Origin of the sequence: Haloarcula argentinensis DSM 12282, assembly GCA_000336895.1 — an archaeon.
In the GTDB taxonomy this organism is placed as follows: domain Archaea; phylum Halobacteriota; class Halobacteria; order Halobacteriales; family Haloarculaceae; genus Haloarcula; species Haloarcula argentinensis.
On sequence record AOLX01000017.1, the window covers coordinates 109,934 to 221,981 of the forward strand.

The window sequence follows — 112,048 nt, forward strand, 5'->3', positions numbered from 1 at the left end:
CGCGGACGACGAATCCCGACAACACGACCGGGGACGGCATCGGGATGGCCGCGCTTGCCGGAGCCGAGGTCGAGGACATGGAGTACGTGCAGTTCCACCCAACCGCGTGCGTACTGGAGGAGAATGGCGACGCTGACGTTGCATTCCTCGTCAGCGAGGCCGTTCGCGGCGAGGGCGGCCTCCTGCGAAATGGGGACGGCGAGCGGTTCATGCCCGGCTACCACGCCGACGCCGAACTCGCGCCCCGTGACGTGGTCGCCCGTGCCGTCAAGGCCGAGCGCGAGGCAACAGGCGAAGTGACACTGGATGTCTCCCCGCTCGATTTCGCCGACGAGTTCCCCAACCTCGCCGACAGATGTGAGGAGCACGGGGTTGACTGGACAGATGGCATCCCGGTCGCGCCCGCCGAGCACTTCCTCTGTGGCGGCATCAGCGTCGACGACCGTGGCCGGACGACGCTGGATCGGCTCTACGCCGTCGGCGAGTGCTCCCGGACCGGCGTCCACGGCGCGAACCGCCTCGCAAGTACATCCCTGCTTGAGGGACTGGTCTGGGGTCTGCGTGCCGGCGAAGACGCTGCCGGGGCCGATCCGGAACCAATCGAAGCGCCGGAACTGCTCGAACGCGACCCGGACCTGCCCGAGCGGTTCGCCCGCGACAAGTTCCAGCGGCTGACCCGCGTGATGGACGAGAACGTCGGCGTCGAGCGCGACCCCGCGGAGCTGCAGCGAGCGATGGCTGTCCTCCGCCGGCTCAAGGGCGAGGTCGACGCCTACGTCCGTACGCGAACCAGTCGCTCGCTGTACGAACTCCGCCACGCCAGCGTCACCGCCCTGTTGATCGCGCGCCACGCCGCCGAGAACGAGGAGAGCGTCGGCACGCACAACCTCGTTGACGCGAGCGAGGACCCACCGGAGTCCACGGCCGACTGATGCTCACCGACAGCGACATCGAGCGGTGGCTCCGTGAGGACGTGGGCCACCACGATGTGACCAACGACGTGCCCGGGACGACCGAGGGGCGACTAGTCGCAAAAGCGTCCGGCGTAGTTGCGGGTCTCGACGCCGCCACTGCAGTGTTCGAGTATCTGGACTGTGCGGTAGAGACACCGGTCGACTCCGGGGACGCTATCGACGCCGGCGACGTGGTGCTTCGCGTCGACGGCCCCGCGCAGTCGGTGCTCCGCGGCGAGCGCGTCGCCGTGAACGTCGCAGGCCACGCGTCAGGCGTGGCAACGAAGACCCGGGCCGCCGTCGATGCAGCAGCATCGGCTGCGACGGGTTCACCGCCCCGCATCGCCGGGACGCGAAAGACGACCCCGGGATTGCGTGGCGTCGAGAAGCGGGCGGTAGCGGCCGGCGGCGGCGACACCCACCGGCTTGACCTCTCACACATGGTGATGGTCAAGGACAACCACATCGCCGAAATGGGCCTCGTTGACGCTATTGAGCACTTCCGCGAGCGGGCCTCCTTCGCGACGAAGCTCGACGTAGAGGTCGAAGCCCCAGAGGACGCCCCACGGGCCGCTGAGTCCGGCGCAGACATCGTCTTGCTGGATAACATGTCCCCTGCTGAGACCGAGCGGGCGGCCGACCTCGTGGCGGCGGCCGACGCAGATGCCTTCACTGAAGCCAGCGGCGGCATCACCGTTGCGGACGTGCCGGCGTACGCCGAAACGGGCGTGGACATCATCTCGATGGGGTCGCTGACCCACTCCGCGCCGACGCTCGATTTCTCCTTCCGAACGGGCTGAATCCAGTCAGTCCGGCCGACTCGACGAGGATTCGGTTCTGAGTTCGGGCGGGAGTTCGAGTTGCTTGATACCGGCGCGGTCGTCGATTCGGAACCGGTACAGCGCTGTGGTTTCCGTCTCGGCCGCCCGCTCGAACACGTCTGGCTTCCAAGACGTGTCGATCCGTTCTTCGATTGCCTTGCGTTCGTCCTCGGGGACTCGTTCGATGGTTCCCGTCAGCAGGACGCTGCGCCAGTTGAACGTCGTTTCGATATCGTAGACGAGAAACCGGGCAACGTCCGCGTCGTCGCTCGCCGTCACTTTCCGGCTGTCGGTACCGAGAACGTAGACGAAGTAGAGCGCGGCGTCGCCGTCGTACCAGAAACTGAGCGGGCGCAGTAGCGGCGCGGCGTCAGTCGGGACACCCAGCACGCCGACGCTTTTCGGTTCGAGGGCCTTTTCGATGTCCTCGCTGTCCATCTGGAGCATCCCGAAGTCTTCCAGTTCGGCAACTGTCATATCCTCAATTGTCGGCAAATAATCATAAACCCATAGGGCGCTGCCAGCGGTCGCTCCGTTCGGCAGGCAGTGGTACTTACCGGGAGTCCGTCTCAGTCCAGTCGGCGAGCGAGCATCACCTCGTCGACCAGCTCACCGCCGATTTCGTAGTGGCCATCGCGGACAGCCTCGACCGTCCAGCCGGCCTCCTGCAGGAAGTCGACGGCCCGCTCGTTCGTGGCCGGTAGGCTGTTGTACACCTTCCGACAGCCACGGCTGGCGGCCCATTCGACTCCGCGATGCAGCAGGTGGCTCCCGATCCCGTGGCGGCGGTAGGTCTCCATCACGCCGAGCGTGAGTTCGGCCGTCGACGCGAGTTCGTCCACCTCGGACATGGCGACGTGGACCCAGCCGACGACATCGTCGTCGACGGTGGCGACGAACACGACGCGACAGCGGTTGGGGCCCCAGCGGACGAGTGTGTCCTCGTAGGCCAGTTGCTCGGCGACGCCGGCCGCGATAATATACGGCGCTTCACTGGTCACGTCGCGGATCGTACCGACGACGCCGGAGAGGTCCGGCGGCCGGGACGGCCGTATCTCGTAGCTGACACCGGCCTCGTAGTGTTCGGCCGTCTCACCGTCGTGCAGCGCCACGGTGAGCTTCCCATCATCGGTGGACTCGATGAGGTCGTCCCGTTTGAGAATGGAGACGTGGTGTTGGAACCGCTCGGGGTCGACGCTGATGGCTTCGGCCACCTCCGCGGGCGCGACAGGGCCGTTCCGTTCCACGAACCGATACACGTCGGACCGCTCACCACCGAGTTCGAGGTCTGTTGGGGACGGCATTTCGCTATGGCTCACTGACGACTGTACCTACTTGAAGCTATCCGGCACCGTCACCTGCAGTGGCAGGCCACCTTGGGAGTGGCGCTGCCGTGGTCATCGGTGAGAGCGGCTGGAACAGGCGTTGCTGCCGCGGGCAGCAAACCCCTCCGCATGAGGCTTTTGTACGGTCGTGGCTCAGTCCCGACTATGCCAGACGCGGTTCGTCAGTGTCCCGAGGACGGTTACTTCGAGGGCGACACGTGCCCGGTCTGTGACAGAGCGGGGACTCAAGTTCTCGACGGCGCACGGCGGCGACAGCTCTCGAAGTTCGTCTCGGGCGCGCTCAGACATTTCCCCGACGACGCAGGCATCGAGGTAGACGAAGCGGGGTGGACGGACTTCGAGTCCCTCTGCAATGCAGTCGAGCGACAGTATGACTGGGCTGATGATGCGACACTGGCCGGCGTCATCGCCACGGACCCGAAAGGACGGTTCGAGCGGACGGGAGCCAGTGACGAGGCAGAGACAGCGACCGTCGGCGGCCGTGTCCGGGCGGCGTACGGGCATTCCATCGACGTGACCCTCAACGAGACCGCCGACCCCGTTCCGTCGACACTGTTCCACGGGACTGCCCCGCGGAACGCCGATTCGATACGCGAGGCGGGGCTGAAGCCGATGGGTCGTCAGACGGTCCACCTCTCAGAATCCGTCGCAACAGCCCGGGAGGTGGGGCGTCGCCACGCGGCCGACCCGGTCGTGTTCGTTGTCGACGCCGCGGCGATGCAGGCCGACGACCGCCGGATCGTCAAGCGCGGGACCGAAACGTACACCACTGCCCGCGTGCCGCCGCAGTATCTCTCCGTGCTCGAAAGCTAGCGTGGTCGCGCCGCCCGCTACTCGACCAGCGGCGTGCCAGTCATCGCGTCCGGCCGGTCGATTCCCATGAGTGTGAGCATCGTCGGCGCGAGGTCGGCCAGCGTCCCGCCGTCGCGGGCGGTCCGACCGCCGGCGGTTCCGTCAGGAGAGAGGTAGATGAACGGGACGGGGTTAGTCGTGTGGGCCGTGTGCGGGTCCTCGACGGTCCCCATGTCGTCGGCGTTCCCGTGGTCGGCACAGATGAGTGCGTGCCCGCCGGCAGCCTGAATTGCCGCGATAAGCCGGCCGAGCTGTTCGTCGACGGCCTCGACGGCGGTCACCGCCGCGTCGAAGTCGCCGGTGTGGCCGACCATATCGGGGTTGGCGAAGTTCAGGACCATCGCGTCGGGGTCCTCGGTCTCGATGAACTCGATAGCGGTGTCAGCCAGTTCCGGCGCGCTCATTTCCGGTTGCATGTCGTAGGTCGCCACGTCGGGACTGTCGACGATTTCGCGGCTCTCGCCGTCGAACGCGACCTCACGGCCGCCGTTGAGGAAGTAGGTGACGTGGGGGTACTTCTCCGTCTCGGCCAGCCGAATCTGGGTCCGCCCGGCGTCCGAGAGCACTTCGCCGAGAACATCCTCGGGCTGGTTCGGCGGGAACGCGACCGGCAGGTCGAACGTCTCGTCGTACTGCGTCATCGTCACCAGCCGGGTGTCCGGCGGCTCGGTGTCGGCTCCCCAGTCGTCCGGGCGGATGTCGCCGAGCATCCGGGTGAGCTGTCGGGCGCGGTCCGACCGGAAATTGAAAAAGATGACCGCGTCGCCGCCTTCGAGGCCAGCGTGGTCGCCGACGGTCGTCGGCTCGATGAACTCGTCAGTGGTGTCGCGAGCGTACGACTCCGCGGCGGCCGTGACGGCGTCGTCGGCGTGGTGGTCGCCCTCGCGGTGGACGATGGCGTCGTAGGCCCGGCGGGTCCGCTCCCAGTTCTGGTCGCGGTCCATCGCGTAGTAGCGCCCGCAGACGGTGGCGACGTGGCCAGTTCCGTGCTCCTCGGCATTGGCTTCGAGGTCGGCGAGGTACTCCTCGCCGCCGGTCGGCGAGGTGTCACGACCGTCGGTGAAGGCGTGTGAGACGGCCTCGGTATCACGCTCGCCGGCGAGTTCGATGAGCGCATGGAGATGGTCCTGATACGAGTGGACGCCACCGTCGGAGACGAGGCCCATGAAGTGGACCCGGCCGCCGTGGTCTTCGGCGTGCTCGAAGGCCGACAGAATCGTTTCGTTCTCGAAGAATGGCGGGTCCTGCGCGTCGTCGTCGGGCGGTGATTCGCCACGTGAGCGAGCGATACTGTCGCTGACGCGAGCGGAGTCCTGTTTGACGACGCGGCCGGCCCCGATGTTGAGGTGGCCGACCTCGGAGTTGCCCATCTGACCCTCCGGGAGGCCGACCCGGCGGCCGTGGGTGGCAAGCGTCGACGCTGCGCCTGCGTCTCGGTAGCGGTCGAAGTTCGGCGTGTCGGCGGCGGCGACGGCATCCCGAACATCGTCGTCCGGATTCAGGCCCCAGCCGTCCAAGATGATGAGTCCGGCGTCCATACCCGGTGGGTCACGCGACCGGCGTAATACACTGTCGGTCAGCACCGAACGTGACGGTCGATAATGCGAAATTCGGCAGTGCTGATGGGGCTATTCCCCCGCCTCCGCCCCGCTATCGTTGTCGGTATCTGGAACCCTGAAATTAAGAGGGTGGCCCGCCTTCGGTCGGGCATGACTCGAAATATTCTCTCGGAGGATCTGGCCGACGCAATCGTCACGACAGCCCGGACAGCGACAGGCGATTCGCTCCGCTCGGTAACGTATTTCACACGTGCGAACTTCGAGCAACTCTACCTGCGGGAGGACCTCGAACAGGACGCCGACCTCAACGACTTCGTCGGCCACGAGTGGCAGGGGTACAAGCAGACGAAGAACGCCTATCAGGAGTCCGAACTGGGCGATTATCGCTTCACAGTGCGCGCGTTCTCCAACGGCTACCTCGTGCGGGCGACAACCGAACGACAGGGCGTGCTCATCACCACAGACGGCCTGACCATGCAGTCCTACGAAGAGATCGCCGAGGCGATCGAACGCATCCTCCGTGAAGAGTCCGGCAAGGAGTAATACTGTCGGCTGTAACTGTTACAAGATATTCGCTACCTGGAGTGGCGAAATTCGTCACAGACGTCCAGTCGCCAGTATGAGCACCGAGTCGGCGGGCGACCAAAGGGTTATGCCCGTCCCGGCGAACCCACGGGCATGACGCTGGACCCGGTCCACGTCGACGGGATCGCCAAGCTCGCCGGGCAGGTGCGCGAGACCGTCGAGACGAGTGACCAGGAGGCGGCTGCCGAGGAAGTGTGGGACAACTTTCTGGACCCGCTGTGGCAGGACGGAACGAAGATTCTGGAGCCACTGGACGAGCAGCGCCGCAGGAAGGTCCCCATCGAGGATATCGCGCTGGCGGACCCGCCGTTTCCGACCCAGCACGGCCTGGACTCGGGGACGATCAATCCGACGACGTTCAAGAACGGGCTGGTGCTGGACGTGGCACAGGCGGCGATGGGCAGCGTTCCGTCAGATGTCGAACTCCACCGTGGCCGGACCATCATCATGGCCGTTCATTCGAACGATGCGACTCTGGGGTTCGACGGCGAGTGGCAGGGCGGGGACCGCGGCTACGCCAAGCGGCGCGTCCTCGACGTACCACAGGTCGACCGTTACGAACAGCGGGTCGTCCACGCGCTGGCGCTGTACCTCGCGGAGAGCCAGCACGCACTGACCAACGCCGACATGGTCGAGGACCTGTTCATCCTCGACGGCCCCATCTACCCGACCGGGGTGCTCCGATGGGCCGACCGCGACACCGAACTGGCCGACCTGCTCGCGGAGGACGACCGCCCCAAAACGGTCGTGAACAACTACGTCGACCTCGTCGAGCGGTTCGTCGAGCGGGACGTCCCGATGGTGGGCTTTATCAAGAACTCCTCGACGAAGGCTCTCACGCGTGCATTACGGCGCAAGACCAACGCTCCGTGGGTGAACGATACCGCCTTCTTCCGCCGAATATTGGAGCGCCGCGACGACGAGGGCGAGCGGCAGACCGACTGTCTCACCGCGACGAACTGGTTCCGCTCTCGGGGGGGAACTGACGGCATCATGGCCGCCGACGGCGACGCGCTGGGCATCGAGCGGTCGCTCGACCCAGAAGCGTACGAAGTGACGTTTTTCGTCCTCTACGACCCGCGCTCGGACCTGGTGTTCCGCGTCGAGGCCCCGTACGCGTTCACCCAAGACCCGGACCAACGGGCCAAACTCACGCGACAGATACTCCACGACGTGGCCCGGGAACAGGGGCCGCCACTGGCTATTGGGAAGGCCGACGAACTCGCCAAAATCGACCGGCAGGGCAGCGAAGAACTTACCCGCCGCATCGAGCGAACGTTCGAGACTGACCGAGAGCGGGAGTACAACGACATCCGGTGGGGAGCCGTCGAAGAATCGTTCTGAAGGGGTTAGTCACGACGGGCCAGCACGATAGCGTAGAGGAGGACGAAGAGACCGACGAGTTCCGTGATAGTGCCCGGAAGAGGAAACACCACTCGCGGGAGGACCTGCACGGCACTAAGGGTAACGAGGTACGAGACGAAGGTGAGGAGACTGATTCCGGTAGCCAGTGCGAGCATGGAACGGGTCCGCCGTCGACGGTAGCCAACGAGCGCCAATGCAGCAATGAGCAGTCCGACCCCCGTCTGTGCGAGGTGGAACGCAGTGTTCACGGTAACCCACGTTTCGGCGGAGAGGCCGGCAAAATCCATCAGAGCCCCTCCCAGAGGTCTACCAACGCATCGGCGAACTCGTGTGTCTTTGACTCGACGGAGAGGCTCACGTCGAAGGTCCCTTCGGTGAGACACACGGTGAGTTCGTCCATCTGTGCCTCGTACACGTCTACATGATGCCCGTCATCCGCAATTTGCGTTCGAGCAGAGACGAGGCTGCAGTCCTCAAGCGCGTCGAGACGGCGATACACGGTCGAGAGTGACATGTCGCAGTCGTTGCTGAGTTCAGTTGCTGTCATCGGTCTGTGACTCGTGGCTGCAAGGAGTGCGCGAGCGTATTCGTCGTCGAGGAGGGCAAACACCTCGGTCGGGGACGGGTCCTCGGCCACGTGCAGCGGTTTCACCCGAGACCGTTGTATAACTCACCGGTCGTTCGCTGACTCAGAAAACGGCGGGAAAGCATACCGGTTCGACTACGCCGTCTCGGCCTGCTGAACCGTCACGTCGACTGTCTCGCCGGCCACACCGAGCCGGGCGAACTGCGTCCGGACGTGTTCTTTGGCCGCGTCGATGGCCGCATCGCGCGTCTCGAAGCCGCGAGGCATTGGGGACTCGAAGGCGATTCGGATCTCGCGGTCGCCGATTGACTGGACCTGGCCGCCACTTTCGACCTCGTAGAAGGCGTCACAGACCCAGACGTAGGGCGTCCCCTCGTCCGGCGCGCCGTTGAACTTGGGCGGCTCCTCGCCCGGTTCGTACAGCGTCCCGGTCAGCGCCGTTCCGCCTGCTGTCCCCCGAATAAGCAACATGGTTTCAGATAGGGGTCCCAGCGGCAAAAGATTCTCCCTCAGGCCTGGCGTAAGTGTTCGGTTGAGTTTGAAAGATGATGTAGACGTGCTTTCCCCGTTACGTACCGGAAGCCAAGCCTTGTCAAGAGCGACGGCGGGTAAGGTGCCGATCCCGTGGAAAGTAGAGGTTCAATACAGGACCGGTGTTCAGAGATATCTGGTCTAACGATCACTGTTTGTTTTATTTGCTGGCACACTAATCGAATGGGGGACTCCCTTCTCGGGTGGAGAAACCCTTATCAGATGGGTTGATTCTATGCAGAGGTATGCAATTCAAATTTGATTCGGTCAAGAGAGACCGATTACTGAGCCGCTTCGTCATCACTGGAGTTCTCGGTTTAGTCGCGTTCTCGTTTATACTGGATCGTCAGTATCCTGCTCATTTTGCTGGCTTTTATTCCGAAGCGGCTGAGACAATCCTCGAAAACGAGTTCGTATATCCGCAGCGGATTCCAAACTACACGTCCGGAGGGACACCCTTTGGCTATCCGCCAATTGCGCTGTATCTCCTCGCTGCTCTGAAGTACACCCTGCCAGTATCTTGGCTTCAGATCAGTCTGTACCTTCCTGTGATTATCTATCTTGCCGTCGGATCGGCTTTGGTGTACCTATCCCAACAAGAATTGGACTCTGAGCTACTGGTAACCGGTGCGGTAGTTATCGCTGTGACCCACCCCCGATATCATTGAAGCTACACTACGTGCTATTGGTGTCGTGCGTGGTGTCGCGCTGTTGTTTCTTATTTTGTCAACTACTGTAACGCTTCGAGCTTTCCGCACAGCGCAGTCACGGGATATCCTACTTAGTGGCCTCCTGGTCGGTCTGACCGGATTAACTCACCTCCAGTACGGGGCGGTTGCTGCGATAGTGACAACATTGATTGCCGCTAGTTGCCGATCGCAGACTTGGAAGGACCGTCTGTATACATACAGCATCGTTGGCACGGTTGCACTCGGTGTCAGTCTTCCCTGGTTCAGCACTGTAGTGCTCAACCACGGGCCAGAGATGTTCCTCCGGGCAAGCACGATCTCCACAATCCCGTTCCCGCGAAATCCAGTTGCACACGGTGGTTTTAATCTGACAATTCTCGCCGCTGTTGCACTCACTGGAGTTTGCCACAAATTGTATCAGCGGGAGAACGTAGCACTCGTTGTCGTGCATATCGGCCTTTGGCAATTCTGGCCGCTCCCGACAGGCTGGCTTATTACGGGGTGTGTCTTCGCGGCGGTTGCAGTCTTTGAGACGCTCCCCGTCGTCATCACACATGTGACTACGAAGTACAACAGCCATTCTTTCTATCCACAACGGCAGCATCTCATGGCCGTTGGGGCGATAATCTTGCTTCTGACCACAGTCCCAGCAGGAGTGACAACAGCCAAAAACCTCAACGCATTTATCAGTGAAGACGAAATTGAGACGTATCAGTGGATACAGGATGAAACTTCAAGCGACGCGACGTTTGTCGTGGTCTCATGGTCCAAAGATTGGTTCCCAGCTCTAACTGACCGAACCGATGTCTCCACTTGGTTTGGCAGTGAGTTTGAATATTCTGCTGAGGAATACGAACGAACAAGGCAACAGTATAACTCAGTGGTGAGTTGCGAATCAGCTGAGTGTATCAACGCTACGCTCCAAGCGTACCCCTCAGCAGACTACTTCTATACTAATCGGCACTCCGCCGATGTGGTCCGAGGGCTCAACTCGACAGACACGTACGAGGTTGTCCACAGTAACGGACCTGTCCATGTTGTGAGAATCAACGCGAATTAACACGCCGGGCGTAGATGCTCCCCATCAGGACGGGGTCTCCAAGGGACGGATTGTTAGATTGACATTGATCCACACTCCATTATTGGCGCGTCCTATCGAGAATCACGAACAGTGTCGATATGTCCAAGACGTACACCGGCGGTGTAACAGCCAATTAGTTACGCACACACCGAGACAGACAGTCATATTTCTTGATCTGTAGATATTACACAGGCCAACTATCGGGCCCACCAAGCTGCTACTGGTCGCACCTAATGAGAACGATAGCGGCCCTCATACAGCGTGAGCCAGTACAGCCGCTGGACACTTGGCGGCAAACCTCGCATGGTCTATCTTGCGATCGGTAATCAATACTCTGACAGCTGTAGGGATAGTTCCAGCTAATAACTTTTGTGGACTGTTGCGTAAGCCATCATCACAATGATGCGTCAATAGTTGATGCCGTCTTTTGTTTGGTCTGTCGCCGGACTTTTTTACTTGGTCTTCGATTCCTCCAACATGGATAGTAAAGCTAAATTATTGAATTATATAGATAATACACCAGTTATTTCTAATTACTTTAAATTAGAGAATATCTCGGTGCTTGATCTCACGGTTATTACATACACTCTAGTGCTAACTCTTGGCGGGAGCTTTTTTTATGGAGACACGGATACGGAGGCGTTTTTGTCGGCAGCGGCGGCGGTAATATCTAGTACGGAAGTGTACTCGTTACCACACTCCGCATATTCACCATTGCCATACGTGCTTTTTGCTGCTGTTTTGTCTCCAGCAAAACTGTTGGGTTACTCTATCACGACGCCATACTATTTGACTATTTTAGCACTAAAAGCTGTGTTCGTGGGCTCGCTGGTGATTATTGTTTATTTACCGAGCGATGTTGATCGGCGACTCTGGGCACTACTGGTGCTCGGAACACCACTCACAATCTACTACACAGGTTTTTTCGGTCAGTCAGACGCGCTGGTTGCACTAGCGGTCGTCAGCACACTAGTTGCTGTTCACAATGATCGCTGGATGCTTGCCGGCGCATCGGCCGCAGTAGCTACCTCATTAAAATTGTATCCTGCTGTCATGGCACTCGTGTTGGTTGTTCGCTACCGAGTGCATTATCGTGAGATTATCTTGGGTGCGCTCCCGATTGCCTGTCTGACTGCGGGCCTGATCGTTGGAATGGCACCAGAGAGTATTTTGGCGGCGCTTGATACATCCCACCCGTTTCTCTTGAAAGACCGGCCGATAACGACATTCTCAGCCCAATCTCTAATCAGTGCTTTTCTTGGACAGTCAACAACGCTCGGCCTCCACCTATTTCCGCTAACAACAGGTGTAGCAGCAGTATGGGCAATTCGTGGTGATTTCTCTGTACCCGAAATAGCCTTGATGATTCCGATAATACCGGCGGTATTGGTATATCCGTATGCACCAGTGTACAGATGGCTGCCCGTCTTGTTGGGGCTCGGCTATTGTGCCGCAATAGGTACCGATTTGTTACGCGTCTACGTGACTATGCTGGCTGGTGCACTGTCAATCCGTCCGCTGGTGTATTTACTTCTAATGCCAGTGTATAAATTACCAAACTTCATCGGTCAGGATATGCGATTGTCAGAGCAGGCGGCAAAACCGATTCTGTCACATTGGGCTTGGAGTTCGGTCACTGTTTTGTTGCTTGTATCGGTTCTTGCAATACTGTATACGGTATCTAGCGAACAATCTAATTCCCCCATTGCAGCTTTTCTCCGGTAAAGCTGGGTCATGACTGGTAGGCGTGGCCTCCCGTGGTTAGCTCAAACAGGTTATATACGGAGAATTGTAGGTGCCGCCGATACTATCGTTCCATAATAACGAGATTGAATATTTATACCGTGGGACAGCGAAGCGTTTCGTAGTTCAGGGCTCACAGTCGACCACCACGGGCAGGTGGTCGGAGCCGTAGTGGTCGTCGTCGCGGTCGGCGATGACCGCTCTGGTGTCGACGGCCACGTCCTCGCTGACGAACACGTGGTCGATACCCATCTCGGGGAGCAGGTCGTGGAAGTCGGTTCGGCTCGTCGTCGGGCCGTGGGTGATGGTCGCTGTGTCGCGGGCATCGACGAGACGGCGACCGTCAGGGAGTTCGTGTCCCACAGCGCGCTCGTAGGCCGGTTCGCCAACGACGCAGTTGAAGTCGCCCATCAACACCGCGGGCGCGTCCCAGGCGACAGAATCGAGGTGGTCGAGTACCAGCTCGATCCCTGAAATCCGTGCGTCAGCACCCTGATGATCCAGATGGGTGTTCAGACACAGCAGGTCATCATCGGTGTCGCGGTCACGAAGGCGGGCCCAGGTCGCTACACGGGGATAGGCGGCGTCCCAGCCGACGCTGCTCGGCTCGGCGGGCTGTTCGGAGAGCCAGAACGTGTTCGTGGCCGCACAGTCGAAGCGCTCGGTCCGGTAGCCGATGGCCGTGTGCTCCCCGCCGGCGTCGACGGAGTCACGCGGGTCTCCGACCCACTCGTAGCCGTCAAGCAACACCTCTAGCTCTCGAAGCTGGTGGGCCATCGCTTCCTGAACGCCGATAATATCAGGATTGTGATATTGAATTATCCCCGCCACCAGCCGCCGCCTGTGGGGCCACCCGTCTACCCCATCCCCGGCGGTGTCGTACCGAACATTGAAAGACATCACCCGCGTCGGCTTCATATGCGTTCGTTGACAGCCATCCGGGTAAGGATTCACATTCATGCTGGGGAAAGGTGTTAATCCCCGGCTACCCTGAACTGGGGTATGTCCGACCTCGGGGATTTCACTGATTTCGATGGCGACGACGCGGCGGCCGACGACGAGGCCGCACAGTCGGCCGAGACGGCCGATGACGGTGATAGGGCTGTCGACGCGGCGGCGGGCACTGACCCGACAGCACAATCTACAGACGACGACTTCGAAGATATGGACGTGACACCGGCCGGAACAGACACTGGTCTCGGTGTCCTCTCAGCGGCGAACGGTCTCCGTATCAGCGAGGAAGCGGAGGAAACGGTCCTGCGGGCGTACGTCACCGCACGGAACCGCTCGCGCCTGCGCATCGGAACGTATCTGCTCGTCCCCTACCCAGGAGGAGAGCGCCTGTTCTGTCGTATCAAGGCGCTGGAGTACGCCCAGGAGTTCCACGCCGACGACGCGACCGAAATCCACGCCCGGCGAGCGATGCGTGAGCGGGGCATCGACGAGCGGGATTTCAAATTCATCGCCGAGCTTGAGCCGGTTGCAGTGCTGTACAGCGACGGAGCGACGTCGGAGACGTCGCAAGCAGCCGGCGAAGCCGGCGACGGTGGCGAACTCAAACGTCGGATGACCGACCGGGTCCCCAAACCCGAAACTGTCGTCCGGGAGGCCACCGACAAGTCTGAAATCAAGACCGGTCTGAAGATTCCCGAGGACGGCGTCTTTCTGGGCCACCTCGCCGTCGGTGGGGAAAAGGTCCGCACCGCCGCCGAGCCGCCGACCATCGACTACCGGCTGAAAGACGACTACGTGGCCGGTGACCCGCTCGTGTTCCGGCACACCCTCGTCGCAGGTGGGACTGGGTCCGGAAAGACCCACAGTTCGAAGAACGTCCTGCGGCAGTATCTTGGCCGGACCTACGAAATGGGCGACGGCCGTACGCCCGAACTCGCTGTCGTCCAGTTCGACCCACAGGACGAGTACGCCCAGATGCACGACGACAACCCCGAGATGACCGACGAGTTCGAGCGCCGCTGTGAGCGGGAAGGCGTCGCTTACGGCGGGCATGACGACACCATCGCCTTCGTGCCGAAGGTGGCCGGGGCCGACTACAACGCCAGCCACCACCGCGCCGAGCAGGTGGAGTTCACCATCCCGTTCTCGCTCGTCCACGACAATCCCTGGCTCATCGCCGGCTCCAGCCTGAACGACAACCAGTACGGCGCGCTGGTGAACACGCTGCTCCCGCGGTTCAAGCGCGAATATGGGGAGGGTGGGACCTACAGCGGCTTCCGGACCTTCCTCGGGGACCCCGCACTCAAGGAGGAACTGGACGAGGCGGGCGACGTCCACGAGGCCACGTTCGACGCCGTCAAGCGTCGCGTCCAGGGCTTCGGCGCAGTCTTCGATCAGGATGCCCGGCCAATCACTGACCAGATTTCGCAGTTCGTCCGCGACGGGGGCCTGACGGTCATCCCGACCTACCACATCACTGACTCCCGGACGGCCTCGACTATCGTGCTTGCCGTCTCCAGCCTGCTCATCGACCAGAAGCTCTCGAACGACCCGGACTACGACCGCATCAAGGAGACGCCGCTCGTCCTCGGGATGGACGAGGCCCACAACTTCCTCACCGACGCCGACAGCGTCCAGGGCCGCAAGGTCATTGGGAAGTTCACAGAGGCCGCCAAACAGGGCCGCAAGGAGCGCCTCGGGCTGTACCTCATCACGCAGGACCCGCAGGACATCGCCGACCCGGTGTTCAAACAGATCAACACCACGATGGTTCTCAACCTCGGCGACGAAGACGCCATCTCGGCGGTAAACATCCCCAGCAACCTCGAATCGAAGGTTCCCTACATGGAGAAAGGGCAGCGAGTCGTCTACTCGCCCGATAACTCCGAGCCGGTCGAACTGATCGGCCTGTCGACATGCGTTACCCGTCACGGGCGAGACTGACGAACCGAAGGCCTGCTCACCGATTGCAGCGGGCCGAAGATTCAAACCGGCCCCAGCGGAAGTGGGCGTATGGCAAAGCGAATCCTTGTTCCGGTCGACAGTTCAGATCAAGCAACGGTCGCCTGTTCGTTCGCAGCCGAGGAGCATCCCGACGCAACGATCGTTCTCTTACACGTCATCAACCCCGCAGAGGCCGGCTACAGCGCGGAGGCCTCGATTCCCTCCTTCTCCGAGGAGTGGTATGAACAACAGAAAGCCACAGCGGAGGACCTCCTCGACGACCTCGAGGCAGAAGTGACTGCGGCCGGTGTCGAGTCCGTCGAACGCGTCATCGAGGTCGGGCGACCAACGAAGGTCATCGTGGAGTACGCAGACGACCACGACATCAACCAGATCGTCATGGGGAGCCACGGCCGCTCGGGCATGTCCCGTATCCTGCTTGGTAGTGTTGCTGAAATCGTCGTCAGACGAGCGTCCATCCCCGTAACCGTCGTCAGATAGCGCTACGGGTGTCGGACGATATGGACGTCGTATTCGGGGTCTTCTGATACCGGTGAGCCGACGCTACAGACCGGCGTCGACACCCGCCCGGCGTTCTCGCTGCCGATGAACACGATTGAGGCCCCCTCTTCGTGAGCGACTTCTCTGATCGTCCGGGTGATATCCGTCGTCGTCGACGCCATCGAACTCACGTCTTCCGGGACCTCGTAGCGGAACGACGCTGCCGGGGCGACCGACTCAACCTGCTTTCGCATTCGGTTGGCGATAGCTTCGGTGTCGAATTCCTCAGTATCGTCGAGCCAGCCCCGCCCCCGCGCATACGACGCATCGTCCGGAATAACGGACAGCGCGGTGATGTCCTCGTCGCGGTAGTCCGCGAACTCCATCGCCCGCGTTAGCGCGGCTTTCGACAGGGCCGAGCCGTCGAAGGGCACGAGTAGTACCATATCCCACCTGTCGCCCGGTTGTGATTTATTGGTTCCGCAAGCCGGGACGATATGAGACAAATACTGCTGGGATCGGTACACTGCAGTCCTGCGGTAAGCCGAGCGAATAACCCAGCAAGGTGTCTGTAACTAATTGTGAGGGGTGTGATCAATAGCCATGGATTCGCTAGAGGATACACTCAGATACCCCATGGAAGACGACGACTGGACCACAACGGTACTCATCGGCGGCGTCCTCAGCCTCCTCTCGTTCCTCGTCGTCCCTGCCATCCTCGTGTACGGCTATCTCGTTCAGGCAGTCCGCGAACGGGCAGACGGAGCGACACAGCCACCGGCGTTCGAAGACTGGGGCGCACTGCTCGTCGACGGCGTCAAAGCCTGGGTCATTGGCATCGTGTACATGCTCGTCCCGCTCGTCGTGTTCGGGGTGACCGTCGGCGGCAGCCTGGTCGCGATGGCGACCGGGACTCGCGCCGGAGCGGGTGCCGGTCTGGCCGGCCTCTTCGGCGGACTGGCAATCTCGTTCGTCCTGTCGCTGGTGTTCGGCTACGTGGCGACGGCCGCGATTATCCACTTCGCCTGTACCGGCGAGTTCGGTGCCGGGTTCGACTTCGGAACACTGCGGAAACTGGTCCTGTCCCCGGAGTACGCGACACCATGGCTGGTCTCGATTGCGCTGTTCATCGGTGCCAACGTCGTGGTGAACTTGCTCAACGTCGTTCCGTTCATCGGCTCGCTCGTCGCCGTGATTCTCAGTCCGTTCGCCACCTTCTACGTGCTGGTCGTCGCGACAGATCTCTGGGCCGGCGGCTACAACGCCGCACTCGACGAGCGGGACGAACCGGAGTCGGTCGGGACGGCAACGGTTTAGAAGATGTTGGCCTGCTGGTAGACCGAGATGCCGTCGTTCGTTATCTCGTAGGGTTTCGTCTCCCGCGAGTGGTTCGCGTTCCGTATCTTCTGGATCTCGACGGCGAGTCGCGTCTCGCCGGTGTCTGACCGGACGTACTGCAGGATGAACACGGCGTCGGTCAGGTATTCGATGATACCGTGTCTGGATGCGAAGGGGTTGCTCTCGCTGGCCTCGGAGACGAGCATCGTCGTCACGCCGGCCTGTTTCAGCGATCGGGTGAAATCGAACACTTCAGTGCGTCTCCGGGACTGGTCGTCGTACATCATCTCGAGCAGCGAGACAGAGTCGAGTACCAGCCGGTCGGCGTCGAACTTCTCGATGAGCGCCGGCAGTTCACCCCGAATGTTATCGAGGCTGTTTGCCATCTCGACCGGGTCGAGGTCGACAATCGCTAGCTGGCCCTGTTCCTCGTACTCTTCGAACCCCCAGCCGCGGTCACCGGCGGTGTCCAGTATCGCGTCGTGAGACTGTTCGAGGGTCAGAAACACCGCGTTCTCGCCGTTTTGCAGGCCGTGGTGAAGGAACTGTAGTCCGAACGTCGTTTTCCCGGTTCCGGCCGAACCGATGGTGACGATGAGGTGGCGCTGTGGAACCCCGCCCTGAATCATCTGATCGAGGCCCTCGATACCGATGTCGACCCGCGGGATGTCGGACTCGAACTCCTCCTCGAAGTCGCTACCGCTGTCACCGTCACCGCTGCCGGCAGACTCGAACGCGCTGGCGAAGTCGTCGTCGAAGAGCCCGCCGCCGTCGTTGCCGGGGGACCCAGCGTCGGCAGCCCCACTCTCGCTACTGAAGGGGTCATCGCCGCTGTCGTCGAACGGACTGCTGTCACTGTCCCCGCCAGAGGCGGTGCTGTCGTCGTCGCTAAACGGGCTGCTATCGTCGTCTTCGCTAAAATCGGCGCTGCCATCGTCAAACGGGCTACCGTCGTCGTTGCCGTCGTCATCGAACGGGCTACTATCGGCGTTGCCGTCGTCGCCGTCGGTCTCAAACGGCACAGTGTCGCTAGACGCCGATTCCTCGGCATCGCTCCCGGATGGTGTCGTCGAAGTGTCTTCAGCCTCCGTTGGTTCGCTGTCGCCGTCCTCGTCGTCCAGCGCACTTTCGAACCAGTCGTCGTCGGACTCGTTGTCCTCACTCATACGCACGACCACCAGCCACACGAACGGCCCATGGAAGTGGATACGCGTCGGGACTGATATAATTGCCGTCGTAGAGGGTTTATATACGGCCGGCGGGAACGTCCGGCAATGACTGTCGGGATCGTCGCGCAGCGGGACAACGACCGGGCCATGTCGCTTGCGAGTACACTGTGTGACCGACTGCGCGCCACGTCGGCGGCCGTCGTTGTCGACGAAACGACCGCCGGAGCGCTGGGTGACCACGACGCATGGGAGGCAGCCGTGCCCGATTCGGCTCCGGTCGATGAGATGTCCACCTGTGACCTCGTCGTGAGTATCGGCGGCGACGGGACGTTTCTGTACGCGGCCCGCGGTGCGGGGTCGACGCCGATACTGGGGGTCAATCTCGGCGAGGTCGGCTTTCTGAACGCTATCGCACCCGAAGAAGCCGTCGAGACGGTTGTCGCGGAGGTCGAACACATCCAGAAGACCGGGAGCGCCCGGACGCGGGCCAAGCCGCGGCTACAGGCCAACGGCGACGACTGGGAGCTGTCGCCGGCGCTGAACGAGGTCGTCATCCAGGGCGAGCGCCGTGGTCACGGCGGCGGGGCGACGCTCGACGTGTACGTCGACGACTCGCTGTACACGTCCGGCCACGCCGACGGGGTACTGGTGGCGACGCCCACCGGATCGACGGCGTACAATCTCAGCGAACGTGGCCCGCTCGTCCACCCCGACGTGGCCGGTCTCATCATCACCGGGATGGCAGATGAAACGGGGACGCCGCCGCTGGTCGTCGACGTTGACAGCGAAATCGTCGTCGAACTCACGGACGCCGACAGCGGTGTCGTCGTCAGTGACGGTCGGGTTCGAAAGGACGTGGTCCCGCCGGAGCAAATAACGGTCTCGCGTGCGGGCGAACCGGTCCGGCTCGCCGGGCCGCCGCTTGATTTCTTCACCGCACTCGACAAGCTGGCCTAACGCCGACCGACGGCGTACAGCACCGGTGCGAGGACGAGCAGGACCAGACCGAACAGTTTGTACTGGAACGACGATGCGAGGACGCTCGCACTGTTTGGTTCCATCGCTGACGCCGGCGTAATCACGAGCAGTGCACCCAGCGCAATCGTGTGCAGTCCCAGCATCCGGAGCGATCGTTGCGGGAGAATTGCGACGAGCCCACCGACAAAGCCGAGTAGCAGGACATCACCGATGGTGTAGTTCAGCAGGAAACTATCGATGAGTTGCAGCGGTGACGCGAGCATTCCTATCCAGAATCTCGCCGGGATGGAATCTTTAAAGTTCCGTTACGCCGCCGACCCGCGGGCGGCGTTCGACCGTTCAATCGCCCGTTGTCCCCAGCGGCGTGAGCAGGAGGTAGCCGGCCGACGGGGCGCCGGCCGTCCGCAGCCGGAACTGTCTCGGTTCGTCGAGTGCTGTCGAAAGGGCCACGACATCGAGGTCAGTTGTACTGACTGTCTCGGCGTCCACTTCGTCGATACCAGCCACGAGCAGTGCCTCGGAGAGGGCCGTTCCGTTGAGGCGGTCGGACGGCACGTCGAACGTGGTCCCAAACGCCTCGTTTGCAGCACGCACGACCGGACCGTGGCCCTCATCGGCGAAGTACAACACCGGGTCTGGATGACCGTCGAAGAGATCCACCGGCTGTGGCTCCGGTGTCTGCTCGGCGTCTGCCGACACGGTCATCGTCTCGTCAGTCGTCTCACCGGGCGAATCAGTCACCAGAAGGTAGGAAACGCCGCCCAGCCCGCCGCCGAGCGCCAGACCGAGGCCGATAGTGACCTGTTCCGAGAACGCGAGCGAAAACACCGACTGCACCACCAGCGCGACGGTGGCAAACACGACCGCTCCTGCCCCTATCCAACCGACCACGGCCGCGAGGCTCCCAAGGCGATGTCGACCGCCTGTGCCCGCCGACGACTTGCTCATCGGGATACACTCAACGGGCCATCGGTTAACGCTTTTCGAGAGGCGGCTGCCGTTGAGCTACCCCGGCTTCAGCCGTGGGATTCAGCGTGGACTCCCGCTCTGGCCGATTCCTCGGCAGGAGAATAGCCTCCGTTCGCGTTCAGCGTCCCGCTGTTCAAGCGCACGCCCAAGGGTGCGCCTCCGTCGCCCCCAATTTGGTTGCAACGGAGATACCGTAGTCCGATGTTCTTCGCAGCGTTGTAGTCCGCGTGATTCTCGTATCCACACTTCAAACACTCGAATTCTTCATCCTCGCGGTTATCTGGGTGCGTGAACCCGCAGTGCGAGCAACGCCGCGACGTGTCCTCCGGGTCAACCTGCTCGACCACAATGCCGTATTCTTCGGCCTTGTACTCGACGTACTCGTACAGGCGGTCGAACGCCCATTTGTGCCCCCATGACGCACCAGTCCGCTCGCGGATGTCAGTCAAGTCCTCGAACGCTATCACCGAACACCCGTTGTCACGGGCTTCTGCGACGAGTTCGTTGCTGATGCGGTGCAGCATCAGCTTGAACCGTCCTTCCTCTTTCCGCCCGACGGACTGGATGTTCTCGTGTGCCCAGCGCGTCCCGCACTGCTGGAGCGAACCACGGCGTTTTTCGTACTCACGCTGCCAGTGGTCGAACTCGTTACCAGTCCAGAACGTGCCAGTGCTGGTGACGGCGAGGGTGTTCACGCCGAGGTCAACCCCGAGAACCGTTCCGTTCTCGGTGGCTGCCTGTTCCGACGTGCCAGGCTCCACGTCCCTCTTGCAGTGGATGTGAAGCACCCAGTCACCGTCACGATAGTGCAGTTCCGCACTCGTCGTCTCGTACTCGTCTGAAAACAGGTATGCGGAGTGCGGTGTGTCGCTGTCCTCGTCAGGTAGTACGTAGTCGGCTTCGATTCGCCCGTCCGTGGTGGCGAGGCTCACGTGGTCGTCGAGGAACGTCGCAGTACGCTTGTCGTAGACGACGTGCGGGCTGGTGAATGTGGGTTTCGAGGCTTTCTTTCCGTTCTTCCAGCGGGCAACGACGCTTTTGCAGGCTTGGGCGGCTTTGTTCCGAGCGGCTTGGACGAGGCCACCGTTGAATCCGTCTGTTTTGTCGCGCACGTGGTCGTAGGTTTCGTCATCCAACTGTGTTTTGCTGGTGGTGACGGACTCGCCTTGGAAGGCGTGGTCAACGACGTACTGAGCGCACCAGAGAAAGGTGTCTACGGTGTCTTCGAGGCGTGCGGCGTCGTCGCTGTCCACATCGAGCGCAACAGGAACAGTACGCCGCACGTCGATATCTTATATGTAGTCGAGTTGGTACTTAATGGTTGGGAGTCGGGCTGCTATCGTCGGTGGGTTGTGACACGGAGCTTACGGATTCATCCCACGGCTAAATCCGTGGGTTTTCTCCTCCGTTCCGTATAAAACCATATACAGTTGCCAGCCGTATAACGGTGTAGTACCGTGTCAAGAACTACAGGCGGCCCGCCGCGGGTGCTCGTCGTCGACGACGAACATGACGTCGCCGACACGCAGGCTCTGAAACTCGGCGAGCGCTACGAGACGACTGTCGCGTACAGTGGCCAGGCGGCGCTCGACGCTGCCGGTCCGGAGTTCGACGCTGTGTTGCTCGACCGACGAATGCCCGACGTCCACGGTGACGACGTGCTTTCACGGTTGCGCGAGCGGGGGTACGATGGCATCATCATCATGCTGACCGCAGTCGACGCCGACCTGAACATTCTGGAGATGCCCTTCGACGACTACCTCCAGAAACCGGTTGACCAGTCGACGCTCCTGTCGACGCTCGACCAGCACCTCGACAGGTCCGTCGAAGACGACAGGCTCGACGAGTACTTCCGGATCTCCTCGAAGCTCTCCGTGCTGGAACGCGAGAAATCCGCGTCACAACTGGAGTCAAGCGACGAGTACACAAGGCTGAAAGAACGAGCCAGAGAACTGGAGTGGGTGCTGCACGCCGAAAACGATGATTTCGAGGAGCTGAAGGAGACGTACCAGTCGATCAGCCGAAGCTAGGTGTCGAGAATCAGCGTCTCTTCGATGTACTCGTCTATGGTGTCCCGAACCGCGGCGACAGGGTTGTCGTTGCGTGTTGCGCTCTGAAGGATTACACCGTCGAGTATCGTGATCATGAATCGCGAAACCGTGTTGGGGTCGACCTCGGCGAAGACTCCCTGTTCGATGCCGTCCTCGATGATCTGTACGAGTTGCCGAGTAAACAGTTCGTCCGTCTCAGTGAACTTCTCGCGGAAGTCCGGATTCTGGACTGCTTGAGCGCGCATCTCGACGTATGAACCGAGTACGGCGTTCTTCTCGGGCGTTTCGACGCAGTCAGGAAAATCGTCGAGCACGAGGCTGACAAACGTCTTGATGTCCTGTTCGGGGTCGCCGGTCGACTCGATCTGAAAGATGCGGTTAAACTCCGTGAGGATGAACTCCTGAAACGACAGCAGAAGGTCCTCCTTGCCATCGAAGTGGTGATAGAACGTCGATTTGCTGAGGTCGGCCTCGTCCGCGATTCGCTGTATCGAAAGTCCGGCGTACCCGTATTCTCGGAGGGCACGAAACGTGGCTCGCATTATCGCCTCGTGCGAGTCCGCTGGCTCCCCGGCAAACGGAATTCCATCACTCATCCCGACCGAATATTCGTTCGGGCAGTAAATATCTTCCCACTGTTACTGAACCACAACGTTGATAGGCGACCGAACGTTCGTTCGATGTACACGGTTCGGACGGGAGTCTGCACAGACGTATGTGGGTTTATATCCCGATCTCCCAAGCATGACCTCCGCTCCGGACAGAAACAAACGGTAAGGAATGTCCGAAGTGTCCTACGCATGAAACCACGAACATTACTGACGCTGGCTGTTATCGCATTGCTCATGGCGTCCGGAACGGCGATCGCCGCCGTATCCGGGAGCCCCGACTTCGACGCAACGTTCGTCGATGATACCGTCACGCCCGGTGAGGAGACGACACTCGACGTTGTGCTCGTCAACAGCGGCACGGTCGACTCCGGCCCGACGACGCAGGCGGTTCGGAGTAGCGAAGTAACGACCGCCCGCGGTACCACAGTCAAGGTCAATGACGGAGATGCCCCGATCACGGTGACAACGAACAAGCAGGCCGTCGGCTCCGTCCCGGAAGGCAAGACAGAGCCGATTTCCTTCGAGGTGAGCGTCGATGACGACGCAAGTCCCGGAGACTACACCGTTCCCGTCATCGTCGAGTACGAATACACGAGCTACATTTCCGAGGGTGACGGCGCACGTGACGAAAAATCCACCACCGAACGGATCGAACTCGAACTCGAAATCGACGACGACGCGGCCTTTGACGTGGTGAGCGTCGATTCAGGGGCGCGCGTTGACTCGGTTGGGACGGTCGCAGTCACCGTCGAGAATACTGGTGACGAACCAGCCCGAGAAGCCTCAGTAACGCTGGAGTCGACAAACCCTGAACTCACAGTCGGTAGCGACACCAGCAGCTCCCGGTTCATCGATACCTGGGAAGCTGGTGAACAGCGGACGCTCCGGTATCGCGTCGGTGCGAGCGGTGACGCCAGAGCCGAACCGTACCAGTTCGACCTGCAAGTCGACTTCGACGACACGGACGGGGTACGAAAGAGTACCTCCGCCTCCTCGCTCGGAATTACACCTGCCCGCGAGCAAACGTTCACTGTCGAACGTACCGATAGCGATGTCGCTGTCAGTGACTCCGGGACCTACAATGTGACTCTGCGCAACGACGGGCCTGTCACAGTCTCAGACGCGACAGTGACACTTACCACGCAGAACAGCGCGATTACGTTCGGACAGTCCGAATCCACGTCGCAGTTCGTCGGCTCTTGGGAGCCGGGTGAAACGCGAACAGTGAGCGTTGACGCGAGCGCCAGTGACGATGCCAAGACACAGAGCTACGCGCTATCGGGGTCAGTGAGCTACGACGACCCCGAAGGCGATGCCGGCGTCGCTGACGACATCTCGCTGGGACTCACACCCGAGCCCGAACAGTCCTTCGCCATGGGTGACGTCGAATCGTCCCTGCAGGCAGGTGACGACGGCACGCTGGAAGCATCACTGACCAATACCGGCGACCGAACAGTTCGGAACGTCGTCCTGAACTGGGCGAGCACCCACGACAACATCTCACCGAAAGAGACCCAGTACGCGGTCGGCGATCTCGAACCGGGCGAGTCGGCAACCGTCTCGTTCGACGCCGAGGTGTCGGACAACGCAAACTCCGGTCCGCGGCAGTTCGACTTCGTCGCCAACTACCGCAACAGCGAGGGCGACAGGCGCGAGAGCGACACGCTCGAAGTCCGGCAGAGTGTCGACGGTAGCGCCGACGAGTTCCTCGTCGAGTCGACGAACGCGTCCGTCAACGTTGGTGGGTCCAGCACGCTCGAAGTGACCATCACTAACGACGCCGGTGAGCGACTGACCGACATCGAGGCAAAGCTGTTCGCCGAGTCCCCGATCTCCGTCTCGGACGACCAGGCGTACATCGACAGCCTCGACCAAGGCGAGTCGACGACCATCGAGTTCGGTATCAGTGCAAGCGGTGCCGCGATGACGAAGAACTACCCCGTCTCGGTTGACTTCCAGTACGAGGAGCCGGACGGAGATACGCCGGTCTCTGACACCTACCGGCTTCCCGTCTCGGTGACCAACTCCGGCGGTGGCAGTTCGCCGCTAACGGCGATTATCGGCGTTGCACTCGTGGCCGCCCTGGCCATCGGCGGCTACTTCAGGTTCCGCTAACGCATGGACTACCAGCGCTACATCGATTGGGCGGACGACCGCATCGTCCACGATTCACGGAAGGTGGTGCTTCTCTTCCTAGTCGTGACGGTGGTCTTCAGCGCCGGCCTCGGGAGCGTCTCGACTAACTCCGGGACATCGCAGTTTACGACCGACTTGCCGGCTGAGGAGGCACTGCAGGAGGTCAATGACAAGTTCTCGCCGACCTTCTCACCGGATACAGGGAGTACACAGCTCATCCAGCGGGAGACCAACGTGCTCTCGAAGCCGGCGCTGCTTCGGATGCTCAGGTCACAGCATCGATTAGAACAGCACGCGGAACTCCGTGTCACGTCGACGTCAAGCGCCGCCAGCATCGTCGCCCAACAGCTAAACCCGGAGGCGACGACGACCGAACAGCAGGTCTATGCTGTCGAATCAGCGACGCCAAGTGAGATCGATGCCGCCGTCAGGCGCGCGGCCGAGCAGAATCCCCGGTTCGAATCGCTACTGAGCAAGGACTTCAACCGCAAAGCTGCCTCGGCGTCGGCGACAATCGGCGTCGTCACACACGAGGTCCCGGCCGGCATCTCCTCCGGGTCGGGGCAGGGTGGTTCGAGTCCGCTGACGAGCATCCAGAAACAGTCCGGGTTCACTGTCGCCAGCGCTGACCACGGTGGCATTACCCTGTTCGGCAGTGGTATCGTTGCGGACGAGTTCTCGAACGTCGTCGGCGACTCGCTCATCCTGACGGTGCCCGCAGCAGTGCTGTTCATCCTGTTTTTCCTGACGATTGCCTACCGCGACCTCGCAGACATGGCACTCGGCCTGCTCGCGCTGTTTATGGCCGTCGTCTGGACGTTCGGCTTCATGGGGCTTGCCGGCATCCCCTTCTCGCAGATGCTCATTGCCGTGCCACCGCTGTTACTGGCAGTCGGTATCGACTTCGGGATTCACGCCGTCAACCGGTATCGGGAGGAGCGCGAAACCGGAGAATCTATCCAGAAGTCGATGCGGATCACGACCGACCAGCTGCTCGTCGCGTTCTTCATTGTGACCGGGACGACGGTCATCGGGTTCGCTGCGAATCTCACCAGCGCACTGCCGCCGATTCAGGACTTCGGCTACGTGGCCTCTGTCGGTATCACATTCACCTTCCTCATCTTCGGGGTGTTCCTGCCCGCAGCAAAGGTGGAACTGGACCGGCTCCGCCAGCGCTACCCCATTCCGACGTTCAGCGAGACGCCGCTGGGCGCAGAGGATTCGGCACTCAGCGGCGTGTTGCGCGGTGGTGTCGTCATCGCGAACCGCGCCCCGATCATCTTCCTCGTACTCATCCTCGTGTCGACGGTCGGTGCCAGCTACTACGCCACCGGCGTCTCGACCTCGTTCAGTCAGGAGGACTTTCTGCCGCCCGAGGAAAACCCGGACTTCGTCGAGGCCCTGCCGGAACCGTTCGCCCCAAGCGAATACACTGTAACGGAGGTGACGAACTTCCTCGATGAGCGGTTCGATACGACCCAGTCCAGTGAAGCGACGGTGTACGTAGAGGGGCCAATGCGGAACGACGCGGCGCTCGAACAGATGTATCGGGCGGGCAACAACCCGCCGGACTCGTTCGTCCGGGAAGACGGGCGGGCTGATTCGACATCTATCGTGACGGTCATTCAGGATCAGGCAGAGCGCGACCCCGAGTTCCGCCGGATGGTCGAACGCAACGACCGGAACGACAACGGGGTCCCTGACGATAATCTCGAGGAGATATACGAGTATCTGCTCGACTCGCCGGCCCGTAGTACGGCGCTCGAATACATCACTGAGGACTATCGGAGCGCACGCGTCGTCTACACGGTCGAATCGGACGCGTCCGACGCAGAGGTGACCGCCGACGCGCGAAGCGTTGCCGACGACTTCCGGTATGAAGCGACGGCAACCGGCTCTGTCGTCGTGTTCCAGGCCGTCTCGGACCTCATTCTGGAGTCAGCCATCCAGTCACTGGCGATCGCGCTTGTCGGCTCATCGGTGTTCCTCATCCTCATCTACAATATGCTGGAGGGGCGGCCGTCGCTCGGCCTCGTGAACATGATTCCCGTTGTCGTCACAGTGGCGTGGCTCGGCGGAACGATGCGACTGCTCAGCATCCCGTTCAACGCGCTCACAGCGACAATGCTGGCGATAACTATCGGGCTGGGGGTCGACTACTCTGTCCACGTCACCCACCGGTTCGCCGACGAGTTCAAGAAGAACGACCTCGAAACGGCACTGGACCGAACGGTTCGCGGGACTGGCGGGGCGCTGTTCGGGAGTATGCTCACCACGACATTCGGCATCGGTGTGCTCGGGCTGGCTGTGTTCCCCGCAATCGGCCAGTTCGGCATCCTGACGGCAATGTCGATCGGGTACGCGTTCCTCACCTCCCTGATGGTGATCCCGTCCGCGCTCGTCGTCTGGGACCGGGTGTTCAACGCTGACTGGTCGATTCGTGGCCTACTCGGGTTGGGGCGATCGCGTCCACCCGCACCCGTCGACGGCGACGACTGAGCCGTGGCCGCGGGCACGGCCCACCCCGGTCGTGTCCGGGCGAAACACGCCACTGAAGCCTTTATTTGCTGGCATCGTCCTAGCACTGGTATGACTCACGTCGTTATCATCGGCGCGTATGGCAGTGCCGGGGCCGCAGTCGCCGGCGACCTTGTCGAGGCGGACGACATCGAACTCACGCTCATCGACAACGGCGAGCCCGGCGGCGGCCTCTGTATCCTCCGTGGCTGTATGCCATCCAAGGAAGTGCTCTCCGCAGGGGCACATCGCTTTCAGGCGCGCCACGACGACCGTCTCGTCGGCGACGTGCCCGAAGTTGATCTGGAGGCCGTCGTCGAACGCAAGGACGACCACGTGCTGGGCTGGGCCGGGCACCGGCGAGACTCCGTCCACGAGATGGCCGAGCGCGACGACGTGACGTTCATCCACGACACTGCCACGTTCGTCGACGAGCACACGGTCCGGGCCGGCGGCGAGGAACACGAGGCCGACTACGTCGTCATCGCGACCGGCTCCAGCGTGAACGTCCCGGACACGCCCGGCATCGACGAGGTCGACTTCATGACCAGCGACCAGGTACTCGACGCAACGGAGTTCCCTGACTCAGGCATCGTGATGGGCTTCGGGTACATCGGGATGGAGCTGGTCCCGTATCTGGCGGAGGCCGGCGGCATGGAGCTCACCGTTATCGAGCACGACGACCGGCCAATCGACGAAGGCGACCCGGAGTTCGGCGACGAGGCGCTCGACATCTACGAGGACAACTGGGACGTGACCATTCCGACGAACTGCTACGAGAAGGAGCTGGAGGAGACTGCGGACGGCGGCGTCCGCCTCACCGTCGAGTACGACGACGGGGGCGAGGAGACGTTCGAGGCCGACCAGCTGTTCCTGTTTACCGGTCGTCGCCCGACCGTCGAGGGGCTCGGCCTGGAGAACACACCCGTCTCCGTCGAAGGCGACTGGGCGAAAGACACGATGCAGACTCGTGACGCAGACCATATCTACGCCGTCGGCGACGTCAACGGCAAAGAGCCGATTCTCCACGTCGCCAAGGAACAGGGCTTCACCGCGGCCGAGAATATCCTCCAGCAGGAGGCCGGTGGCTCACTCGAAGAATACCGGAACGTCCACCACCACGTCATCTTCTCCGGGCTGGGCGTGTATCCGTTCGCTCGCGTCGGCCACAACGAGGAGACGGCGAAAGAGGCGGGCTACGACGTCGTCACGGCGACGCGACAGGCCAGCGACGATGGCGTGTTCAAGTCGAAAGACGTGCCCGAGGGGCTTGCGAAGCTCGTCGTCGACGCTTCGGATGGAACAGTACTCGGCTGGCAGGGCCTGCACTACCACGCGGACAGCTTCGCCAAGACGTTCCAGACCATCGTCGAACTCGGCCTTGACGTGCGTGACCTGCCGGACCGGGCCTACCACCCGACGCTCCCCGAAAACGTCGACGGCCTCATCCGAGACTGCGTCGACCAGCTATAGTTACTCGATCTGAATACCGGTCACGTCGAAGCGCGTACCGCCGTCCTCGCTTTCCGAGATGGTAATCCGAGCACCGTGTGCGTCGACGATTTCGGAGACGATAGCCAGCCCGAAGCCGGTCCCGTCGTCGCTTGTGGTGTAGCCGCGCTCGAACACCTTTTCACGCGTGTCCTCGGGAATACCGGGACCGTCGTCGGCCACGTAGAATCCCCGCCCGTCCGGCAGCGTCCCGACACGGACGGTTACGGGATCGTCGCTCTCATCGGCCGCCGTCTGACTGCTCCCGTGTTCCACGCTGTTTCGGAAGAGGTTCTCAAACAGTTGCTGCAGACGTGTCTGGTCACCCGTGATCCGCGCGTCCGTGTCGGCGCGTTCGAGCGTCGCGTCCGAACTCTCGACGGTGTCCCAGGCGGCCGTAATGATATCGTCTAGCGACGCTTCGGTCGCGTCGATGACTTTGTGGCCGCCGCGGGCGAGCGCGAGTACGTCGTCGATGAGTTCGTCCATCCGTTCGAGCGACCGCTGGAGTGCCTCGACGTGCTCCGGGTCCCCGTCGTACGCCTCGTCGACAAGCGTGAGCCGGCCGAACGCGACATTGAGCGGGTTCCGGAGGTCGTGGCTGACGACGCTGGCGAACTTCTCCAGTCGGTTTCGCTCGCGGGTGAGTTCCTGTTCGCGGCGTTCGCGCTCCTGTTCGTAACTGACCCAGTTTCCCATCAACTCCACGAGCGTGACTTCCCACTCGGAGAAGGAATCGCGGGGCTCCGTGCCGTAGAAGCAGAACGTGCCGTACACCGAGCCGTCGACGACAACGGGCGTTCCGAGGTAACAGGAGACGCCCATCTCCGTGTAGCCAGCCCGTTCAGCCAGTTCCGGTCGGTCTTCGGCGATGTCGGCGAGGACCAGTGTCTGCTCCTCGACGACGGCCCGCTCGCAGTTCGTCGTGTCCAGCGGGACTGCATCGCCCGCCTCGATGGCTCCTCTCCGGTCGCGGACGATTTCGAAGACGTACATATCGCCATCGATGCGTGAGAGCGCGGCCGTTTCGGTTCCGAGGGCGTGCTGCCCGATTTCGAGCAGGCGCTCGACCTTGTCCTCGAAATTGAGATCCTTGCGGGAGATGACCCGGTAAATCTCTCGAAGTGTCCGCTCTCTACCCCTTATCTCCTCCTCGTGCTTGTGGCGCTCAGTGATGTCACGGAAGTACACCGAAATCCCGGTTGGCGACGGGTACACAGATACCTCGAACCACGTCTGCAGTGGTTCGAAGTACGCCTCGAAGGACGCTGGCTCCTGCTGTGTCATCGCCTGTCGGTACTGCTTGCTGAACTCTGTTCCTTCTATCGACGGGACCGCCTCCCAGATGTTTTGCCCCAGCAAGTCAGTGGTATCTCCGTCGACCGCCATCGCACGGCCGATGACGCGCCGGCCGCGTTCGTTAGCGTAGGTAAACTCCCAGTTTTCATCGACCGCGAAGAACGCGTCGGTCATCCGGTCGAGGATGTCCGACTCCTCCTGATAGCGGGCGACAGCGGAGGTAATTCGCTGTCGGAGCAGTTCCGTCTGCTCCGAAAGCGGCGTTTTCGTCACGTAGTCTGTGACGCCAGCAGAGATAGCGTCGCTGGCTACGCTCTCGTCGCCGTCGTCAGTGAAGAGGAGAAAGGGGAGGTCAAAGGACTGGTCCCGGACCACGCTCAACAGTTCGATTCCGTCTCGGTCCGGGAGTCGGTACTCGCTAACGACGCAGTCGTAGGACGCGTCTTCGAGGGCATTGAGCGCGTCGTCCGCCGTCTCACATACCGTCACAGTGAACTCGTCGGCGCTACCAGTCAGCGTCTCTTTGACCGCCGTGATGTCGTCGCAGTCCGCGTCGACATAGAGAACGCGTACCCGCCCGGTAGTTCCATCCGCCCCGTGACGGTTCGGCGTGGCCACGGGTGTATCCATACACCTTCCAAGGCATGTGGCGGTAAAGTTGTACCGCTGGTAAGCTTTCATTACCAGGGTTTGAGCCGGTATAGCGCCCGGTCACTCAGTCGGGGCGGCGCGAGGAAAGCACCGGAATCTCGTCGATACGGTCCGCGGAAAGCGCGTCCCAATCGATGCCCGTTGGCGTCGTGTGTGTAGTCGCCGTCTCGACAGTGCGGTCCGGCGTCACGATCCAGTCCATCGGCACGTCGTGGTCGTCGACGGGAGCAGTGGTGTCGACGACGCCCGCCGGACCGCCCACGATCTGAAGTTCGTGGACCGTCGTCACGACCGGCGTCGTTCCGTCGACCAGCCCCAGTTCACGGAGAACAGCGTATTCGAGGTCGCTATACCCTTCGCCCTTCCCGATTCGCGCGCCGTCTTCGGTGACTGCGACCGATCCCGACACGACGAGGTCGACGCTCCCGACCGCCTCAGGGCCGACCTGTCGGGCGTGATCCGCGACGTTCGAAATCGCCGGCGCGGCTTCGATGTCGTCGAGGTCGTCGGGGTCGAGTTCGTAGAAACAGCGCTCGTCCCGAAGCCGTGGTACAGCCATATACACCGTTTTGCCGGCCCGCAGCGCCGCCCGGCGGACCGGGAGCTGTGGCGAATCCGGATTCGCCTTCACCGTCTCCGCGGCGTCCCAGACTGCTGTCTCGGTCAAGCGCTGTGCGGCCTCGCTCGCGCCCGCGAAGTTCGGAATCCGGTCGTGGGGCGGAAACGGAAACCGAGCGATACCGCGGTCTTCCAGCGCGTCCCAGACTGTTTCACGGATAGCTTGTTTGTCCATGGCGCTACAGCCTCCGGCGGCGGAACTGCTGTGTGCAGACCAGCGCCAGCAGTGCGACAAGCGCCGCGACAGCTGTGAAACCGGGACCGCTGGCGTCGGTCGTGGACTGGTCAGTGCTCGGCGTGTGGTCCGCGGGCGTAGGCTCGCTCGTTTTGGTCACGGCTGACCGGGGAACGTAGCTGTCGGCGTCGTACCGGTCCGGATAGAGCTGCGCGGTGGCGTTGTGTGCGAACGAGACTACGCTCCGCGGGGCGGGCTGGTTGATGTTCCGCACCTGTACAGCGACCGTCGAATTGGTCTCGCCCGCAGTCGTGCTGGCGTAGGGCTCGGTCGTCGCGATGGTCGCCGTGTTCTCGGTGACGAAGAGCACCGCTGGGTCGAGTTGGAGGATGACCTCGTCGCTGAGCTGTGGGTATTTCGTGTGGTTGCGGGCCGCGACGTTTTCCGCGCCCGCGAGTTCGATGAGTGACGTGACGAAGGTGTTGCCCGCCGCCACGTACCCCCCGCCAAGCGGATACAGCGCCGTCGGTCGGTCCTCGGCATCGGCGGTGACCTGCCGAACGGAATCGACGTTCGCGTCCATCCAGGCGTTGGCTTCGCTCGCACCCTCGCAGTTACCGGTCAGGCGTCCGATAGTCGTCGTCTTTGTCCGGATATCCCCGATAGTCGTCGCGGCAGGGAGGTGATACACGGTGAGCCCGGCCTGTCGGAGCGGGGCCACGTCACCGGCGCTGGCGTTCGGCGCGATCACCAGATCCGGGTTCGTACTGACGACGCGCTCGACGTTGACGCCGAAGCTCGCGGAGACGTTCGTCCGACTCTCAGCCCCGTCCAGATAGCTTGCATACTGGGTGAGCCCGACCACCTGAGAGCGGCCGCCGATCTCCCACATCGTCTGGGCAGCCGAAGGGTTGATCGTCGTGACCCGATTCGGGCGCTCCTCAATAGTGACCTCAGTCCCGGTCGCGTCGGTCATCGTGACCGGAAACGAGCAGCCCTCCGCTTGTGTGGCTGCTGTTGCTGAAGCTGGAGTGACACCCGCGAACGAGCCGACAAGCAAGACAGAGACGAATACGAGAGAAAGTCGTCGCATACCCTAGGCGGGTGTCAGGAGCAATAAATACTTATCTACTGCAACTGGGCTTTCATACATGCGTTTCGCGGGTCGGACCGTCGGGTGGTCGGCGGGGCTCGTCGCCGTCCTCTGTGCCGTGGTGACGACGAGCGCCGGCATCGGCCCGGTGTGGATTCCGCCCGATGTCGTCGGGAAAGTGCTGCTCAACGCCGTCGTCGTCCCGACTGGTATCTCGATCTCAGGCCCTGCCATCGACGTGACCACGGCCCACATGTTCTCCTACGGCGTAAGCGATCTCCAGACACAGATCGTGATGCAGGTCCGACTCCCACGGATACTGCTCGGGGCGGTCGTCGGCTTCTCGCTCGCCGCTGCAGGGACGATCATGCAGGGCATCTTCCGGAACCCGATGGCTGACCCCTCTATCATCGGCGTCTCCTCCGGCGCAGCGGTCGGCGCGGTCGGCTTCATCGTCGCGCCGGTCGTGATCCCGTTCGGACTCGGCCTCCGCGGCGCGGCCTTCGCGGGGGCGCTGGTCGCGGCCTTCGGCGTCTATCTTATCGCCACGCGGAACGGCCGGACACCGGTCGCGACGCTGTTGCTGGCCGGCGTCGCGATACAGACGTTTCTGGGCGCGGTGGTCTCGTTCCTGTTGCTCCACAGCGGCGAGAGCATCCGCCGGGCGCTGTACTGGCTGATGGGTCATCTCAAAGGCGCGTCCTGGCCCGAAGTGACTACCAGCGTCGTACTCGTCGCCGTCCCGTTCGTCGTGTTGCTCGCGTACGCACGCGACCTGAACGTCATGCTGCTCGGCGAGGAAGACGCACAGAGCCTCGGTATCGAAGTCGAACGGACGAAGCGGGTCCTGCTCGCGCTATCGGCGGTCATCACGGCGGCGGGCGTCGCCGTCGCCGGCATCGTCGGCTTCGTCGGCCTCATTGTGCCTCACGTGATGCGGCTGCTCGTCGGGCCGGACCACCGGATACTGCTCCCGACGGCGGCCCTCGCCGGGGCGTCGTTCCTCGTGGCAACGGACACCCTCGCGCGCTCCGGCAGCGCCGAGGTCCCGGTCGGCATCGTCACCGCCGTCCTCGGCGCGCCGTTTTTCCTGTACTTGCTCCGAAAGCGGGAGGTGCACGAGTTATGAGCGGCTCAGCTGGGCCCAACAATGCGGACCCGGAACAGGACCGAGTCGGGCCGATGCTCGACGTGTCCGACCTTGCGGTATCCTTCGGTGAGCAATCGGTCGTCTCGGGCGTCGATTTCAGCGTCGACCGCGGGTCACTCGTCGGCCTCGTCGGCCCTAACGGCGCGGGCAAGACGACCGTTCTGCGAGCGGTGAAAGGGACGCTCAACCCGGACAACGGAACGGTTTGCGTCGACGGCGAGCCGATCTCGGACCGCTCGGCGAAGGCGGTGAGCCGCCTCGTCGCGAGCACGCCACAAGGAACCGCGCTGTCGTTCGACTTCAGCGTCAGGCAGACCGTCGAGATGGGGCGGACACCGCATCTCGGCCGGTTCGACCGGATGGATGAGGCCGACCGGCGCGCCGTCGAGCGAGCGATGGAGCGCGCGAGCGTTACCCAGTTCGCCGACCGCCCGTTCACCTTGCTCTCGGGCGGCGAGCGCCAGCGCGTCCTCCTCGCTCGGGCGCTTGCACAGGAGACGCCGGTCCTCCTGCTCGACGAGCCGACGGCGAACCTCGACATCAACCACGCTGTCCGGACGCTTGAACTCGTCCGGACACTGGTCGAAGACGGGAAGACGGCCGTCGCCGCCATCCACGACCTCAATCTGGCCGCCCGGTACTGCGACGAACTGGTGTTGCTCGCCGGCGGCGGCATCCGTGCTGCGGGCCGTCCCGCCGATGTTCTCACGAGCGACACGCTGCGGGACGCCTTCGACGCGGAGACGCTAGTGACGACCCAACCCGGCACCGACGCGCCGCTTGTGACGCCGCTTGCTGAACAAGAGTCGGTTGCCCGTCGCGTCCACGTCGTCGGGACTGGCAAGCCGGCGGCATCTGCCGTCTCGGCGCTCGTCGGGGCAGGCTGTCGTGTCAGTGTCGGCGTTGTGCCCGCCGGGGATATAGCCGCCGAGCGCGCCCGGGATCTCGGCTGTGAGGCGGTCACGATCCCGGCCTTCGCCGGCATCGACGACGCAGCCCGCGAGCGCGCGGTCGAACTCGCGCGGGCCGCCGATGCTGTCGTGATAGCAGGCGAAACCGGTGAGGGCAACAGTGCAGTTATCGAGGCGGGCGATACCTTCCTCGCTGTCGAGACGGATGAGAGTACCCACGCCAGCACCGCTCACGACACCGTCCCACTGGCTGCGCTCCCTGCAGCGGTGAGGTCCCTGCCGCCCGCACCGGAGCACGATGCGACACCGCCGCTCAATCAGTCGACCACTGACTGAGTCACCGCCGACTGAGGTATCCCGGCCGAGAACAGCAACACCGATACTTTTCGCTCCCGTACTTCGTCCGTGGACGACACGATTTCGTGGCTCCGGGACCGTCCGTACTACGAGGGACAGATCGTCGACCAGCGGACGGTGCCCGGTCGGGACGCACGGACCGCTGACTGCGAGGTTGCGGACCGGCTCGCCGGCGTCCTCGAAGACCGGGGCATCACGGACCTCTACACCCACCAGGTGGACGCGATCGAGGCAGTCCGATCCGGTGACAACGTCGTTCTCGCAACCGAAACGGCGAGCGGCAAGAGCCTCGCTTACACCGTCCCGGCGTTCGAGCGGGCGCTGGACCGCCGGGCGACGACGTTGTACATCGCACCACAGGTCGCGCTCATCAACGACCAGACCGAGACGCTGTCGGAACTGGCGCAGGGACTCGGGTTTGCCTCCGGCGTCTCCGTCGCCCAGTACACCGGCCGGCAGTCCAAATCCGAGAAGGAGGCCATCCGCGAGCGCCAGCCGACCGTGTTGCTGACGACACCGGACATGCTCCACTACGGCATCCTGCCACACGCTCACCGGCTGTGGGACTGGTTCTTCCAGCGGCTCGAAACCGTCGTCATCGACGAGGTCCACGGCTACCGCGGCGTGTTCGGCAGCCACGTCTCGCTGGTGATACGCCGCCTCCAGCGGGTCGCCGAGCGGTTCGACGCTGGGGGGACGGGCACAGGAAGCGACGGCGGGACAGCGGGCGGCCCGGAGTGGGTCTGTTGCTCGGCGACCATCGGCAATCCAGTGGAGCACGCGGCAGCGGTCACGGGCCAACCCGAGCCGTCGTTCGTGCTGGTTGATGAGGACGCCAGTGCCAGCGGGCCGCGTCACTGGCTGCTGTGGAACCCGCCCGAGTACGATGGCGACGGCTGGGGGAGCGGCCGCCGGAAGTCGAACCACGTCGAAACGAAACAGCTGTTCGTTGACCTCGTCGAGCGAGGTCTCCAGACGGTCGTCTTCGCCGGGTCGCGCCAGACGGCCGAGCGCTACGCTAGCGACAGCGCCGACGAACTCCGGAGTCGCGGCGAGCACGATCTCGCCGACAGCGTCGGCGCGTATCAGGCCGCACTGACCGATGACCGGCGGCGCGAACTGGAGCAGGGCCTGCAATCCGGTGACCTGCGGGGCGTCTGGTCGACCAGCGCGCTCGAACTGGGCGTTGACGTGGGCGGCCTCGACGCCGTGTTGCTGGACGGCTACCCCGGCACGCGGATGCGGGCCTTCCAGCAGGCCGGGCGGGCCGGTCGCGGCACCGACCCTGCGCTCGTCGCGCTGGTCGGTGGCGAGGACCAGCTGGACCAGTACGTCCTGCGCAACCCCGACGCGCTGTTCGAAACAGGCGCTGAACAGGCCGTGACCAACCCCGAAAACGAGCAACTCCTCCCGGACCACGTTCACGCGGCCGCCTGTGAGAACTGGCTCTCGCCGGACGATGACCGTCACTTCGGAGAGACGTTCCCCGACGTGGTTTCCGGCCTCGAATCGGCCGGGAAGCTCGACCGCCGCCAGACCGATCAGGGAATGCGCTGGCTCGGCAACGGTAGCCCACACCACGACATGAACCTGCGGACCGTCGACGACGGCGAGGTGAAACTCGTCGCAAAGGGCGACGTGATAGCGAAACTCCCCGTCGAGGATGCACTGCGGGACGCCCACCCCGGCGCGATTTACCACCATCAGGGCCGGCGCTACGAGGTGACAGACCTCGATATCGATACGGGCGTGGCTGAACTTGACCGGACGTGGGCCGATTACTTCACTCGCGTCCTGCACGACAAGACCATCACCGTCGAGGCGGACCTGGCGGAGCGGCGACTGCCGACCCGCGATGACGTACCGGTCCGCTTCGCCTCAGTGACGATGCGCAAGCAGATCACTGGCTACGAGCGCCGCGACGGCTCCTCCGGGGAGGTGCTCGGCCAGCGTTCACTCGATTTACCGGAGACGACCCTAGAGACGAAGGCGCTGTACCACACCGTACCGTCGGCCCTGGAAAGTGAGCTACGACAGGGGGCGTACGGGGCTGAGAGCGGCCTCAGGAGCGAGTGCGGAAGCGACGGCGGCGATCAGTCCGGCGATGCAGCGACCGACGGTGGTGACGCCGGCGACTTCCCAGGGGCCATCCACGCCGCCGAACACGCGATGATTTCGATGTTTCCCTTCGAGTACCTCTGTGACCGCGGCGACATCGGCGGGCTGTCGACGCCACGCCATCCCCACACCGGCGAGCCGACCATCTTCATTTACGACGGGTACCCCGGCGGTATCGGCCTGACGCGGGCCGGCTACCACGACATCGGGCCGCTGATGGACACCACGCTCTCAATGCTGACCGCGTGTGACTGCGCCAACGGCTGTCCAGCCTGCGTGCAGTCGCCTCACTGCGGGAACGCCAACGACCCGCTGGACAAACACGGTGCAATACACCTACTGGACGGGCTAAGGGACGACGAACTGGAGTGAGAGCGTCGCAAGGGCGTTCAGACGGCCTACCGGAAGTCTCTGAGCCGCATCTGGTCCGGCGACAGACCGTCCGGATCGCTGGCTCCGAGCAGCCGCGGCAGCGCCGTGTTCGCAAATGTCAGTCCGACGACGAGCAGTATCGGCGCGAAAAACAGGCCGTAGAACCCTAACACGACGGGGCCGAGCGTGTACGCGAGCATCAGGAGCCCGACGTGGGTGTTCTCGCCACTGAGTAGCGGCCGGAGCAGGAGGTCCGGAATCGTATCGACGACGACCACCGCGACGACGAGGAACCCGAGCACGTACGCGAGCAGAGAAGACTGACCGTCAAGCACCACGGGGAGCGCGGTGATACCGGTCAGCGGGAGGTAGATTACTTTCATCCCGACGACGGGAATCAAGCTTGCGATACCGGTCAGCGCGCCAGCAAGTGTCGGATATGGAACCTCGACAGCCGCCGGCGCGACGACGTTATAGCCGGTGAACGCGGCGATGGCGATGAGCGATATCGCCAACACGTTCAAGAGATTGCCAAACAGCACCGCTTCCAGTTCCTCGTCGACGGCTTCGAGGTACTCGCGGATGATGGCCTCGTCATCGAACCGGAGCAGCCACTCGCGGATGCGCCGCCCGTCCACGAGGAGATAGTACGTGACGATGGTCGTGATGAACAGATTGAGGAAGAACTGGGAGGCGACCGACGTAAGCACCATCGCGTTCTCGCTGAGGAAGTCGACGAACGGCGAGAGCTGTCCCGACTGATAGGCGCTGTACAGCCCCTCGACGGTGAGGTCTGGCACGGAGTCCGCGCCGTCCAGCCAGCTGACGTGTGCTACGGCCACATCCACGAGCGCGTACTGGGTGACGAACTGTCGGGCTTCGACGATGAGGAGGACGGCGGCATAGCTGACAAGCAACAGGAGGGGAATCGCCAGCGACGCCATGACGACGACCGCACGCACTCGCGCTGGAAGGCGGAGCCTGCGAAGGGAGTTGTAGTACCGCCGCGTCGAATAATAAAGAAACACGGAGACAGTCAACGCCGTGATAAACTGATATGCGAGTACGCCGACCACCACCGCGACAGCGAGACCGAAGAGGGCGACGACGAAGCGCTTCTCATCCATATACATACCACCTTATGAGCAAGTATAAACGTACGGACGCTGCGAATCTCGCAGACAGCACGGGCTTTGAACCTGTGTCGGCCGGCGGTTACTCGGTTCGCTCGTGTGTCGGCCTGACGCTGTCGTGAATCCCGATGTCGCCGGAGAGTTCGTGCTGGCTCGTGTCGCTGAGGTCGATGCCCTCCGCGTGGCAGTCCGCTTGCACCTGCTCGATAAACGCAGCCCTGACCGACGCGAGCCGATTCCGCCGTTCGTTGGGAATCCAGATCCGGCCCGTCAGGATGACCGCCGTCGACGCGAGGTCGCTGACTCTGGCTGTCGGTGCCGGCTTCTCCGAGACGTGGTCGAGGTCCCGAGCGGCGTTCTCGATGATGGCCTGGACCGTTTCGATGTCGTCCTCGTAGCTGACGCCAAACTGGTAGGAGATACCCACTGGGCCTGTTGACGTCTGGTTCGTCACTGCACTCGTTGCCAGTTCTGTGTTCGGGACGATGATGCGCTCGTTGTCCGGCGTCCGGATCCGAGTCACTCGCAGGTCGATGTCGACGACCGTCCCCTGCATCCCGTTCCAGGCGATGACGTCACCAACGTTTAGGTCCGGATCCGTCACGATGAACGCGCCGGCGACGAAGTTCCCGAGGACGTCCTGTGCCGCCAGCCCGACCGCCAGTGTAATGCCTGCGGCCAGCAGCGTCGACCCAGCGAGCGCTCCTCGGAAGCCCGCAACGCTAGCCCCGATGACCACCGCAAAGACCACAGACAGCAGGTGGACGCCACTGGTGAGCGCACTGGCGACCGTCTTATTCGTCGCCGTCCGTGACAGGGCCCACCGAGTCGCTGGTACGACGATGAGCCGGCCAATAGCGTAGAGGAGCGCCGCAGCGGCGAGGAACTGCGCCCCGTCGCTCGCGAGTTGTCCGTACGTCGAGACGATGTCGATATCCAGACCCGCCGGGAACTGCATATCGTCTCTCGTAGCCCAATAGGTATGAAATCAAGGTGTCATATCCGAGCTGGTAACGACTACGGCTCCGCCATACCCATCACCCGACGCGCCCATCTACAATCAACCCCACTCGGCGAATTCCAATTCACCGAGTTGGCTCGCGCGGCAGTGCCGCGCGTCACCCAACTCGTTCGTTCAGAATGAGCCTCGTCTTCGTGCCCACGACCTCTTCCAACTCACGCGCCTGCGTGATGAGTCCGTTGACCGCGTCGGTGTCGGCGGCGTCGACGACGACGACGATATCCTCCTCGCCGGAGACTTGCCACACGAAATCAACCTCCTGCCAATCGGCGATACGGTCCGAAACCTCGGCCGTATCGACGTTGACATCGACGCTGACCTCGATCATCGCTTTCACGTTGCCAGTCCGCGTCGCGACAGTGAATCGTTCGATAACACCGTCCTCGACCAGTCGTTCGACGCGGTTTCGCACGGTCCCTTCCGACGTGCCGACCCGGTCCGCGATTTCCGTATACGGGGTTCGGGCGTCCCGGCGGAGTATCGAGAGTATCTCTCTGTCGAGGTCGTCCATCGAGATGTGACAGTATCACCGGTCGTAACTTGAGGATTACGAAATTCGAAATTCGTCTTCGAAAGCAACCCTTATGGCCCACTATAGTATACGCATCTCGTAATGGCTGACGCATACGTGGCAATCGAAGGCGACCGCGTCATCGAGGCGCGCGCTCGTGCTCCGGGGACGGCCCGCGGCGAACTGGTCTTTACAACGGCGTACACCGGGTACGAGGAGAGTCTCACTGACCCATCCTACGAGGAACAGGTCCTGACGTTCTCCTATCCGCTCATCGGGAACTACGGCGTCCGAGAGGAACGCTTCGAGTCGGACCGCGTCCACCCGCGTGCGGCAGTGGCTCGCGAGATGACCGACGACGTGGCCGAGTGGCTCGAATCAGAAGGTATCCCGGCCGTCGACCACCTCGATACGCGCGACATCGTCACCGAGATCCGCGACGAGGGCGCGATGAAATGCGGGATCGCCGCCGGGGCGGACGTGACCGAGCAGGACGCGCTCGACGAACTCCACGGGTGTAAGCATATGTCTGACCATACCGACATCGGCGCGCAGGTCTCCGTCGACGAGGTGGAGGTCCACAACGAGGGTGGCGACGGTGCGACGGTCGCGCTGGTTGACTGCGGTGCGAAGGGCTCCATCACCGAGTCGCTCGTCGAACGCGACGCCGAGGTCCACGTGTTCCCCTATGACGCCAGCGAGGACGACGTGGCCGCGGTCGACCCGGATCTGCTGTTCATCTCGAACGGCCCCGGCGACCCCGAAAACTTCGAACAGGCCGGCGAACTCGTCGAGACCTACGTCGGCGACGTGCCACTCGCGGGCATCTGTCTCGGCCAGCAGGTCGTTGCCAACGCGCTCGGCGGCGAAACCGAAAAGATGGAGTTCGGCCACCGTGGCGTGAACCAGCCGGTCCGTGACCTGCGCTCCAATCAGGTCGTGATGACGACCCAGAACCACGGCTACACCGTCGCGGACCCCGGCGACAAGCTCGACGTGACCCAGGTCAACGTCAACGATGACACGCCGGAAGGACTGGAGAACGACGACCTGAACATCATCACGCGCCAGTACCACCCCGAGGCCAACCCCGGTCCGCACGATTCGCTCGGCTTCTTTGATGATGTGCTAGGGATGGCGGGGGAGTAGCGAGGGGCGCGCGAAGCGCGGCCCTCGGAATTGCGAGCGGGGAACAACGTGACCCGCGAGCAGTGGCGCGGTTCGGAGCGAGCGAAGCGGGTGAGAACCGCGAAACACGAACGTCGCAGCCGTGAGCAGGGAGAGCCCGAGCGTAGCGAGGGGTCCCCGGACTTCCGAGCGGTGAGTGGTAACGAACGTGAGGAGAGCGAGGGGCGCGACTACAGGGAGCGGTCCTCGAATTGCGAGCGGAGCGGGACCTTCGATCCCGCAGGCAGTCGGGCGGTACCGCCGCCCGACGACGGGGAACGGGCTGACTCGCGAGCAGTAGCGCGGTTTGCACACGCATGAACCACGTCTGTCAGTCGCTGTCGTCGTCGATTGGTTGTCCGCGGTAGTATGTGGTCTGGTCGCTGTCTCCGGTTTCGGTCGTGCTGTCCTGCGGCGCGACAGGACGGCCGCGATACATCACCCGGTTGGCGGTACCGTCGCCGTCGATCGCGTCCGGACTGTCCTGCTGATGGTTTTCGATGAACTCTGCGGCCTCGTTGAGGGTTGTCTTGTCGGTCTTGCGATGTACCCAGCAGTGGTACATTTTCCGCGGGGTTCTGAGCGCGAGGCGGTGCGCACGGAACCCGGACTTGGTGGTAACGTCGGCAACTGCCTCGTGTGGGATTTCGATGACCTCGTCGTCCTCGTCTTTCCCGATGAGGCAGAGCGTCCGGCGGCCGGTGACCAGAATGACCGTCCGTCGGTCCCCGACCGGTGAGTCGGTCTTGCGTTTCGTCCCGCGCCCGATGCCGCGCTTCCCGTTGGTCAATAGATACGCCGGAGCTTCCGCGCCGTCGAGGTACGTCAGCGGTGGGTTGTTCAGCGGTGGTGACTCGGAGAAGCGACTCTTGTATCCAGCGAGGACTCCTGTCGTAACCGAGTCACCGGGAGCCATTTCAGCGACTGTCTCCGCCCGCTTGGTCACGTCCTCTATCATCGGCTTCCCAGAGCGGCGACAGCGATTGCAACGCGATCCATACAGCTAGTGTCACAGCCCCGGGAATGAGTGTTACGAACGTGCCATTATTGACCCAGAACAAGACAGGCAGTCACTGATAGCGTATCGGCTACTATCTATGACCAGTACATCGACCCAACAGTTCTTAGATGTAATACTTGAAAGATGATGCATGGAGAACAGCCGTTACGGCACAGACGCTCTATGATTCCTGTCTGACGCCCCTGAACTCGAACCGTGCGCCGCCGTCGTCGCTCTCAGTCACGGACACCGACCAGTCATGTGCCGCCGCTATCTCCTTGACGATAGCGAGACCAAAGCCGGTGCCACCATCGGTAGTGGTGTAGCCGCTCTCAAATACGGTTTCGTGTTGTTCAGCCGGGATGCCGCCGCCATCATCGGCAACATAAAAGCCCGACTCACCGATATCGCCGACCTCGACAGTGACGGCCGAGCCACCGTGTGTCACGGCGTTGTTGATGAGATTCTCGAGGAGTTGGCGAACGCGGCTCTCGTCCGCGTAGATCGTGCTCTCGGCAGTGACTTCGAGGGTGGCATCAGACGTCTCGACGGCGTGCCAGCAGGACTGCACAGTCGATTCGAGGTCGAGCGGTTCCGTTTCGGATACCGTGTCCCCCTCACGTGCGAGCGTCAGCAGATCCTCGATGAGTTCCTTCATGCGGTCGATTGCACGGTAACAACGGTCGAACTGCTCGTCATTTCTGGTGTCTCTGGCGAGGGCGAGTGAGCCTTCGAGGACGCTAAGCGGGTTCCGGAGGTCGTGGCTAACGATGCTCGCGAACTCTTCGAGCCGGTCGTTCTGCCGCTCCAGTTCTTCTCGGTACTCGATGCGGTCGGAGATATCCCGAGAGATAGCAACGAGTCTATCGATCTCTCCGTCAGCGAAGATCGGTGTCACCTGCGTCTCCCAGACACCAGTCGGGTGGAGGTCCCGCTCCTCGAACGTGATGGTTTCACCGGCCGAGACACACCGGTCGTAGTGGTCGGCGATTCGACGACCGCTGTCCGGGCCAGCAGCTTCGACTGGGGTCTGACCAGTCAGTGACTCGGTGTCGAACCCGCTCTGTCGTTCGTATGCCTCGTTCGTCCGGACGTAGCGGAACGTCGGATGGTCTGCCGACCCCTCGATGTCGACGAGCGCGATGGCGTCGTTCGTGTTCTCGAACACCGCCTCGTACTCGTCGGTGAGACGGGCCAACTCCCGCTCGCGCCGTTTCTGGTCGGTGATGTCGGTCGCAACGACACAGAGGGCATACGGCTCGCCATCCTCGTCGAGTATCGGCGTCTTCCGCGTCAGATGTGTCCGCTCCGTCCCATCGACGGGAATCACCGTCTCGACTTCGACGGTCTCTTTCTGTTCGAGGGCTCGCTGATCGTCGGCGTGGGTCTGCTCCGCGATGTGGTCCGGGAGAATATCGTAATCACTCGTCCCGACGACGGACTCGTCAGCGTCGATCCCGTAGAGGTCACGGGCCGCGCTGTTGATGAAGAGAAAGCGGCTGTCAGTATCTTTCATCAGGATGTACGTCGGCGCTGTATCGAGAATGACCTGCAGTTTGCGGCTCGTGTCTTCGAGGGCCTGTTTCCGTTCTTTGTGGTCGGTCACGTCCTGATGGATCCCCACCGCACGGACCGGGTCGCCGTGCTCGTCGCGTTCGAACACCTTGCCGATGTCGCGGATCCAGCGGTAGTCGCCGGCGGCCGTCTTGAGCCGGTGGTCACATTCGTAGATCTCCGTCTCGCCATCGAAGTGGGCGTCCAGTGCTTCGTAGGTCCGATCGCGGTCGTCGGGGTGGATCAGTTCGTCCCAGGTGTCGACCGACGGGTCGAGTTCGTCGAGCGAGTAGCCGAGCATATCGGCCCAGCGCTCGTCGAAGGTGACTTCGTCCGTCTTGACGTTCCAGTCCCAGACGCCGAGTTCGGCACCCTCGAGCGCGAGTTCGTGGCGTTCCGTAAGCGTTCTGAGCTCCTGCTGTCGATCGAGTCTGGAAAGCGCCTCCTCGGTGTTGGCAGCGAGTGTCCGCATCAGTGAGATCGATGCGTCCTCGAACGCATCGGCATCGGTCGATGCGGCGATCAGCACGCCGTGATCGCCCAGTGGGATCAGAATCTCGCTGCTGATGTCGGTATCGGGGTTGTAGCGGCCAGGATTCGTGGAAACATCGTCGAAGACGCGCTGTTCGCCGGATTCGAACACCTTCCAGACGAGGCTGTCACCCTCGCTAAACGTCGGGTGCTCGTCGATGATCGCCCGTGCCTGATTGGTCACTGCAGTCGGTCTGAGAGCGTCGGCCGACTCGTCGGCGAGAAAGACAGCGCTGAGCGGCAATCCGAGCAGGTCGCGTGCGGTTTCGACGACCAGTTCGGCGACAGCCTCGCGTGACTCAGCGTGCATCAACTTCCGGGTCGTGTCGTGTAGCGCCTCGATACGCTGCTGTCGCTGCCGGCGCTCCGTTATCTCCTGAAACTGCGAGAAGATCGCGACGGTCTCCCCGTCCTCTCGGATGATGCGGTTGTGCCACTCACAGACGATCTGCTCGCCATCGCCGGTTTCGATGTCGAGTACTGTGTAGTATCCCCCACTGCCTTCCTTCAGGGCCGTGATCGTCTCTTCGACCGCATCCAGCGCCGAGTCCGGGACGAGCGTCTCGAACTCCTTGCCGACGAGGTCCGCGTCCCCGCGCCGCAGAATCTCCTCGCCTTTCTCGTTGACCTGAGCCACCTCGAAGCTCTCGTCCCACTCGATGACGCCAAGCGGTGACTTATCGATAAACAGCGAGAGCCGCTTCCGGCTCGCATCCAGTGCCCGCTGTGACCGGTACTGCTCGACCGCGTTGGCGATGCGGTTGGCCAGAATCGTGTACTGGTCAGTACCTTGCTGCTTCTGGAGGTAGTCCGTCACACCGGCCGAAATCGCCTCACTGGCCACTTCCTCAGAGCCTTTCCCAGTAAAGAGAATGAACGGGAGGTCTTCATCGACAGCCCGGACGGACTCCAGAAACTCGATGCCGTCTTGCTCGGGCATATCGAAATCGGAGACGACGCAGTCGATCGGTTCCTCACTGAGCCGAGTCAGTCCCTCGTCCGCCGACGTTGCCGAGACCACGTCGAACCGGTCGTCGGTACGACTGAGAAACGCTGCCGTCATCGACGCAAACTCGGGGTCGTCTTCGACGTGTAGGACACGCACGACATCGGCCATGAAGTGTATGTGAACGTGTCCAACGAATAAGTATTTGTGCCCATCTGTTCGAGTGACAGGAATCAGTGCCGCCGCGGTGCCTGACCGAATCCCGAGAACGACCGATCGCGTTACTCAGCGCCCCACTCGCGCTGGGTCTTTGGCCGTTCGTCGATGGCCTGGACGGCGAGCGGCTGGTCGGCGGAGTTAATTGCTTCCAGCGCCGCCTCGGCGCTCTCGTGGGTCGAGAAGTACGTCACGGTCTCCTCGACGCAGGCTTCCAGCACGTCGCGGTCGCGGGAGAGGACGAGGTCGACCTCGCCGCTCTGGATAGCGTCGATGATGGCGTCGGTGTCGTCGTAGTCATCGAAGTCCTGTACGTCGAAGTGCTCCTCGAAGCCGAGGATGGGCAGATCGACGATGGCCGTCCCCTCAAGCGGGATTGCCTTGCCGACGGCCATCTGGGCCTTCTGGTAGGCCTTGCCGAAGGAGCCGGCGGTCCCCATGACCTCGCCGGTGGATTTCATCTCGGGGCCAAGACGCGGGTCCGAACCAGGCAGGCGGTCGAACGGCAGGACGACCTCCTTGACAGAGACTTGCTCGGGAATCTGCTCCTGCACGTCGAGTTCCGAGAGCGTCGCGCCGGACATCACCTTGGCGGCGATCTTCGCGATCGGGACGCCGGCCGTCTTTGAGATGAAGGGGACAGTACGGGACGAGCGCGGATTCGCTTCGAGGACGAACACCTCGCCGTCACGAACGGCGAGCTGGACGTTCAGCAGACCGACGGTGTCGAGCGCGTCGGCGATGTCCTCGACGACTTCGCGGATACGTGGCATCACGTCCTTGATCTCCTGAGAGCGTGGCGGAATCATACAGGCGGAGTCGCCCGAGTGGATGCCCGCCGTCTCGACGTGTTCCATCACACCGCCGATGAGGACGTCGTCCTCGTCGGCCACGGCGTCGACGTCTAGCTCGACGGCGTCGGCGAGGAACTCGTCGACCAGAATCGGCTTGTCTGGGCTGACACGGACGGCTTCCTCGATGTACGTTTCGAGGTCCTCGTCGTTGTACACCACGTCCATCGCGCGGCCGCCGAGCACGTAGCTCGGACGCACGAGGACGGGGTAGCCGATGTCGTGGGCGAGGTCGAGGGCCTCTTCCTTGGAGGTCGCAGAGCCACCCTCGGCCTGTGAGATTCCGAGTTCGTCCATCAGCTTGTTGAACCGGTCGCGGTCCTCAGCGAGGTCCATCGCGTCGACGGAGGTCCCCATGATCTCACAGTCGAGGTCGCGGCGTTCGAGTTCCTGCTCGAGCGGGTGGCCGATGTCGACGGAAGTCTGGCCGCCGAACTGGACCATCACACCGTCGGCGTCGGTTGCTTCGATCACGTCGGCGACTTCCTCGGCGGTGACCGGTTCGAAGAACAGCCCGTCGGACGTGTCGTAGTCAGTCGACACCGTCTCGGGGTTGTTGTTGACGACGTGGGCGTCGATACCCAGTTCCTCCAGCGCGCGGACGGCGTGGACCGAACAGTAATCGAACTCTACGCCCTGCCCGATACGGATGGGGCCGCCGCCGACGACGACGACGCTTTCGAGGTCCGGGTCGATCTGGAGCTCGTCGCGGTCGATACCCGACAGCGGGTCCCGCGTCGAGTAGTAGTACGGCGTCGTCGCCTCGAACTCGCCGGCACAGGTGTCGACGAGCTTGAAGTCGCGGTCTGTCGTGTCGGTCTCGACGTCCTCGATCTGCACACCGCTACCGTCGGTCGCTGCCTCGACTTCCGGCTCGTCGCCGCCGTCTCCATCGAGATCGGCCGGGAGCCAGGAGACGTGCGTGTCGTTGAACTCGCCGCCGGCCAGCGCCGTGATCTCCTGATCGGTGAAGCCGGCCTGTGCGGCAGTCTCGTAGTCGCCCTCGCGGGCGGCGTCGGCGGCGTCAGCGACCTCTTTGAACCGCTCGACGTACCACTCCTTGATATCGGTGATTTCGACGACTTCCTCGACGGTGTAGCCGCGGCAGAACGCCTCGAACATCGCGTACGGGCGGTCCGGCGTCGGCTTTTCGAGGTACTCCGTTTCGAGTTCCGCGTCGTCGATCTCGTTGAAGTCAGCGGCCGGGTTGTACTCCGAGGAGCGAAGTGCCTTCAGCAGGCTCTCGGGGAAGGTCCGGCCGATAGACATCGCCTCGCCGGTGGATTTCATCGCGGTCGAGAGCTCGAATTCCGTGTCGCGGAATTTGTCGATAGGCCAGCGCGGCACTTTCGTCACGACGTAGTCGATTGCCGGCTCGAAGGCAGCAGTCGTCTCGCCCGTGATTTCGTTGTCGATTTCGTGGAGGCGCTTGCCGAGCGCGACCTTCGCGGTGACACGGGCAATCGGGTAGCCGGTCGCCTTCGAGGCCAGCGCCGAGGAGCGGGAGACGCGGGGGTTGACCTCAACCACGCGGTACTCGCCGCCGGGCGTGCCGTCGTCGTGCCAGGCGAACTGGATGTTACAGCCGCCCTGAATGCCGAGGTCGCGAATGACCTTCAGCGCAGAGTCGCGCATCTCCTGATGGCCCTCGTCAGGAATGACTTGCGAGGGAGTGACGACGGTCGACTCCCCGGTGTGGATACCCATCGGGTCGATGTTCTCCATGTTGCAGATGATGATACAGGAGTCGTCGGCGTCGCGCATCACCTCGTATTCGAGTTCGACCCAGCCGGAGATGGACTCGGTGATGAGGACCTCGTTGTTGCGCGAGAGGCGCAGGCCCTTGCGGACGCGTTCGATGAGTTCGTCCATCTCGTCGACGACGCCGGAGCCGGAGCCGCCCAGCGTGTACGTCGTGCGTGCGATGACGGGGAGCCCGCCGACCTCGTCGACGGCCGCTTCGACGCGGTCCACGAGCGACTCCTCGTCTAAGTCGGTGACCGACTCGCCCTCGTCGAGCGTGATAGTCGTCGAGCGCGGCACCGGTTCGCCGATGTCCTCCATCCGCTGTTTGAACAGGTCGCGGTCCTCAGTCGCGTAGATGGTGTCCAGTGGCGTGCCCATCACGTCCACGTCGTACTCGTCGAGGACGCCCTCCTCGGCGAGTTCAGCCGTGACGTTCAGGCCGGTCTGGCCGCCTAGGCCGGCGATGACGCCGTCAGGGTTTTCCTTCCGGATGATTTCAGAGATGGCTTCGGTGTTGATGGGTTCGAGATACACCTTGTCCGCCATCTCCGGGTCAGTCATAATCGTCGCCGGGTTCGAGTTCACGAGCACGACGCGGGCACCCTCTTCCTGAAGGGCGCGACACGCCTGTGCGCCGGAGTAATCGAACTCGGCCGCCTGTCCGATTTTGATCGGGCCACTGCCGATGAGCAGGATTGTACGGTCCTCGTCCGCTGTCATTGTACGAGCGGAGTCTACACATCGTAATAAGCCCGGCGAAACAATGCGAAGCTCGAAGCCTAATTTCGAATATCGTAACGTATGAGTGTCACACGGTTGGCTATCTCATAGAGGCAGCGTAAGGAAGAATTCCGGCGGCAACGGTGCTGAAAGCGGTCAGTTGTCGCGGTCGGGAACGCGGTATCGGTAGGGCTGACCCTGAATGACTTCGACCTCGCCGGACTGGGCACGACGACCGAGGACTGTCGCAACACGGTGGGCGCTCCCGAACGCCTCGTCGTGTTCTTCGAGTAGGTCACAGATCTCGCGGGCCGTCAGTGTACCGTCGGCGTCGGCTTCTTCGAGAACTGTCAGGATGCGCTCGAACTCTCCCTCACGCATAGCCATACACAGTTACAACACCGCTACCATCATATAACACCGTCAGACAACAGTCAGACGGCATATTTCGGGGAATCAGCCGACGGCGGCGTGTCGCTGGCTGTCGGACAGTTCGGGGTCGCTGTCTGTCGCGTTCCCCCAGCGCTGTTGGACCCACGCCGGTCGAGAAACGGTTGTGTCGTCGATTGCGGAGTACCGTATTTCGTAGCTAACCGGAGCTTTTCTGGAACGGTCCCAGTACGAGACGGTGAGCGACTGGACGAGACCGTCCGGTCGGACAGTCGCCTGCACGCTGTAATTGTTGGCCGGTTTGAACGCCGACGGCGGCTCTGTCGCCGTGAGCGTCACGCGACAGGCGTCACAGGCGTCCCTCGGGCGCTCGACGCTGACGTTCGTCGCGAGGTAGGCTTCGATGAGTCGAGCGGGGTCGGGGTCGAGTACCCCGCTGACCGGGGTTGGCCGCCTCGTTGCGGTCCAGGCCCCCTCGGCTCGCTCGTCGTAGACATAGCGTCGGTTCCCATTGGTATACACCCGTTTGGTGTAGTTCTGGTCGACAATTTCAGTCCGAAACTGGTAGTGATGTCTGTCTTCGACGACGAGCGAGACGATCTGCGTCCCCCATTCCAGCGACAGCCGCATACCCAGCACGTACGAGCGGTTCCGCGTCGCACGCCGGTGGGCCGCTGCGAGTCGTCTAGCATCGACAGTGTCCCCGGTCACAGCGGGGGCGGCCCGGCCGTCCTGTGACTGTTCGGGGACCGGAACTGGCGTTACCGTCTGTCGCTCCGCTCCACCGAAGGCTCCACAGCCCGCAAAAAGTAAGAGCGCAAGCAGGACCGCGACGCGACCCGCCATGCGTGAGTATGCGAGCCCGCGCCACTAAGTACTCAGGACGCAGCAGGCCTCAGATCGCGGTGTCAGATCTGCCGTCGAAGTCCCGCTCGTCGCGGTACTGCTCGACGAACGCATCGACATCGAACTGAAGCATCTGCTCCTCGAACTCCGCCATCACGTCGTCGTCCTCGGCGTGGCTGATCGCATGTTCCATCAGTTCCACGAGCAGTTCGACGACAACTTCGTGAAGGCGGCGGGAGTCGAAGTCGCTCACCCACGCAAGCGAGAAGCCGACCGACCCGTCCTCGCTGGTGTCGGCGGCGACGACCTTTTCGGGGAACTCCTCCATCACGACGCCCATCAAGTGAACAGTGGTGAACTCGTCGTAGTCGTCGTTGGTCTCGATAGTCGCGTGGAGTACCTCAGTGAGAAACTCCGGCACGAACCGTGCCAGCGGGTGCGGATCGAGCACGACGGCGTGTGTCTTCCCGCAGTCACACGCGAACTCCCGCATACCCAGATGGAGATCATGCGTGTCGACGAGTTCGCCACAGGCCAGTTCGAGTTCGGACTCGCGCCCGCCGGGCACGCGCGGTTCAGCCATTGCTTGTCGTTGTATGTTCGCGTGGTTAAACACCGCGGTCTCTGATCGCGGGTCAGACCTGCGAACGAAGGGCTATGGCTGGCGCGATGGTATCAGCAGGGGACAGTCGAAGCGCTATGTTCAGAACTGGGTCTGGTCTTGTCCGTCTCGCACCTGAATGTAGGCGTCCGTAATCACGGCGAGACTGAACGTCTGCACTGGCGCGTTCAACACCATCGACGCGACCTGCAGAACCGACTGGGACGGCAGGTCAAACGAGCCGGGAAGGAACGCCGAGATGACGGACGCCGTCGAGGGAATGCCCGGAATGATACCGAGAAGCGCCAGGATGAACAGCAGGACGATTATCTGTGCCGGAGCGTCCATGAAGCGTGCGACACAGTGTTTGATTGTCTGGACGTAGCCGCCGTCGAACAGGGCAATCGCCTGCAGCAGGTACACGAGTGCAAGGCCGACGACCAGAGAGGCGAGAACGCTACCGAGCGACGCAGCGAGACTTAGCAACGCCTGTCCGTTGAGTTGGAAAAACGTCGAGCTCATCGAGATTGCGAACATCACGATTGCGATGCCGCCACCAAGGACAACCGCCATCACGGCACGCTCCGACGCGTTGTCGCTCCTGATTTCGCTCTGGTCTGCGAACAGCCGGATACCCCAGAACTTGACGAGCTGTCCGAGTACGAGGAACACCAGCAGCAACACCACAGCGACTGGAGCCGCCAGATCAAGGCTGAACGGCCCAACGAAGTCCGCCATCGAGAACCCCGGGCTGCCCGCCCCAGCAGGGCCACCTGCGCCACTGGGGTTGCCCTGTGCCATCAACTCGTCGAACAGCACTTCCATTACCGACGAACTTGCGACGGTGTTTCCGAGGTTGTACAGGAGAAAAACACCCATGACCAGAAGGCCGTTTTCGCCGGTTATGTCGTCGATGCCGCGCCGTAACGCGTCGCCGATATGGAGGGCCATATCTTCAGTCGCTCTCCGGGAAAATATAAAACTAGTCGAAGCGTAGATTCCCCCCGCCGACAACGGGGTTGTGTCGCCTAGGGCCAGTCGTCGCGCGCCTCGTCCTCGTCAGTTGTCGCGTCCGGTGTCTCCGGTTCGCCAAGGTCCCAGTCAGCCGCCTCGGCGGCCTGCGTGACAGGGAGGTACTCCCAGCCCGCCGCCTCAGCGAGATCGGCGTCCTCGTCGTCAGCACCGACGAAGACGTGCCGGTCAGTGTCGAACTGCTCTTTGACGTTTTCGAGGCTCTCCTCGCGGCCGCGCGGCCCAGAGAAGAAGTCCTGTCTGATCCGGTGTTTCCGGGTGAAGTTGGTCACGACGTAGGTGGGCTGTTCGGAGATGACGCCGACGTATTCGGACCACTGGCGCGCGTCGTTGAACACGCTGTCCGGGTAGGCCAGTTGCTTGAGGGCGTCGAGGTCGAACGCGAGTGTCATATCGCCGCTGCCGCCATCCATACGCGCCTCTCCGCTTTAGGGCGAAAAAAGGGCGTCGTTCTCCCGCTGACAGTCACCGCTGGCGATACTGGTCTTGCTCGGCGAACCGGCGAAGCCGCCGCCGTCATCGCCTGTTTCGTCTGCCTCACTCTCACCCGACTGGCCACTACGACGGGAGAATCGGGCAAGGACGCAGGAAAGGGCGTCACGTATACGCGTCGCTGCGTCCGCAGCGCGTAAAATATCGGTGTCGGCTGGCCTTATTCGGCCGGCGCGGGCGTCTGTGCCTTCACTTCTTCGAGGTCCACTTCCTTCTCTAGGAGCAGTTCCTTCTTGTCTGCGACTTGGCGCTCTTGGCGGATGAGCTTCTTGAACGTCGACTGCTGTGAGAGGTCACCGATCAGCACGCCGCCGATGAGCTGTCCGTCCTCGAAGGCGAGACGCCGCCACTCGCTGTCGGAGTACTTCCGTTCGGCCTCGTCGTCACCACGGGTCGGGTGACCGAAGGAGAGGAACGGGAAGTCGAAGTGCGTGATGGAGTACGAGGAGACCCAGCGGAACTCCTTTTCCTCGGCGTCCGCGACCATATTCGCCCCGGCGACCGAGCCCTGCTCCTTGGCCGAGCCCCACGCGCCGTTCTGTGCCTGGGAGTCGAGGATAGTGTCGTAGAACTGGGTGAGGTCGCCCGCTGCGTAGATGTCCTCGACGTTGGTCTGCATGTACTCGTCGACAACGACGCCGTCGTCGAGTTCGAGGCCGGTCCCGTTGAGGAACTCCGTGTTGAAGTCGAGGCCGATGGCGACACCCGCCCACTCGCCGTCGTAGTGGTTGCCGTCGGGGTCGACTGCACCGGTGACCTTGCCGTCGTCGTCGACCTCGAAGTGGTCGACGCCGGACTCAAAGACGGGTTCGACGCCGTTCTCTTCGAGCGCCTCGTGGATGATTTCCGCGCCGTCCTCCGAGAGCGCGTAGCGCCACCAGCGGTTGCCACGCATCAGGTACTTCGCGTCGATTTCCTGTGCGGCACAGACTGCCGCGAGGTCGATGCCGAGCAGTCCCGCCCCGACGATGATGCCCTGATCGGCTTCGTCGGCGTGTTCGCGGATGCCACGCGCGTCCTGGAACGTCCAGAAGTGGTGGATGCCGTCGGCGTCGCTATTCTCGACCGGGAGCTGTGCCGGCGTCCCACCCGTGGCCACCAGCAGCTTGTCGTACTCGTAGGTGTCCCCCTCGTGGGTCTGGATCTCGTGAGCGTCGGGGTCGATGTCCGTCACGTGGGTGTTCAGCTGGAGGTCAATGTCGCGCTCGTCGTACCACTCCGGCTCGTGGATCGAGATCGGCGCTTCCGGCAGCTTCCCCTTGGCGAACTCCTTGATGAGGATCCGGTTGTACAGTGCCTCCCCCTCGTCGGTCAGGACTGTGACCGACGCGTCCGGATCCGCTTCCCGGATTGTCTCGGCTGCGGACGCACCCGCGATGCCGTCACCGATGATTACGTGCGACGTGCTCATGTACGGCCGATACGAAATCGGGCTTAATGTGGATTGCTATCTGCGTATCGTTTCCGATAGCGACCTGAAGACACCGATAGTCGGGGATTTGAAGGCGCTGGGCCCCATATCCGGGAGTAGAATGAAAATCTACCAGAACCCGCGCCACTGGGCGAGCAAGAAGGCGCTGACTACACCCGGAATCCGGTCGGTGGCCAACTACGGGCTGGTGAAACTCCACACCAAGATCTTCCTCGGGAAGGCTGACGAGGCTCACCGGGAGGAGCGGCGCGACCATCTCGATGATTTCTTCGACGCCACGATGGACACCTACGTGGCCGCGCTACAGGCAGACTACTCGGAGGCCGAGGCTCGGGAAATCACTCACATTCAGGCGAACTTCGACTTCTACAACCACGGCTGGACGGAGATGATGGAGTTCCCGGCCGACGAACTCGAGGACCACTACGAGCGGTACGCGGACTTCTTTGACGCGCATGGCATCACCATCGACGACCCGCTCGGGGCGTTCCGGCCGGCCGACGGCGTCGCCGATGCGCCGTCGACACCAGAGCGACTGGACGAGCCAAAACACCCCCACGCTGTCGGTGGCTTTGCCGACGACGTTTACGTCGAAACCGAGGACGGGGAGATGGTCGTCGGTGGCGGCCGAGAGGAACCGGACGACGTGAGCCCGACCGACGCGCCGGTCATCGACGAGGACGACGTGGAAAGCGCGGCCGGCGACTGACTCGCGCGGTACACGCCGAATTGGACTTTCCGAGAGAAAACGGGTTTGAGGGCAGAAAAGCGCTCAGCGTTGGGCTTCCGAAAGCGGCGAATCGTCGGTTTTCGTCGCCGCTGACGGATCGCGTGCGATCCGATCGGCGCACTCGAAGCCTGCGACGATACCGCCGTTGAGCGAGCGCTCCGGGTACTGAGCGCGCGAAGCCATCCCGGCGTAGTAGAGGCCGTCCGCGACATCGTCACCCAGGTCGTACGGGATGACCATGTCCAGATACCCGCGTTCGTAGACCGGCGCAGTCCGTGGATTGCGCCCCGTCCGAATCCAGTTGACGGCGTCACGGTCGAATTCGGGAAAGAGGGATTCGATGCCCTGCAGCCACGTCTCGGCGACCTCGTCGTCGCTCTGTTGCCAGATGGCCTCGGATTCATCTTGGATGTAGCGGGCGACATACAGGAGATGCTCGCCGCCGTACCGTTCCGCGGAAACGAAGTTCGTGTGCTCGATGAGCGCGCCGAAGGGGGCGTCGTCGGCGATGTTCAGCCAGTACGTATCCAGCAGGGGTTCGTCCATGCTAATGACCGAACACACCGTCCCCTGGAAGTCTATGTCGCAGGTGTAGCCGGTCAGGGCTTCCAGCACGTTCGGCATCGTCGCGACGACGACGCTGTCAACGTCGTGAACCGTCGTCTCAGTTCCGTCGGTGGCCGTCAGCGACGAGACAGTCCCGCCGCTCGTATCGATGTCGGAGACGCGCGTGCCAGTGGCGATGTTGTCGCGGCCGACGGTGTCGACCAGCGCGTCGAGCAACCGGCCGAATCCGCCGTCGAAGTAGCCCAGAATCTCGCCGTTCAGGATGTCCCGTTCGCCGCGGAACTTGACACGGCCGAGCAGCCACGCCGCGCTCACGTCGTCTTTCCGGTCGCCGAACTTCGCGTCGAGCAGCGGCTCGAAGAAGTTCTCGTAGACGCCTCGGGTAGTGTGGTCGACGACGAACTCCTCAATGGGCACGTCCTCGAAGTCCTCCAGTCGCTCGTAGGTGTCGAAGGAAGGGATGCCGCCGCGAACGTCGATATCGAGGACGAGCATGCCCAGCCGGAACGTATCATACAGCGAGAGGTGCGGATACGAGAGGATTTCCCAGGGCTTGTCCATGGGGTGGACGACGCTGTCGACGTAGTAGGCGTTCTCCCCGATGTGCCACTCGACCGCGTCACCGAGGCCCAGTTCGTCGGCGAGTTCGACGATGGTCTCCTCGGATTTCGAGAGATGGTGGTAGAACTTCTCAATGGGGTCCCCAGCCGTTTCGTAGGTCGCTGCCAGACCGCCCAAGTCCTCGCTCGCCTCGAAGACACGTACCTCGTGACCACGTTGCTGGAGCCGGTACGCTGCCGAAAGGCCGGCGATACCGCCACCGACGACGCCAATCATACCCCGACCTATCAGCGGTTGTGGGATTTAGTTTGCGCTTCGGTCGCTGCCGTCTCGGTGTCGTCGGGCCCGGGGTCGTCTTCCGCCTCGTCGCCCGTCACCGCCTGCTGGAATTCGAGGATGGCGACAGTCCCAGTCGGGTGATTGTCTTCGAACCAGAGCGTTCCGCCGTACAGGTCCATCATGACCGAGACGAAGTAGAGCCCGAAGCCGCCGGCGGTCTGGTCGGGCGAGAGCCCGCGTTCGAACACCGTCGTCTTCAGTTCGTCGCTCATTCCGGGGCCGTTGTCGGCGATACGGACCTGCAGCCAGTCGCTGGCCTGCTGGACCGTTACAATCACTCGCGGGGTGTCGGCGTCGTTGTGGTCGACCGCGTTCCGGAGGATGCTCTGGAGGACTTCTTCGAGCAGTTCGTTCGCCTGCACGCGGTAGTCGCCATTTAGTTCACAAGAGAGTGATACCGAATCGTACTCGACACGGAGGGACTCAATCGAGCGACGGAGCGTCGCGTTGAGGTCGACGGTGTCTAGCCGCTCGGCTTCGCTCGCCGTCACCGTGTTGTTGATGTCGCGTATCGTCTCGCTCATGTCCGTGAGCTTCCCGCACCAGTCGCTGATGCTGTCGAGGTGGCGCTGTTTCCGCGGCGGGACCTCGTCTCTGATATGTTCCGCGCGGCCGCGGATGACGACCATCGCGTTGTGCAGCGAGTGTCTGAGGACGCCGTTGAAGAACTCGATCTGCTCGCGGCGTCGCTGGACAGAACTTCGGCTCTGGCGGAGTTCGCGCTCGCGCTCGACCTGATCGAGGGCCACCTGCGTCGTCTGCGCGAGAATCGCGGCGTACCGCCTATCCTCCGTGGCGAGGGTGCTGTCGTGTGACGTAATCGCCATCACACCGTGAGGGCCAAGCGGCAGCATCAGCGCGTTGTCCAGCGGGTCGAGTCCGTCCAAGTCGAGCGAGACAGCCCGTATTTCACTGGTTTCGTACGTCCTCCAAAGTTTGCTTTCGGGCTCGTCCGTCGGCGAACCGTACAGCAGCTCTTCGTCGACGTGTTCCGCAATCGATTCGCTAATCACAGTCGGTTCGAGGACGCCGTCGTCTTCGAGGAACACGCCCGCCGCATTCTGGTCAAGGACGGCTGTCGCGAACTCGACGGCCATCTCCGAGACTTCCTCGGCGGTCTCTGCCTCGATAAACTGCTGGGTCGCGGCCTGTAGCGCTTCGAGTCGGTCCTGCCGGCGCTGCTGCCCGGTCACGTCCCTGAGCACAACGAGGCGACCGCGTTCCGTCCCAGACTGGTCGGTGAGACTCGTCGTCTGTGGGTTATAGTAGGTGAACGAATCCCCGAACGAGAACACCTCGCCGCGCTCAATGTGGCCAACGAGCTCCGGGGCAAGGTCATCGAGTGGTTCTCCGTCAGGGTCCGGATGATCCAGCGCGCTGGCCGCCGCAGCATTGTAATCGATAATGACACAGTCGTCGTCAAGGGCGATGACCGGGTCGGGGAGATTATCGACGAGGGTATCACCAGACAGTGTTGTCACAGACAGAGATTTGTCCCTGAATAGCGCCCAGCCGACGAACAGCATACTAATTACGAACACGACCGGGGTGAAATCGATACCGGGATGGGGCGTGTATCCGAAGTCGTACAGCAGGGCGACAATCATCGGCAAAGCACCTCCAGCGCCGATTATCGCAGTCTGACGCCGGTAGATGTTTTCTGACCGGGACAGAAATTCAATGAGAAACCCGTACCCGAGCAGCGCCGGCATATAAGAAATTGTCAGAGTAGCCGCGAAGGCAGCCCCGCGCTGAATAGCGAGCAGCGTCACGCCGTTCTGAGTGATGGGGACAACCGTCGCCTGACCGAAGCGGCCCTGACCAAGCAACAGCAGCAGCACGTCTGCGTTCGCCATAATGAGTACCGGAATGAGGCGGGAGGGGCGGAGCCACGAGCGGCGACCGGTGTAGACAAGCACAAAAATAATCCAAATGGCGATTATCTGCGACGATACGGTTCGTGCTATCAGGTAAGCCGTCTCTGCCACTTCTGGACTAGCGGCCATGACTTTCACAATGGAGATGGCACACCAGCATCCGCCAGCCAGCGCAAGCCAGCCGTACTGGCGATGACCTAGTACATCCCGTTTTCGACCAGCAATAACCGCAACTGTAAAACCAATGAGCGCCCCACCCGCGTTCCCGAGGATGGCGACCGTGGCGATGTCGACATCCATAACGATACCTATTCCAAGGTCAGGTTTCCCCGTATTATGCCTTTGGGCCGCGTTCTCAGTACTGCGAAACGGCCACAGTGTCGGTTCGCTACCTTTTTGCCTACACTGCTGAAATTCGCAGGCATGCTGACAGTCCGGGCGCCGGCTACCAGTGCGAACCTCGGGAGCGGCTTCGACGTGTTCGGTGTCGCACTGGAGCGTCCGGCCGACGTCGTCCGCCTGAAGAAGGCCGACCGGGTCACCATCGAAGTGACTGGCGCTGGCAGCCAGTACATCCCGGAGGACCCCGACAAAAACACCGTCGGCGCGGTTGCCGAGGCACTCGATGCGCCGGCCCACATTCAGATCGACAAGGGCGTCCGTCCCGCATCGGGGCTGGGCTCCTCTGCCGCCAGCGCCGCCGCGGCGGCTGTCGGGCTGAACGAACTGTACGACCGCGGCTACTCCCGCGAGGAGTTGGTCCCCATCGCCGCCAAGGGCGAGGCCGTCGTTTCGGGCGACGCTCACGACGACAATGTCGCTCCCTCGATTATGGGTGGCTTCACCATCGCAACTGAAAAAGGCGTCACGCAGGTCGACGCCGACATCCCGCTCGTGGCGTGTCTGCCCGATATCGTGGTTTCGACGCGGGACGCTCGGAACGTCGTCCCGGAGACCGCCCGCGTCGACCAGATGGTAGAGACGGTCGGGAACGCCGCAACGCTGACAACCGGGATGCACCGCGACGACCCCGAACTCGTCGGTCAGGGGATGCACGACACCGTCGTGACGCCGGCCCGTGCGAAACTCATCGACGGCTACGAACAGGTCCGCGAGGCTGCACTGGCGGCCGGTGCCACCGGCGTCACTATCTCCGGAGCCGGCCCGACCGTCATCGCCGCGTGTGCAGAAGAGGACCGCCGGAAGATCGCGAGTACGATGCTGGACGCCTTCGGCGAACGCGGGGTCGACGCCCGCGTCTACCAGACGCGTATCGGCCGCGGTGCGGAAGTGTTCTAGAACGGCGATCAGTACCACAGGACGTGCTGTGGCTGTCTATCCGCCCTGTACGTACTCGTTTCGAACGTCCCGGAGCACTGCCTCGGCGTGGCCCTCGGGGTTCGAGAGGTCCGGATCGTAGGCGGACTTGACCTCGCCGTCGGCAAGCACGAACGTCCGGCGGTCCGTCCGGCCGCCGCTGGTGTCGAGGCCGAACGCTTCGGCGACGGTCCCGTCGGGGTCAGCGAGCAGGTCGTACAGCAGGCCCTCTTCCTCGGCGAATTCGTCGTGGGTCGCCACGTCGTCCATCGAGACGCCGTAGACGGTGATGCCACCCTCGCGGAACTGCGGGAGGTGCTCCTGGAAGTCGCGGGCCTCGATGGTACAGCCGCCGGTGAAATCTTCGGGATAGAAGTACACTACGGTCGGCTCCTCGAAGTCAGGCGAGACGGTCTCTCCGAACTGGTTCTGTACGCTGATTTCGGGTGCTGGCGCGCCGGGTTCGATCATATCCCGTGTTCGCCCGGAACGCCTACACACCTTTGGGTGGCGGCAGCGTGACCCGCCAGCATGATTTGGACAACCATTTAACCGACCCCTTGGAAACCCTGCCTATGTCGAATCCGCGAATCCTGATTCTCGGGCCGCCGGGAGCCGGCAAAGGAACCCAGAGCGCCAACCTCGCCGAGGAGTACGGCGTCGAACACGTCACGACGGGCGACGCACTCCGGGCGAACAAGGACATGGACATCAGCGACATGGACACCGAGTACGACACGCCTCGCGAGTACATGGAGGCAGGCGACCTCGTGCCCGACGCGGTGGTCAACGCTATCGTCGACGAAGCCCTCTCGCAGGCCGACGGGTTCGTGCTCGACGGCTATCCGCGTAACCTCGACCAAGCCGAGGAGCTGGAAGGAATGACCGACCTCGACGTGATCCTCTCGCTGGATGTCTCCCGCGAGGAGCTGGTCGACCGACTCACGGGTCGTCGGGTCTGTGACGACTGTGGCACGAACTACCACGTCGAGTTCAATCAGCCCGAGGAAGACGGTGTCTGTGACGAATGTGGCGGCGACCTCATCCAGCGCGACGACGACAACGAAGAGTCCGTCCGCAACCGACTGGACGTGTTCGACGATAACACCGCACCGGTCATCGACCACTACGGGGACCACGACGGCTTCGTCGCCGTCAATGGCGAGCAGACACCCGACGAAGTCTGGAGCGAGATTCAGGACGCTGTCGACGCACACACGGCCTGAAACGCGACGGAACGATCGTTCGAGACCGACACCGTCGAGACAGTCAGAGTAAAACGTTGATATGCCGTCGCACCTCAAACACACACAATGGCACGTACCGCGCCGAAGGTAGAACGACTCGCCGAAGACGGCGAGGCAATGACTGACGCACTCACGACGGTGCTCGCTGCAGCCGAAGAGAACGGGACCGTTACGTGGAGTGACGTGAGTGACGACCTCACGAGCGGCGAATGGGGGCGGCTCATCGAGTCCGGCCTGCTCATCGACGCCGACGGTGATGGGTTCGTTATCGACGACCCCGACGGCGTCCGCGAAGCGCTCGAAGAGTCCGATGCGGCACCGAGTGACGATGACGAGGGCGGCGGCTGGTCGAAGTGGGACAAGCTCGCCGGCCTCGGGACGCTCGGCCTGTTTGCCGGCTATTCGATGACCTCCGTCCGGGATGTTATCGCGGGCGGGGTCATCGATATCGTCCTCGGGCCGCTCAACGATATGTTGCCGTTCTACGTCGTTATCCTGGTGCTCGCAATCATCACCGGGACCACCTCGACGATTCTGCAGGACAACCTCATGGATATGTCGGGGATGGGTGACCACCAGGAGAAGATGGAAGATCTCAAAGAACGCCGCAAGGCCGCGAAGGAGCGCGACGACCAGGAGGCGCTGGACCGGCTCGAAGAAGAGCAGATGGAGCTGATGACCGATCAGATGGGGATGTTCAAACAGCAGTTCCGCCCGATGGTGTGGATCATGCTGGTCAACATCCCGCTGTTCCTCTGGCTCTACTGGATTGTCTTCGGAGCCGGCGTCGATGCGAGCCCGGTGATTACGCTCCCCATCTTCGGCGAGGTCGAAGCGTGGAGCAACAGCGTCGCCGGCCCGGTCCAGGCGTGGATCGTCTGGTACTTCCTGTGCTCGCTGTCGTTCACCCAGATCATCCGGAAGGCGCTCAACGTCGAGACGACGCCGACCAGCTAGGCGCGAAGAGACAGCCCTTTCTATCGGGGCCTCCCGAACATCTCTATGTTGATTACCGTCTCCGGCCCGGCCGGTAGCGGCAAGAGCACACTTGCCAAGAGTCTGGCCGACGCCCTGAGCTACGAGCACGTCAGCGGCGGGGACATCTTCCGTTCGCTGGCCGAAGAACGCGGAATGACGCCGCTGGAACTGAACAAGGCCGCCGAGGAAGACGACCAGATAGACCGCGATCTGGACCGCCGACTCCGGGACATCGCTGCCGAGCGCGACGACCTCGTGCTGGAGTCCCGGCTCGCCGGCTGGATGGCGGGCGAGTACGCCGACATGAAACTGTGGCTGACTGCGCCGCTGGACGTGCGCGCCGACCGCATCGCGACGCGGGAGAACAAGCCCTTCGAACAGGCCAAGACCGAAACCCGGGAGCGTGGCGAAAGCGAGGCCCAGCGCTACAGCGACTACTACGACATCGACTTCGACGACCTCTCTATCTACGATCTGTCGGTCAACACCGCCCGCTGGGACCCGCAAGGCGTCCTGAGCGTCACCCTGCACGCCGTCGAGTCGTACAGCCCAGACGGTGACGAGGGGAAAGCCCCTGTCGAGAACATCCGGTACGAGTTCTGAGCCGATGACGCTCCGTGCCCCGCCCGACGAACGGGATCTCGATTCGCTTCGGTCCTTCGGCGTCGTCAACCTCGATAAGCCGCCGGGACCCTCGGCTCACCAGGTCGCGGCCTGGATCCGGGACGCCACCGGCCAAGACCGGGTTGCTCACGGCGGGACGCTCGATCCGAAGGTGACTGGCTGTCTGCCCGTGTTGCTCGGTGACGCCGCTCGGATGGCGCAGGTGTTCGATAGCGCCGTCAAGGAGTACGTCACCGTGCTGGAACTCCACGACCAGGCCCCGGCCGATATCGCGGATATCGTCGCCGAGTTCGAGACCGACATCTACCAGAAGCCACCGCGAAAGAGCGCAGTCAAGCGCCAGTTGCGTTCCCGCCGGATTCACTCACTTGACATCCTCGAACAGGGCGAGCGCCGGCTACTCCTGCGAGTCCAGTGCGCTTCGGGCACGTACATTCGGAAACTATGTCACGATATCGGGCTGGCGGCGGGGACCGGCGCACACATGGGGGACCTCCGCCGGACGGCGACGGGGACCTTCGACGACGCGTCGCTGTCGACGATGCACGAACTCGTGGACGCGCTGGCCTTTGCTGAGGATGGAGACGAAGCACAACTGCGCGAGATTATCCAGCCCGCAGAGCGCGCGCTGGTCCACCTACCGCGGGTCACGATTGCGCCCAGCGCCGCCCGCGAAGTCGCCGAGGGCGCGCCGGTGTATGCGCCAGGTGTCATCGAAGCCGGACCGGCCGAAGCAGGCGACGCAGTTCCCGAAATCGGCTCCCAGATCGTCTCCGTCACGCCCGACGGCGCGGCGGTCTGTCTTGGGACGCTCGTCGGCGACCCGGATGCCGACGACGATCTCGTCGTCGAACTCGACCGCGTGTTGGTGTGAAAACAGCGGACCCATCCGCCCCGTGGGAAAAACTAAGACTGTTTACCACATATCACTGACATGGACCGATGGGTCGACCCTGACGAGGCCGACCCGGCGCAGTGGCGTGGCACGGGGCCATACGACGATTTGCGCCGGGGTGCTGAGACGGTCTCGGTGCTCGAACGCGCCCTCCGGACGCCGTTGCCGTATCAACATGAGGTCGACATCCACCACGACGACGGCGTCGCCGAACAGTTCCAGTCCAGCGAGTATGAGCATGCACGTATCGTCTACAACAGCGGCGTGGACGCCAACCAGCGGATCAAACTTCTCACCCGCGGAGTGTTGTGGGGCGGCGGTGAGAAACACCAGCGGTTTCAGGCGCAGTACCGCCGACCGCCACCGCCGACTGAAACCGTTCCGTTCGGGGAGTACACTGTCTGGAGTCGGTACCAGTACGGGACTATCGAGCGAACCGACGACGGGTTGACATTCACGAAGAGCGAGGCGGAGCCGGACGAGTCGCTCCGGGAACTCGACTGGACGACCCTGTTTGACCCGGTTCAGGAACGGCTCGCTGAACTGGAACTGGTGCGAAACCCGGCGTTCAGCAAGTACCGTCTCGGAGAACTCGACGAGTGGGCGGCCTACCGGACGCGGTTCCAGTACGATCCAAGCGCGTTCGCTGTCGATCCCTGATTATGAGGTGTATAATAAATTGAGAGAGGGGCGCTACACACAGTCATGAAGCACCTACTGACTGCGGTCCCGCTCCAACCCGGCGGCGGGTTCCTCGAACTGGCGCTGCTGTTCCTTGTCCTCGCTGTCGTCGCCGGGTTGGCTGGACTGAGCGGTGTGGCGGGGCTCAGTATGCGAATCGCGAAGATCCTCGTCGTCGGCTTCCTCGTCCTGATGGTCGTTAGCTTCCTCCTGTGAGGCCGACGCCGCCGGACAGTGTCACTGCCACGCCGTTTCTGAATCCTTTTATCCACGTGACGACTTCTATCGGGTATGACCGAGCAGGACGCAGCCGACGACACGGCCGCGACGGAGGAGTCGACCGCAAGCGAGGCGCAAGCGGACGGCGACGTCGACGCTGATCTCGAGGGCGCACCCGAAGATGTCGATACGGACGAGGTCGACATTGGTGAGTTCGATGTCGACGACGAGCTGATCGACCGGGTCGTCGAGTCGGACCCTGAAGACATCGCCCGGGAGCTCGCTGGGTTGCGGACGCGAGCCGACAGCCTCGAATCGCAGGTCGGCGAGCAGGACGAAACCATCGAAGAGCTAGAGGAGAAGCTCAAACGCAAGCAAGCGGAGTTCCAGAACTACAAGAAGCGGATGGACAAGCGTCGCGAACAGGAACAGAAGCGTGCCACCGAGGACCTCGTGACGCGCCTGCTCGACGTTCGAGATAACCTTGAGCGCGCACTCGACCAAGACGAAGATACTGATATCAGGGGAGGGGTCGAATCCACGCTTCGCCAGTTAGACGACGTGCTCGACGCCGAGAACGTCGAGGTTATCGATCCCGAACCCGGCGGAGATGTCGACCCGACGCAGCATCAGGTGCTCGCCCGCGTCGACAGCGACCAGCCGGACGGGACAATCGCCGATGTCCACCGGCCGGGCTACGAGATGGCCGACAAGGTACTGCGTGAGGCACAGGTCACTGTCAGCGAGGAGTAGTGGCCACCGCTGTCGGTGCAGCGGTCGTATTGCGGTACATTAAATAATCACCGGTCAGAGAGGGCCGCCGAGTATAAAACCGCCCGGAGGAGGCCCTTTCGACCGTTTTTCGCATCAGCACATCTAGCAACTTTTAACCGGCCGAATCCGCTATGAGCGGGTAAGATGGCGAGCAACAAGATTCTGGGTATCGACCTTGGGACCACGAACAGCGCGTTCGCGGTCATGGAAGGTGGCGACCCTGAAATCATTGTCAACGGCGAAGGCGAGCGGACAACACCGTCCGTCGTCGCGTTCGACGACGGCGAGCGACTCGTCGGGAAACCGGCGAAGAACCAGGCGATAAAGAACCCAGACGAGACCATCCAGTCGATCAAGCGCCACATGGGCGAAGACGACTACACGGTCGAACTGGATGGGGAGGAGTACACGCCGGAACAGGTCTCGGCGATGATTCTCCAGAAAATAAAACACGACGCCGAGGAGTACCTCGGCGACGAGATCGAGAAGGCCGTTATTACGGTCCCGGCGTACTTCAACGACCGACAGCGTCAGGCGACCAAAGACGCCGGCGAGATCGCCGGCTTCGAGGTCGAGCGCATCGTCAACGAGCCGACCGCGGCTGCGATGGCCTACGGCCTCGACGACGAGTCCGACCAGACCGTCCTCGTGTACGACCTCGGTGGCGGAACCTTCGACGTCTCCATCCTCGATCTCGGTGGCGGCGTCTACGAGGTCGTCGCGACCAACGGGGACAACGACCTCGGTGGCGACGACTGGGACCACGCTATCATCGATTACCTCGCCGACGAGTTCGAGGCCGAACACGGCATCGACCTCCGCGACGACCGGCAGGCCCTCCAGCGACTGACCGAGGCTGCCGAGGAAGCCAAGATCGAGCTTTCCTCGCGTAAGGAAACCCGCATCAACCTCCCGTTCATCGCGACGACAGATGACGGTCCGCTGGACCTCGAACAGAAGATCACGCGTGCGAAGTTCGAGTCTCTCACAGAAGACCTCATCGAGCGCACCGTCGGCCCGACGGAGCAGGCGCTCGCCGACGCCGACTACACAAAAAGCGACATCGACGAGGTCATCCTCGTCGGCGGCTCGACGCGGATGCCCCAGGTGCAGGACCAGGTCGAGGAGATGACCGGGCAGGAGCCGAAGAAGAACGTCAACCCCGACGAGGCCGTCGCGCTGGGCGCGGCCATCCAGGCTGGCGTCCTGAGCGGTGACGTGGACGACATCGTCCTGCTCGACGTGACGCCGCTGTCACTGGGTGTCGAGGTCAAGGGTGGTCTGTTCGAGCGGCTCATCGAGAAGAACACGACCATTCCGACCGAGGAGTCGAAGATCTTCACGACAGCTCAGGACAACCAGACGCAGGTCCAGATCCGCGTCTTCCAGGGCGAGCGTGAAATCGCCGAGGAGAACGAACTGCTGGGCGCGTTCGCGCTTTCGGGCATCCCGCCGGCACCCGCAGGCACGCCGCAGATCGAGGTGTCGTTCAACATCGACGAGAACGGTATCGTCAACGTCGAAGCCGAAGACAAGGGCTCGGGCAACAAGGAGGACATCACTATCGAAGGCGGTGCTGGCCTCTCCGACGACCAGATCGAGGAAATGCAGCAGGAGGCCGAACAGCACGCCGAAGAGGACGAGCAGCGCCGCGAGCGCATCGAAGCGCGCAACGAGGCCGAGGCGTCCGTCCGCCGCGCCGAGACACTCCTCGACGAAAACGAGGAAGAAATCGACGAAGACCTCCAGTCTGACATCGAAGCGAAAATCGAGGACGTCGAGGAAGTCCTCGAAGACGAGGACGCCACGAAGGAGGACTACGAGGACGTCACCGAAACCCTGAGCGAGGAACTGCAGGAGATCGGCAAGCAGATGTACCAGGATGAGGCCCAGCAGGCCGCAGGCGGTGCCGCGGGCGCTGGTCCGGGCGGCGCAGCCGGGGCCGGCCCCGGCGGTGCTGCCGGTCCGGGCGGCGCAGCGGGCGGTGCGGCCGAGCAGGGCGAGGAGTACGTCGACGCCGACTTCGAAGACGTTGACGACGAGGACGAGGACTGAAAGGCCGAGTCCGAGTCGTCGGCTCGATAGACGAACGTAGTGAGTCTATCGGTGTCTGAAAAACCGAGCGAAGCGAGATTTTTCAGTTCGACGAAGCCGACGACGAATAAGTCGTTTTCACCAGCCCGTTAGACGTGATCTGACGGACGTTCAACAGCAATCGGCGCGTATTTTCTGCTCGGACGAAAGTACTGAGGGAGGGCCACGAGTGTGCTGAGTAGTGGCAAATTTGTGAAACGAGCGGGTTGGGTCAGAAAGGTCAGCTATCCAGTACATAGCTGGGTTCCATCACTTTGAGTCGGTGGTCGCCGTAAGTGGACACATCGCCGTGACGATGCTTGTAGCCCATCGATCGGAGCATTAGTAGGGTTAGCCTAGCGGTGGTGACCCTGATAATCAGAACAGTACAAGATAATGAAAATAGTGTATATATATCATATAGTCGAGCGTACGACTGCACAGTGTGCGACCAGAAGCAGACTCAGGCGCAGCGGCTGAGTTCCCATCTCGACGCGGTGCGACACGAGGATCGTCGGCGGATACTCTTAGCGATACGTGACACGGAGCGATGGCGGCCGTCTATCTCGGAGTTCGACGGCGGGCGGACACCAGTGGGAGAGCCGGCAATCCCGGCGAATCTCTATCACCGTCATCTCCCGAAGTTGGCGGAGATGGGGCTCATCGAATGGGACCGGGAAACCCACCGGGTAACACGCGGCCCGGAGTACGAACAGGTCCGACCGCTCCTTGCGTTTCTGTCCGAGAGCTACGACGAGTGAGATAGAGGGAGGGCAAAGATTCAACCCCGTTGTTCACTAGTCCTGTTCGAGTGGCGTCATTTCGACGACGCCCTGCGAGAGGAGGCGGCGCGCGATGACGATGAGTCCGTTCCTGAGTCCGGTCGCGAAGATGGCCTGTTCGTCGCCAGTCTGTGGGTCGATTGAGCTAACGAGCATTGTCGACCTGTCGACAAGGAGGAGTCGTCCGACGGCAGCGTCCTCCTCCGGTGTCATTTCACTGTGGAGCCAGTCCAGTTCCGACAGGAACGCGGTGGCGCGGGGGATTTCCTGTTCCACGCGGTCCCGTATCGAGGGGGACCCGGTCCCGACAATGAGGTCGGTGTTCGCGTCAAGCGAATTGAGTTGCGCAATCAGTGGGTCGGTGAGGACCGCTTCGGAACCAATGACGAGAACCACTTCGTCGGTCGCGTCCTCGCTGATCGCTGCGGCGCGGTTCTCGATAGCATCGGACCCGGAGAGCGACCAGACTTCCTGTAACTCGGCCTCGTCGTCTTCGGGTTCGATGCGTCCCATCTCGCGCAGTGCGGACTGGAGGCGCTCGACACGCTCTTCGTACTGATCGCGGAGCGTTTCGGTGGCCTCGGAGAGTGGGACGGCTCGGAACTGCTGGGGACTCGAATGCTGGACTTCGACCAGCCCCTTCGCTTCGAGAATCCGGACTGCGTCGTAGACACGCGTTCTCGGGACTTCAGTTACCTCGCTCAATCCTTTGGCCGTGCCGCTGGACATCCGAGAAAGTCCCACAAAACACTTCGCCTCGTATTCTTTCAGGCCCAACTCCTGGAGTAAACTTATCGCTTCTTCGTGTGTTGCATCAGATGTCATGTGTCCCAACGTTCATCTCGGTGGAAGCCGAGGATATGTAGGAAGATGATGCTCACAGGTAAAAGACGTTGTTACTACCACATTGTCGTCTCTCGACCGAATTAGCGGTTCTCAGTACAGTCCGGAGCGTATTATGGCGATCCGGATGTCAGCTATCGCAAGTGCTCATCTGTGTGTCGGTGCTTCGGCCCCATACCTTGTTTACTCAGTTAATCACACAACTGTTATACATCGGTCCGGAGTAGAGATAGTTGGCACGCGGCATCCTATGTGTCCCAACCACATCTGCTGCGTGCCACTTTCACGAAAGCTGTACACGCTGTCCGCAAGCAGTATGTCTAGACTGAGAGTCCACCAGAACAATTGTCCCAGATACACACAGCAATTGTTTCGCCATCTGCAGCGGTACGTCTCGTGGAAACAGTCTACATTGAAATACAAGTTTAGCCGATAGCTAGTATATAAGATTGCAGTCATAAATGATACTTCACATCCGACGTTGAAAACTCAGTACCGCTGTTTACTCGATAACCAGATAGTTATTTTATACATCACGGTTCCGACTGATGAATTGACAGTAGAATTAATATGATTGGTCGACATATTTCTAATAATGAGTGGGTCCGACAGGCGGCCCGACCGAACATCTGACGGCCCGGACACGCTCCACGCGGAGTTCGACTGGGGTTCGATCTCACCGTCAGTGGCGGTCGTACAAACGGTCGCGATTGCGGCTGAGCAAGAGGCGATAGAGCTATCGCCCCTTATTGAAACGCTCGATCCGGACGCGCTCGATCAACTATTTGTCCATTCGGCAGAGCCAGACAGTGCCGTCTCGCTCTCGTTTCAACTGGGCGAATACGCAGTGACCGTAACCGGAACCGGGGACGTGTATGTCCGCACCGGATCCGTTCATTTGTGACTGCACACGGGACAGGAACCGCCGCCAACGAGAGGAGACGTTTCCCGAAGCTGCTCTAGCGGACCACCTGTGAGAGGAAACAGTCAGCCAGTCTCGTTCCCGAGCGTTACTGTGTCGAGCGTCGTTGTCCGCTCGTCCGGCGCACCGAGTGGCCGGCCGGTCCAGCGGACCGCGACGGTGTCGCCGCTGTCGAGATAGAAGCCGACCGAGACGTCGCCGTCGAGGTAGTTCCCGTCGCCGTCCGAGTCCACGCGCGGGTCGTCAACGACGACCGTATCGCCGGGGCCGACGGGCAACTGGTCCGCCTCGGCCCACGTCAGCGTGGTCGAGCGGTTCCGGTCCGCGTCGGTGACGACGAGCGCCAGCGCGCGCGTACTGGTGTCCATGAGCCGGTCCCCACTGGCGTGAGTAAGCGTCACCGCGCCCGTCTCGGCGTCGAACTGGCCGTCGAGAGTGACCGACGGCGACGCCGTCCGCAGGTCAGCGCCCGGACCGACGACGAGTGCGACCAGCCCGGCGACGGCCAGTGCCGCGAGTCCCCAGACTGCGACTCGCTCGACCGTGACGAGACCTCGACCGCGCGACGACTCGGGACTCATTGCTGGAGGGCTCTCCCGGGACGAAAATAAGCGCCCCGGTACGGGTCGAACACGATTAGTCGGCAACCCGTTCTTTTGAAGTAGCTCAATCGTCTAAGCCTTGTACAACGAATGAGTCAGGATTTCTACGAGATACTGGGTGTCTCTCGGGACGCCTCCGAAGACGAGATCAAGGAGGCCTATCGGGAGAAAGCCCGGGAATACCACCCGGACGTGAGCGACGACCCCGACGCCGAAGAGAAGTTCAAGCAGGCCAAGAAGGCCAAAGAAGTCCTCACCGACGAGGAGAAGCGCCAGATGTACGACCAGATGGGCCACGAGCGCTTCGAGCAGGCCGAGAAGCGCGGCGGCGCTGGCGGTGGCGGCGGCCGCGGCGGCATGGGCGGGGACCCGTTCGGCGGCGGTGCTGGCGGTTTCGATATGCAGGATATCTTCGACCAGTTCTTCGGCGGTGGTGGCCGCGGCGGGCGCGGCGGCAGCCGACGGCGACAGGGCCAGGACCTCCAGACGCGACTGGAAATCGACCTCGAAGAGGCCTACAACGGCGCGACGAAGCAGCTGGACGTCACCCGACCGGAAGCCTGCGACGACTGTGACGGGGCCGGGCATCCGCCGGGGGCCGACTCGGAGACCTGCCCGGAGTGTAACGGGCAGGGTCAGACGACGCAGGTCCAGCAGACGCCGATGGGGCGGGTCCAGCAAACGACGACCTGCCGCCGATGTGACGGCGAGGGGACGCTGTACGACGAGACGTGTTCGACCTGTCGGGGCAACGGCGTCGTCCAGAACGACGCGAGCCTCGAAGTCGAGATCCCGGCCGGCATCGCCAACGGGCAGACGCTCCGGATGCAGCGCGAGGGCGCGCCTGGAGAAAACGGCGGCCCGAACGGCGACCTGCTCATCGAGGTGAGCGTCCGCGACCACCCGGACTTCGAGCGCGACGGCGACGACCTGCAACACCAGCAGGCCATCTCGTTCCCGCAGGCCGTCTTCGGCGACACNCCCGCTCAGAGATGTGTATAAGAGACAGGTGTTCCGCTTAGAGGGGAAGGGAATGCCTCGACTCCGCCGACGCGGCACGGGTGATCTCTACGTTCAGGTACAGGTCGTCACGCCCGACAGCCTCAACGCCGAACAGAAGGAAGCCCTCGAACAGTTCGCGGAGGCCGGTGGCGAGGAAGTCGACGTCGAGGAAGGCTTCTTCGAGAAACTGAAGAACTCGCTGTAGTCAGTCGCCGCTCGCCGGCGTCCCGTCTGAGCCAGACTGTCCTTCGTATTTTGTAAGCGCCGTTGCGAGCGCAGCATCGGCGTCGACGTCGAGTCGTTCACACAGTGCAAGCAGCGCAAACAGGGCGTCGCCGAGTTCATCTTCCCGTATCGATAGCGCCGTCGAGTCGGCACCATAGCCGGTCGTCTCGTTGACTTCGGCCGCGATATCGCCGAGTTCAGCTACCACGTCGAGCAGCCGGTGGGCGGGCGGTGTGTCGATGTCGTTGTGCCTGAGCACGTCGGCGACTTGTTTCTGTCTTTTCATTTCTAGAGCGTGGAGGAGGCCACCTACATCGGCTTTGTGGCCGCGCTGTTTTTCATCGGTGGGGCCGAATGACGACGTATGCAGGTACTCGGTGATCTTGTCGCGCAGGCCCGCGACCGCGACGGCGTCCTCTTTCGTTCGCCGGAGCGGTCGACACCGTACAGTTACTCCGATTTCGCCACGAACGCCTGGAAAGGCGGGAATCTGCTACGACATTACGGCGTCCGACACGGAACGCGGGTCGCCGTCGTCGTCGGTCCCAAAGAGCCGACCGACGAAGATCGGCCGGGCTACCTCCGGGACGCGCCGGACGCACTGCTTGCCTTCCTCGCGGCGGCGCTTGACGGCGCAGTCGTGGATATGGACCCGCCGAATGCGGTCGACGCGACGGCGCTTATCGCGCCGGCAGCGTGGCTCGACCGCTACACGCAGGGACCGGGAACGAAGGGGCTGGCCTACGGCGGCCCGGTCGATGACCCAACCGTCGCCCAGTTCGAGCGGGAACTGTGGAGCGAGAACCCGCTCCAGCCGCCAGGCGAAGTTTCGCCCGAGGACGGCGTACTGGCGGCCGATAGAACGTACACGCACGGCGAACTAATGGCCGAGAGCGGCCGTGTCGTCGCCGACTACGATATCGACGCGGAGACAACCGTCGCGCTCCGGGCACCGATGACAACTGCGGGCGCGGTCGTCGCCGGACTGCTTGCACCGATGCGGACCGGTGCGACGGTCGTGTTCGGCGGCGACGAGGCTGCGGATATCGCCGTTGCCGACGGGGATGCGCCCGAGGAAACCGTTGTTCGGCCGGCCGACGCGACACCAGCGTAGCAATCCGGCGGACGTTCGTCATCAATGTGCGTAGCGGGTACGCGGTAGTCGCCGTGTTGGTGCGGATGCAAAGCGGAATCGCTGGTCAGTCAGCTGATGGACGCTGTTGCTTTCTTAAAGAATTTATTTGTCCGGCTACAAGCAAGAGTATGGGTTTTGACTTCAAGACCGCGGTAGCCCCACTCGTTGTAATTGTCGCCATCGCGACGGTGGCATTCATATCTATGGATGTGATGGGTCGCTCGACAGTGTTCATGATGGTGCTACCCTCGATGATCGTCTTCTCGGTCATCGCGTTCTTCTTTGGGATGAAGCACGGCGAGTTCCGCGCCAGTCCGTAACAATCTCTCGGTCCACGGTCACGGGACCACTACGCTAAATCACTCCTATTTCAACCCCACTCGGTTACCAGCACGGCTGTATGTCGGCTGGTTCGGCTGTGTGTGAGGCCATTCTATCAAACGACAAATTGACCGTGTTCGTGAGTCTCCCGTCGGATTCAGGAAAGGTCTGTCACCGGAGCCGGAGTCGTCGAATTGCGGTCACTCAGTCGGACGGACGAAGTCCGCAAGCGTCACCAGCAGACCGAGCACCCACCCCAGCGGGATGGAAATCCCGAGCCAGATGATGACGTAAGCGATGCCTTCCCGGTCGAAGTTCTCGATGAAGAACTCCGCGACGCCGACGGAAGCCAGCACTTCATAGAGGAACCACCGGGACAGTGAGTCGCTTGCTGGGATGACGACTGAGGCGACAGTCGTCGAGTACAGCGCCGCGACGACCGGCGGCAGGAAGATGGCCGTCATGGCGAACGGATACGCTAGCGCGACCGTCGTCCCGCGGCCGCCGACGCGCCGGAACGTGACGGCGAGCGCGGCTGACAGCGTCGCGACGCCGCCGGCGACAGCGACAGCGGTGAATCCACCCGACACGAGGTCGATGCTCCCGGGCTCAAACCGGACGAGCACCGCTAAGCCGCCCCAGACAAGCACAGAGAGGAGAATGACGCCGACAAGGCCAAGCCGCGTCGCGGTGCCGTCGATACGACGAGTCTGGTACCGCAGGACGACGCCACACAGGACCAGCGGATACACCAGCGCAATGACTGGGACACCGAGCGCAGACCAGAGTCGATAGAGAGCCAACCCGGTCGCAGAGTCCGGCGTCCACGTCCCGAGGACGGTGTCATTAGCGTTTCGCTGACGTGGATACACGAGTTCCATCCACGTTTCGTGTAATCTATTGAGGTCGATACGGACCCCGCCGACGACCCCGTGGCTTCCGGTAGACATACCGGTGGTTTCGTTCTACCGGCGTTAAATGTTTCACGGCAGCCGTGACTGTTGTGATATCGCTGTGAAGAGTACTGCCCGATCCGAAACCGACATATTCAGGACGGGGAGTCACAAACGGTCAGGTATGACAGACGGTAGAGCGGACGTGTCCCGCCGGGGCTTCCTGCGGACGGCGGCAGGGGCCACGGCTGCGTCGGCCGCAGCAGGCACCGCGACCGCACAGGAAGGTACCGAAGGCGGCGACGGTGGTGGCGGCGGTGGGTCGCCGGATTTCGGCGGGTTCCTCGACCAGGTTGGAAACTTCGATGGCTCGGTCGCCGATGCGACCGGACAAGACACCGCGACAGTCGAAGTCGGCGTGGACAACAACGGCCAGCCCTACGGCTTCGGCCCGCCCGCGATTCACGTCGACAACGGCGCGACCGTCCAGTGGGAGTGGACAGGCAACGGCGGTGGCCACAACGTTGTCTCGGACGGCGACGGGCCGCTGGACTCCGGTAGTACGACTTCCAGTGCTGGCGTCAACTACGAGCACACCTTCGAGGAGGACGGCATCTACCCCTACGTCTGCGTGCCACACGAAGGCCTCGGGATGAAGGGGGCTATCGTTGTCGGGACGGACTACCCGACGAAATCCTCTGGTGGCGGCGGTGGCGAGAGCGCCGGCCCGCCGGAAGTGCCAAACAGCGCGAAAACGCTCGGCGTCGCAACCTCGTTCGTGATGGTCGCGACGCTCGGACTCGCGTACTTCTTCATCCGGTACGGCGGCGACTACGAGACGCCCGAGTAACACTCCGTCGCCGCGTTACACCGAATCCGGGCCAGCGTGAATCTCCAGATCGACATCCCGCTCCTGCCCTTCGAGATCCTCGACGACACGTTCGACGATTTTGGTCGCCTCCTTGCGGATGAGCGGTTTGACTTTCTCGATAACCCAGTCCATCGAAACGAGTCGGGGGAGGTCGACGGCATTGTCCGAGGCTGACCCGGGGTCGAACGCGACGTGAAACCGCACCCGTGACGCCGTCTCCACGTCCGCTGGGACGCCGTCCGGGTCAGGTTCGACTGCCCAGTACCCTTCGGCGTCAATGTCCTTGACGATCCGCCAGTCGATGCGCGTCGGCGGCGAAACGTCAGTCACCTCCGACCGAGCGGTGTAGGAGAGCTTCCACCACGAGAACACGAGGTCGTAGTTCGTCCCCGGCGAGCCGTCGCCGTCCTGTACCACGCGGTCGAGGTATTCGGAATATCGTGCGTAGCCCGGAAAGTCCAGCAGAAACTCGTAGACCTCTTCGGGTGGGACATACACAACCGTGCTGACCTCGACTTCGTCCACGTCTGTGACACCGGATGTACCGAAGGTAAACTTTCGGGCATAGACTCCGTCCGCGGCCGCGTTTTTTGCCGAAAGATTTCCACAGAGCATAATTGCGAACAGTAAATATTATCACTCTGTATTGGATACAGTGGTAGTACCATGAGTGCATCCGATATCCAGTCCGCTGATACCGACAGCGAGCACGAGAACAGTGGGTGGGAGGCCGTCCGCGATCTCCCGCCGAGCGCGAAACTCGTCGCGAAAGTTCTGGAGTACAACGAGACTCTGACCCAGAGCCAACTGGCCGAGGAGACGCTGCTGCCGCCGCGGACCGTCCGGTACGCCCTCTCTCGTCTCGAAGATGTTGGCGTCATCGACTCCCGGTTTTCCTTCGCCGACGCGCGCAAACGGATCTATACGCTCCGGGTCGAGTAACCAGCCAGCACGCTTCACGTCTAGCAACCGGGTCCTGCATTCCACACCAAGGGCCGTTTCATCCTCTTTGTCGCCCGTTCACAGTGTGAGGACAACGTTGATTAGTCACCCTCACAAGACATTTGATATGAAAGTCGTCCTGATTGGTGTCGGGCAGGCTGGCGGGAAAGTAACCCAGTCGCTCGCCCAATTCGATTACGACATGGGGTTTGACGCTGTCCGGGGTGCTCTCGCCGTCAATACGGCGCGGGCCGACCTCCAGAACCTCGATATCGACACAGCCCTCATTGGACAGGACCGGGTGAAAGGTCACGGCGTCGGCGGTGACAACGAGCTCGGGGCACAGATTATGCAAGAGAACGCCACCGAGGTGCTCAACGAACTCGACGGTCGCATCACGACCGAGGCCGAGGCCATCGTCGTCGTCGCCGGACTCGGCGGCGGCACCGGCTCGGGCGGCGCACCGATGCTCGCCCGCGAACTCAAGCGCATCTACGAGAAGCCGGTGTACGTCCTCGGTATTCTCCCCGGCCGGGACGAAGGTGGCCTCTATCAGGCCAACGCCGGTCGCTCGCTCAAGACCGCTGCCCGCGAGGCCGACTCCCTCCTCCTCGTCGACAACGACGCCTGGCGGGGCAGCGGCGACAGCGTCGCCGCCGGCTTCGAGCGCGTCAACGACGCCATCTCACAGCGCGTCGGCCTGCTGTTCGCCTCCGGCGAGGCAGTCGAGGGAGTCGGCGAGAGCGTCGTCGACTCCTCGGAGATCATCAACACGCTCAGGGGCGGCGGCATCGCCTCTATCGGTTACGCCAGCGCCGAGGCCAGCGAGGACGCCAGCGAGAACGTCAACACCATCACCAGCGTCACCCGGAAAGCCCTCCTCACGAGCATGAGCCTGCCCAACGCGGTCAAGGCCGACTCGGCCCTCCTCGTCGTCGCGGGTGACCCCGAACGTCTCTCGCGGAAAGGTGTCGAACGAGCGCGCCGCTGGGTGGAAGATCAGACCGGGAGTATGGAGGTCCGGGGCGGGGACTTCCCGCTCGGGTCGGACAAAGTCGCGTCGCTGATCGTCCTTTCGGGCGTCGAACGGTCCGAACGGGTCGACGAATTCATGGAGCGCGCCACAGAAGCAGCGAACTCACAGGGCGGGACGACCGACCCTGACGAGTTCACAAGCGACGAGCTGGACGGACTGTTCTAAACTGTTTTCGGCGCAGATACCGGGACCACTCGACTGGGACGGCAGCCTCAGGCGAGACTACTACCGTCGAACTTCGCGCGGTCGAAGTCGTGGTCGAGCAGGTCGAGAATGGTCGGCGCGATGTCGTAGAGGTCGGCATCTTCGATGCGAACGTCCGGGTCATCGACCATGAGCGTCGCGTTGTCGAAGCTGTGCATCCCGTTTCGCGGCCCGACACCGAACACGTCCTCCGAGCCTTTGAATCCGGCCTTCAGGTCGAACCCGTGGTTCGGGACGACGGTGAGATCCGGCGCGATGTCGTCGTGGTCGCCACGGAAGGCGTCTTCCTTGGTCACGACACGGTCGGCGACCTTCTTGCCGTCTGGGCCTTCCAGCGATTCGAGTTTCTCCTTGAGGTCCGCACGAACGGACTCGTACTCGGATTCGGGAACGCTGCCGTTCGGCTCCCGGCCCTCTAGGTTGATGTAGAACCGTCCGGGGATGAGCGAGTAGGCTTTCGTGTCCTCGCTGATATCGCCGAGTTCGGAGTGGTCGTCGGTCGCGTAGTCGAGCCACCCCTCCTGCTGGAGCCACTCGTTGAAGTGGACCTCGTAGTCGAGGGAAGTGAAGCCGTGGTCCGAGGCGACGACCATCGTCACGTCGTCGGGGAGTCGGTCGCGCAGGTCACCGAGATACGCGTCGACCTGCTTGTAGAACTCGAAGAACGCCTCCTGGTTCTCGCCGTCGCGCTCGTAGTCTTTGAACAGGAAGTGGTTGACCCGGTCAGTGGTCATGAACACGCCGAAAAACAGGTCCCAGTCGTCCTGTTCGACGTAGTGCTTGAACGCCTCGTAACGCTTTTCGAGCGTCTTGTGGGCGTCCTCGACGAAGTCGCTCTTGTCGTCGTCGTGGCCGAGTTTGGCGTTGACATCGATCCGGTAGTCGCTGTCCTGAAGATGGTCACGGAGTTCGTCCGGATAGGCGGCCTTGTCGACGCCCGGCGAGAGAAAGCCCGACACCATCCGCTGGACGTTCCGCTGTGGCGGGAAGGTGACCGGTACGTTGAGCACCGTGGCATTGCGGCCATCGTCAGTGACGCGGTCCCAGAGGCGCGTCGCCTGCACGTCACGTCCCATCGGGACGTAGGTATCGTATGACCCGACCTCGCGGTCCTGGAAACCATAGACGCCCGTTTGTCCGGGGTTAACACCGGTCGTCAGCGCCGGCCAGCAGGCGCTAGACTCGGGGGGGACGATGCTGTCGATTGGGCCGGCGCTTCCGTCCGACGCCATCTCCGTGAGGTTCGGGAACACGTCAGGGTGCTCGTCGATGAGGCTAAACGGTACGCCGTCAATACCGAAGAAGGCAACACGCGGTGCGTCGTCGCCTTTCAATCGGTCGAATAATCCCATACGACCCGTTAGTCAGGTCAGGAACAAGAAACTTCTTTTCGGAGCCGCGTCACCGAAAGCGGCAAAATCATCGACACAGCCCAGCGGTCAGGACGACTGGTCCGCGTTCTCCGGAACCACGGTCAGGTGTGCGATTCCGGGTGTCGACCGTCGTTCGGCTCGCGGAACGACAGTCGTGTGGTCAAGCGCCGCGTCGGTGTCATCAGTAGCCATACGCGTACAGATAGCGGTTACACGGACAAAAGATTACCCATGCTCATACATAATCGGAGACACCTGCCGGTATTACTTCTGGAAATACACCGCCAGCGGAACAAAAACCGCAAAAGGTGGTCCCGGACGCGTCAGTTGAACTCTTCGTCGTAGAGTTCCTGCGCGTGGACGATAGCGTCCTTTGCGGCTTCTTTGTCTTCCCAGCCTAGCGTCTCGACTTCTTTGCCCTCTTCGAGGTTCTTGTAAGTCGAGAAGAACTCGTCAATCTCGTCGAGGGTCTGCTGTGGGATGTCGTCGAGGTCCTCGATGTGGTCGTAGCGCGGGTCCTCAATCGGGACTGCGATGACCTTGTCGTCCTGCTCGCCGTCGTCGTCCATCTTCATCAGGGCGACGGGGCGGGCCTCGATGACACAGCCGGGGAACGTCTGGTCTTCGACGAGAACGAGCACGTCGAACGGGTCCTCGTCGTCGTAGTACGACTGCGGAATGAAACCGTAGTCAGACGGGTAGTGAACGTTCGAGTGGAGAACACGGTCGAGGACGACACCAGGGATGTCCTTTTCGTATTCGTACTTGTTACGCTCGCCTTTTAGGCACTCGACGACAGCGTAGATCTCTTCGGGTGGGTTCGGTCCAGTTTCCAGGTCTTCCCAGAGGTTCGTCATCACCGGCGACTGCGCGACGCCATCAAAAAATCCTTTCGTAATAGCCGTAGCTATTCGGTATTATGCGCTATATAACCCAATAATATCTAACTATAGATATATTCTTAGATTACACTTACTACCTGTAAACGACAATCTGAAAGCAGATTAATCGGAAACTCAATTCAACTGAAGCCACATAATATAACTTTCTCGATATTATTGTACCTGCTAGTTGTGTGGGGGTTAATGCCCCACAGCAGGCGTTGTGCGCCAGGGTTAACAAGTGTTAAATAGCTTGCTGACATTTACTCAACTATGTCAGAGGCACAAACAGTTACTGACAGTCCGGGCATCGCAAAAGAACTTACCGCTTTTCAGCAGAATATCCTGGTAATACTCGCTGAAGAGCCGCGGTATGGTCTCGCTATCAAGCGCGAACTAGAAGAATACTACAACGACGAAGTCAACCACGGTCGCCTGTACCCGAACCTCGACGACCTCGTCGAGATGGGACTCGTCGAGAAGAGCGAACTCGACAAGCGAACGAACCAGTACTCCCTGACAGAGTCGGGCAAGGACGCAGTCCTCGACCAGCTCGGATGGGTGTTCGGGAAGTTCATCTCCGACGACGGTCGAGCCGACGAACTCCGTGATCTGATCGCGGCACAGCAGTAGACTCGCACCTGGGCACCTGCGAACTACTGTTAATCAATTCTTAACGCGAAACAAACCTGACTACCGACAGATATGCCGAACAGTTACGCGTCGGGAACACAGCCACCGGCTTCTTTCACAGTGAGACGGATCGACCGGTCGAGGACCGACTGTTGTTCCGCAGTTGGCCACGCGTTCCGTCGGACGTAGTCGTCCCGAAACTCCTGAATTTCGTCCGGTGTCGCCTCCGAGATCGGTTTCGCGTAGTGGTTGCTCATGAAATCGGCGAGCAGCTCCGCGTTGGCGCCGTGTGTCTCACCGTGCGCTTCGGTCACAGCTTCGACGACAGCTCGGTTTGCAGCGTCGATCTCTTCCCACTCGTCCGGGTCGCCGGGACCCGAAAGCCGTATCTCGACGCCACGGTCAATATCGTCGACCCGTTCCGGACGGATGACGCCATCATCGACCCATTCGACGGGATGGCAGACGAGTATGTCACCCGTCTCGTCGTTCCTGATGCGAGCGGTGTAGTCGTACTCGGCGAGGATTTCGTCGCGTTCGGTCCTGTAGGCGTCGGCCTCGGCATCGTCGACTGCCTCGCGAGCGAGTCTGGTCAGCCGTTCGGCCCGTTCGATCACGTCTGTCGGCAGGTCAGTCATCGTCGAGTGCGTCGTTTGCTAGTTCGTCCGCACGGTCGTTTATTTCTCGCGGAACGTGCTCGATCTGCCAGTCGTCAAAACCGGTCAGCAATTCACGCACGCGGACGCGGTTTTCGCGCAGTTCCGGGTCGTTCGTATCCCATTCACCACGGACTTGTTTGACGATAAGCTCTGAGTCACCCCGGATATGGACATCGTCGAATCCGTAATCGCGTGCGACTTCGATCGCACGGATGAGCGCTCTGTATTCCGCCTGGTTGTTTGTCGCTGTACCGATCGTCTCTCCACCCTCCGTGACGATCCCGCTGTCGTCGACCAGCACGTAGCCGACCGAGGACGGCCCTGGATTGCCACGCGATGCGCCATCAAAATACGCATGGACGCGCCCGCCGTCATTGCCGCGTAACAGGGCCTCAAGTTGTGCGGTCTCCTCGCCCTGTACGACGACTTTTCCGTCGTAGGCGACCGCCGTCGCACCGCCGTAGTCGACACGCCAGCGCTCGTGATCGGTGTTTCCTGCTTCAATGTCGAGTCCCGCATCCGCTAGACGCTCGCGGGCCGTCGTCTCGTCGCATTCGATGACCGGCATTGTCCGAGGGTGGCTGACCCGTCGGTATAGACGTTGTGGTCGGCCTGTCAGTTCCCGGCGTTCCTGCTGATTCGCTCGGCACCGGTCTGTCGACCCTCTTCACCACCAAGGAACCGACCTAGAATGCCGACCAGCCCGCCAACGGTGACAACGGCTCCGGCGGCAAACATTATTGACAGGATTGGGTCGACAGGCTCAATGAGAATGGGCGAGACAAACAGGATAATACCGGACAGGATCGCAACCACCGCTGCAACGGGACTGACCTGCTTGCCCGACGAGACACGGTAGGTGGAATGGGCAAGCGTGAGGGCTGCGAGTTCCCCGACGAGAAGGTTGACAAGTGCCTGCTGGTACGCGACCGGAATGGTTGCCGAGACGAATATGACAGCCAGGCTGACCAGCGTTGTGCCGAGCAGGAACCATTTCGTGGTATTCACCATGATTTATATCACCTGTTGTTACTCAATCCAACCCTGTAAGAGTTGCTCTCCCACGGACCGCTGGAAAGGTTCTTATCGGGGAGGACCGAAGGCGTGACAGATGCAACTCGACGAGTTCATCGAGGGATTCGAGGAGGACGAAGCCGCACAGCGGCGGCGTCTCGCGGCGGAGAAGTCCTACGCCATCACGGACCACCTCGAAGACGTCGAGCAGCAGTTCGAGGCGGCAGTGCAGGGCGATTCGCTGTTCGGATCGACGGCCCCGGAGATATTCGTCGGCCGGTCGGGGTATCCCAACGTCTCGACAGGCCTGCTCTCTCCGGTCGATACCGATGCCGCTGCTGCTGGGTTCGCGACCAGCGGCGACTGGTATCAGGAGGGACTGGGTATCGAGGACGTGCTCCAGCGCCGGACCGGTATGGTGAACTCCACTCAGACGACATCCGTCGATTCCGTCAGCGCCGGTGGCGGACGCGGCGGTGGTGGGGTCCACGATGTCTGGAACGGCTTCGTCGGCGTCCAGCGTGAAGTCGCCATCGCGGACCATCCCGTCGATGTCGAGGTCGGTCTCGACGGGACTCCCGAGATGGATGTGAGTTTCGACGACGTTGGGACGCCGACGGGGCCGCGTGCCCACGCGACTGATGCCGACTTAGCGGAGAACCCACACGTGCCCCGACCCGTCGAAAAGACGCTGTCGGACGACGACTGGCGCGCCGAGGGCGCGATGGCGTACCTGTACCGCCGTGGATTCGACGTATACGACATCAACACCATTCTCTCGGCAGGCGCGCTCGGGCAGGCCAGCGAGCGCTCGCTGGTGCCGACACGATGGTCGATCACTGCCGTCGACGACACGGTCGGGCAGTACGTCCGTGGTACGCTGCGCAACGCCGACACCATCGACAAGCCGGAGCTGTGGTACAACGAGTACATGGGGAACCGCTACTGGGTCGTGCTCGCACCCGGTCGCTGGGAGTTCGAACTCGTCGAGATGAAAGCGCCCCAGAGCGTCTGGAACCCACGCCCCGAAACGGGCTACTACATGTCCAGCGCTCACGAGGGCTACGAGGGACGGACCGCCTACGTCGAGGAGACTGCGGGAGCGTACTACGCGGCACGACTCGGCATCCTCGAACACCTACAGGAGCGCGACAAACAAGCGAAGTGTCTGGTGCTACGGGAAATCACCGACGACTACTGGGCACCGGTCGGCGTCTGGCAGGTGCGCGAGGGCGTCCGGAATGCCTTCGACGGAGAACCCGGGACCGCCCAGTCCTTCCGGGAGACGCTGACGGCTATCGCCGACCAGCTCCCCGTCACTCTCGGGCAGTTACGTCGCAAGTCCGAGCTCGTCGCCGGGCTGCAGTCGCAGTTAAGCGATTTCTAACAGCGCCTTGCGTTGCCGTAAACGGTCTGTGTCCAGCAACCGTTATCGGCGTCGCCCGCTGTCACCGTCACTGGTATCATCCCAGGCTGAAGTGCCGAATCCGCTATCGTCAGTGCCGTCGTTCCGGCCCGAATCGTCGGCGTACCTATCATCCACCGGATCGTTCATACCTGAGGCGATCCCTGCCGTGGATGGACTGGACCCGTGTGTCCCGCCAGTCGAAGTGGTGGGTGTGAGCGGCGGTTCGCCGTACTCCTCCTCGTATGCGTCCGCGAAGCCACGCCCCCAGATATACATGATCGCGGACTGGCCGACGAACGCGAGGAACGGAACCGCGAGATAGCCGACAATGGTGAATCCCAAGACGGTCGCTCCAACGGAGACGAGGATGTTGACCGCAAACGCCATCACCACGGCCATCAGCATTGTCCGACTTGTCCCGACAGACGAGAGAACATCACGGTCAAAGCCCGCAGCGATACTGTCAGCCCGGACGAAGTTCCCTGTCGCAACGGGCAGTATCACTGCCATTGCAAGAACTCCGATAAAGTAGAGCAAAGCAGCGACGAGAAAACCGACGAGCAGCAACCCCTCCGAGCCGCCGAGTCCACCGCCGATCACCAGCAGGCCCGGGATAGCAAGTGCGAGAGTGAGCAGCAAACCGTATCCAATAACGACGACCGTATGTCGGACTCCGTCAACGGTGATGTCGACCAGATCCAGTTCGTCCCAGGCTGGCGGCGTGTCAGTCTCACCCTTGAGGACACGGCGCATTACTTCGAGCATATATCCTTGGAACGTGAACAATGGAACGAGCAAAAAGCCGAAAAACAGTACAACCCCACCGACTGCGACGCGTTTGGCCCAGTCATCGCCCTGTGTCTGATAGCGAAGTGCGTCCTCTATCATGTGCAGTCAGTCTTAAGATAGGTTCAAATAAGTTGTGTAATAATTGAAAACGAGCCAGACATCCCAGTTCTTGGACCAGTTCAGTACGGGCAACGGCGTGGCTCAGGTTCGATTGGTGCTGTGTGGCGGAACCTCGACAAACGCCGGGACATCGACTTCTTCGGCACAAACCGGGCATCCAACAACCAACAGGCGCTCCCGGACGCCATCGTCGACCGTTGCACACGCACCACAGTTCGGGCATGTGAAGCGGTACTCCGGCATGTACTCAGGCACGGACTTGGATAGACGAAGGAACTGCCCCCTCAATGTCGAGGGATTATACGTACATGGAAGTATTCCGCTCGCCAACCGCTACTGCCGTACGATGGAGGCTCTCAGATATATAGCCCACAATAGCTGTCTTAGGAAGGATTATTCCACTCGCTCGGTACGATTACACGATGACTGATACGCCGCTGAAGTTCGGGTTCGTCTGCGTCCAGAACGCGGGCCGGAGCCAGATGTCCGCAGCGTTTGCCGAGCGGGAACGCACCCGCCGCGGACTCGAAGATACGGTCGAAATCCTGACGGGCGGCACAGACCCCGCGGACGAAGTGCATCCAGGGGTTGTCGATGCGATGGCTGAACTCGGCATCGACCTCTCTGACCGGGCCCCACAAGCGGTTTCGGACGACGAACTCAACGAGTGTACTGTCGTTGCGACAATGGGGTGTTCGACGCTCGAACTCGACGCCGATGTCACAGTGCGTGATTGGGCGCTAGAGGACCCGCACGGACAGCCAATCGAGCAGGTCCGGGAAATCCGAGATGGAATCGAGAAGCGTGTCGTCGACCTATTCGACGAATTCACCGACAGCAGTACCAATTGAAACGAGTGACACACTGAGCGCACTGCCCTCGTGCGATCAGGTGTACATTGAATTTCAAGAGCTACTATAACCGACCTGTTGCAGACGTTGACTCCAAGGCGGTCCGACACACCGGCCGAATAGCCTCAGTCCTTGACAGCGGATTATCACTCGACGTACGTGAGATACTCGACCTGTTCGTACGCCAGAAGCCACGTCCCGTAGCTATCTGTGACCTCGATCCCTTCGTGCTCCCGAATGCGGTCAGTGACCGACCGAAAGGCCTCGTCATCCTGGAAGTAGCCGCCGTCAATCGCCTCTTCAACGACTTCTCGTTCGGCTTCGGAAAGGCCCGTGAGCGTGAACAGGTACTGGTCTCGAATCTGGTCAGCAAACGAGTCGACACCCGACGCGACTTCCGTCGCCTCGTACCGGTATTCGGTCTCCGTCGTCGTTCGTGTGCTGACCGTCACCCGGTAGCGGTCGCCGTCGTGGACGATAATATCGTACTGCTGCTCGGGAACGAACACCGAGCCGTTCCCCACTTCCTCGGCAGTGCCGTACCCGACACCCACGTCATACCCGTCCCCGCTGGGCGGGTCGTCGTCCGAAATGATCGGGTCAAGGCGCTGGCGGTCTACCGCCGGTAGCTCCTCGTAGGCGATTTCGCCGATCTCAGCCGTCGAATCATCCGGATCGAAATCGATCCGTACCTCGTACACCGTCACGTCGCTACTCTCGAGTGCCGTCTCCGAAACTTCGTAGAAGGCATCATCGATACGGACGGTATCAATCTGGTCGAACAGCTCGTGTCGCCCTCGGCGCGTCGCAGAGCTGTTTTCGATGGCCTCCGAGGCGACCGTGTACTCCGTCGACTCGGGATCGGGCGACATCGAAACTTCGTCGGCGATGTCGGCCGCTGTCGCGTCGTCCATGTCCAGCACGACGGAGGGATGACCACAGCCGGCGACAGCGACCGAGAGGAGGGCTGTTCCGCTCGCGAGGAACTGGCGTCGTCGCATATAGATACTGACAGCCAACCGGAAGGAAAGTTTTCTGGCTGGGGTTTCTCTGACAGTCGTGGACAATTAGCTACTGTATACCGCTTCGGTGAACGTGGACTTCACCGCCCCATTGATCCGTCAGCAACGGATATCTGTGTCTTGCAGGAATGTCGGTTCCGTGGCCGCGCTACATCTGAAGGTGATCCGTAGACATATTTTGCGTGTCCCAGCTTCACTGCTGCTGAGGAGATCGCCACGGACCGTGCGAGTATCGACGACACCGTGAATGGCCACGGGTTCGAACTTCTCGTCCGGCTCTCTCACGACAGCCTCGCTGGTGTTCGAGGCGACCGTCTGTGTTACCCATTCTCGAAGCTCCTCGCTCGTCTCAACAGCGAAATGAAACACTTGGTCTTCGCTCGTTCGGTTTTCGAGCGTGACCGCTAACTTGGCGATACAAGGTGTGCTGGAGCCAAAGTTGGCACAGCCAGATAGCGACGCTACGACCACACCGCTCCCGGTCAAAAAGCCGCGTCGAGTGGAGGGCATATTTATTCCACGTACATCTGCTCTTGTCAATGCTCGTTTGTGGATAGATGCGGAGTGACCGCTAGACTGCGGCGGCCGCAAGGTTCCCTTGCGAGCTGACAGAACCTTGCTTCAACGGCATCTTTCAATTCCGTCGAAATCGACGAACTACAGCGCCGTGGCTCCGGTTTCTGTGAAGCCAACAACGGGAAGAACTCGGTATGGGCCAACGCGGATTTGAACCGCGAACCTCCCGGTTATCAGCCGAGCGCTCAACCTGATTGAGCTATTGGCCCAACGCATTCTTTTGTACCCGAGGGGTATTGAAAAGGGTAACGTTTCGCGGCCGGTTGGGGATGTGAAACCGCGTCAGGGCTTCAGTTTTCGTCGCTGTCGTCGAAGTCGACGTCAGTGGCTTCGTCTGGGTCGAAGGAGGTTCCGGGACCGGAACCAGAGCCCGAACTAGGGCCACCCTCTGGACCGGTCGGGCCGGGGCCTGCTGGGCCGTTCTCGTCGTCGGGGAAGCCGCCGATGTACACCTGCCCGCTGGCGAAACCGCCGGTCTTGGCGTCGACGTACGGCTGGACGACCCAGCGGCGTGTGGCGGCGCGGACGGGGTACCGGGTGAACGGTACCGCGAGTAGGAGGCCGACGAAGTCCGTCACCAGGCCGGGGGTGAGGAAGAACGCGCCGGCGGCAATGAGGAGGCCACCGTCGATGAGTTCGTCGGTCGGGAGTTCACCGACGGCGAGCCGCTGTTGGATCTTCCGAAGCGTCGCACGGCCTTCGGCGCGGACCAACAGCATGCCGATCAGTGCCGTCAGGACGACGAGGGCGATGAGAACAAGCGGCGGAACAGGAAATAGAACTCCTGTTGCGAGTGCCACCAGCAACACGATGTCGAACAGCGGGATGAGCAGCAATAGCCCGATGGCCCGGAGCATACGACTGCTTGCAGGCCCGCCCCCAAACGCCTTTCGAGAGCGGGACCAGGCTGTCGACCGCCGAGGGAGCGAGTCAGCGTTCCCGCAGTCGGACTTCGATCGGTTCTGTGGGACTCAGCGTAATCTGCATCGCGAGCGAGAGCGGCGGTTCGGTGACTGCTTCGACGGCGTACTGTTGGGCGATGGTCGTCAGGGCGAGTTTGGCCTCCATCCGGGCAAAACGCATTCCGATGCAGTGGCGCGGGCCGCCACCGAAGGGGTAGTAGGCGTAGTCCGGGAGGGACGCTTCGAGGTCGTCATCCCACCGTTCAGGGCGGAACGCGTCGGGCGCATCGTACCACCGTTCGTCCCGGTGGACGAGCCACTGCGGGAGGGTGAGCTGGGCGTCCGTCGAGAGCTCGTATCCGCCGAGAGTCACCGGCTCCGTCGGTTGTCGGAACACCGTGAACGCGGGCGGATACAGCCGCAGGACTTCGTTCAGCACCGCATCGAGATACGGCAGTTCGAACAGGTCCTCGGGCGTCGGCTGGCTCTCTCCAAGCGTCGCGTCGAGTTCCTCGTGCAGGCGCTGCTGGCACTTCGGATTGTTCGCCAGTAAGAACCAGGCGTAGGTGAGCGTCAGCGCCGTCGTATCGTGGCCGGCGACGAGAAAGGTAAGGAGCTGGTGACCCAGTCGCTCGCGGTCCATTGTCTCGTCGTCGAGCGAGAGCAGCAGAGAGAGTACGTCGTCGCGCGCCTCGCGAGCGTTCTCGTCTTCGCGCTGGCGGGCAGCGATAACATCGTCGAGCGTTGACTGGAACTCGGCCAGCGAGCTGTTGACAGCGCGGTTCGTTGCCGTCGGGACCCACAGCGGGAGGTACGCCGACAGCGACCGCGGGTCCAGTCGTTTGCGTAACGCGTCGAGTAGCGGTTCCAGCGCGTCCGCAGTGGTCTCGATATCCACGTCTAACAGTGTCTTGCCGAGAATGTTCAGCGTCAGCGACTGCATATGTGGGAGTACGTCGAGACGCCGGCCGTCGCTCCAGCCCGCCGCCGTCCGATCGGCGAAGTCGGTCATCGTGTCGCCGTAGGCGGTGATTCGCTCCCGGTAGAACGCTGGCTGGAGCGCCGTCCGCTGGCGCTGCCAGTCCTCGCCCTCCAGCAGGAACAGCCCTTCGCCGATGAACTGGCCGAGGGTGTCCTGAAGAAGTTGTCCCTTCTCGTAGGCGTCGGCATCGGTCACCAGCACCTGCTCGACCAGATTGGGATGGCAGACGAAACAGCCTGTCGTCCCGGCGACGCTGTACCCCACCACGTCGGCCTCGTGAGCACCGGCGCGGTCATAGAACCCGAGCGGGTCACGCAACATCGCGGCGGTGTTGTGGATGAACGGGACGCGGCCGAGACGGGGTGGCCGGTCACCCGGTGTGACCGGCTCCGGTGTTTCGGGAATCGCCTGCTGGGTATCCATCGCCCATGCTTGGGTCGCGCCGCCAATCGGTCTTTCGCCAGGAGTGAGAGGGCCTTTGTACGCCCACCGCCCACACCCGGTATGGACGAATACGCACGCGACACGAAGGTCGAGTGGCGCGAGTGGGGCACAGCCCCCTTTGAGGACGCCGCCGAGTCGGGGAAGCCGGTACTGCTGGCGCTGACGGTTCCGTGGAGCGCCGAATGCCGAGCGATGGACCGGGGCACGTTCGGTGAACCGCGTATCGCGGCTAACATCAACGACGGGTTCGTCCCGGTCCGCGTCGACGCCGACCGCAATCCGCGCGTCCGGGAGCGGTACACGATGGGTGGGTTCCCGTCGACGGTGTTTCTCACTCCGGAGGGTGAGGTCATCACCGGCGCGACGTTCCTCGGGCCGGACGGGTTCCGCGGTATTCTGGACTCCGTTCGGGAGTCGTGGGATGCCCAGGGCGCAGCGGCGGGCTCGATTCCCCGGCAGCTACAGGACGAATCACCCCCTGCCGGCGAGCTCCGCCCGCGCATTGAGGAGCACATGGTCGAGCAACTGCTTGGCGCGTTCGACGAGGAGTTCGGCGGCTGGGGAACCGACGTGAAGTTTCCGCTCCCGCGGACCGTGGAGTTCGCCCTCGTCCGTGCGCGAGACCAGGCTACCCGGACGCTGGAAGCGATCCGAACCCACCTGCTCGACACCTACGACGGCGGCTTCTTCCGGTACTCGACGGAGCGTAGCTGGGGGAACCCGCGGAGAGAGAAACTACTGGACGAGAACGCCGCCCTGGTCAGGGCGTTCGCTCACGGCTACCGGTACACCGGGACTGAAGCGTACCGGGACGCCGCACAGCGGACCGTCGATTACCTCACAACGACGCTGTGGGCCGGCGACGCGTTCGCCGCGAGCCAGGCCGGATCGGACGAGTACTACCGCCTAGAGCCGACAGAACGCGAAGGGACAGTGTCACCGAACGTCGACGAGACGGTGTTCGCAGACCGCAACGGCCTCGCTATCGATGCCCTGCTGTGGGTCGCAGCCTACACCGACGACGAGCGCGCCCAGCAGTACGCCAGTCGCGCCCGGAACGCCGTCTGTGATACTCTCGTCGACGGCGGCGAGGTCGCCCACTACGACGGCGCGAACAGCGACACCGGGCTGCTGTTGGACCAGGCCCAGCTCCTCCAGGGCCTGACGACGAGCTGGCAGGTCCTCGGTGAGCCGGGGCCAGCCGAAGCTATCGCGGACTGGACCATCGAGAACCGCCAGCAGGACGGCGGCGCGTTCCGAGACGGGCCCACCAGCGGGGCGGGACTCTGTAACCGGTCGCTCCATCCACTCGACGCGACGGTGGAACTGGCCGACGCACTGGTCGACCTCGCGGCGCTCACTGGCGATGACCGATACCGCAACGCGGCACTGTCGGCCGTCGAGTCCTTCGCCGGCGCAGCCGAACGGATGGGCGTCGAGGTCGCCGGCTATGCTGGCGTCGCGGCCCGTCTTCAGCAGCCTCAGACGCTCACGGTCGGCACCGAAGCCGGAACGGACCTCCACCGTGCGGCGCTGCGGCTGGCCGACCACGAGACCACCGTTGTCCCGGAGCCGGACGGCGACGGCACAGCACGGCTCCTCGACGGGGACGCGATCGTCGCCGAGGGGACGACGCCGGGCGACCTCGAAGCCTCGCTAACTGGCGAGCGCTGACACGAACAACGGCCGCAAACGTGGACAAACGGTAAACCCCCGACAAGTTTTTGCACACGTACCCTGATGTATGGGTATGTCCAGTCTCAGAGATCTCGGACTCTCCGAATATGAAGCCAGAGCATACCGGTCACTCCTGGAAACAGGACCGACAACGGCAAAGGAGCTGTCGCGGGCCAGCGACGTGCCGATGGGCCGCATCTACGATGTGCTAAACAGCCTCGAAACGTACAATCTGGTCCGCAGCCAGACCGCCAGCCGGCCCAAGAAATACGTCGCGGTCGAGCCGGACACGGCCCTCGATCGGTTACTCGAAGACAAGAAGCGCGAACTTCAGGAGAAGGTCGGCCAGTACGAGGAGATCGTTGACGACCTCTCCTCACAGCTAGAGTCGGCAGATCCCGTCGAGGAACCGTTCTGGACGGCCGCCGTCGGCCCCGACAACTCGCTTGACCTGCTGCTCGAACGGCTGGCTGCCGCCGACGACGAGATCATCATGGTCGGCTCGGCACCCGCTCGTCAGGTGGACATTCTCTCCGGCACCGAGCGAATCGTGGATGAACTCGAAGCGGCGCTGGAACGGGGCGTCGAGGTGTCCCTGCTTGTCCGACCGGACCTGTTCGAGAGTCTCCCGGAGGAGGCCAACCGCGAGTACTACGAGCGCCTCTTCCACTACGACAACTACAGCGCCCGCGCCAGTCCGAACATCAGGACTACGTTCGAGCTACTCGATGGGGTCGAAGTCTGTATCGAGGTCCCGCACCCGCTTGGCCGCGAGGAAACCTTCGGCGTTATCGACATGAAAGACTCCGATTTCACTGCCGATATTAGCCAGGCGTTCGAAGAACAGTGGGCCGAAGCGAAACCGGTCGGGCCGCCGTAGTTGGAACGCTGGAGGCGGGGAGAAATCGGGCCGCAAACGGTGTCCGTCTTCCAGTGAATCGTTACGCACAAAAACTACCAGCGGTTTCGCGGGTCGCTACGCTCACGGCTTCGGCGTTTCCAACCGGGACGCATAGCGTTTCGCGCCCCTTCGACGTTCTGAGGATTTCGCTGCGCTCAATCCTCGCTGACTTCCTGCCGCAGATCACCCAACTGCGCCACGCGTTCGGCGTGGGCGTTGTGCTGGTGGATGGACTCGTCGTTGGACTGTTTCATCGTCACGACGGCATCGTCGGGCAGATCCGGGAACGTGTCGACGACGCCTTCGGCAAGGGCGCGAACGCAGTCCTCGACGAACTTGGCGTCCTTGTGGGCCTCGTAGGTCATGTGGTCCTCGTCGGGCCGCTTCGCGAGGTTGTAGATGCGGGCGCTCATCGAATCCCGAGCGACTTCGATGAGTTCGTTCAAGTCGACCTCGGGCGCGCCATCGCTCTGGACGGTAAGCGTGGCGTGGCCCCGCTGTGAGTGGCCGGCCTGTGGGTTGGTTTCGAGGAACTCCTCGATGACGTCGTCGTCGACGTTGAGCTGCTGGAGCGTCTCGCGGGCGCGGGAGGCCGACATCCCCTGTGAGCACGGGCAGACAGTCATCCCAGTGACGCGAGCGCCGATTTCCTCGCTCGTCCCGTCTTCGGTCGCCGTCGCCGAGGCGATGATGTCGGCGGTCGACTGTGTCGCCATTTCGGACGCCGGCGTGGACTCGTGGGTGACGTACTCCGCTTCCATCCGGACCTCCGCTTTCGTCGTGTAATCGTGTTTCTCAAGCAGAAGTTCGGCGGCGTCGCCACAGACATCCTCGACCCGATAGGCTTCCTCGGACACGGCGGTTTCCAGCGTCTCGTCGATGACCTCCATATTGCGGGACATGTCGGCCCCCTTTCGCCAGGACGGCAGATCCACGAACACTTCGAACTCCGCCATGAGTACGATGGGGTCGCGGTCGCGACGCCCCAGTTTGACGAGTTTCTCGACACCCGTCACACCGACGCGATTGAGACCGACCGTTACGTCCGGACTCGACGCCTGCACGTCCGGGAGTTGTTGACTCATTGCCCTTCCTATGGAAGAGAATCGGTTAGTGCTTTCGAAAGGGTGGGAAGTCGCCGTGAGCATCGCCACCGCAGAGACGACCCGCTCCGAACCGGGTCAGAGCTGCGTGTTGTCCGGCATTGATTCGTCCGTCTCGAAATTCCGGAACAGTAACTCGAAGTCCGCGGCGTCGAACGAATCCGTGAGTTCGTCAAGCTCCGCCCGGACCTCCGCGAGCTCAGCCTCCAGTGCAGTAAACTCCTCACTCTCATCGAGAACCGTCTGTGGTTTCGACGATTCCAGTGCAGCGTATTTCGCCGTGAGCGAGTAGCACTCACGCAGGCGTTCCTCGTAATCGGCGTACCGAAGCAACTGTTCGATCGTCTGAAAGAGGTCCTCTTTCGACACCGGTTTCAGGACGTAGTCATCGAAGGGCATCTCGATGATATCGAAATCGGGGTCCACTGCGGTCACCATCGCTACGCGCGTGTCGTAGCGTTTCTCACGGATCTCCGACAGTACCTCGTCGCCGGAGAGGTCCGGCATCCGTCGGTCTAACAGGACAACATCGACTGCAGAATCTAGCTTCGAAAGGGCGGCCTCACCGCTGTATGCCGTCTCGACTATGTACTGGTCCCCTAACTGGTCCGCGTACACGTCGGCCACGGCTGGTTCATCGTCGACAACGAGGATTGTCGCTTGCCGACCCTTTGTCATTAGCTAGCATATTTACAGTATAATTGCAAAAGGGTTCCGGCCACCGTTCCCGGGACACCCTGACTGAGAACGGTTACTGGCCGACGATGTCGTCGTATCGTGCACCAGTCTGTTTGAGCGTCTCCGTCGAGTACAGTCGGCCGTGGTCGTACGGGAGGTGGTCGGTCGCGAGTTCGTCTATCTTCTCGTCCACGATGTCCGCTTCGCGTCCGTGGATCATTGTAAAGAGGTTGTACTGCCAGTCCTGCTCCGGGCGGCGTGGCCGGTGATAGCAAAGCGTGACGTAGGGGAGTTCGCCGACTGCCTGCCCACGCTCGTCGAGGGCGTCGTCCGGCACGTCCCAGACGACCATGCAGTTGTTGTCGAACCCGGTGACGATGTGATTCACGACACAGCCGATGCGCTTGATACAGCCGGCTCGCTTGAGCCGCCTGATGGCCGAGAGCACTTCGGAGACATCGGCATCGACAGCGTCTGCCACGTCCCGGTAGGGCGTCGCGACGAGCGGGAAGCCGGTCTGGATTTCGAGCAACAACCGTCGGTCCAGTTCCGAGAGGTCCGCGGCGGCGTCTTCGCTTATTCGGGTTGCAGTGGCGTCGGTCGTCTCCAGACTCTCCCGGGCGAACCGGTCACCGTTGACCACCGGGAACTCCAGATCGATATAGTAGTCGGTCAACATCGGTAAGACGAGTACCGAACAGCCGGTTCGCTCCTCGATCTCGGACAGGATCTCGTCGCGCCGCTGTCGGGAGCCTGCAGTGACAACGAACCACATATTCCACTCGTGGTCGCGAGCGTAGTTGTGGTTCACCTGTCGATACCCATTGATTATCTCTGCGACCTCGTCGAACCGGTCCTCCGGGGCACTGACGGCTGCCAGCGTCGAGGAGCCGATGACCGGCGGATTGAGGACCGGGCCGAATCGACGGAAGATACCGTCCTCACGGAGCGTTTTGACCCGGTCGAGTGCTTCCCCTGCCGGGACCCCCAGCGCGTCACCGACAGCTTCGAAGGGACGTTCCTGAATCGGGAAGTCACTCTGGAACTCGTCGATGAGCGCAGCGTCTACCGCATCGATCTGCTCGCGCCACTCACCCGACTTGAGACTCATTGTGTTCGATTAGGAGCGTAGTCGTGTATCCCTTTCGGGAAGGCGGTCGGTTCCCACAGATTGAGAACGAAACGCAGGGGCTTTTGAACTCTGGCCCGAACACGTTTCCATGGCGCAAGCGACCCGGGAGTACGGCGAATGGCCGCTCAAACGACTCATGACGGAAGTTGTCGGCTCCGGTCACAAATCGGCCGACGATATGTCCCGCACACAGGCCCGGGAGGCGTTCCAGCGCATCCTCGGCGACGAACCCGACCACACGACGCTCGGCGCGTTCTGGCTCGCCAACCGCTGGAAACGCAACACCCCCGAGGAACTGGGTGCGTACGTCGACGTGATGTCCGAGGAATCGGTCGAGACAGCCACGCCCGATGCTGACCCGGTCGACTGTGGGGCCAACTACGACGGCAAGGGTCGGTCCGCGATTCTCGGCGTCGGCGCAGGTGTCGTCGCCGCCGCCGCCGGCACGCCCGTCGTCGTCCACTCCGGCGACCGCGTCCCGACGCAGAAGCAGGACGCCTACAAGCACGTGCTAGACGAACTGGGCGTCCGAACCGAAGTCGAGCCGAGCGAAAGCGCCGACATGGTCGACGAGGTCGGCTTTGGCTTCTACTATCAGCCCGAGTTCAACCCCGGTATCGACGCCCTGTTCGAGCGCCGCGACAACATGGGCGTCCGGACGTTCGTCAACACTGTCGAAACGCTCGCGAACCCGGCCAACGCAAGCGTGCATCTGGGCAGTTTCTACCATCTGGCCTTCGCGAAGAAGATGGTCCGCACGCTCGTCCAGTCCGAGACCAGCAGCGTCGAGCGTGCCCTGTTCTTCCAAGGAATGGAGGGCTACGACGACGTTCGCCCCGGTGAGACCATCGTTGCCGAATGGCCCGTCACCGGCGACGAGTCCGACGACGAGGACATCGCGGACTTCGAGATCCGCACCGGCGAGTACGGAATGGACATCGAGAGCGAGGACCTCCAGGTTGACGACGTGGCCGAAGAGTCGGCAGCGATAACCGAGGCCGTGCTGGCCGGCGAGCGCGAGGACGGCTTTGCCGATGCTGTCGCGCTCAACGCCGCCCTCCGCATCTATGCTCGTGAGGACGCTGATAGCATTCAGGACGGTCTTGAGCAGGCCCGTGAGGCAATTGCTGACGGCAGTGCAGCGGAAACACTCGACGAGCTTCGGGCCTTCTAATCCGGCGACGGCGGGCAGAGCGGAACCCACTTCTACCGAGCGGGCGAAGTCATTCTGATGGGACAACACGCTAGCGCTCGTGACAGCACTGCGTGGACGGTACCCGCATCGGAGACTCCCGGAGTCCACGAGCTGGTCGATACAAACGGTATCAGGCTGCATACCGTGACCGCCGGGCCACAGGACGGCGACCTCGTCGTTCTGTTACACGGCTTTCCAGAGTTCTGGTACGCCTGGAAACATCAGATTCCGGCGCTCGCGGACGCTGGCTATCGCGTGGTTGCGCCGGACCTCCGGGGCTACAACCACTCTGACAAGCCCGACGGCGTCGCCGCGTATCACATCGACGAGTTGGTCGCCGATGTCGCAGGCCTCGTTTCAGCGTTCGACCGCGAACAGACCCACATCGTCGGGCACGACTGGGGCGGTGTAATCGCCTGGCAGACCGCCATCGACCGGCCCGATGTTGTCGACCAGCTCGCAGTCCTGAATGCACCTCACCCGTCGGCGTACGAGCGAGAGCTCCGCCGCTCAGTCGACCAACTGCTTCGGTCCTGGTACGTGCTGTTCTTCCAGCTTCCCGTGCTGCCGGAGGCCAGCCTCGGCTGGAACGATTTCGCCATGTTAGAGCGGATTCTCACTGATGGGCCGACTCGTCCCGACGCGTTCACCGAGACTGACGTGCGGCGGTACAAGCGGGCGCTCGGGCGGCCGGGCGCACGCACGGCCGCAGTCAACTATTACCGGGCGCTCGTCCGGCGGAACGCAAAGCTGACTGTCACGGAGGGCGGCGTCGGCGACCGTCCGGTGACAGCATCGACGCTCCTTGTCTGGGGTGTGCAGGACGACGCACTCTCGCTCGCGCTAACGCAAGACCTCGAAGAGTGGGTCCCGGACTGTCGGGTCGAGCGGCTCCCGGCGGCGAGCCACTGGGTCCAGTTCGACGCCCCCGAGCAGGTGTCGGAGCTGCTGCTGTCACACCTACCGTAGCCAGGTATAGCGAACAGCCGACACTCTCGCTCGCGTGGCGACGTGTCGGACTCCCGCAACTCGCCACGCGACAGCTACTCAAGCCATGGCGGCGATGGCCTCGTTTCAGTACTTGAACGCTCGGTCAGTGGGCAGGCTTTTCTGCCGGGCTTCCCTCCGATTGAGTATGAGTGACCTAACTGCGACCCTCCACACGACAGAGGGCGAGATCGAAGTCGAACTGTACGACGAGCGCGTGCCGACCACCGTCGAGAACTTCGTCGGCCTGGCCGAGGGTGCCGACGACTACGACGGAACCGAAGTCGGTCCAGGGACCGGTGCGTGGGAAGACCCCGAGTCCGGCGAGAAACGCATCGACCCGCTGTACACCGACATCGACATCCATCGGATCATCGAGGACTTCATGATCCAGATGGGCGACCCGACCGGTACCGGTCGCGGCGGCCCCGGCTACTCCTTCGACGACGAGTTCCACGACGAACTCAGCCACGACGGCCCGGGCGTCCTCAGCATGGCCAACAGCGGCCCGAACACCAACGGCTCGCAGTTCTTCATCACCCTCGACGCCCAGCCCCACCTCGACGGCAAGCACGCCGTCTTCGGGAAGGTAATCGACGGGATGGAGGTCGTTGAGTCCATCGGCAGCGTCGACACCGACCGCAACGACGCGCCGACCGAGGAGATGCTACTCGAATCCGTCGAAGTTCACCGGTAACCACACAACGTTTTCGTTGTTCCGACCGAGCAACCAATAGTGGCACACGTCGATCGACTTACCGTCTACCCCGTCAAGGCGCTGGACGGCATGGACTGCGAATCGGTATCGATCCGCCCGGGCGGCACACTGGCGCACGACCGCGAGTTCGCCATGTTCGACGCCGATGGCGACGTGATCAACGGGAAGCGGACCGACCGCGTCCACGACATCGACACCGGCTACGATCCCGAAACAGGAACGCTGTCGGTCACCACCGACGACGACAGCACGTCGTTTGAACTTCGAGACGAGCGCGGCCGTTCGCGGGCAACCGAGTGGCTCAGCGCGTTTTTCGACGTAGACCTGACCGTCGAGCGCGACGAGACGCTTGGCTACGTCGACCGCCGGGAGATAGGGCCGTCGGTCATCAGCACCGCGACGCTGGAAACCGTGGCGTCGTGGTTCGACGACGTGACCGTTGCCGGGCTGCGACGGCGACTCCGGGCGAACGTGGAAATCGGCGGGGTCCCGGCGTTCTGGGAGGACCGCTTCGTCGGCGCGGACGCTCCTGCCTTCCGGGCCGGCGGCGTTCGCTTCGAAGGGGTGACTCCCTGCGGTCGCTGCGTGGTCCCTCAGCGGGACCCCGACACCGGCGAGAAAACACCGGAATTCCGGGAACAGTTCATCGAACGCCGGCAAGAGACGTTTCCGGAGTGGGCCGACCGCGACGCCTTCGATCACTTTTACACGCTAATGCTCATCGCCCGCGTTCCCGAGGCCAACCGCGGTTCGGACCTTGGCGTCGGAGACGCTGTCGAGGTCGTGCCGGCAGTCGAAACGTCGTGAAGGGGCGGCAGCGAGACCGACAATCGAAAGGCGGTCCGCCTCGAACAGAGTGTAATGGCAGACGCGGACGACCACGTCGACCCGAGCGAAATCGGCGAACAGGACGGCCCCCCAATCGAGGAGAAACCGTACAAGATCATCTTCGAGGCCAACAAGTGCTTCGGCGCGGGCAAGTGCGCCGAGAAGTCGCGCAACTGGACGCTCGACTTGGACACCGGCATCGCCAAGCCCGAGACCTACTTCATCGACGAGGAGGAGCTCGATCACAACGTCGCGGCCGCGGAGGCCTGCCCGGCGAAGAAAGACCGTGGCATCATCCACGTCGTCGACCGGCGAACGAACGAAGAAATCGCCCCGGACCCGAACGGCGACGGATCACTCTCCGTCGACTGGTAGCGCAGTTGCTGCTCGCGACAGCGGTTACTGATATCTGTCAGTCCACGTCGACACCGGTGCGTGCGGTCAGAGACTCCGAAAAATCGATTCTGCGGGGGTGGGTTTCCCTATCCAGAGAATAGCCGTTACAGGATATATCATGTAAGATTACTATAGATAATAAACTGAATTTCTTCATGCGAGCAGTTTAATATTTCAAGCTACTGTATGACATAACTTCTATTTGTAGGGGGCAATTTGGGTATCAATATGCCACGTTCAAGTAGCATGGAACGGCGATCGTTTCTGAAAGCAACGGGCAGTGCTGCGGCAGCCGCAGCGCTGGCAGGATGTTCCAGTGATAGCGACGAGACTGAGGGAACAGAGGAGGGGACTGGCGGCGGTATGGACTCGACAGACGGCAGTGGGGGCGATGTCGGGACCGACCTGAAACAAGAGGGGGACCTCTGGCGGGTCAACACGGGCACGATGACGACGATGGACCCCATCGAGGCGACCGACACCCAGTCAGGAATCGTTATCCAGCAGATGTTCGACCCGCTGATGAACTATCCCGACGCGCAGCCCGCTGTAGAGGGGCTTATGGCTGCTGACTATGAAGTATCTGATGACTTCACAACCTACACGTTCCAGTTGAAAGATGCGACCTTCCACAACGGGGACACCGTAACCGCCAGTGACTTCGTCTACGCGTTCGAACGGCTGACTGCATCTGACAACTCCAGTCGTGCCTACTTCGTTCTGGACTCGCTGGGCGTCACACACGAAACGACGACCGAGACGGTCGACGGCGAAGAACAGGAGGTGTACGAGCCCGGGACACTCGGCGTCACGGCCGTTGACGAAACGACGCTCGAAATCCAGCTAGACGCGCCATTTGCCTCCACGCTGGAAATGCTTGCGTATTCCTCCTTCTCACCAGTTCCTGAGGGCATGGTCGGCGACATCGAAGGATACGAGGGCGAGGTGACACAGGCCGAGTTCTCCAGTTCGAGCCCAGTCGGGAACGGGCCATTCGAGTTCGATACGTGGGACTCCGGCACTGAAGCCAGGGTCAGCGCGTACGACGACTATTACGGCGAGAGCCCGAGCGTCGACGGCGTCCACTTTGCGGTCATCGAGAGCGATTCGGCCAATTACAACTACGCGATGAACCGCAATGCCGATATCTTCGAGCTCCCCACAGCGCAGTACGACCCCGGGAAGGTATCTGTCGAAGAAGAAGATGACCAGGGTCGTCAGAACGGGACCTACGGGGAGTTGCGAAACGGCGACACGGCCAATTACTCCGGTGTGTCGACCATCGGCGTGTTCTATCTCGGCTTTGATATGGCCAGCGTGCCCAAGCCGGTCCGTCAGGCGGTCGCGTACGCGATGAACCAGCATACTGTTGTCGAACAGGTGTTCAAACAGCGCGGCGAACCCGCGTACAACTTCACGCCGAAATCCATCTTCCCCGGCGGCCCCCAGAACTACAACGACCGCGCCGAAAACGAGTATCCATACGGCTACGACGACAGCCAGCTCGGAGAGGCCCGCTCGGTGATGGAAGAGGCTGGCTACGGCGAAAACGAGCGTTTCGCCATGGAGCTGACAATCTACGAGTCCGGTACCTGGAGCGAAACCGCAAGCATCCTTCGAGACCAGCTTGAGAGTGTCTTCATCGACCTCGAAGTCAATCAAGCGCCGTTCAACACGCTCCTCGAACGTGGTCGCAACGGCGAGCTAGAGATGTACTCGCTTGGCTGGGTCGCCGACTGGCCCGCCCCAGACAACTTCCTCCAGCTGCTGAACCCGCCACAGACCGATACAAGCCTCGACTTCCCGATTTCGTACGTCAACTGGCAGCCGGAGAACGGCGACGCTGCACAGCGGGCTGAGGAGGCGTATCAGTCAATCGGCGACAACCCGGCACCGACAGAGGAAGATCAGGCCGCCCGGAACGACGCATACGTCCAACTCGAGGACGCAAACTGGGAAGACATCGCAATGCTGCCGGTGTATCACGAGCTGAGGGAGCTGTTCTGGTACGACCACGTTGACTTTACGCCGCCGGCTGGGATGGGGCCGAGCCGACAGAAGATGAACACTGTGTCGCTCGGAGACAGAGAGTAATCGCGTCCCTGCTGGCGTAATCGTCCCCGTCGCGGTTGGTGACGGGAACAACTTCGCAGCCCTCAGAGATTATGAACTCACAAGTACCCGTACAACGGAGACAAGCTAAGCCATGAGCCGTGCTACGTATATGCTCAAGCGCTTGGTACTGTCAATCCCTGTTATTATATTCGGGACGACAGTAACGTTCGCAATTATCCGGCTGGGGCCGCTCAGTCCTGCAGCGGCGATCCTCGGCCCGCAAGGTGACGCACGCGCGATCCGACAGATCGAACAACGGTTAGGGTTGAACGAACCGCTCTGGGAACAGTACTTCGACTTTATGGGAAACCTGTTCATGTTCGATCTGGGCCAGTCGTGGGTTATCAACTCCGGGACGCCGGCCATCGACCTTATCATTAGCTACGCACCGCGGACGATCTGGCTCGGATTCTGGGCGGTCCTGATCGCCCTCGGAATCGGCATTCCGCTGGGCTTCTACGCCGGCCTGAATCCGAATACGTTCTCGGATTACTTCGCCTCCTTCGGTGGGATTGTCTGGCGAGCGATGCCGAACTTCTGGCTCGCGGTCATTCTGGTGACGGTGCTCTCGCAGTCGGAACAGCTGTTCGGGTTCAGCTGGACCAGCTTCATCGTGGAGACGAACGTCGTGACCTCGCCGAACCTTGCCGTGCTCAAGAATCCCACGAGACTGATAACTGACCCGGGACAGGCATGGACCAACCTCGCGAAAGCGACAAAGCAGATACTGCCGCCCGCACTGGTGCTCGGGTCCGCGTCGATGGGGACAGAGATGCGTATCGGCCGAACTGCCGTGCTCGAAACGATCAACTCGAAGTACGTCGAAACGGCCAAGGCCAAAGGCGTCTCACCGCGAGTACTGGTGTGGAAGCACATCTTCCGAAACGCCCTGATTCCGCTCGTGCCGGTGATCACTGCGGAAGCGTTCATCCTGATTGGCGGGTCAGTACTCGTCGAAACTGTCTTCTCGATTAACGGTATCGGTCTCCTGTTCTTCCGAGCGGCAGAGCAGGGTGACCTCCCGCTTGTTGGAACACTGATGTATCTGTTTATCCTCCTTATCGTCGGGCTGAATATCGTACAGGACTTCGCGTACACAATTATCGACCCACGCGTGGGGTACGACGCATGATGGAGACAGAACTCACCGAAGACATCGATCAGCCGTTACGGGACCGACTCAAGGCCCACCCCGGGCCGGCATTGCTGTGGGGGGCCGGGCTCTGTCTCCTGTTGTTGCTTGAGGGACCGACGTACCTCGATGGGCTGCTCGGCGCGATTGGCTTCGGACTCGGGCTACTTCCGGGCGCGCCCGGTGCCGAGGCGTTCGCCAGTGCGTCGGCGTTCTTCAGCGAACTGCCGCACCTGCTGAGCCGCGAACTGATACCCAACCGAGGGTACTACGACGGGAGCGCCTGGCAAGGCACGTTCCTCGGCCTTGAGCCGAAGTACGCATGGCTCATTCGCTTCCTGCTGGTGTATGCATACGTTGCGGTCTTGCTGGGCTGGTTGTGGTACGGGTACGTGACGTTCCGTCGACACTATCGCGCTGCTGACTGGACACCGACTGACGACGTCATCGACCGACTCCGAAGCCACTACTGGGGCCTGTTCGGGCTCGCTGTCGTCGTCTTCTTCATTACGATGGCCGCGTTCGCTCCCGTTGTCGGCCCAACGACAGCCGAAGAGAATATCCAGGGACCGTACTCCCACGATATGCAGTACTACGACGCGGATACGGAGACGGTGGAAACAATTACGATCGGCGAGGCGAATCTTGGTTCCGCCTCCCGCGGGAGCGGTGACAGCAACGTCGGAATCTGGAGTTACGACGACTTCGGGCGGTTCCATCCCGTCGGAACGCTCGTCAGCGGTAAGGACCTGTTCACCTTCCTCGCCTTTGGCGCACGGGTGTCGCTGTTCATCGGCCTCGGGTCGATGGCGATTGCAGGCTTTATCGCGACGACGCTGGCATTAGTTACCGCCTACTACAAGGGGGTGGCCGACCTCATCGTGGTACTGACCAGTGACTCCGTGCAGGCAATGCCAGCATTACTGCTGGTGATTCTTGCGACAGTGGTGTTCAAGAACCACTGGATAGCGGAGCTGTACAACGGAGCGATGCTGTTCATCCTCCTGTTTGCGTTAATACGCTGGCCGGGGCTGTGGCGAGCGGTACGTGGCCCTGCGTTACAGGTCGGCGAACAGGAGTGGGTCGACGCGGCAAAGAGTTACGGCCAGCGACCCACTGTGATTATGCGGAAACATATGGCACCGTATATCCTCGGCTATCTCCTGGTTTACGCCTCCCTGACGCTCGGTGGCGTCATTATTTCCGTCTCTGCGCTCTCGTTCCTCGGGCTCGGGATTACCGCCCCGACTCCCGAGTGGGGGCGGGCGATCAACATCGGGCAACAGTACATCGCCAGTCAGTCCTGGCACATCTCGCTCATTCCGGGTATCCTGATTACGCTGGTCGTTACCGGGTTCAACGCACTGAGTGATGGGATTCGTGACGCTATCGACCCACAGAGCGAGGGTGCTGAAGGCGGTGCAGCTGGCGCGGCCGCCGGAGGTGGTGGCGGATGAGCCACACCGAAGACGGCGAGCCGCTGCTGGCCGTTGACAACCTCCGGACCGTGTTCCACAGTGATAAAGAGGAGATCCGCGCTGTCGACGGCGTTTCATTCGATATCGAACGCGGCGAGACGCTCGGGATCGTCGGCGAATCCGGTTCGGGTAAGAGCGTCACCGCACGCTCGATAATGGGATTGGTCGACAGTCCGGGCGAAATCCGCGAAGAGTCGTCCATACGGTTGGACGGGCGAGAGCTGACGGCGCTTTCGGAGAAGCAATACCGGTCAGTTCGTGGCGGCGACATCGCGATGGTGTTTCAGGACCCGCTGAGCTCGCTCAACCCGGTGTACACTGTCGGGAACCAGATCATCGAGGCGCTGGAGCTCCACCGCGATATGGAGGGCGCTGAGGCCAAGTCGGAGGCCATCGAACTGCTGCGTGCAGTCGGCATCCCCGACGCGGCACGGCGTGTCGATGAGTTCCCACACGAGTTCTCTGGCGGGATGCGTCAGCGAGCCGTCATCGCGATGGCACTGGCCTGTGACCCAGATCTGCTCATCTGTGACGAGCCGACGACAGCACTCGATGTCACCATTCAGGCCCAGATTCTGGACCTGCTACAGGAAATTCAGGCGAAGCGTGACATCGGTATCATGTTCATTACGCACGACATGGGCGTCATCGCGGAGGTCGCCGACCGCGTCGCCGTGATGTACGCCGGCGAAGTCGTCGAGCAAGCACCCGTAGAGGAACTGTTCGCGAACCCACACCACCCATACACGCAGGGATTACTGCAGAGCATTCCTGGCCGGAACCCCAGTACGGATCGGCTACCCACTATCGAAGGGGACGTACCGACGCCACACGAATCGGCGTCGTACTGCCGGTTCGTCAGTCGATGCCCGAAGGGCTTCGACGAGTGTGAGCGGGTCCATCCCGCGCACGTCGAGGTCGGCGAATCAGCAGACCACACTGCCGCGTGTCTCCTGTACCCCGAAGATATGCCTACCGACGACACTGTGACACAGCACGAAGAGAACGCGGACCAGACAGGCGTCGAAGCAGACGAAGCACTGTCGGCGGATGACTGGCCGGCTGAGCGCCGAAAAGCTAGTGAGGATACTGGTCCCGAAGACAGCGACGCACGGGCCGATGGCGGCCACGGCCACAGTGCCGGTGACACCGGCGGACACAGTGAGGGGGGTGGCTCAGATGAGTGAATCAGTCGTCGACACTGTGTCCCACCAGACCGGCGAGACGTTGGTCGATGTGCAGGATCTGAAGACGTACTACGAAGACGGCGGGCTGCTTGGAAGCGATCCCGTAAAAGCCGTCGACGGCGTGAACTTCGAGATTGCACGCGGCGAGACGTTCGGACTGGTCGGTGAATCCGGCTGTGGCAAGACGACTCTCGGTCGGACGCTCATCCAACTGGAGACGGCCACGTCCGGGGCGGTCTCCTTCGATGGAACGGATATAACCGAACTTAGCGGCGGCGACCTCAAGGAGTGGCGCCGCAACGCCCAGATGGTGTTTCAGGACCCCGAGTCGAGCCTCAACGACCGGATGACTGTCGGCGAGATCATCCGCGAACCGCTGGACGTTCACGAACAGGGCACGGCCCGCGAGCGTCGGGAAAAGGTGCGGACACTGCTCGACCAGGTCGGGCTCATGCCGGAGCACTACTACCGGTATCCCCACCAGTTCTCCGGCGGGCAGCGACAGCGAATCGGCATTGCTCGCGCACTCGCACTCGAACCGGAGTTCGTCGTCCTCGACGAGCCCGTTTCGGCACTCGACGTGTCCGTTCAGGCCCAGATACTCAATCTGCTAGAGGAACTGCAAGAGGAGTTCGGCCTCACGTATCTCTTCATCGCGCACGACCTGAGCGTGGTCCGGCACATCTGTGACCGCGTCGGGGTGATGTATCTCGGGAACCTCATGGAGGTCGGGCCGACGGAACAGTTGTTCCAGAGCCCGGAAAACCCCTACACGCGCGCATTGCTGTCGGCGATTCCGGAACCTGACCCCACGGTACAGGTGGACCGGATTACCCTGCCGGGATCACCACCGAGTCCACGGGACCCACCGGAGGGGTGTCCCTTCGCAACGCGGTGTCCCGTTCGGATTCGGCCAGAGGACATAGACGCTAGCGATGCGGTGTGGGACCGGATCCGAGAGTTCCGTGACGTCATTCGCGAGCGGTCCCGCGCGGAGCAGTCGGTCGGTGAGCGGCTCAAGGAACGGCTCGGGTTCGACACCGCGCTGGCCGACAGCGAGGAGATCGTCGAAGAGGAGTTCGACGACGTGACCCTTCCGCCAGACGTACAGGAGCACGTCGAGCAGGCGGCGACGTATCTCAGTGATGGCGATCCCGACGCCGCTCGTGCCTACCTCAGAGAAGTGTTCGGCGGTCAGTGTGACACCGAAACGCCGCAGTACTACGATGTCGACGACAGGCAGATGAGCTTCTGTCACCGGCATGCACAGGAGCACGTCTCCCCTGGCGAAGAACTGCGCCAACGTGGCTACGACACGCACGATGGATAACCTGGCGGGAAAGGTACTCGATCTGCTGTGGTACGCCCTCGGTGTAACGCTCACAGCTACGCTTATCGGCGGCGTGCTCTCGCCGCTCCGTGGCGGTGGCTGGGTGACAGTGAAGTTCGTCCTGTTTTTTATTGGCTTCGCGCTGTTCGGCTACGCCTCGGTCACGCTGTGGCGTGCGCCCTCTCTCGATTCCGACGAGCCAGACGGGTCCGACGTGTCGTTCGGCGTGTCAGCGCGCGAGCGGACGCCGTTCGAGTCAGCGCTGGCCCGTGTCGCCCCGTCGCTCGATACGCTCGCCCCGCCCGAAGATCGACTCTCGCCGCCGGTGAAACTCTTCGTTGCGAGTCTGTTCGTCCTCGGGCTCTCCCTGAGCATGGAGGTCGTCTTCGGCGTCCAGTGACACCACCATTTACCTCCCGCGGGCGTAACGACAGGGTATGGTAAAGACAGGTGGCGAGGGGACGGACGACCTCGAACGGCTTGCCGCCGGTTCGGACGACCGCAAGGTATCGTGGAAACAGACGTTAGAAGAGACACAGGCACTGGCAGACCAGCGGCGTTCTAACGGCCGCGAGGCCGTCGTCGTCCCGGCCGGGGATGCGGGCCTGCAGACAGTCGACGACGGTGACGGGCTCGAACTCGTGTTCGTCATTCCGGGCAACAAGGCCGAAGACGTGGCGCGGCTGGTCGAATCGAATCCCCTCGAAGCGTACGACGTGTACCGGCGGACGGTCGGAGAACAGGTGTTTCTGGCCGTCGAGTACTTCGACCCGGACGCAGCGTCGCTCTTCATCGCTGGCGCGTACGAGCTCCGAGATGCCGGGAACGCGGTTCGCGCTGCGAACGACGGTGCGACGTTCCAGACATTGCTCAGGAAACTGGACGGGACACCCGTCGCTACGTTCGACCACGCGGACCGGACAAAGTTCCTTCCGACCGAGAGACTCCCGGTCGAAGAGTAGGGACCCGGAGGAGGTGACAGTCGAATCGGTGTGTCATGCTCGCTGTCGAGTCTCACTGACGTAACTGTGATATGAGGCGGTTCCCTCCTCGCAGTCCAAGACCGAAAGGACCATTCACTAGCCCCCGCAGAGTTCAATCTGCGCGAGGGTAGCCGAGCTTGGCCAAAGGCGGTGGGCTTAAGACCCGCTCCCGTAGGGGTCCGTGGGTTCGAATCCCATCCCTCGCATTCTGTTGCGAACAATCCGTGAGCAGCGAATGTCGTAGTGGGATTCGAACTACGGAAACGCGAGCAACGCGAGCGTTTGCATTCGAGTTCGAATCCCATCCCTCGCATTCTGCGACAAGTGGACACGAAGAACGATGCAAACGGGATTCGAACCACCGTCCAGCAGATACTGTGACTCGGAGGCAGTTCGCCGCAAACGGTCACAAGATGCAACGCTGATCGCTCACGGAGACACGCACGGTGGTCCGGCGTGTCTCAGATATGGCATAGCTTGTGTAGGTGACAGATTCGGGTGCGGTAGCGACACGACAGAGAGTGTCCGGACACGACGCGTTTTTGCACGTCTGTGGCCTATGCTGGCGTAATGACTGATGTGCCAGACGACGTTGCCGAAGCGTTCGGCCGACACGATGCGCTCGTCCCAGCCGGAGATAGCTACGCTGTCGAGACGACGAACTTCGACGGCCGCGTGACTGCGACCGAGGGCGAAGAGTGGCGGACAAACTACGAGGTGACGGTCAGAGCACCGTCGCTACAGGCCGCGACAAGCGACGAAGTTGGTGATGCCGTCGTCGACGGCTGGCTCGAAACGCTGGCACGACGGCTCGAAGACGCGCCGAAAGCGACCCGAACTGCCGTCGAACTGGACGATTACAGCGTCGTCGAAGACGGCGAGCAGGTCGTGGTCACCTTCGAGTACACGATGGGTGGCGAACGGCAGGCCGCGGACGTCGCCAAGACCTTCGTCGAGTACGTCGAGGGGACGTACGTGGAGGGCGTCATTCCCGGCTACGACTACGTCGGCGTCGTGGCTGACTTACTCAACTCTGCGAGTACCGGCGGGAGCGAGGGCTCTCGTGGCGGGACGCCGCTGTAGCTGTACGGTTCCAGGCACGGAAACAGAGAGAGCGCTCCGTCTCAATCCATCGCGATATAGGTCTGTGTCGTTTCGACGCCCTGGATTTCCTGGATGTGTGTCGCTGCGACGTCCTTGACTTCGGCGGGCGTCTCCACGTTTACTTTTGCGATAAAGTCGACGTCACCGGCGACGATGTGGGCCTCGACAACGCCGTCGACGGCTTCGATGTCGTCTTTCAGACGGTCCGCGTCACCGGTGTGGGCTTTGACCATCACGTAGGCAATGACCATATTCAGGCACCTCCAAGCGCGGTCGCGCGTTCTGATTCACCGACAACGATACTACGGACATCGGAGAGCGTCCCAAAGTCGGCCAGTATCACGACTCGATCACCGGCCTCTAGCGTTTCGTCCGGGTCGGGAATGGCGAGCGGGTCCTCACCTTTCCCGTGCGCCATCAGCCGGGAATCCGACGGAAGCTCCAGTTCCGACAGCGTGTACCCTTCCATCGGCGACTGCCGCTGGATAGTAAACTCCACGAGCTGGAGGTTCTGTGCGATGTCAGCGACTGCGCGGATGTTCCCGCCCAGCAGCGCGTTCTTCGCGGCGATAGCACCCAACCGCTCGGGGTAGATGACCTCGTCGACATCGGAAGCATAGCGTCGGTAAATCTCCTCGCGGTAGTCCTCGTCGATACGCATAACGGTTCGACAGCCGTGTTCCTTGGCGATCATACAGGCGACGAAGTTGTCGTTCAGGTCGCCGGTGAGCGCGCCGAGCGCGTCGGCAGCTTCGAGGTCGGCGTTGCCGAGCGTCTCTTCGATAGCGCCGTCGCCCGCGATCACCTCGAAGCCAGCCGTTCGCGCGCGCTCAACTGCGTTCTCATCGCGCTCGATGAGGACAACTTCGTGGCCACTCTCTTGCAGGACGCGAGCCGTCCGCAGTCCGACACGACCTGCACCCACGATAACGAATCGCATACACTCTCCTATGGGACGGGGGTGAATAAAAGTACCCACCCGGTGGAACCACCGGACGCCTTGACCACGATATCAAACAACGAAGCTATTGTTGTCTCTTGACGGAAGTTTTTTCGTGCTATGACACGACACACCACAATATGGTTAGCGCGTTTATTATGATCAAGACCGCTGCCGGCAAATCAGAAGAACTTCTTGCGGCGGTTCGCGACGCCGAGGGTATCACCGAGGCACATATCGTCGCCGGGCAGTACGACATCATCGCCGAAGCGACGGGCACGGAGGTGTACGATATCATGCAGTCGGTCTCGGGCCACGTCCGTGACCTCAACGGCGTCGCTGACACGCGCACGTACATCTGTTTAGAGTAAGCGGGTCACGTTGTTTCGACACGGCAAAGGGACTTGCCGCCCTACGTCGAACATGGTCAGTGTCGCCGGTATTATCGGCCTGCTCGTCATCGTGCTGGTCAACAGTGCTGTGACGGCGCTCATGACGCGCTTTTTCCGCGTCCGCTTGCACACGCGGTGGGGAAGCCTCGTTTACTCGCTACTCCTCTGTCCGGTCGTCATGGTCGTCATCCTGCTGGTGTTGAGTGGCGTGTTCAGTCTCGGTGCGAACCTCGGGTCCACGACTGCCGTCATGCTCGTGACTGTCGTTGTACCACTCGCTACCGGGATGACGTTCGACTACTTCTGGATGCCCGCCCCCGACGAGGTCGAACTGCCGGCGTCGATGGATTAATCGAGAATCGCCGCTCGGACGCGTTCGTACACGGTGTCCGGGTCGGCGGTCGCGTCGACGCGTACGAACCGCTCCGGGTCGGCGTCAATGAGTCGCTCGTAGTTGTCCCGAACCGTTGAAAGGTAGTCAGCGGTTTCGAACTTGTTCGTCGCGCCGCTTCGCCGTGCGGCGGTTTCGGGATCGAGATCGAGATACACGGTCAGGTCCGGCGGACGGGTCCACGGGGCGTGAACTTCCCGGACGTACGACAGCGGGTCGTCGAACGTCCCGGTCGCTTCGAGTGTCGCACCCTGATAGGCGTACCGTGAGTCGCTGTAGCGGTCGGAGACGACGAGCCGATCCTCGCTGAGTGCCGGTCGGACCGTATCCGAAAGGTGCGCGGCGTGGTCGGCCGTGTAGAGGAACAGTTCGGCCAGCGAGTCCGCGTCGTCGTCGTCGATGGAGCGCTGGACGGCATCTCCGTACCAGGTGTCGGTCGGTTCGCGCGTGAAGACGGCGTCATCTGGGACCGTGTCGTCGCTTCGGAGCCGTTCCCACACGGTCGTCTTGCCGCTCCCGTCCAAGCCTTCGAGCGTGACGAGCATACCTCACAATCCGTGTGGGGGGACGTAAGCGCCCCGACCCGACAGTGCATCCGTAAGCTGACACAAGTGACCGGACTGCGGGCCGACCAGACGAACAAATACGCCCACCTTTACGGTTCTACCGACCGTACTGGAGCCTATGGATGTACTTGTTGTCGGCGGGACTGGCTTCATCGGACAACACCTGTGCCGCGAACTCGATGAGCGAGGACACACCGTCACTGCGCTGTCCCGATCACCGGAGGACGCGACGCTACCAGACGGCGTCGAAACCGTCGCCGGGGATGTCACAGACTACGGGAGCATCGAGGGGGCGTTCGAAGATCAGGACGCGGTGTATTTCCTGGTCGCACTGTCGCCCCTGTTCAAGCCGGATGGCGGGGACAAGATGCACGAACGCATCCATCTCGGCGGGACCGAAAACAGCGTGCAGGCCGCGGAGGAACACGGCGTCGAACGGTACGTCCAGCTGAGCGCACTGGGTGCAGACCCCGATGGCGACACGCATTACATCCGGTCGAAGGGCCGGGCCGAGCAGGTCGTTACGGAGTCTTCGCTGGACTGGACCATCTTTCGACCATCGGTCGTCTTCGGTGAGGGCGGGGAGTTCGTCTCGTTCACGAAGCGTCTCAAGGGGATGTTCGCGCCCGGCGTCCCGCTGTATCCGCTTCCCGGCGGCGGCAGACAGACGAAGTTCCAGCCCATCTGGGTCGGTGACCTCGTGCCGATGCTCGTCGATAGCATCGAATCCGAGGCGCACGTCGGCGAGACCTACGAGGTCGGTGGACCGGAAGTGCTGACGCTCAGGGACGTGACCAATCAGGTGTACGATGCCGAGGGATCGTCGGTAAGCATCGTCCCGCTCCCGATGCCGCTAGCGAAGGTCGGTCTCTCTGTTCTGGGGAGCGTCGGGTTCCCGATGGGTGCCGACCAGTACCGCTCACTCAAATTCGATAACACTCCGGCAACGAACGAAATCGACGCGTTCGGCGCCAGTAGTGGCTCTCTAACGACACTCAGCGGATACCTCCACAGATAAGTGTCGGCAGTAGTCACCCCCTAAAGGGAGTTATGTTAGCTAGTATTGATTTTCAATCCTGGCTTTCAAGGCTGAGATCCGGGCAAAACACTTATACTCGCTATCGCTCTTTGACCCTTTAAGCGGAGAACTATATAATGAAACTGGCGATGATCGGCTTCGGGCAGGCCGGTGGCAAAATTGTGGACAAGTTCCTCGAGTACGACAAGGAGACCGGCTCGGGAATCGTCCGCTCTGCTGTTGCGGTCAATACAGCAAAAGCAGACCTGCTTGGGCTAGAACACATTCCGGAAGAGAATCGAGTACTCATTGGTCAGGCTCGCGTCAAGGGCCACGGCGTGGGCGCGGACAACGAACTCGGCGCGGAAATCGCCGAAGAGGACATCGACGAGGTGCAGGGCGCGATCGACAACATCCCCGTTCACGAAGTCGACGCCTTCCTCATCGTCGCCGGGCTCGGTGGCGGGACGGGGTCGGGTGGGTCGCCGGTCGTCGCGAAACACCTCAAACGCATCTACACTGAACCAGTGTACGGGCTGGGCGTTCTGCCGGGCAGTGACGAGGGTGGCATCTACACCCTCAACGCCGCTCGCTCGTTCCAGACGTTCGTGCGCGAGGTGGACAACCTGATGGTGTTCGACAACGACGCCTGGCGACAGACTGGCGAGTCCGTCGAAGGCGGCTACGACCACATCAACGAGGAGATCGTCCGGCGCTTCGGCGTGCTGTTCGGGGCCGGCGAAATCGAGGCCGGCGACAACGTCGCCGAAAGCGTCGTCGACTCCTCCGAGATCATCAACACGCTCGACGGTGGCGGCGTGTCCACCGTCGGCTATGCCTCCGAGGACGTCGAGGTATCCTCCGGCGGCGGCGGTCTGCTCTCGCGGTTCAAGGGCGACGACTCGTCCGACGACGGGATGGATACAGCGAACACGACGAACCGTATCACGTCGCTCGTCCGGAAAGCCGCACTCGGCCGGCTGACGCTTCCCTGTGAGATCGAGGGTGCGGAGCGTGCCCTGCTCGTGATGGCAGGGCCGCCGGAGCACCTGAACCGGAAGGGAATAGAACGCGGCCGGAAGTGGCTCGAGGAGCAGACCGGTTCGATGGAGGTCCGCGGTGGCGACTATCCGACCAACGCCCCGAAAGTGGCCGCGTCCATCCTGCTGGCCGGCGTCCACAACGTTCCCCGCATCAAGGAACTCCAGCAGGTCGCCATCGAGGCCCAGGACAACATCGACGATATCCGTAACCAAAGCGAAGATAACTTAGAGGACTTGGTCGAAGACGACGAAGATGAACTTGATCCGCTGTTCTAACAAGACCGCCGCACTCCTCTGTGTTGTCGCGCTGCTCGCGACCGCCGGCACAGCGAGTGCGTTCTCTGTCTCTGCCGAGGGGGTCCCGACCGAGACGGCCGTCGACGAAGAGGTGTCGGTGACGTACACTATCGACGACCCGTTCACCGACGCGCCGAACGAATGGACGCTCGCCGGTTCGACCGAGCTCCAGGACGTTAGTTGGACGGTTACCGTGTTACGTGCGGGTAGCCAGGTGAGCCAAGAAACCTATGGCGACCAGTCCTTCGAGCAGGATCTGGAGATCGACAATAACGGAGACCAGGTTCGCATCGAGCTCGTCGGCACGACGCCGGCCATCTCGAACTACACGTACGACCCGGCACAGAACTATCAGGTCGCCTCGCTCAGTCGTATCAGTGGGAGCAACGAGGACGAGTTCCGCAACGATACCGTCCACCACTACACTGAAGAGAGCCAGT

The 112,048-nt window shown here is 62.1% G+C and carries 115 protein-coding genes, 2 tRNA genes and 1 pseudogene (2 of these 118 cut by a window edge); 63 read left to right on the forward strand and 55 right to left on the reverse strand.

Annotated features, from left to right (window positions below; all coding sequences use genetic code 11):
* Positions 1-932, forward strand: partial view of an L-aspartate oxidase gene (locus C443_RS09510; protein ID WP_005535896.1) — the 3' portion only. It extends 592 nt beyond the left edge of the window; only the last 932 of its 1,524 coding nucleotides appear in the window; its start codon lies beyond the left edge, outside the window; it ends in the stop codon at positions 930-932.
* Positions 932-1,753: a carboxylating nicotinate-nucleotide diphosphorylase gene (nadC, locus tag C443_RS09515; protein ID WP_005535898.1), complete on the forward strand. Its 822-nt coding sequence runs from the start codon at positions 932-934 to the stop codon at positions 1,751-1,753. The genes C443_RS09510 and nadC overlap by 1 nt, the downstream gene beginning before the upstream one ends.
* Before the next feature lie 6 nt (positions 1,754-1,759).
* On the opposite strand, the gene C443_RS09520 is transcribed toward nadC, so the two are convergent.
* Both C443_RS09520 and C443_RS09525 read right to left on the reverse strand, forming a co-directional pair.
* Entirely contained in the window at positions 1,760-2,251 is a 492-nt protein-coding gene (locus tag C443_RS09520) for a pyridoxamine 5'-phosphate oxidase family protein (RefSeq protein ID WP_005535900.1), read from the reverse strand.
* A 92-nt stretch (positions 2,252-2,343) separates the two neighbouring features.
* Positions 2,344-3,078 (reverse strand): bifunctional helix-turn-helix transcriptional regulator/GNAT family N-acetyltransferase, encoded by a 735-nt coding sequence (locus C443_RS09525; RefSeq protein WP_005535902.1) that lies wholly within the window; start codon positions 3,076-3,078, stop codon positions 2,344-2,346.
* A 186-nt stretch (positions 3,079-3,264) separates the two neighbouring features.
* On the opposite strand from C443_RS09525, the gene C443_RS09530 reads away from it, so the two are divergent.
* Positions 3,265-3,933 (forward strand): RNA 2'-phosphotransferase, encoded by a 669-nt coding sequence (locus tag C443_RS09530; protein WP_005535904.1) that lies wholly within the window; start codon positions 3,265-3,267, stop codon positions 3,931-3,933.
* Between the two features lie 17 nt (positions 3,934-3,950).
* Here C443_RS09530 and gpmI read toward each other — a convergent pair whose 3' ends face one another.
* Positions 3,951-5,510, reverse strand: coding sequence for a 2,3-bisphosphoglycerate-independent phosphoglycerate mutase (gene gpmI, locus C443_RS09535; protein WP_005535906.1), 1,560 nt, complete (start codon positions 5,508-5,510; stop codon positions 3,951-3,953).
* 171 nt (positions 5,511-5,681) lie between these two features.
* On the opposite strand from gpmI, the gene C443_RS09540 reads away from it, so the two are divergent.
* Positions 5,682-6,074 carry a DUF7522 family protein gene (locus C443_RS09540; RefSeq protein ID WP_005535908.1) on the forward strand — a complete coding sequence of 131 codons (393 nt, stop codon included), beginning with the start codon at positions 5,682-5,684 and terminating at the stop codon, positions 6,072-6,074.
* A 135-nt stretch (positions 6,075-6,209) separates the two neighbouring features.
* The gene (locus tag C443_RS09545) at positions 6,210-7,460 is read left to right on the forward strand and encodes a DNA double-strand break repair nuclease NurA (protein ID WP_005535910.1); all 1,251 of its coding nucleotides are present in this window, start codon (positions 6,210-6,212) and stop codon (positions 7,458-7,460) included.
* Between the two features lie 5 nt (positions 7,461-7,465).
* On the opposite strand, the gene C443_RS09550 is transcribed toward C443_RS09545, so the two are convergent.
* The 3 genes from C443_RS09550 to C443_RS09560 form a co-directional block, all read right to left on the reverse strand.
* Entirely contained in the window at positions 7,466-7,768 is a 303-nt protein-coding gene (locus C443_RS09550) for a hypothetical protein (protein ID WP_005535912.1), read from the reverse strand.
* Positions 7,768-8,118 (reverse strand): winged helix-turn-helix domain-containing protein, encoded by a 351-nt coding sequence (locus tag C443_RS09555; protein WP_049943986.1) that lies wholly within the window; start codon positions 8,116-8,118, stop codon positions 7,768-7,770. Before C443_RS09555 ends, C443_RS09550 begins: the two co-directional genes overlap by 1 nt.
* Positions 8,119-8,202: 84 nt before the next feature.
* Positions 8,203-8,538 (reverse strand): DUF7113 family protein, encoded by a 336-nt coding sequence (locus C443_RS09560; protein WP_005535914.1) that lies wholly within the window; start codon positions 8,536-8,538, stop codon positions 8,203-8,205.
* A gap of 305 nt (positions 8,539-8,843) precedes the next feature.
* On the opposite strand from C443_RS09560, the gene C443_RS09565 reads away from it, so the two are divergent.
* The 3 genes from C443_RS09565 to C443_RS21195 all read left to right on the forward strand — a co-directional run bounded on the left by C443_RS09565 (position 8,844) and on the right by C443_RS21195 (position 12,093).
* A complete protein-coding gene (locus C443_RS09565; RefSeq protein ID WP_005535915.1) occupies positions 8,844-9,266 on the forward strand; it encodes a hypothetical protein in 423 nt (140 codons plus the stop codon).
* 295 nt (positions 9,267-9,561) lie between these two features.
* Positions 9,562-10,347 (forward strand): hypothetical protein, encoded by a 786-nt coding sequence (locus C443_RS09570; RefSeq protein ID WP_152423031.1) that lies wholly within the window; start codon positions 9,562-9,564, stop codon positions 10,345-10,347.
* Positions 10,348-10,845: 498 nt separating this feature from the next.
* Positions 10,846-12,093 carry a glycosyltransferase family 87 protein gene (locus tag C443_RS21195; protein ID WP_160163352.1) on the forward strand — a complete coding sequence of 416 codons (1,248 nt, stop codon included), beginning with the start codon at positions 10,846-10,848 and terminating at the stop codon, positions 12,091-12,093.
* Between the two features lie 144 nt (positions 12,094-12,237).
* Here the strand turns inward: C443_RS21195 and C443_RS09575 are convergent, their stop codons facing one another.
* The gene (locus C443_RS09575) at positions 12,238-13,029 is read right to left on the reverse strand and encodes an endonuclease/exonuclease/phosphatase family protein (protein WP_080505473.1); all 792 of its coding nucleotides are present in this window, start codon (positions 13,027-13,029) and stop codon (positions 12,238-12,240) included.
* A gap of 84 nt (positions 13,030-13,113) precedes the next feature.
* On the opposite strand from C443_RS09575, the gene C443_RS09580 reads away from it, so the two are divergent.
* Together C443_RS09580 and C443_RS09585 are read left to right on the forward strand one after the other, a co-directional pair.
* On the forward strand, positions 13,114-15,009 hold the full coding sequence (locus C443_RS09580) for an ATP-binding protein (RefSeq protein WP_005535918.1): 1,896 nt from the start codon (positions 13,114-13,116) through the stop codon (positions 15,007-15,009).
* A gap of 69 nt (positions 15,010-15,078) precedes the next feature.
* Positions 15,079-15,510, forward strand: coding sequence for a universal stress protein (locus C443_RS09585; RefSeq protein WP_005535919.1), 432 nt, complete (start codon positions 15,079-15,081; stop codon positions 15,508-15,510).
* A 2-nt stretch (positions 15,511-15,512) separates the two neighbouring features.
* Here the strand turns inward: C443_RS09585 and C443_RS09590 are convergent, their stop codons facing one another.
* Positions 15,513-15,956, reverse strand: coding sequence for a universal stress protein (locus C443_RS09590; RefSeq protein ID WP_005535920.1), 444 nt, complete (start codon positions 15,954-15,956; stop codon positions 15,513-15,515).
* Positions 15,957-16,113: 157 nt separating this feature from the next.
* Here C443_RS09590 and C443_RS09595 point away from each other — a divergent pair, with 157 nt between their 5' ends.
* The gene (locus C443_RS09595) at positions 16,114-16,827 is read left to right on the forward strand and encodes a DUF4013 domain-containing protein (RefSeq protein WP_049943988.1); all 714 of its coding nucleotides are present in this window, start codon (positions 16,114-16,116) and stop codon (positions 16,825-16,827) included.
* On the opposite strand, the gene C443_RS09600 is transcribed toward C443_RS09595, so the two are convergent.
* Positions 16,824-18,014: a KaiC domain-containing protein gene (locus C443_RS09600; protein ID WP_005535922.1), complete on the reverse strand. Its 1,191-nt coding sequence runs from the start codon at positions 18,012-18,014 to the stop codon at positions 16,824-16,826. The two genes, C443_RS09595 and C443_RS09600, sit on opposite strands and share 4 nt — an antisense overlap.
* Before the next feature lie 108 nt (positions 18,015-18,122).
* Between C443_RS09600 and C443_RS09605 the strand changes: the two genes are divergently transcribed.
* Positions 18,123-18,974: an NAD(+)/NADH kinase gene (locus tag C443_RS09605; protein WP_005535924.1), complete on the forward strand. Its 852-nt coding sequence runs from the start codon at positions 18,123-18,125 to the stop codon at positions 18,972-18,974.
* Here the strand turns inward: C443_RS09605 and C443_RS09610 are convergent.
* From C443_RS09610 to C443_RS09620, 3 genes are all read right to left on the reverse strand, one after another.
* Entirely contained in the window at positions 18,971-19,258 is a 288-nt protein-coding gene (locus C443_RS09610) for a hypothetical protein (RefSeq protein WP_004593774.1), read from the reverse strand. The two genes, C443_RS09605 and C443_RS09610, sit on opposite strands and share 4 nt — an antisense overlap.
* Before the next feature lie 76 nt (positions 19,259-19,334).
* Positions 19,335-19,943: a hypothetical protein gene (locus tag C443_RS09615; RefSeq protein ID WP_049943989.1), complete on the reverse strand. Its 609-nt coding sequence runs from the start codon at positions 19,941-19,943 to the stop codon at positions 19,335-19,337.
* Between the two features lie 68 nt (positions 19,944-20,011).
* Positions 20,012-21,253: an RNA-guided endonuclease InsQ/TnpB family protein gene (locus C443_RS09620; protein ID WP_049943990.1), complete on the reverse strand. Its 1,242-nt coding sequence runs from the start codon at positions 21,251-21,253 to the stop codon at positions 20,012-20,014.
* 198 nt (positions 21,254-21,451) lie between these two features.
* On the opposite strand from C443_RS09620, the gene C443_RS09625 reads away from it, so the two are divergent.
* Complete coding sequence (locus C443_RS09625; protein ID WP_005535929.1) at positions 21,452-21,994, forward strand: response regulator; 543 nt, start codon at positions 21,452-21,454, stop codon at positions 21,992-21,994.
* Here C443_RS09625 and C443_RS09630 read toward each other — a convergent pair.
* Positions 21,991-22,611, reverse strand: a complete 621-nt coding sequence (locus tag C443_RS09630; protein ID WP_005535931.1) for a TetR/AcrR family transcriptional regulator — start codon at positions 22,609-22,611, stop codon at positions 21,991-21,993. The two genes, C443_RS09625 and C443_RS09630, sit on opposite strands and share 4 nt — an antisense overlap.
* Positions 22,612-22,815: 204 nt before the next feature.
* Here C443_RS09630 and C443_RS09635 point away from each other — a divergent pair, with 204 nt between their 5' ends.
* The 3 genes from C443_RS09635 to C443_RS09645 all read left to right on the forward strand — a co-directional run bounded on the left by C443_RS09635 (position 22,816) and on the right by C443_RS09645 (position 28,752).
* Entirely contained in the window at positions 22,816-24,741 is a 1,926-nt protein-coding gene (locus C443_RS09635) for a COG1361 S-layer family protein (protein WP_049943991.1), read from the forward strand.
* Between the two features lie 3 nt (positions 24,742-24,744).
* Positions 24,745-27,261 (forward strand): efflux RND transporter permease subunit, encoded by a 2,517-nt coding sequence (locus C443_RS09640; RefSeq protein WP_005535935.1) that lies wholly within the window; start codon positions 24,745-24,747, stop codon positions 27,259-27,261.
* Positions 27,262-27,351: 90 nt separating this feature from the next.
* Positions 27,352-28,752, forward strand: a complete 1,401-nt coding sequence (locus C443_RS09645) for a dihydrolipoyl dehydrogenase family protein (protein ID WP_005535936.1) — start codon at positions 27,352-27,354, stop codon at positions 28,750-28,752.
* Here C443_RS09645 and C443_RS09650 read toward each other — a convergent pair whose 3' ends face one another.
* The 3 genes from C443_RS09650 to C443_RS09660 all read right to left on the reverse strand — a co-directional run bounded on the left by C443_RS09650 (position 28,753) and on the right by C443_RS09660 (position 32,606).
* Complete coding sequence (locus tag C443_RS09650) at positions 28,753-30,699, reverse strand: hybrid sensor histidine kinase/response regulator (protein WP_005535937.1); 1,947 nt, start codon at positions 30,697-30,699, stop codon at positions 28,753-28,755.
* A gap of 85 nt (positions 30,700-30,784) precedes the next feature.
* A complete protein-coding gene (locus C443_RS09655) occupies positions 30,785-31,513 on the reverse strand; it encodes a 5-formyltetrahydrofolate cyclo-ligase (protein WP_005535938.1) in 729 nt (242 codons plus the stop codon).
* A gap of 4 nt (positions 31,514-31,517) precedes the next feature.
* Positions 31,518-32,606: a PGF-CTERM-anchored ABC transporter substrate-binding protein gene (locus C443_RS09660; protein ID WP_005535939.1), complete on the reverse strand. Its 1,089-nt coding sequence runs from the start codon at positions 32,604-32,606 to the stop codon at positions 31,518-31,520.
* 58 nt (positions 32,607-32,664) lie between these two features.
* Here C443_RS09660 and btuC point away from each other — a divergent pair, with 58 nt between their 5' ends.
* The 3 genes from btuC to C443_RS09675 all read left to right on the forward strand — a co-directional run bounded on the left by btuC (position 32,665) and on the right by C443_RS09675 (position 37,514).
* Positions 32,665-33,735, forward strand: coding sequence for a vitamin B12 ABC transporter permease BtuC (btuC, locus tag C443_RS09665; protein WP_005535940.1), 1,071 nt, complete (start codon positions 32,665-32,667; stop codon positions 33,733-33,735).
* On the forward strand, positions 33,732-35,003 hold the full coding sequence (locus C443_RS09670) for an ATP-binding cassette domain-containing protein (protein ID WP_005535941.1): 1,272 nt from the start codon (positions 33,732-33,734) through the stop codon (positions 35,001-35,003). Before btuC ends, C443_RS09670 begins: the two co-directional genes overlap by 4 nt.
* A 69-nt stretch (positions 35,004-35,072) precedes the next feature.
* Positions 35,073-37,514: a DEAD/DEAH box helicase gene (locus C443_RS09675; protein WP_005535942.1), complete on the forward strand. Its 2,442-nt coding sequence runs from the start codon at positions 35,073-35,075 to the stop codon at positions 37,512-37,514.
* 26 nt (positions 37,515-37,540) lie between these two features.
* Here C443_RS09675 and C443_RS09680 read toward each other — a convergent pair whose 3' ends face one another.
* The 3 genes from C443_RS09680 to C443_RS09690 all read right to left on the reverse strand — a co-directional run bounded on the left by C443_RS09680 (position 37,541) and on the right by C443_RS09690 (position 40,179).
* Positions 37,541-38,641, reverse strand: coding sequence for an AI-2E family transporter (locus tag C443_RS09680; RefSeq protein ID WP_005535943.1), 1,101 nt, complete (start codon positions 38,639-38,641; stop codon positions 37,541-37,543).
* Between the two features lie 88 nt (positions 38,642-38,729).
* Positions 38,730-39,605, reverse strand: a complete 876-nt coding sequence (locus C443_RS09685) for a mechanosensitive ion channel family protein (RefSeq protein WP_005535944.1) — start codon at positions 39,603-39,605, stop codon at positions 38,730-38,732.
* 160 nt (positions 39,606-39,765) lie between these two features.
* A complete protein-coding gene (locus tag C443_RS09690; RefSeq protein ID WP_004593789.1) occupies positions 39,766-40,179 on the reverse strand; it encodes an Lrp/AsnC family transcriptional regulator in 414 nt (137 codons plus the stop codon).
* A gap of 102 nt (positions 40,180-40,281) precedes the next feature.
* Here C443_RS09690 and carA point away from each other — a divergent pair, with 102 nt between their 5' ends.
* Both carA and C443_RS21200 read left to right on the forward strand, forming a co-directional pair.
* Complete coding sequence (carA, locus tag C443_RS09695) at positions 40,282-41,328, forward strand: glutamine-hydrolyzing carbamoyl-phosphate synthase small subunit (protein ID WP_005535946.1); 1,047 nt, start codon at positions 40,282-40,284, stop codon at positions 41,326-41,328.
* Between the two features lie 48 nt (positions 41,329-41,376).
* Positions 41,377-41,667, forward strand: a complete 291-nt coding sequence (locus tag C443_RS21200; protein ID WP_152423033.1) for a hypothetical protein — start codon at positions 41,377-41,379, stop codon at positions 41,665-41,667.
* A 10-nt stretch (positions 41,668-41,677) separates the two neighbouring features.
* Here the strand turns inward: C443_RS21200 and C443_RS09700 are convergent, their stop codons facing one another.
* The 9 genes from C443_RS09700 to C443_RS09740 form a co-directional block, all read right to left on the reverse strand.
* A complete protein-coding gene (locus C443_RS09700) occupies positions 41,678-42,304 on the reverse strand; it encodes a hypothetical protein (protein ID WP_005535947.1) in 627 nt (208 codons plus the stop codon).
* A 223-nt stretch (positions 42,305-42,527) separates the two neighbouring features.
* Entirely contained in the window at positions 42,528-45,548 is a 3,021-nt protein-coding gene (locus C443_RS09705) for a PAS domain S-box protein (protein WP_005535949.1), read from the reverse strand.
* A 110-nt stretch (positions 45,549-45,658) separates the two neighbouring features.
* On the reverse strand, positions 45,659-48,910 hold the full coding sequence (gene carB, locus C443_RS09710; RefSeq protein ID WP_005535950.1) for a carbamoyl-phosphate synthase large subunit: 3,252 nt from the start codon (positions 48,908-48,910) through the stop codon (positions 45,659-45,661).
* Positions 48,911-49,066: 156 nt separating this feature from the next.
* A complete protein-coding gene (locus tag C443_RS09715; RefSeq protein WP_049943992.1) occupies positions 49,067-49,297 on the reverse strand; it encodes a hypothetical protein in 231 nt (76 codons plus the stop codon).
* 69 nt (positions 49,298-49,366) lie between these two features.
* A complete protein-coding gene (locus tag C443_RS09720) occupies positions 49,367-50,146 on the reverse strand; it encodes a hypothetical protein (RefSeq protein ID WP_005535954.1) in 780 nt (259 codons plus the stop codon).
* Positions 50,147-50,195: 49 nt separating this feature from the next.
* Positions 50,196-50,729: a DUF5815 family protein gene (locus tag C443_RS09725; protein ID WP_005535955.1), complete on the reverse strand. Its 534-nt coding sequence runs from the start codon at positions 50,727-50,729 to the stop codon at positions 50,196-50,198.
* Positions 50,730-50,849: 120 nt separating this feature from the next.
* Positions 50,850-51,698, reverse strand: coding sequence for a hypothetical protein (locus C443_RS09730; RefSeq protein ID WP_005535957.1), 849 nt, complete (start codon positions 51,696-51,698; stop codon positions 50,850-50,852).
* A 77-nt stretch (positions 51,699-51,775) separates the two neighbouring features.
* The gene (locus C443_RS09735; protein ID WP_005535958.1) at positions 51,776-52,192 is read right to left on the reverse strand and encodes a DUF7124 domain-containing protein; all 417 of its coding nucleotides are present in this window, start codon (positions 52,190-52,192) and stop codon (positions 51,776-51,778) included.
* A gap of 239 nt (positions 52,193-52,431) precedes the next feature.
* Positions 52,432-53,682, reverse strand: coding sequence for an NAD(P)/FAD-dependent oxidoreductase (locus C443_RS09740; RefSeq protein ID WP_005535959.1), 1,251 nt, complete (start codon positions 53,680-53,682; stop codon positions 52,432-52,434).
* A 121-nt stretch (positions 53,683-53,803) separates the two neighbouring features.
* Here C443_RS09740 and C443_RS09745 point away from each other — a divergent pair, with 121 nt between their 5' ends.
* On the forward strand, positions 53,804-54,412 hold the full coding sequence (locus C443_RS09745) for a DUF6149 family protein (RefSeq protein ID WP_005535961.1): 609 nt from the start codon (positions 53,804-53,806) through the stop codon (positions 54,410-54,412).
* Positions 54,413-54,475: 63 nt separating this feature from the next.
* On the opposite strand, the gene C443_RS09750 is transcribed toward C443_RS09745, so the two are convergent.
* Positions 54,476-55,837, reverse strand: coding sequence for an NAD(P)/FAD-dependent oxidoreductase (locus tag C443_RS09750; protein ID WP_005535963.1), 1,362 nt, complete (start codon positions 55,835-55,837; stop codon positions 54,476-54,478).
* A gap of 11 nt (positions 55,838-55,848) precedes the next feature.
* A complete protein-coding gene (locus tag C443_RS09755) occupies positions 55,849-58,077 on the reverse strand; it encodes a sensor histidine kinase (protein WP_049943993.1) in 2,229 nt (742 codons plus the stop codon).
* A 123-nt stretch (positions 58,078-58,200) separates the two neighbouring features.
* On the opposite strand from C443_RS09755, the gene C443_RS09760 reads away from it, so the two are divergent.
* Positions 58,201-59,076 carry a homoserine kinase gene (locus tag C443_RS09760; RefSeq protein ID WP_005535965.1) on the forward strand — a complete coding sequence of 292 codons (876 nt, stop codon included), beginning with the start codon at positions 58,201-58,203 and terminating at the stop codon, positions 59,074-59,076.
* 36 nt (positions 59,077-59,112) lie between these two features.
* On the opposite strand, the gene C443_RS09765 is transcribed toward C443_RS09760, so the two are convergent.
* Entirely contained in the window at positions 59,113-59,565 is a 453-nt protein-coding gene (locus tag C443_RS09765) for a peroxiredoxin (RefSeq protein WP_005535967.1), read from the reverse strand.
* Between the two features lie 104 nt (positions 59,566-59,669).
* On the opposite strand from C443_RS09765, the gene C443_RS09770 reads away from it, so the two are divergent.
* From C443_RS09770 to C443_RS09810, 9 genes are all read left to right on the forward strand, one after another.
* Positions 59,670-60,320: an adenylate kinase gene (locus tag C443_RS09770; RefSeq protein ID WP_005535968.1), complete on the forward strand. Its 651-nt coding sequence runs from the start codon at positions 59,670-59,672 to the stop codon at positions 60,318-60,320.
* A gap of 87 nt (positions 60,321-60,407) precedes the next feature.
* On the forward strand, positions 60,408-61,298 hold the full coding sequence (locus tag C443_RS09775; protein WP_005535971.1) for a DUF106 domain-containing protein: 891 nt from the start codon (positions 60,408-60,410) through the stop codon (positions 61,296-61,298).
* A gap of 45 nt (positions 61,299-61,343) precedes the next feature.
* Complete coding sequence (gene cmk, locus C443_RS09780; protein ID WP_004593818.1) at positions 61,344-61,922, forward strand: (d)CMP kinase; 579 nt, start codon at positions 61,344-61,346, stop codon at positions 61,920-61,922.
* 4 nt (positions 61,923-61,926) lie between these two features.
* Positions 61,927-62,817: an RNA-guided pseudouridylation complex pseudouridine synthase subunit Cbf5 gene (locus C443_RS09785; protein WP_005535974.1), complete on the forward strand. Its 891-nt coding sequence runs from the start codon at positions 61,927-61,929 to the stop codon at positions 62,815-62,817.
* A 60-nt stretch (positions 62,818-62,877) separates the two neighbouring features.
* Entirely contained in the window at positions 62,878-63,498 is a 621-nt protein-coding gene (locus C443_RS09790; RefSeq protein ID WP_005535977.1) for a hypothetical protein, read from the forward strand.
* A gap of 45 nt (positions 63,499-63,543) precedes the next feature.
* Positions 63,544-63,735, forward strand: coding sequence for a DUF1328 family protein (locus C443_RS09795; protein WP_005535978.1), 192 nt, complete (start codon positions 63,544-63,546; stop codon positions 63,733-63,735).
* Between the two features lie 75 nt (positions 63,736-63,810).
* A complete protein-coding gene (locus tag C443_RS09800) occupies positions 63,811-64,491 on the forward strand; it encodes a nucleotide exchange factor GrpE (RefSeq protein ID WP_005535979.1) in 681 nt (226 codons plus the stop codon).
* Between the two features lie 165 nt (positions 64,492-64,656).
* Positions 64,657-66,567: a molecular chaperone DnaK gene (gene dnaK, locus C443_RS09805; RefSeq protein WP_005535980.1), complete on the forward strand. Its 1,911-nt coding sequence runs from the start codon at positions 64,657-64,659 to the stop codon at positions 66,565-66,567.
* Between the two features lie 461 nt (positions 66,568-67,028).
* Positions 67,029-67,346 carry a DUF7344 domain-containing protein gene (locus tag C443_RS09810; RefSeq protein WP_049943994.1) on the forward strand — a complete coding sequence of 106 codons (318 nt, stop codon included), beginning with the start codon at positions 67,029-67,031 and terminating at the stop codon, positions 67,344-67,346.
* 36 nt (positions 67,347-67,382) lie between these two features.
* Here the strand turns inward: C443_RS09810 and C443_RS09815 are convergent, their stop codons facing one another.
* Positions 67,383-68,192, reverse strand: coding sequence for a TrmB family transcriptional regulator (locus C443_RS09815; RefSeq protein ID WP_049943995.1), 810 nt, complete (start codon positions 68,190-68,192; stop codon positions 67,383-67,385).
* Positions 68,193-68,805: 613 nt separating this feature from the next.
* Here C443_RS09815 and C443_RS09820 point away from each other — a divergent pair.
* On the forward strand, positions 68,806-69,114 hold the full coding sequence (locus C443_RS09820) for a HalOD1 output domain-containing protein (RefSeq protein WP_005535983.1): 309 nt from the start codon (positions 68,806-68,808) through the stop codon (positions 69,112-69,114).
* 83 nt (positions 69,115-69,197) lie between these two features.
* Here the strand turns inward: C443_RS09820 and C443_RS09825 are convergent, their stop codons facing one another.
* A complete protein-coding gene (locus C443_RS09825; protein WP_005535984.1) occupies positions 69,198-69,713 on the reverse strand; it encodes a hypothetical protein in 516 nt (171 codons plus the stop codon).
* Positions 69,714-69,824: 111 nt separating this feature from the next.
* Between C443_RS09825 and dnaJ the strand changes: the two are divergent.
* Positions 69,825-70,941: pseudogene (dnaJ, locus tag C443_RS09830) on the forward strand (molecular chaperone DnaJ).
* Here dnaJ and C443_RS09835 read toward each other — a convergent pair.
* On the reverse strand, positions 70,942-71,247 hold the full coding sequence (locus C443_RS09835; protein ID WP_005535985.1) for a MazG-like family protein: 306 nt from the start codon (positions 71,245-71,247) through the stop codon (positions 70,942-70,944).
* Positions 71,248-71,325: 78 nt separating this feature from the next.
* On the opposite strand from C443_RS09835, the gene C443_RS09840 reads away from it, so the two are divergent.
* Positions 71,326-72,075, forward strand: a complete 750-nt coding sequence (locus tag C443_RS09840) for a hypothetical protein (protein ID WP_005535986.1) — start codon at positions 71,326-71,328, stop codon at positions 72,073-72,075.
* A 149-nt stretch (positions 72,076-72,224) separates the two neighbouring features.
* Complete coding sequence (locus tag C443_RS09845; protein ID WP_005535987.1) at positions 72,225-72,416, forward strand: DUF7333 family protein; 192 nt, start codon at positions 72,225-72,227, stop codon at positions 72,414-72,416.
* A gap of 201 nt (positions 72,417-72,617) precedes the next feature.
* On the opposite strand, the gene C443_RS09850 is transcribed toward C443_RS09845, so the two are convergent.
* Complete coding sequence (locus C443_RS09850; protein WP_005535988.1) at positions 72,618-73,367, reverse strand: hypothetical protein; 750 nt, start codon at positions 73,365-73,367, stop codon at positions 72,618-72,620.
* 127 nt (positions 73,368-73,494) lie between these two features.
* Here C443_RS09850 and C443_RS09855 point away from each other — a divergent pair, with 127 nt between their 5' ends.
* Positions 73,495-74,160: a halocyanin domain-containing protein gene (locus C443_RS09855; RefSeq protein ID WP_005535990.1), complete on the forward strand. Its 666-nt coding sequence runs from the start codon at positions 73,495-73,497 to the stop codon at positions 74,158-74,160.
* Positions 74,161-74,175: 15 nt separating this feature from the next.
* Here C443_RS09855 and C443_RS09860 read toward each other — a convergent pair whose 3' ends face one another.
* Complete coding sequence (locus tag C443_RS09860) at positions 74,176-74,706, reverse strand: type II toxin-antitoxin system RatA family toxin (protein WP_049944013.1); 531 nt, start codon at positions 74,704-74,706, stop codon at positions 74,176-74,178.
* 141 nt (positions 74,707-74,847) lie between these two features.
* Here C443_RS09860 and C443_RS09865 point away from each other — a divergent pair, with 141 nt between their 5' ends.
* Both C443_RS09865 and C443_RS09870 read left to right on the forward strand, forming a co-directional pair.
* On the forward strand, positions 74,848-75,123 hold the full coding sequence (locus C443_RS09865) for a MarR family transcriptional regulator (protein WP_005535994.1): 276 nt from the start codon (positions 74,848-74,850) through the stop codon (positions 75,121-75,123).
* A 127-nt stretch (positions 75,124-75,250) separates the two neighbouring features.
* Complete coding sequence (locus tag C443_RS09870; RefSeq protein ID WP_005535996.1) at positions 75,251-76,324, forward strand: tubulin/FtsZ family protein; 1,074 nt, start codon at positions 75,251-75,253, stop codon at positions 76,322-76,324.
* Positions 76,325-76,371: 47 nt separating this feature from the next.
* Here C443_RS09870 and C443_RS09875 read toward each other — a convergent pair whose 3' ends face one another.
* The 3 genes from C443_RS09875 to C443_RS09880 all read right to left on the reverse strand — a co-directional run bounded on the left by C443_RS09875 (position 76,372) and on the right by C443_RS09880 (position 78,593).
* On the reverse strand, positions 76,372-77,715 hold the full coding sequence (locus C443_RS09875; protein WP_005535998.1) for an alkaline phosphatase family protein: 1,344 nt from the start codon (positions 77,713-77,715) through the stop codon (positions 76,372-76,374).
* An 87-nt stretch (positions 77,716-77,802) separates the two neighbouring features.
* Entirely contained in the window at positions 77,803-77,928 is a 126-nt protein-coding gene (locus tag C443_RS22130) for a hypothetical protein (RefSeq protein ID WP_005535999.1), read from the reverse strand.
* Positions 77,929-78,059: 131 nt separating this feature from the next.
* Positions 78,060-78,593, reverse strand: coding sequence for an inorganic diphosphatase (locus C443_RS09880; RefSeq protein WP_004593839.1), 534 nt, complete (start codon positions 78,591-78,593; stop codon positions 78,060-78,062).
* A 297-nt stretch (positions 78,594-78,890) separates the two neighbouring features.
* Here C443_RS09880 and C443_RS09885 point away from each other — a divergent pair, with 297 nt between their 5' ends.
* On the forward strand, positions 78,891-79,250 hold the full coding sequence (locus C443_RS09885; protein WP_004593840.1) for a PadR family transcriptional regulator: 360 nt from the start codon (positions 78,891-78,893) through the stop codon (positions 79,248-79,250).
* A gap of 83 nt (positions 79,251-79,333) precedes the next feature.
* On the opposite strand, the gene C443_RS09890 is transcribed toward C443_RS09885, so the two are convergent.
* Genes C443_RS09890 through C443_RS09900 form a run of 3 tightly spaced genes read right to left on the reverse strand, consistent with a single transcriptional unit; the run spans position 79,334 to position 80,920 of the window.
* Positions 79,334-79,888: a DUF7108 family protein gene (locus C443_RS09890; RefSeq protein WP_005536004.1), complete on the reverse strand. Its 555-nt coding sequence runs from the start codon at positions 79,886-79,888 to the stop codon at positions 79,334-79,336.
* Positions 79,881-80,477 carry a ribonuclease HI gene (gene rnhA / locus C443_RS09895; protein WP_005536005.1) on the reverse strand — a complete coding sequence of 199 codons (597 nt, stop codon included), beginning with the start codon at positions 80,475-80,477 and terminating at the stop codon, positions 79,881-79,883. The genes C443_RS09890 and rnhA overlap by 8 nt, the downstream gene beginning before the upstream one ends.
* A gap of 47 nt (positions 80,478-80,524) precedes the next feature.
* Positions 80,525-80,920 carry a hypothetical protein gene (locus C443_RS09900; protein WP_005536007.1) on the reverse strand — a complete coding sequence of 132 codons (396 nt, stop codon included), beginning with the start codon at positions 80,918-80,920 and terminating at the stop codon, positions 80,525-80,527.
* Positions 80,921-81,020: 100 nt separating this feature from the next.
* Between C443_RS09900 and nreA the strand changes: the two genes are divergently transcribed.
* Complete coding sequence (gene nreA / locus C443_RS09905) at positions 81,021-82,310, forward strand: DNA repair protein NreA (protein WP_005536008.1); 1,290 nt, start codon at positions 81,021-81,023, stop codon at positions 82,308-82,310.
* Between the two features lie 42 nt (positions 82,311-82,352).
* Here nreA and C443_RS09910 read toward each other — a convergent pair whose 3' ends face one another.
* Together C443_RS09910 and C443_RS22460 are read right to left on the reverse strand one after the other, a co-directional pair.
* On the reverse strand, positions 82,353-83,219 hold the full coding sequence (locus C443_RS09910) for a DUF4013 domain-containing protein (protein ID WP_005536009.1): 867 nt from the start codon (positions 83,217-83,219) through the stop codon (positions 82,353-82,355).
* Positions 83,220-83,321: 102 nt separating this feature from the next.
* Positions 83,322-83,483 (reverse strand): DUF7560 family zinc ribbon protein, encoded by a 162-nt coding sequence (locus tag C443_RS22460; protein ID WP_152423034.1) that lies wholly within the window; start codon positions 83,481-83,483, stop codon positions 83,322-83,324.
* A 179-nt stretch (positions 83,484-83,662) separates the two neighbouring features.
* On the opposite strand from C443_RS22460, the gene C443_RS09915 reads away from it, so the two are divergent.
* Positions 83,663-84,091: an arsenate-mycothiol transferase ArsC gene (locus C443_RS09915; protein ID WP_005536010.1), complete on the forward strand. Its 429-nt coding sequence runs from the start codon at positions 83,663-83,665 to the stop codon at positions 84,089-84,091.
* 146 nt (positions 84,092-84,237) lie between these two features.
* On the opposite strand, the gene C443_RS09920 is transcribed toward C443_RS09915, so the two are convergent.
* The 5 genes from C443_RS09920 to C443_RS09940 form a co-directional block, all read right to left on the reverse strand.
* Positions 84,238-85,092, reverse strand: a complete 855-nt coding sequence (locus C443_RS09920) for a hypothetical protein (RefSeq protein WP_005536011.1) — start codon at positions 85,090-85,092, stop codon at positions 84,238-84,240.
* A 120-nt stretch (positions 85,093-85,212) separates the two neighbouring features.
* Complete coding sequence (locus C443_RS09925; RefSeq protein ID WP_152423035.1) at positions 85,213-85,623, reverse strand: hypothetical protein; 411 nt, start codon at positions 85,621-85,623, stop codon at positions 85,213-85,215.
* A 201-nt stretch (positions 85,624-85,824) separates the two neighbouring features.
* A tRNA-Ile gene (locus C443_RS09930) sits at positions 85,825-85,898 on the reverse strand.
* Positions 85,899-85,979: 81 nt separating this feature from the next.
* Positions 85,980-86,546 carry an FxsA family protein gene (locus tag C443_RS09935; protein ID WP_005536013.1) on the reverse strand — a complete coding sequence of 189 codons (567 nt, stop codon included), beginning with the start codon at positions 86,544-86,546 and terminating at the stop codon, positions 85,980-85,982.
* Between the two features lie 73 nt (positions 86,547-86,619).
* Entirely contained in the window at positions 86,620-87,996 is a 1,377-nt protein-coding gene (locus C443_RS09940) for a cytochrome P450 (protein WP_005536014.1), read from the reverse strand.
* 81 nt (positions 87,997-88,077) lie between these two features.
* Between C443_RS09940 and C443_RS09945 the strand changes: the two genes are divergently transcribed.
* Both C443_RS09945 and C443_RS09950 read left to right on the forward strand, forming a co-directional pair.
* Complete coding sequence (locus tag C443_RS09945; protein WP_005536016.1) at positions 88,078-89,691, forward strand: DUF255 domain-containing protein; 1,614 nt, start codon at positions 88,078-88,080, stop codon at positions 89,689-89,691.
* 76 nt (positions 89,692-89,767) lie between these two features.
* The gene (locus tag C443_RS09950; protein WP_005536018.1) at positions 89,768-90,574 is read left to right on the forward strand and encodes a TrmB family transcriptional regulator; all 807 of its coding nucleotides are present in this window, start codon (positions 89,768-89,770) and stop codon (positions 90,572-90,574) included.
* Between the two features lie 176 nt (positions 90,575-90,750).
* Here C443_RS09950 and mptA read toward each other — a convergent pair whose 3' ends face one another.
* From mptA to ahbB, 3 genes are all read right to left on the reverse strand, one after another.
* Entirely contained in the window at positions 90,751-91,680 is a 930-nt protein-coding gene (gene mptA / locus C443_RS09955; RefSeq protein ID WP_005536020.1) for a GTP cyclohydrolase MptA, read from the reverse strand.
* Positions 91,681-91,776: 96 nt separating this feature from the next.
* The gene (locus tag C443_RS09960; protein WP_005536021.1) at positions 91,777-92,376 is read right to left on the reverse strand and encodes a response regulator; all 600 of its coding nucleotides are present in this window, start codon (positions 92,374-92,376) and stop codon (positions 91,777-91,779) included.
* A gap of 73 nt (positions 92,377-92,449) precedes the next feature.
* Positions 92,450-93,487, reverse strand: coding sequence for a siroheme decarboxylase subunit beta (gene ahbB, locus C443_RS09965; RefSeq protein ID WP_005536023.1), 1,038 nt, complete (start codon positions 93,485-93,487; stop codon positions 92,450-92,452).
* A gap of 109 nt (positions 93,488-93,596) precedes the next feature.
* Between ahbB and C443_RS09970 the strand changes: the two genes are divergently transcribed.
* From C443_RS09970 to C443_RS10035, 14 genes are all read left to right on the forward strand, one after another.
* On the forward strand, positions 93,597-94,682 hold the full coding sequence (locus tag C443_RS09970) for an anthranilate phosphoribosyltransferase (RefSeq protein ID WP_005536025.1): 1,086 nt from the start codon (positions 93,597-93,599) through the stop codon (positions 94,680-94,682).
* 57 nt (positions 94,683-94,739) lie between these two features.
* Positions 94,740-95,672, forward strand: coding sequence for an alpha/beta fold hydrolase (locus tag C443_RS09975; RefSeq protein WP_005536026.1), 933 nt, complete (start codon positions 94,740-94,742; stop codon positions 95,670-95,672).
* Between the two features lie 166 nt (positions 95,673-95,838).
* Positions 95,839-96,387, forward strand: a complete 549-nt coding sequence (locus tag C443_RS09980) for a peptidylprolyl isomerase (protein ID WP_005536028.1) — start codon at positions 95,839-95,841, stop codon at positions 96,385-96,387.
* Between the two features lie 39 nt (positions 96,388-96,426).
* Positions 96,427-97,215 carry an MOSC domain-containing protein gene (locus C443_RS09985; protein ID WP_005536030.1) on the forward strand — a complete coding sequence of 263 codons (789 nt, stop codon included), beginning with the start codon at positions 96,427-96,429 and terminating at the stop codon, positions 97,213-97,215.
* 54 nt (positions 97,216-97,269) lie between these two features.
* A complete protein-coding gene (locus C443_RS09990; protein ID WP_005536032.1) occupies positions 97,270-97,611 on the forward strand; it encodes a hypothetical protein in 342 nt (113 codons plus the stop codon).
* A gap of 267 nt (positions 97,612-97,878) precedes the next feature.
* Positions 97,879-99,726 (forward strand): ABC transporter substrate-binding protein, encoded by a 1,848-nt coding sequence (locus C443_RS09995; protein WP_005536034.1) that lies wholly within the window; start codon positions 97,879-97,881, stop codon positions 99,724-99,726.
* 112 nt (positions 99,727-99,838) lie between these two features.
* Positions 99,839-100,879 (forward strand): ABC transporter permease, encoded by a 1,041-nt coding sequence (locus C443_RS10000; RefSeq protein ID WP_005536035.1) that lies wholly within the window; start codon positions 99,839-99,841, stop codon positions 100,877-100,879.
* Complete coding sequence (locus C443_RS10005) at positions 100,879-102,336, forward strand: ABC transporter permease (protein WP_005536037.1); 1,458 nt, start codon at positions 100,879-100,881, stop codon at positions 102,334-102,336. Before C443_RS10000 ends, C443_RS10005 begins: the two co-directional genes overlap by 1 nt.
* Positions 102,333-103,544 carry an ABC transporter ATP-binding protein gene (locus C443_RS10010; protein ID WP_005536039.1) on the forward strand — a complete coding sequence of 404 codons (1,212 nt, stop codon included), beginning with the start codon at positions 102,333-102,335 and terminating at the stop codon, positions 103,542-103,544. The genes C443_RS10005 and C443_RS10010 overlap by 4 nt, the downstream gene beginning before the upstream one ends.
* On the forward strand, positions 103,537-104,874 hold the full coding sequence (locus C443_RS10015; protein ID WP_005536040.1) for an ABC transporter ATP-binding protein: 1,338 nt from the start codon (positions 103,537-103,539) through the stop codon (positions 104,872-104,874). Before C443_RS10010 ends, C443_RS10015 begins: the two co-directional genes overlap by 8 nt.
* On the forward strand, positions 104,867-105,274 hold the full coding sequence (locus tag C443_RS10020) for a DUF7555 family protein (RefSeq protein ID WP_005536041.1): 408 nt from the start codon (positions 104,867-104,869) through the stop codon (positions 105,272-105,274). The genes C443_RS10015 and C443_RS10020 overlap by 8 nt, the downstream gene beginning before the upstream one ends.
* 37 nt (positions 105,275-105,311) lie before the next feature.
* Positions 105,312-105,836 carry a DUF7529 family protein gene (locus C443_RS10025; RefSeq protein WP_005536042.1) on the forward strand — a complete coding sequence of 175 codons (525 nt, stop codon included), beginning with the start codon at positions 105,312-105,314 and terminating at the stop codon, positions 105,834-105,836.
* A gap of 142 nt (positions 105,837-105,978) precedes the next feature.
* Positions 105,979-106,063, forward strand: a tRNA-Leu gene (locus C443_RS10030).
* Between the two features lie 364 nt (positions 106,064-106,427).
* Complete coding sequence (locus C443_RS10035) at positions 106,428-106,940, forward strand: DUF5813 family protein (RefSeq protein WP_005536043.1); 513 nt, start codon at positions 106,428-106,430, stop codon at positions 106,938-106,940.
* 41 nt (positions 106,941-106,981) lie between these two features.
* Here the strand turns inward: C443_RS10035 and C443_RS10040 are convergent, their stop codons facing one another.
* Both C443_RS10040 and C443_RS10045 read right to left on the reverse strand, forming a co-directional pair.
* Entirely contained in the window at positions 106,982-107,212 is a 231-nt protein-coding gene (locus C443_RS10040; RefSeq protein ID WP_004593869.1) for an Lrp/AsnC family transcriptional regulator, read from the reverse strand.
* Positions 107,213-107,214: 2 nt separating this feature from the next.
* Positions 107,215-107,901, reverse strand: coding sequence for a potassium channel family protein (locus C443_RS10045; RefSeq protein ID WP_005536044.1), 687 nt, complete (start codon positions 107,899-107,901; stop codon positions 107,215-107,217).
* 140 nt (positions 107,902-108,041) lie between these two features.
* Between C443_RS10045 and C443_RS10050 the strand changes: the two genes are divergently transcribed.
* On the forward strand, positions 108,042-108,272 hold the full coding sequence (locus C443_RS10050; RefSeq protein ID WP_004593871.1) for an Lrp/AsnC family transcriptional regulator: 231 nt from the start codon (positions 108,042-108,044) through the stop codon (positions 108,270-108,272).
* A 52-nt stretch (positions 108,273-108,324) separates the two neighbouring features.
* Positions 108,325-108,645: a hypothetical protein gene (locus C443_RS10055; protein ID WP_005536046.1), complete on the forward strand. Its 321-nt coding sequence runs from the start codon at positions 108,325-108,327 to the stop codon at positions 108,643-108,645.
* Here C443_RS10055 and tmk read toward each other — a convergent pair.
* Entirely contained in the window at positions 108,642-109,229 is a 588-nt protein-coding gene (tmk, locus tag C443_RS10060; protein ID WP_005536048.1) for a dTMP kinase, read from the reverse strand. The genes C443_RS10055 and tmk overlap by 4 nt on opposite strands.
* Before the next feature lie 139 nt (positions 109,230-109,368).
* On the opposite strand from tmk, the gene C443_RS10065 reads away from it, so the two are divergent.
* The 3 genes from C443_RS10065 to C443_RS10075 form a co-directional block, all read left to right on the forward strand.
* Entirely contained in the window at positions 109,369-110,268 is a 900-nt protein-coding gene (locus tag C443_RS10065; RefSeq protein ID WP_005536050.1) for a complex I NDUFA9 subunit family protein, read from the forward strand.
* Between the two features lie 137 nt (positions 110,269-110,405).
* The gene (locus tag C443_RS10070; protein ID WP_005536054.1) at positions 110,406-111,587 is read left to right on the forward strand and encodes a tubulin/FtsZ family protein; all 1,182 of its coding nucleotides are present in this window, start codon (positions 110,406-110,408) and stop codon (positions 111,585-111,587) included.
* On the forward strand, positions 111,565-112,048 hold the 5' portion of the coding sequence (locus C443_RS10075; RefSeq protein WP_005536056.1) for a hypothetical protein. 293 nt of this gene lie beyond the right edge of the window; 484 of the gene's 777 nt are visible here — the first part of the coding sequence; its start codon is at positions 111,565-111,567; the stop codon falls past the right edge of the window. The genes C443_RS10070 and C443_RS10075 overlap by 23 nt, the downstream gene beginning before the upstream one ends.

Coding starts and splice junctions, on each gene's coding strand:
- nadC (WP_005535898.1), top strand. CDS start 932: ATGCTCACCGACAGCGACATCGAGCGGTGGCTCCGTGAGGACGTGGGC.
- C443_RS09520 (WP_005535900.1), bottom strand. CDS start 2,251: ATGACAGTTGCCGAACTGGAAGACTTCGGGATGCTCCAGATGGACAGC.
- C443_RS09525 (WP_005535902.1), bottom strand. CDS start 3,078: ATGCCGTCCCCAACAGACCTCGAACTCGGTGGTGAGCGGTCCGACGTG.
- C443_RS09530 (WP_005535904.1), top strand. CDS start 3,265: ATGCCAGACGCGGTTCGTCAGTGTCCCGAGGACGGTTACTTCGAGGGC.
- gpmI (WP_005535906.1), bottom strand. CDS start 5,510: ATGGACGCCGGACTCATCATCTTGGACGGCTGGGGCCTGAATCCGGAC.
- C443_RS09540 (WP_005535908.1), top strand. CDS start 5,682: ATGACTCGAAATATTCTCTCGGAGGATCTGGCCGACGCAATCGTCACG.
- C443_RS09545 (WP_005535910.1), top strand. CDS start 6,210: ATGACGCTGGACCCGGTCCACGTCGACGGGATCGCCAAGCTCGCCGGG.
- C443_RS09550 (WP_005535912.1), bottom strand. CDS start 7,768: ATGGATTTTGCCGGCCTCTCCGCCGAAACGTGGGTTACCGTGAACACT.
- C443_RS09560 (WP_005535914.1), bottom strand. CDS start 8,538: ATGTTGCTTATTCGGGGGACAGCAGGCGGAACGGCGCTGACCGGGACG.
- C443_RS09565 (WP_005535915.1), top strand. CDS start 8,844: ATGCAATTCAAATTTGATTCGGTCAAGAGAGACCGATTACTGAGCCGC.
- C443_RS21195 (WP_160163352.1), top strand. CDS start 10,846: ATGGATAGTAAAGCTAAATTATTGAATTATATAGATAATACACCAGTT.
- C443_RS09575 (WP_080505473.1), bottom strand. CDS start 13,029: ATGAAGCCGACGCGGGTGATGTCTTTCAATGTTCGGTACGACACCGCC.
- C443_RS09580 (WP_005535918.1), top strand. CDS start 13,114: ATGTCCGACCTCGGGGATTTCACTGATTTCGATGGCGACGACGCGGCG.
- C443_RS09585 (WP_005535919.1), top strand. CDS start 15,079: ATGGCAAAGCGAATCCTTGTTCCGGTCGACAGTTCAGATCAAGCAACG.
- C443_RS09590 (WP_005535920.1), bottom strand. CDS start 15,956: ATGGTACTACTCGTGCCCTTCGACGGCTCGGCCCTGTCGAAAGCCGCG.
- C443_RS09595 (WP_049943988.1), top strand. CDS start 16,114: ATGGATTCGCTAGAGGATACACTCAGATACCCCATGGAAGACGACGAC.
- C443_RS09600 (WP_005535922.1), bottom strand. CDS start 18,014: ATGAGTGAGGACAACGAGTCCGACGACGACTGGTTCGAAAGTGCGCTG.
- C443_RS09605 (WP_005535924.1), top strand. CDS start 18,123: ATGACTGTCGGGATCGTCGCGCAGCGGGACAACGACCGGGCCATGTCG.
- C443_RS09610 (WP_004593774.1), bottom strand. CDS start 19,258: ATGCTCGCGTCACCGCTGCAACTCATCGATAGTTTCCTGCTGAACTAC.
- C443_RS09615 (WP_049943989.1), bottom strand. CDS start 19,943: ATGAGCAAGTCGTCGGCGGGCACAGGCGGTCGACATCGCCTTGGGAGC.
- C443_RS09630 (WP_005535931.1), bottom strand. CDS start 22,611: ATGAGTGATGGAATTCCGTTTGCCGGGGAGCCAGCGGACTCGCACGAG.
- C443_RS09635 (WP_049943991.1), top strand. CDS start 22,816: ATGAAACCACGAACATTACTGACGCTGGCTGTTATCGCATTGCTCATG.
- C443_RS09640 (WP_005535935.1), top strand. CDS start 24,745: ATGGACTACCAGCGCTACATCGATTGGGCGGACGACCGCATCGTCCAC.
- C443_RS09645 (WP_005535936.1), top strand. CDS start 27,352: ATGACTCACGTCGTTATCATCGGCGCGTATGGCAGTGCCGGGGCCGCA.
- C443_RS09650 (WP_005535937.1), bottom strand. CDS start 30,699: ATGGATACACCCGTGGCCACGCCGAACCGTCACGGGGCGGATGGAACT.
- C443_RS09655 (WP_005535938.1), bottom strand. CDS start 31,513: ATGGACAAACAAGCTATCCGTGAAACAGTCTGGGACGCGCTGGAAGAC.
- C443_RS09660 (WP_005535939.1), bottom strand. CDS start 32,606: ATGCGACGACTTTCTCTCGTATTCGTCTCTGTCTTGCTTGTCGGCTCG.
- btuC (WP_005535940.1), top strand. CDS start 32,665: ATGCGTTTCGCGGGTCGGACCGTCGGGTGGTCGGCGGGGCTCGTCGCC.
- C443_RS09670 (WP_005535941.1), top strand. CDS start 33,732: ATGAGCGGCTCAGCTGGGCCCAACAATGCGGACCCGGAACAGGACCGA.
- C443_RS09680 (WP_005535943.1), bottom strand. CDS start 38,641: ATGGATGAGAAGCGCTTCGTCGTCGCCCTCTTCGGTCTCGCTGTCGCG.
- C443_RS09685 (WP_005535944.1), bottom strand. CDS start 39,605: ATGCAGTTCCCGGCGGGTCTGGATATCGACATCGTCTCGACGTACGGA.
- C443_RS09690 (WP_004593789.1), bottom strand. CDS start 40,179: ATGGACGACCTCGACAGAGAGATACTCTCGATACTCCGCCGGGACGCC.
- carA (WP_005535946.1), top strand. CDS start 40,282: ATGGCTGACGCATACGTGGCAATCGAAGGCGACCGCGTCATCGAGGCG.
- C443_RS09700 (WP_005535947.1), bottom strand. CDS start 42,304: ATGATAGAGGACGTGACCAAGCGGGCGGAGACAGTCGCTGAAATGGCT.
- C443_RS09705 (WP_005535949.1), bottom strand. CDS start 45,548: ATGGCCGATGTCGTGCGTGTCCTACACGTCGAAGACGACCCCGAGTTT.
- carB (WP_005535950.1), bottom strand. CDS start 48,910: ATGACAGCGGACGAGGACCGTACAATCCTGCTCATCGGCAGTGGCCCG.
- C443_RS09715 (WP_049943992.1), bottom strand. CDS start 49,297: ATGGCTATGCGTGAGGGAGAGTTCGAGCGCATCCTGACAGTTCTCGAA.
- C443_RS09720 (WP_005535954.1), bottom strand. CDS start 50,146: ATGGCGGGTCGCGTCGCGGTCCTGCTTGCGCTCTTACTTTTTGCGGGC.
- C443_RS09725 (WP_005535955.1), bottom strand. CDS start 50,729: ATGGCTGAACCGCGCGTGCCCGGCGGGCGCGAGTCCGAACTCGAACTG.
- C443_RS09730 (WP_005535957.1), bottom strand. CDS start 51,698: ATGGCCCTCCATATCGGCGACGCGTTACGGCGCGGCATCGACGACATA.
- C443_RS09735 (WP_005535958.1), bottom strand. CDS start 52,192: ATGGATGGCGGCAGCGGCGATATGACACTCGCGTTCGACCTCGACGCC.
- C443_RS09740 (WP_005535959.1), bottom strand. CDS start 53,682: ATGAGCACGTCGCACGTAATCATCGGTGACGGCATCGCGGGTGCGTCC.
- C443_RS09745 (WP_005535961.1), top strand. CDS start 53,804: ATGAAAATCTACCAGAACCCGCGCCACTGGGCGAGCAAGAAGGCGCTG.
- C443_RS09750 (WP_005535963.1), bottom strand. CDS start 55,837: ATGATTGGCGTCGTCGGTGGCGGTATCGCCGGCCTTTCGGCAGCGTAC.
- C443_RS09755 (WP_049943993.1), bottom strand. CDS start 58,077: ATGGATGTCGACATCGCCACGGTCGCCATCCTCGGGAACGCGGGTGGG.
- C443_RS09760 (WP_005535965.1), top strand. CDS start 58,201: ATGCTGACAGTCCGGGCGCCGGCTACCAGTGCGAACCTCGGGAGCGGC.
- C443_RS09765 (WP_005535967.1), bottom strand. CDS start 59,565: ATGATCGAACCCGGCGCGCCAGCACCCGAAATCAGCGTACAGAACCAG.
- C443_RS09770 (WP_005535968.1), top strand. CDS start 59,670: ATGTCGAATCCGCGAATCCTGATTCTCGGGCCGCCGGGAGCCGGCAAA.
- C443_RS09775 (WP_005535971.1), top strand. CDS start 60,408: ATGGCACGTACCGCGCCGAAGGTAGAACGACTCGCCGAAGACGGCGAG.
- cmk (WP_004593818.1), top strand. CDS start 61,344: ATGTTGATTACCGTCTCCGGCCCGGCCGGTAGCGGCAAGAGCACACTT.
- C443_RS09785 (WP_005535974.1), top strand. CDS start 61,927: ATGACGCTCCGTGCCCCGCCCGACGAACGGGATCTCGATTCGCTTCGG.
- C443_RS09790 (WP_005535977.1), top strand. CDS start 62,878: ATGGACCGATGGGTCGACCCTGACGAGGCCGACCCGGCGCAGTGGCGT.
- C443_RS09795 (WP_005535978.1), top strand. CDS start 63,544: ATGAAGCACCTACTGACTGCGGTCCCGCTCCAACCCGGCGGCGGGTTC.
- C443_RS09800 (WP_005535979.1), top strand. CDS start 63,811: ATGACCGAGCAGGACGCAGCCGACGACACGGCCGCGACGGAGGAGTCG.
- dnaK (WP_005535980.1), top strand. CDS start 64,657: ATGGCGAGCAACAAGATTCTGGGTATCGACCTTGGGACCACGAACAGC.
- C443_RS09815 (WP_049943995.1), bottom strand. CDS start 68,192: ATGACATCTGATGCAACACACGAAGAAGCGATAAGTTTACTCCAGGAG.
- C443_RS09820 (WP_005535983.1), top strand. CDS start 68,806: ATGAGTGGGTCCGACAGGCGGCCCGACCGAACATCTGACGGCCCGGAC.
- C443_RS09825 (WP_005535984.1), bottom strand. CDS start 69,713: ATGAGTCCCGAGTCGTCGCGCGGTCGAGGTCTCGTCACGGTCGAGCGA.
- C443_RS09835 (WP_005535985.1), bottom strand. CDS start 71,247: ATGAAAAGACAGAAACAAGTCGCCGACGTGCTCAGGCACAACGACATC.
- C443_RS09840 (WP_005535986.1), top strand. CDS start 71,326: ATGCAGGTACTCGGTGATCTTGTCGCGCAGGCCCGCGACCGCGACGGC.
- C443_RS09845 (WP_005535987.1), top strand. CDS start 72,225: ATGGGTTTTGACTTCAAGACCGCGGTAGCCCCACTCGTTGTAATTGTC.
- C443_RS09850 (WP_005535988.1), bottom strand. CDS start 73,367: ATGTCTACCGGAAGCCACGGGGTCGTCGGCGGGGTCCGTATCGACCTC.
- C443_RS09855 (WP_005535990.1), top strand. CDS start 73,495: ATGACAGACGGTAGAGCGGACGTGTCCCGCCGGGGCTTCCTGCGGACG.
- C443_RS09865 (WP_005535994.1), top strand. CDS start 74,848: ATGAGTGCATCCGATATCCAGTCCGCTGATACCGACAGCGAGCACGAG.
- C443_RS09870 (WP_005535996.1), top strand. CDS start 75,251: ATGAAAGTCGTCCTGATTGGTGTCGGGCAGGCTGGCGGGAAAGTAACC.
- C443_RS09875 (WP_005535998.1), bottom strand. CDS start 77,715: ATGGGATTATTCGACCGATTGAAAGGCGACGACGCACCGCGTGTTGCC.
- C443_RS22130 (WP_005535999.1), bottom strand. CDS start 77,928: ATGGCTACTGATGACACCGACGCGGCGCTTGACCACACGACTGTCGTT.
- C443_RS09880 (WP_004593839.1), bottom strand. CDS start 78,593: ATGACGAACCTCTGGGAAGACCTGGAAACTGGACCGAACCCACCCGAA.
- C443_RS09885 (WP_004593840.1), top strand. CDS start 78,891: ATGTCAGAGGCACAAACAGTTACTGACAGTCCGGGCATCGCAAAAGAA.
- C443_RS09890 (WP_005536004.1), bottom strand. CDS start 79,888: ATGACTGACCTGCCGACAGACGTGATCGAACGGGCCGAACGGCTGACC.
- rnhA (WP_005536005.1), bottom strand. CDS start 80,477: ATGCCGGTCATCGAATGCGACGAGACGACGGCCCGCGAGCGTCTAGCG.
- C443_RS09900 (WP_005536007.1), bottom strand. CDS start 80,920: ATGGTGAATACCACGAAATGGTTCCTGCTCGGCACAACGCTGGTCAGC.
- nreA (WP_005536008.1), top strand. CDS start 81,021: ATGCAACTCGACGAGTTCATCGAGGGATTCGAGGAGGACGAAGCCGCA.
- C443_RS09910 (WP_005536009.1), bottom strand. CDS start 83,219: ATGATAGAGGACGCACTTCGCTATCAGACACAGGGCGATGACTGGGCC.
- C443_RS22460 (WP_152423034.1), bottom strand. CDS start 83,483: ATGCCGGAGTACCGCTTCACATGCCCGAACTGTGGTGCGTGTGCAACG.
- C443_RS09915 (WP_005536010.1), top strand. CDS start 83,663: ATGACTGATACGCCGCTGAAGTTCGGGTTCGTCTGCGTCCAGAACGCG.
- C443_RS09920 (WP_005536011.1), bottom strand. CDS start 85,092: ATGCGACGACGCCAGTTCCTCGCGAGCGGAACAGCCCTCCTCTCGGTC.
- C443_RS09925 (WP_152423035.1), bottom strand. CDS start 85,623: ATGCCCTCCACTCGACGCGGCTTTTTGACCGGGAGCGGTGTGGTCGTA.
- C443_RS09935 (WP_005536013.1), bottom strand. CDS start 86,546: ATGCTCCGGGCCATCGGGCTATTGCTGCTCATCCCGCTGTTCGACATC.
- C443_RS09940 (WP_005536014.1), bottom strand. CDS start 87,996: ATGGATACCCAGCAGGCGATTCCCGAAACACCGGAGCCGGTCACACCG.
- C443_RS09945 (WP_005536016.1), top strand. CDS start 88,078: ATGGACGAATACGCACGCGACACGAAGGTCGAGTGGCGCGAGTGGGGC.
- C443_RS09950 (WP_005536018.1), top strand. CDS start 89,768: ATGTCCAGTCTCAGAGATCTCGGACTCTCCGAATATGAAGCCAGAGCA.
- mptA (WP_005536020.1), bottom strand. CDS start 91,680: ATGAGTCAACAACTCCCGGACGTGCAGGCGTCGAGTCCGGACGTAACG.
- C443_RS09960 (WP_005536021.1), bottom strand. CDS start 92,376: ATGACAAAGGGTCGGCAAGCGACAATCCTCGTTGTCGACGATGAACCA.
- ahbB (WP_005536023.1), bottom strand. CDS start 93,487: ATGAGTCTCAAGTCGGGTGAGTGGCGCGAGCAGATCGATGCGGTAGAC.
- C443_RS09970 (WP_005536025.1), top strand. CDS start 93,597: ATGGCGCAAGCGACCCGGGAGTACGGCGAATGGCCGCTCAAACGACTC.
- C443_RS09975 (WP_005536026.1), top strand. CDS start 94,740: ATGGGACAACACGCTAGCGCTCGTGACAGCACTGCGTGGACGGTACCC.
- C443_RS09980 (WP_005536028.1), top strand. CDS start 95,839: ATGAGTGACCTAACTGCGACCCTCCACACGACAGAGGGCGAGATCGAA.
- C443_RS09990 (WP_005536032.1), top strand. CDS start 97,270: ATGGCAGACGCGGACGACCACGTCGACCCGAGCGAAATCGGCGAACAG.
- C443_RS09995 (WP_005536034.1), top strand. CDS start 97,879: ATGGAACGGCGATCGTTTCTGAAAGCAACGGGCAGTGCTGCGGCAGCC.
- C443_RS10000 (WP_005536035.1), top strand. CDS start 99,839: ATGAGCCGTGCTACGTATATGCTCAAGCGCTTGGTACTGTCAATCCCT.
- C443_RS10005 (WP_005536037.1), top strand. CDS start 100,879: ATGGAGACAGAACTCACCGAAGACATCGATCAGCCGTTACGGGACCGA.
- C443_RS10010 (WP_005536039.1), top strand. CDS start 102,333: ATGAGCCACACCGAAGACGGCGAGCCGCTGCTGGCCGTTGACAACCTC.
- C443_RS10015 (WP_005536040.1), top strand. CDS start 103,537: ATGAGTGAATCAGTCGTCGACACTGTGTCCCACCAGACCGGCGAGACG.
- C443_RS10020 (WP_005536041.1), top strand. CDS start 104,867: ATGGATAACCTGGCGGGAAAGGTACTCGATCTGCTGTGGTACGCCCTC.
- C443_RS10025 (WP_005536042.1), top strand. CDS start 105,312: ATGGTAAAGACAGGTGGCGAGGGGACGGACGACCTCGAACGGCTTGCC.
- C443_RS10035 (WP_005536043.1), top strand. CDS start 106,428: ATGACTGATGTGCCAGACGACGTTGCCGAAGCGTTCGGCCGACACGAT.
- C443_RS10040 (WP_004593869.1), bottom strand. CDS start 107,212: ATGGTCATTGCCTACGTGATGGTCAAAGCCCACACCGGTGACGCGGAC.
- C443_RS10045 (WP_005536044.1), bottom strand. CDS start 107,901: ATGCGATTCGTTATCGTGGGTGCAGGTCGTGTCGGACTGCGGACGGCT.
- C443_RS10050 (WP_004593871.1), top strand. CDS start 108,042: ATGGTTAGCGCGTTTATTATGATCAAGACCGCTGCCGGCAAATCAGAA.
- C443_RS10055 (WP_005536046.1), top strand. CDS start 108,325: ATGGTCAGTGTCGCCGGTATTATCGGCCTGCTCGTCATCGTGCTGGTC.
- tmk (WP_005536048.1), bottom strand. CDS start 109,229: ATGCTCGTCACGCTCGAAGGCTTGGACGGGAGCGGCAAGACGACCGTG.
- C443_RS10065 (WP_005536050.1), top strand. CDS start 109,369: ATGGATGTACTTGTTGTCGGCGGGACTGGCTTCATCGGACAACACCTG.
- C443_RS10070 (WP_005536054.1), top strand. CDS start 110,406: ATGAAACTGGCGATGATCGGCTTCGGGCAGGCCGGTGGCAAAATTGTG.